General features: G+C 62.5%; 92 protein-coding genes, 3 tRNA genes and 2 riboswitches (2 of these 97 only partly in view). Of the genes, 32 read left to right on the top strand and 63 right to left on the bottom strand.

Annotation, left to right across the window (positions count from 1 at the left end; all coding sequences use genetic code 11):
- Positions 1-170, top strand: the final stretch of a protein-coding gene (locus HNQ60_RS04675) for an electron transfer flavoprotein subunit beta/FixA family protein (protein WP_184329828.1). The gene continues 580 nt to the left of window position 1, outside the view; the window shows 170 of its 750 coding nt (coding positions 581-750); its start codon lies beyond the left edge, outside the window; the stop codon is at positions 168-170.
- Entirely contained in the window at positions 170-1,111 is a 942-nt protein-coding gene (locus tag HNQ60_RS04670) for an electron transfer flavoprotein subunit alpha/FixB family protein (RefSeq protein WP_184329827.1), read from the top strand. The genes HNQ60_RS04675 and HNQ60_RS04670 overlap by 1 nt, the downstream gene beginning before the upstream one ends.
- Before the next feature lie 121 nt (positions 1,112-1,232).
- Here the strand turns inward: HNQ60_RS04670 and HNQ60_RS04665 are convergent, their stop codons facing one another.
- The 7 genes from HNQ60_RS04665 to HNQ60_RS04635 form a co-directional block, all read right to left on the bottom strand.
- Positions 1,233-1,715: a peroxiredoxin gene (locus HNQ60_RS04665; protein ID WP_184329826.1), complete on the bottom strand. Its 483-nt coding sequence runs from the start codon at positions 1,713-1,715 to the stop codon at positions 1,233-1,235.
- 119 nt (positions 1,716-1,834) lie between these two features.
- Complete coding sequence (locus tag HNQ60_RS04660) at positions 1,835-2,470, bottom strand: GntR family transcriptional regulator (RefSeq protein ID WP_184329825.1); 636 nt, start codon at positions 2,468-2,470, stop codon at positions 1,835-1,837.
- A 180-nt stretch (positions 2,471-2,650) separates the two neighbouring features.
- Positions 2,651-3,553: a hydroxymethylglutaryl-CoA lyase gene (locus tag HNQ60_RS04655; protein ID WP_184329824.1), complete on the bottom strand. Its 903-nt coding sequence runs from the start codon at positions 3,551-3,553 to the stop codon at positions 2,651-2,653.
- A 29-nt stretch (positions 3,554-3,582) separates the two neighbouring features.
- Positions 3,583-4,572 carry an ornithine cyclodeaminase family protein gene (locus tag HNQ60_RS04650; protein WP_221304009.1) on the bottom strand — a complete coding sequence of 330 codons (990 nt, stop codon included), beginning with the start codon at positions 4,570-4,572 and terminating at the stop codon, positions 3,583-3,585.
- Entirely contained in the window at positions 4,569-6,284 is a 1,716-nt protein-coding gene (ilvD, locus tag HNQ60_RS04645; RefSeq protein ID WP_184329823.1) for a dihydroxy-acid dehydratase, read from the bottom strand. Before ilvD ends, HNQ60_RS04650 begins: the two co-directional genes overlap by 4 nt.
- Positions 6,285-6,372: 88 nt before the next feature.
- Positions 6,373-7,287: a DMT family transporter gene (locus HNQ60_RS04640; protein WP_184329822.1), complete on the bottom strand. Its 915-nt coding sequence runs from the start codon at positions 7,285-7,287 to the stop codon at positions 6,373-6,375.
- Positions 7,284-8,672, bottom strand: a complete 1,389-nt coding sequence (locus HNQ60_RS04635; RefSeq protein ID WP_184329821.1) for a leucyl aminopeptidase family protein — start codon at positions 8,670-8,672, stop codon at positions 7,284-7,286. The genes HNQ60_RS04640 and HNQ60_RS04635 overlap by 4 nt, the downstream gene beginning before the upstream one ends.
- A 376-nt stretch (positions 8,673-9,048) precedes the next feature.
- On the opposite strand from HNQ60_RS04635, the gene ilvC reads away from it, so the two are divergent.
- The 5 genes from ilvC to leuB all read left to right on the top strand — a co-directional run bounded on the left by ilvC (position 9,049) and on the right by leuB (position 14,233).
- Positions 9,049-10,041 (top strand): ketol-acid reductoisomerase, encoded by a 993-nt coding sequence (gene ilvC / locus HNQ60_RS04630; RefSeq protein ID WP_184329820.1) that lies wholly within the window; start codon positions 9,049-9,051, stop codon positions 10,039-10,041.
- A gap of 87 nt (positions 10,042-10,128) precedes the next feature.
- Positions 10,129-11,085, top strand: a complete 957-nt coding sequence (locus HNQ60_RS04625; RefSeq protein ID WP_184329819.1) for a branched-chain amino acid transaminase — start codon at positions 10,129-10,131, stop codon at positions 11,083-11,085.
- Positions 11,086-11,183: 98 nt separating this feature from the next.
- Positions 11,184-12,587, top strand: a complete 1,404-nt coding sequence (gene leuC / locus HNQ60_RS04620) for a 3-isopropylmalate dehydratase large subunit (protein WP_184329818.1) — start codon at positions 11,184-11,186, stop codon at positions 12,585-12,587.
- A 7-nt stretch (positions 12,588-12,594) separates the two neighbouring features.
- Positions 12,595-13,170 carry a 3-isopropylmalate dehydratase small subunit gene (gene leuD / locus HNQ60_RS04615; protein ID WP_184329817.1) on the top strand — a complete coding sequence of 192 codons (576 nt, stop codon included), beginning with the start codon at positions 12,595-12,597 and terminating at the stop codon, positions 13,168-13,170.
- Position 13,171: 1 nt separating this feature from the next.
- A complete protein-coding gene (gene leuB / locus HNQ60_RS04610) occupies positions 13,172-14,233 on the top strand; it encodes a 3-isopropylmalate dehydrogenase (protein ID WP_184329816.1) in 1,062 nt (353 codons plus the stop codon).
- 312 nt (positions 14,234-14,545) lie between these two features.
- Here the strand turns inward: leuB and HNQ60_RS04605 are convergent, their stop codons facing one another.
- Genes HNQ60_RS04605 through metX form a run of 4 tightly spaced genes read right to left on the bottom strand, consistent with a single transcriptional unit; the run spans position 14,546 to position 18,720 of the window.
- Entirely contained in the window at positions 14,546-15,436 is an 891-nt protein-coding gene (locus HNQ60_RS04605) for a crotonase/enoyl-CoA hydratase family protein (protein ID WP_184329815.1), read from the bottom strand.
- Between the two features lie 9 nt (positions 15,437-15,445).
- On the bottom strand, positions 15,446-16,459 hold the full coding sequence (locus HNQ60_RS04600; protein WP_322096836.1) for an NAD(P)H-dependent flavin oxidoreductase: 1,014 nt from the start codon (positions 16,457-16,459) through the stop codon (positions 15,446-15,448).
- Between the two features lie 45 nt (positions 16,460-16,504).
- Positions 16,505-17,668 carry a cystathionine gamma-synthase gene (gene metB / locus HNQ60_RS04595; RefSeq protein WP_184329813.1) on the bottom strand — a complete coding sequence of 388 codons (1,164 nt, stop codon included), beginning with the start codon at positions 17,666-17,668 and terminating at the stop codon, positions 16,505-16,507.
- On the bottom strand, positions 17,665-18,720 hold the full coding sequence (gene metX, locus HNQ60_RS04590; protein WP_184329812.1) for a homoserine O-succinyltransferase MetX: 1,056 nt from the start codon (positions 18,718-18,720) through the stop codon (positions 17,665-17,667). Before metX ends, metB begins: the two co-directional genes overlap by 4 nt.
- Before the next feature lie 148 nt (positions 18,721-18,868).
- Positions 18,869-18,984: riboswitch (SAM riboswitch) on the bottom strand.
- A 187-nt stretch (positions 18,985-19,171) separates the two neighbouring features.
- Between metX and HNQ60_RS04585 the strand changes: the two genes are divergently transcribed.
- Genes HNQ60_RS04585 through hisIE form a run of 9 tightly spaced genes read left to right on the top strand, consistent with a single transcriptional unit; the run spans position 19,172 to position 26,595 of the window.
- Positions 19,172-19,489, top strand: coding sequence for a YerC/YecD family TrpR-related protein (locus HNQ60_RS04585; protein WP_184329811.1), 318 nt, complete (start codon positions 19,172-19,174; stop codon positions 19,487-19,489).
- Between the two features lie 13 nt (positions 19,490-19,502).
- The gene (hisG, locus tag HNQ60_RS04580; RefSeq protein ID WP_184329810.1) at positions 19,503-20,402 is read left to right on the top strand and encodes an ATP phosphoribosyltransferase; all 900 of its coding nucleotides are present in this window, start codon (positions 19,503-19,505) and stop codon (positions 20,400-20,402) included.
- Positions 20,399-21,721, top strand: a complete 1,323-nt coding sequence (gene hisD / locus HNQ60_RS04575) for a histidinol dehydrogenase (RefSeq protein WP_184329809.1) — start codon at positions 20,399-20,401, stop codon at positions 21,719-21,721. Before hisG ends, hisD begins: the two co-directional genes overlap by 4 nt.
- Complete coding sequence (gene hisC / locus HNQ60_RS04570) at positions 21,718-22,806, top strand: histidinol-phosphate transaminase (protein ID WP_221304008.1); 1,089 nt, start codon at positions 21,718-21,720, stop codon at positions 22,804-22,806. Before hisD ends, hisC begins: the two co-directional genes overlap by 4 nt.
- Complete coding sequence (gene hisB, locus HNQ60_RS04565) at positions 22,803-23,867, top strand: bifunctional histidinol-phosphatase/imidazoleglycerol-phosphate dehydratase HisB (RefSeq protein ID WP_184329808.1); 1,065 nt, start codon at positions 22,803-22,805, stop codon at positions 23,865-23,867. The genes hisC and hisB overlap by 4 nt, the downstream gene beginning before the upstream one ends.
- Positions 23,864-24,460 carry an imidazole glycerol phosphate synthase subunit HisH gene (gene hisH, locus HNQ60_RS04560; protein WP_184329807.1) on the top strand — a complete coding sequence of 199 codons (597 nt, stop codon included), beginning with the start codon at positions 23,864-23,866 and terminating at the stop codon, positions 24,458-24,460. Before hisB ends, hisH begins: the two co-directional genes overlap by 4 nt.
- A gap of 19 nt (positions 24,461-24,479) precedes the next feature.
- Positions 24,480-25,238 carry a 1-(5-phosphoribosyl)-5-[(5-phosphoribosylamino)methylideneamino]imidazole-4-carboxamide isomerase gene (gene hisA / locus HNQ60_RS04555; protein ID WP_184329806.1) on the top strand — a complete coding sequence of 253 codons (759 nt, stop codon included), beginning with the start codon at positions 24,480-24,482 and terminating at the stop codon, positions 25,236-25,238.
- The gene (gene hisF, locus HNQ60_RS04550) at positions 25,202-25,969 is read left to right on the top strand and encodes an imidazole glycerol phosphate synthase subunit HisF (protein ID WP_184330187.1); all 768 of its coding nucleotides are present in this window, start codon (positions 25,202-25,204) and stop codon (positions 25,967-25,969) included. Before hisA ends, hisF begins: the two co-directional genes overlap by 37 nt.
- Complete coding sequence (gene hisIE, locus HNQ60_RS04545) at positions 25,966-26,595, top strand: bifunctional phosphoribosyl-AMP cyclohydrolase/phosphoribosyl-ATP diphosphatase HisIE (RefSeq protein ID WP_184329805.1); 630 nt, start codon at positions 25,966-25,968, stop codon at positions 26,593-26,595. The genes hisF and hisIE overlap by 4 nt, the downstream gene beginning before the upstream one ends.
- Before the next feature lie 3 nt (positions 26,596-26,598).
- Here hisIE and HNQ60_RS04540 read toward each other — a convergent pair whose 3' ends face one another.
- The 5 genes from HNQ60_RS04540 to HNQ60_RS04520 all read right to left on the bottom strand — a co-directional run bounded on the left by HNQ60_RS04540 (position 26,599) and on the right by HNQ60_RS04520 (position 32,526).
- Positions 26,599-27,507, bottom strand: a complete 909-nt coding sequence (locus HNQ60_RS04540; protein WP_184329804.1) for an SMP-30/gluconolactonase/LRE family protein — start codon at positions 27,505-27,507, stop codon at positions 26,599-26,601.
- Between the two features lie 73 nt (positions 27,508-27,580).
- The gene (locus tag HNQ60_RS04535) at positions 27,581-30,193 is read right to left on the bottom strand and encodes a bifunctional aspartate kinase/diaminopimelate decarboxylase (protein ID WP_184329803.1); all 2,613 of its coding nucleotides are present in this window, start codon (positions 30,191-30,193) and stop codon (positions 27,581-27,583) included.
- 125 nt (positions 30,194-30,318) lie between these two features.
- Positions 30,319-30,543: a hypothetical protein gene (locus tag HNQ60_RS04530; protein ID WP_184329802.1), complete on the bottom strand. Its 225-nt coding sequence runs from the start codon at positions 30,541-30,543 to the stop codon at positions 30,319-30,321.
- A gap of 195 nt (positions 30,544-30,738) precedes the next feature.
- Positions 30,739-31,560, bottom strand: a complete 822-nt coding sequence (locus tag HNQ60_RS04525) for an SAM hydrolase/SAM-dependent halogenase family protein (RefSeq protein ID WP_184329801.1) — start codon at positions 31,558-31,560, stop codon at positions 30,739-30,741.
- A 99-nt stretch (positions 31,561-31,659) separates the two neighbouring features.
- Positions 31,660-32,526 (bottom strand): MaoC/PaaZ C-terminal domain-containing protein, encoded by an 867-nt coding sequence (locus HNQ60_RS04520; protein WP_184329800.1) that lies wholly within the window; start codon positions 32,524-32,526, stop codon positions 31,660-31,662.
- A gap of 127 nt (positions 32,527-32,653) precedes the next feature.
- A riboswitch (ZMP/ZTP riboswitch) is annotated at positions 32,654-32,746 on the top strand.
- Between the two features lie 26 nt (positions 32,747-32,772).
- Between HNQ60_RS04520 and HNQ60_RS04515 the strand changes: the two genes are divergently transcribed.
- Positions 32,773-34,032 (top strand): serine hydroxymethyltransferase, encoded by a 1,260-nt coding sequence (locus HNQ60_RS04515; protein WP_184329799.1) that lies wholly within the window; start codon positions 32,773-32,775, stop codon positions 34,030-34,032.
- A 115-nt stretch (positions 34,033-34,147) separates the two neighbouring features.
- Here HNQ60_RS04515 and HNQ60_RS04510 read toward each other — a convergent pair whose 3' ends face one another.
- A complete protein-coding gene (locus HNQ60_RS04510) occupies positions 34,148-35,239 on the bottom strand; it encodes an ABC transporter ATP-binding protein (protein WP_184329798.1) in 1,092 nt (363 codons plus the stop codon).
- Between the two features lie 72 nt (positions 35,240-35,311).
- Here HNQ60_RS04510 and HNQ60_RS04505 point away from each other — a divergent pair, with 72 nt between their 5' ends.
- Entirely contained in the window at positions 35,312-36,664 is a 1,353-nt protein-coding gene (locus HNQ60_RS04505) for a GH1 family beta-glucosidase (protein ID WP_184329797.1), read from the top strand.
- 113 nt (positions 36,665-36,777) lie between these two features.
- On the opposite strand, the gene HNQ60_RS04500 is transcribed toward HNQ60_RS04505, so the two are convergent.
- From HNQ60_RS04500 to HNQ60_RS04465, 8 genes are all read right to left on the bottom strand, one after another.
- Complete coding sequence (locus tag HNQ60_RS04500; protein ID WP_184329796.1) at positions 36,778-39,861, bottom strand: discoidin domain-containing protein; 3,084 nt, start codon at positions 39,859-39,861, stop codon at positions 36,778-36,780.
- A 59-nt stretch (positions 39,862-39,920) separates the two neighbouring features.
- Positions 39,921-40,742 (bottom strand): carbohydrate ABC transporter permease, encoded by an 822-nt coding sequence (locus HNQ60_RS04495; protein ID WP_184329795.1) that lies wholly within the window; start codon positions 40,740-40,742, stop codon positions 39,921-39,923.
- On the bottom strand, positions 40,739-41,572 hold the full coding sequence (locus HNQ60_RS04490) for a carbohydrate ABC transporter permease (protein ID WP_184330186.1): 834 nt from the start codon (positions 41,570-41,572) through the stop codon (positions 40,739-40,741). The genes HNQ60_RS04495 and HNQ60_RS04490 overlap by 4 nt, the downstream gene beginning before the upstream one ends.
- A gap of 41 nt (positions 41,573-41,613) precedes the next feature.
- Positions 41,614-42,906: a sugar ABC transporter substrate-binding protein gene (locus HNQ60_RS04485; protein ID WP_184329794.1), complete on the bottom strand. Its 1,293-nt coding sequence runs from the start codon at positions 42,904-42,906 to the stop codon at positions 41,614-41,616.
- A gap of 12 nt (positions 42,907-42,918) precedes the next feature.
- Positions 42,919-44,451 (bottom strand): glucoamylase family protein, encoded by a 1,533-nt coding sequence (locus HNQ60_RS04480; protein ID WP_221304006.1) that lies wholly within the window; start codon positions 44,449-44,451, stop codon positions 42,919-42,921.
- Between the two features lie 210 nt (positions 44,452-44,661).
- On the bottom strand, positions 44,662-45,984 hold the full coding sequence (locus HNQ60_RS04475) for an MFS transporter (RefSeq protein ID WP_184330184.1): 1,323 nt from the start codon (positions 45,982-45,984) through the stop codon (positions 44,662-44,664).
- 40 nt (positions 45,985-46,024) lie between these two features.
- Positions 46,025-49,630 carry a hydantoinase B/oxoprolinase family protein gene (locus HNQ60_RS04470; protein WP_184329793.1) on the bottom strand — a complete coding sequence of 1,202 codons (3,606 nt, stop codon included), beginning with the start codon at positions 49,628-49,630 and terminating at the stop codon, positions 46,025-46,027.
- An 8-nt stretch (positions 49,631-49,638) separates the two neighbouring features.
- Entirely contained in the window at positions 49,639-51,624 is a 1,986-nt protein-coding gene (locus HNQ60_RS04465; RefSeq protein ID WP_184329792.1) for a diguanylate cyclase, read from the bottom strand.
- 222 nt (positions 51,625-51,846) lie between these two features.
- Here HNQ60_RS04465 and HNQ60_RS04460 point away from each other — a divergent pair.
- Positions 51,847-51,923, top strand: a tRNA-Pro gene (locus tag HNQ60_RS04460).
- 105 nt (positions 51,924-52,028) lie between these two features.
- Here the strand turns inward: HNQ60_RS04460 and HNQ60_RS04455 are convergent.
- The 10 genes from HNQ60_RS04455 to uvrB all read right to left on the bottom strand — a co-directional run bounded on the left by HNQ60_RS04455 (position 52,029) and on the right by uvrB (position 61,861).
- Positions 52,029-52,385 (bottom strand): MerR family transcriptional regulator, encoded by a 357-nt coding sequence (locus HNQ60_RS04455; RefSeq protein WP_184329791.1) that lies wholly within the window; start codon positions 52,383-52,385, stop codon positions 52,029-52,031.
- Positions 52,366-52,668 (bottom strand): integration host factor subunit alpha, encoded by a 303-nt coding sequence (gene ihfA, locus HNQ60_RS04450; RefSeq protein ID WP_184330183.1) that lies wholly within the window; start codon positions 52,666-52,668, stop codon positions 52,366-52,368. Before ihfA ends, HNQ60_RS04455 begins: the two co-directional genes overlap by 20 nt.
- On the bottom strand, positions 52,668-55,040 hold the full coding sequence (gene pheT / locus HNQ60_RS04445; RefSeq protein ID WP_221304003.1) for a phenylalanine--tRNA ligase subunit beta: 2,373 nt from the start codon (positions 55,038-55,040) through the stop codon (positions 52,668-52,670). Before pheT ends, ihfA begins: the two co-directional genes overlap by 1 nt.
- A gap of 139 nt (positions 55,041-55,179) precedes the next feature.
- Complete coding sequence (pheS, locus tag HNQ60_RS04440; protein ID WP_184329789.1) at positions 55,180-56,208, bottom strand: phenylalanine--tRNA ligase subunit alpha; 1,029 nt, start codon at positions 56,206-56,208, stop codon at positions 55,180-55,182.
- Positions 56,209-56,299: 91 nt separating this feature from the next.
- Positions 56,300-56,665: a 50S ribosomal protein L20 gene (gene rplT / locus HNQ60_RS04435; RefSeq protein WP_184329788.1), complete on the bottom strand. Its 366-nt coding sequence runs from the start codon at positions 56,663-56,665 to the stop codon at positions 56,300-56,302.
- 10 nt (positions 56,666-56,675) lie between these two features.
- Positions 56,676-56,873 (bottom strand): 50S ribosomal protein L35, encoded by a 198-nt coding sequence (rpmI, locus tag HNQ60_RS04430; RefSeq protein WP_184329787.1) that lies wholly within the window; start codon positions 56,871-56,873, stop codon positions 56,676-56,678.
- Between the two features lie 144 nt (positions 56,874-57,017).
- Positions 57,018-57,542, bottom strand: a complete 525-nt coding sequence (gene infC / locus HNQ60_RS04425; protein WP_184330182.1) for a translation initiation factor IF-3 — start codon at positions 57,540-57,542, stop codon at positions 57,018-57,020.
- A 3-nt stretch (positions 57,543-57,545) separates the two neighbouring features.
- Positions 57,546-59,474 carry a threonine--tRNA ligase gene (thrS, locus tag HNQ60_RS04420; protein ID WP_184329786.1) on the bottom strand — a complete coding sequence of 643 codons (1,929 nt, stop codon included), beginning with the start codon at positions 59,472-59,474 and terminating at the stop codon, positions 57,546-57,548.
- Between the two features lie 66 nt (positions 59,475-59,540).
- Positions 59,541-59,615, bottom strand: a tRNA-Val gene (locus HNQ60_RS04415).
- Positions 59,616-59,824: 209 nt separating this feature from the next.
- Positions 59,825-61,861, bottom strand: a complete 2,037-nt coding sequence (gene uvrB, locus HNQ60_RS04410; RefSeq protein WP_184329785.1) for an excinuclease ABC subunit UvrB — start codon at positions 61,859-61,861, stop codon at positions 59,825-59,827.
- Between the two features lie 153 nt (positions 61,862-62,014).
- On the opposite strand from uvrB, the gene HNQ60_RS04405 reads away from it, so the two are divergent.
- Positions 62,015-63,211, top strand: coding sequence for a pyridoxal phosphate-dependent aminotransferase (locus HNQ60_RS04405; RefSeq protein WP_184329784.1), 1,197 nt, complete (start codon positions 62,015-62,017; stop codon positions 63,209-63,211).
- 120 nt (positions 63,212-63,331) lie between these two features.
- Positions 63,332-63,406, top strand: a tRNA-Asn gene (locus HNQ60_RS04400).
- Between the two features lie 98 nt (positions 63,407-63,504).
- Here HNQ60_RS04400 and HNQ60_RS04395 read toward each other — a convergent pair.
- The 6 genes from HNQ60_RS04395 to HNQ60_RS04370 form a co-directional block, all read right to left on the bottom strand.
- The gene (locus tag HNQ60_RS04395; protein ID WP_184329783.1) at positions 63,505-64,026 is read right to left on the bottom strand and encodes a two-component regulator propeller domain-containing protein; all 522 of its coding nucleotides are present in this window, start codon (positions 64,024-64,026) and stop codon (positions 63,505-63,507) included.
- A gap of 142 nt (positions 64,027-64,168) precedes the next feature.
- A complete protein-coding gene (locus HNQ60_RS04390; protein ID WP_184329782.1) occupies positions 64,169-67,681 on the bottom strand; it encodes a PKD domain-containing protein in 3,513 nt (1,170 codons plus the stop codon).
- A gap of 15 nt (positions 67,682-67,696) precedes the next feature.
- Positions 67,697-69,373: an autotransporter domain-containing protein gene (locus tag HNQ60_RS04385; RefSeq protein ID WP_184329781.1), complete on the bottom strand. Its 1,677-nt coding sequence runs from the start codon at positions 69,371-69,373 to the stop codon at positions 67,697-67,699.
- 234 nt (positions 69,374-69,607) lie between these two features.
- The gene (locus tag HNQ60_RS04380; RefSeq protein WP_184329780.1) at positions 69,608-70,831 is read right to left on the bottom strand and encodes a dihydrolipoamide acetyltransferase family protein; all 1,224 of its coding nucleotides are present in this window, start codon (positions 70,829-70,831) and stop codon (positions 69,608-69,610) included.
- The gene (locus HNQ60_RS04375; RefSeq protein ID WP_184329779.1) at positions 70,828-71,844 is read right to left on the bottom strand and encodes an alpha-ketoacid dehydrogenase subunit beta; all 1,017 of its coding nucleotides are present in this window, start codon (positions 71,842-71,844) and stop codon (positions 70,828-70,830) included. The genes HNQ60_RS04380 and HNQ60_RS04375 overlap by 4 nt, the downstream gene beginning before the upstream one ends.
- 54 nt (positions 71,845-71,898) lie before the next feature.
- Positions 71,899-73,137, bottom strand: coding sequence for a thiamine pyrophosphate-dependent enzyme (locus tag HNQ60_RS04370; protein WP_184329778.1), 1,239 nt, complete (start codon positions 73,135-73,137; stop codon positions 71,899-71,901).
- A gap of 169 nt (positions 73,138-73,306) precedes the next feature.
- On the opposite strand from HNQ60_RS04370, the gene HNQ60_RS04365 reads away from it, so the two are divergent.
- Positions 73,307-73,792: an Lrp/AsnC family transcriptional regulator gene (locus tag HNQ60_RS04365; RefSeq protein WP_184329777.1), complete on the top strand. Its 486-nt coding sequence runs from the start codon at positions 73,307-73,309 to the stop codon at positions 73,790-73,792.
- A gap of 107 nt (positions 73,793-73,899) precedes the next feature.
- Here the strand turns inward: HNQ60_RS04365 and HNQ60_RS04360 are convergent, their stop codons facing one another.
- From HNQ60_RS04360 to HNQ60_RS04345, 4 genes are all read right to left on the bottom strand, one after another.
- The gene (locus tag HNQ60_RS04360) at positions 73,900-74,841 is read right to left on the bottom strand and encodes a 3-oxoacyl-ACP synthase III family protein (RefSeq protein ID WP_184329776.1); all 942 of its coding nucleotides are present in this window, start codon (positions 74,839-74,841) and stop codon (positions 73,900-73,902) included.
- Between the two features lie 56 nt (positions 74,842-74,897).
- Entirely contained in the window at positions 74,898-75,743 is an 846-nt protein-coding gene (locus tag HNQ60_RS04355; protein WP_184329775.1) for an ABC transporter substrate-binding protein, read from the bottom strand.
- Between the two features lie 97 nt (positions 75,744-75,840).
- On the bottom strand, positions 75,841-77,610 hold the full coding sequence (locus HNQ60_RS04350; protein ID WP_184329774.1) for an acyl-CoA dehydrogenase: 1,770 nt from the start codon (positions 77,608-77,610) through the stop codon (positions 75,841-75,843).
- 41 nt (positions 77,611-77,651) lie between these two features.
- Positions 77,652-81,140: a methylmalonyl-CoA mutase family protein gene (locus HNQ60_RS04345; protein ID WP_184329773.1), complete on the bottom strand. Its 3,489-nt coding sequence runs from the start codon at positions 81,138-81,140 to the stop codon at positions 77,652-77,654.
- Positions 81,141-81,331: 191 nt separating this feature from the next.
- Between HNQ60_RS04345 and HNQ60_RS04340 the strand changes: the two genes are divergently transcribed.
- Both HNQ60_RS04340 and HNQ60_RS04335 read left to right on the top strand, forming a co-directional pair.
- Positions 81,332-82,012, top strand: a complete 681-nt coding sequence (locus HNQ60_RS04340) for a TetR/AcrR family transcriptional regulator (protein WP_221304002.1) — start codon at positions 81,332-81,334, stop codon at positions 82,010-82,012.
- A gap of 25 nt (positions 82,013-82,037) precedes the next feature.
- The gene (locus HNQ60_RS04335) at positions 82,038-82,586 is read left to right on the top strand and encodes a cob(I)yrinic acid a,c-diamide adenosyltransferase (RefSeq protein WP_184329771.1); all 549 of its coding nucleotides are present in this window, start codon (positions 82,038-82,040) and stop codon (positions 82,584-82,586) included.
- A gap of 37 nt (positions 82,587-82,623) precedes the next feature.
- On the opposite strand, the gene HNQ60_RS04330 is transcribed toward HNQ60_RS04335, so the two are convergent.
- Positions 82,624-83,679, bottom strand: coding sequence for a hypothetical protein (locus HNQ60_RS04330; protein ID WP_184329770.1), 1,056 nt, complete (start codon positions 83,677-83,679; stop codon positions 82,624-82,626).
- A gap of 210 nt (positions 83,680-83,889) precedes the next feature.
- Here HNQ60_RS04330 and HNQ60_RS04325 point away from each other — a divergent pair, with 210 nt between their 5' ends.
- Positions 83,890-85,785, top strand: coding sequence for an outer membrane protein assembly factor BamB family protein (locus HNQ60_RS04325; RefSeq protein WP_184329769.1), 1,896 nt, complete (start codon positions 83,890-83,892; stop codon positions 85,783-85,785).
- Here the strand turns inward: HNQ60_RS04325 and HNQ60_RS04320 are convergent.
- Positions 85,763-86,737, bottom strand: a complete 975-nt coding sequence (locus HNQ60_RS04320) for a hypothetical protein (protein ID WP_184329768.1) — start codon at positions 86,735-86,737, stop codon at positions 85,763-85,765. The two genes, HNQ60_RS04325 and HNQ60_RS04320, sit on opposite strands and share 23 nt — an antisense overlap.
- 175 nt (positions 86,738-86,912) lie before the next feature.
- On the opposite strand from HNQ60_RS04320, the gene HNQ60_RS04315 reads away from it, so the two are divergent.
- Positions 86,913-90,602, top strand: coding sequence for a PDC sensor domain-containing protein (locus HNQ60_RS04315; RefSeq protein ID WP_184329767.1), 3,690 nt, complete (start codon positions 86,913-86,915; stop codon positions 90,600-90,602).
- Between the two features lie 111 nt (positions 90,603-90,713).
- Here HNQ60_RS04315 and HNQ60_RS04310 read toward each other — a convergent pair whose 3' ends face one another.
- Entirely contained in the window at positions 90,714-92,459 is a 1,746-nt protein-coding gene (locus HNQ60_RS04310) for a DUF885 domain-containing protein (RefSeq protein WP_184329766.1), read from the bottom strand.
- A gap of 157 nt (positions 92,460-92,616) precedes the next feature.
- Positions 92,617-93,234: a TIGR02466 family protein gene (locus HNQ60_RS04305; protein WP_184329765.1), complete on the bottom strand. Its 618-nt coding sequence runs from the start codon at positions 93,232-93,234 to the stop codon at positions 92,617-92,619.
- A gap of 78 nt (positions 93,235-93,312) precedes the next feature.
- Here HNQ60_RS04305 and HNQ60_RS04300 point away from each other — a divergent pair, with 78 nt between their 5' ends.
- Positions 93,313-94,062: a glutathione S-transferase family protein gene (locus tag HNQ60_RS04300; protein ID WP_184329764.1), complete on the top strand. Its 750-nt coding sequence runs from the start codon at positions 93,313-93,315 to the stop codon at positions 94,060-94,062.
- 156 nt (positions 94,063-94,218) lie between these two features.
- Here HNQ60_RS04300 and HNQ60_RS04295 read toward each other — a convergent pair whose 3' ends face one another.
- On the bottom strand, positions 94,219-95,145 hold the full coding sequence (locus HNQ60_RS04295; protein ID WP_184329763.1) for a LysR family transcriptional regulator: 927 nt from the start codon (positions 95,143-95,145) through the stop codon (positions 94,219-94,221).
- A 158-nt stretch (positions 95,146-95,303) separates the two neighbouring features.
- Here HNQ60_RS04295 and HNQ60_RS04290 point away from each other — a divergent pair, with 158 nt between their 5' ends.
- Together HNQ60_RS04290 and HNQ60_RS04285 are read left to right on the top strand one after the other, a co-directional pair.
- Entirely contained in the window at positions 95,304-96,566 is a 1,263-nt protein-coding gene (locus HNQ60_RS04290; protein ID WP_184329762.1) for an acyl-CoA dehydrogenase family protein, read from the top strand.
- A 3-nt stretch (positions 96,567-96,569) separates the two neighbouring features.
- Complete coding sequence (locus tag HNQ60_RS04285; protein ID WP_184329761.1) at positions 96,570-97,580, top strand: zinc-dependent alcohol dehydrogenase; 1,011 nt, start codon at positions 96,570-96,572, stop codon at positions 97,578-97,580.
- Between the two features lie 81 nt (positions 97,581-97,661).
- Here HNQ60_RS04285 and HNQ60_RS04280 read toward each other — a convergent pair whose 3' ends face one another.
- The 5 genes from HNQ60_RS04280 to HNQ60_RS04260 form a co-directional block, all read right to left on the bottom strand.
- A complete protein-coding gene (locus HNQ60_RS04280) occupies positions 97,662-98,084 on the bottom strand; it encodes an MAPEG family protein (protein WP_184329760.1) in 423 nt (140 codons plus the stop codon).
- A gap of 60 nt (positions 98,085-98,144) precedes the next feature.
- Positions 98,145-98,495 (bottom strand): ArsC family reductase, encoded by a 351-nt coding sequence (locus HNQ60_RS04275; protein WP_184329759.1) that lies wholly within the window; start codon positions 98,493-98,495, stop codon positions 98,145-98,147.
- Between the two features lie 122 nt (positions 98,496-98,617).
- On the bottom strand, positions 98,618-100,180 hold the full coding sequence (locus HNQ60_RS04270; RefSeq protein ID WP_184329758.1) for a putative bifunctional diguanylate cyclase/phosphodiesterase: 1,563 nt from the start codon (positions 100,178-100,180) through the stop codon (positions 98,618-98,620).
- A gap of 213 nt (positions 100,181-100,393) precedes the next feature.
- Positions 100,394-101,245: an alpha/beta hydrolase gene (locus HNQ60_RS04265; protein ID WP_184329757.1), complete on the bottom strand. Its 852-nt coding sequence runs from the start codon at positions 101,243-101,245 to the stop codon at positions 100,394-100,396.
- Positions 101,246-101,255: 10 nt separating this feature from the next.
- Positions 101,256-102,242: a hypothetical protein gene (locus tag HNQ60_RS04260; protein WP_184329756.1), complete on the bottom strand. Its 987-nt coding sequence runs from the start codon at positions 102,240-102,242 to the stop codon at positions 101,256-101,258.
- A 173-nt stretch (positions 102,243-102,415) separates the two neighbouring features.
- On the opposite strand from HNQ60_RS04260, the gene HNQ60_RS04255 reads away from it, so the two are divergent.
- Positions 102,416-104,158 (top strand): redoxin domain-containing protein, encoded by a 1,743-nt coding sequence (locus HNQ60_RS04255; RefSeq protein WP_184329755.1) that lies wholly within the window; start codon positions 102,416-102,418, stop codon positions 104,156-104,158.
- Positions 104,159-104,242: 84 nt separating this feature from the next.
- On the opposite strand, the gene HNQ60_RS04250 is transcribed toward HNQ60_RS04255, so the two are convergent.
- From HNQ60_RS04250 to HNQ60_RS04230, 5 genes are all read right to left on the bottom strand, one after another.
- On the bottom strand, positions 104,243-104,869 hold the full coding sequence (locus tag HNQ60_RS04250) for a hypothetical protein (protein ID WP_184329754.1): 627 nt from the start codon (positions 104,867-104,869) through the stop codon (positions 104,243-104,245).
- Positions 104,870-105,085: 216 nt separating this feature from the next.
- The gene (locus HNQ60_RS04245; protein ID WP_184329753.1) at positions 105,086-106,339 is read right to left on the bottom strand and encodes an oxidoreductase; all 1,254 of its coding nucleotides are present in this window, start codon (positions 106,337-106,339) and stop codon (positions 105,086-105,088) included.
- Positions 106,340-106,506: 167 nt separating this feature from the next.
- A complete protein-coding gene (gnd, locus tag HNQ60_RS04240) occupies positions 106,507-107,964 on the bottom strand; it encodes a decarboxylating NADP(+)-dependent phosphogluconate dehydrogenase (RefSeq protein WP_184329752.1) in 1,458 nt (485 codons plus the stop codon).
- 11 nt (positions 107,965-107,975) lie between these two features.
- Positions 107,976-109,691 carry a DUF2207 domain-containing protein gene (locus HNQ60_RS04235; RefSeq protein WP_184329751.1) on the bottom strand — a complete coding sequence of 572 codons (1,716 nt, stop codon included), beginning with the start codon at positions 109,689-109,691 and terminating at the stop codon, positions 107,976-107,978.
- Positions 109,688-110,239, bottom strand: a complete 552-nt coding sequence (locus tag HNQ60_RS04230) for a LemA family protein (RefSeq protein ID WP_184329750.1) — start codon at positions 110,237-110,239, stop codon at positions 109,688-109,690. Before HNQ60_RS04230 ends, HNQ60_RS04235 begins: the two co-directional genes overlap by 4 nt.
- 282 nt (positions 110,240-110,521) lie before the next feature.
- Here HNQ60_RS04230 and HNQ60_RS04225 point away from each other — a divergent pair, with 282 nt between their 5' ends.
- A complete protein-coding gene (locus tag HNQ60_RS04225) occupies positions 110,522-110,821 on the top strand; it encodes a hypothetical protein (protein ID WP_184329749.1) in 300 nt (99 codons plus the stop codon).
- A 93-nt stretch (positions 110,822-110,914) separates the two neighbouring features.
- Here the strand turns inward: HNQ60_RS04225 and HNQ60_RS04220 are convergent, their stop codons facing one another.
- Positions 110,915-112,036: a hypothetical protein gene (locus HNQ60_RS04220; RefSeq protein ID WP_184329748.1), complete on the bottom strand. Its 1,122-nt coding sequence runs from the start codon at positions 112,034-112,036 to the stop codon at positions 110,915-110,917.
- Between the two features lie 195 nt (positions 112,037-112,231).
- On the opposite strand from HNQ60_RS04220, the gene HNQ60_RS04215 reads away from it, so the two are divergent.
- Complete coding sequence (locus tag HNQ60_RS04215; protein ID WP_184329747.1) at positions 112,232-114,109, top strand: outer membrane protein assembly factor BamB family protein; 1,878 nt, start codon at positions 112,232-112,234, stop codon at positions 114,107-114,109.
- A gap of 155 nt (positions 114,110-114,264) precedes the next feature.
- Here HNQ60_RS04215 and HNQ60_RS04210 read toward each other — a convergent pair whose 3' ends face one another.
- Complete coding sequence (locus tag HNQ60_RS04210) at positions 114,265-114,828, bottom strand: acyl-CoA synthetase family protein (RefSeq protein ID WP_184329746.1); 564 nt, start codon at positions 114,826-114,828, stop codon at positions 114,265-114,267.
- Positions 114,803-115,343, bottom strand: partial view of an RHS repeat domain-containing protein gene (locus HNQ60_RS04205; protein WP_184329745.1) — the 3' end only. The gene runs 3,557 nt beyond the window's last position; only the last 541 of its 4,098 coding nucleotides appear in the window; the start codon falls outside the window, past its right edge — the gene reads right to left on this strand; its stop codon occupies positions 114,803-114,805. The genes HNQ60_RS04210 and HNQ60_RS04205 overlap by 26 nt, the downstream gene beginning before the upstream one ends.

Genomic DNA, 115,343 nt, shown 5'->3' with positions numbered 1-115,343 from the left:
AGGCGAAGAAGAAGCCGCTCGACACCCTGCCGATCGCCGAGCTCGGCATCGATGCCGGCAGCCAGTTCAAGACGCTCAAGTACGAAGCGCCCGCGGGCCGTTCGAAGGGGGTGATGGTCAAGGACGTCGGAGAACTCGTTGCCGTGCTCAAGCAGAAGGGGTTGATCTAATGACCAAGATTCTCGTCGTCGCCGAACATGCCGGCGGCAAACTCAATCCCGCCACCGCGAAGTGCGTTGCGTGCGCCAGCGCCATCAGCGGCGCCGAAATCGATGTCGTGGTCCTTGCCGCGGATGCATCCGCCGTTGCGGACCAGGCAGCGAAGCTTCAGGGCGTGAAGAAAGTCCTGAAGGTCGAGAACGCCGCGAACGCCGAGCCGCTCGCCGCCGTTCTCGCGCCTCAGATTGCCGCAGCTGCTGCGAACTACACGCACGTCTTCGGCCCCTCCACGACCTTCGGCAAGGATCTGATGCCGCGCGTCGCCGCCCTCCTCGGCGTCGGCCAGCTGAGCGACATCATGGCTGCCGACTCGGCATATACCTTCCGTCGCCCGATCTACGCGGGCAACGCGATCATCACGGTCGAAGCCGCGAAGGATAAGAAGGTCGTCGCAACCGTACGTGTTGCTTCATTCCAGGCCGTCGGCGAAGGCGGCAGCGCAGCCGTCGAAGCTGCAGCAGTGAATGCAGAGATTCCGACGCACACGCGCTTCGTGACACGCTCCGCTGCAGCCACCGGCCGTCCGGATCTGCAGACTGCCGCACGTGTCGTGTCAGGCGGCCGCGCCGTCGGCAGTGCCGACAACTTCAAGATCATCTACGGACTCGCCGACAAGCTCGGCGCTGGCGTAGGTGCTTCGCGCGCCGCGGTCGACGCCGGCTACGCCCCCAACGATCTGCAGGTCGGTCAGACCGGCAAGATCATCGCTCCCGAACTCTATGTTGCCGTGGGCATCTCGGGCGCCATCCAGCACCTGACGGGAATCAAGGATGCGCGCACGATCGTTGCCATCAACAAGGATGCGGAAGCACCGATTTTTGAGGTGGCGGATGTGGGGCTGGTGGGAGACTTGTTCACGGTCATCCCCGAGCTGGAGAAGGCGCTGGGATGAAACCGGCGGCGAGCGGCGAGCGATGAGCCGCGAGCCAGCCCAGGAAGCACCAGACGAAAAGCCAAGGGGGCGAGAAATCGCCCCCTTGTTCTTTTCTGCCTCACAGCTCGTAGCTCGTCGCTCACAGCTGACCTAAAACGTACTCCGCACTCGACACCTTGAACTCCCCTTTCGCTTCCACGTTCAGCTGCTTCACGACGCCGTTCTCGACGACGATCGCGAAACGCTGACCGCGGGTGCCCATGCCGAATCCGGAGGCGTCGAAATCGAGGCCGAGGGCCTTGGTGTATTCGGCGTTGCCGTCGGCCAGCATGTCGACCTTGTCGTCGGTGTTCTGCGCCTTGCCCCAGGCCTTCATCACGAACGCGTCGTTCACGGACAGGCAGGCGATCTTCGCGACGCCCTTGCCTTTCAGGTTCGCGGCCTGCTCGACGAATCCGGGCAGATGCTTGGCATCGCAGGTGGGAGTGAACGCGCCCGGCACTGAAAAGAGCACGACCTTTTTGCCGCTGAAGTACTCATCCGCCGTGACCTTCTGCGGGCCGTCCTTCGTGATGAGCGTGAGGGTTCCGGACGGCATCTTGTCGCCGACTTTGATCGTCATGGGAGATCTCCGAAGTTGGATGGCGGATAGCGGATGGCGGATGGGTGATGACCCGATCCGACGGATAGCGAGACAGCGTACTATCAGCCATCCGCTATCCGCCATCCGCTTCTTGCTTACTACAGGAGTCGCAGTGCGCCGCGGGCACCGAGGATGTGCGAACGCATCAGCGCGGCAGCCCAATCGGGGTCGCGCGCCTCGAGGGCGCGAACGATCTCGAGGTGATGCGAAGCGCTGCGGATCAGATCCTCGTCGTGATAGGACTCGAACGTCTTCATCATGAGCTGCGCTTCGATCAACGACGACAGTGCACCCACCAGCCGCGAGCTGCCCGAGCACTCCTGGATCCGGCGATGGAACTGGCTGTTCAGATCGCCGATGCGCTCCAGGTAACCTTCGCGCTTGCTCAGGGTCTCGTGGTACTGATCCTCGGCGAGCTGGCGCAATTCCGCGATTGCCTCCGCGGTCATCCGGCGGGCAGCACGTGCCGCGCCGTACGATTCGAGCAGGGCCCGCAACTCGAACACGTCGTCGCGGTCTTCATTCGTCCATTCGGTGACGATGGCGCCCTGGTGGGGGATGAACTCGAGCAATCCTTCCGCGTGCAACTTGCGCAGAGCCTCGCGAACGGGTGTCCGGCTCACGCCCGCGGCGGCTGCGACTTCTTGTTCGGTGATTCGTGACGATGCCGGATAGACGCCCCGGACGATGCGTTCGCGCACCGTCTGATAGGCCTTGTCCACTGCTTTAGCCATGATCTTCCTTCAAAAACATTGAGAGCCCGCTAGGGGCCGATGGCGCGAGTGTATACGCCTGACAGAGGGTCACGACAGGGCTGCACACAAGCCCCTATGGAACGGCAGGAAGGGAGGTCGGGGCGCGGGTCAGCAGCCGGCTGAACGCGGCTACGGAATCACTGGCATAAGAGGCGCTATCTAGCTGATAGATTTAGGGAATCCGCCCGCCCTGGAAACCATGCTGGGCAACGGCCGGCCCCTCTGCTCCTGGAGCCAGTGCCCGACGCCGATGAGCTTGTTCAGATCGATGCCAGTGTCGAAGCCCGCCCTCGACAGCATGTACACCAGATCCTCGGTGGCCACGTTACCGGTCGCATTGGGGGCGAACGGGCACCCCCCGATTCCCCCTACACTCGAATCAAGCGTCCTTACGCCCGCCGAGACGGCGGCGTAAGCATTGGCGACCGCCGTGTTGCGCGTGTTGTGGAAGTGACATCGCAGAGGCAAGCCCGGCACGGCTTGTCGGATTCGCCCGACGAGTTCGGTGACCTGAGTCGGCACAGCGACTCCGATCGTGTCAGCGATCGCCAGTTCGACGGGCGCCGCCTGCGACAACCGCGTTGCGAGCGCCACGACACGATCCATCGGTACCTCACCTTCGAACGGACATCCGAACGCGACTGAAATGGTGATCTGAGCTCGAATGCCTGCTGCATGTGCCAGCGGCGCGATCTCCTCCCAGGCGCGAACCGTTTCCTCTGTGCTGGCACCCTGATTGCGCTGAGCGAAGCTGTCGGTCGCCGCGGTGACCATGCCGATCTCGGTGCAACCCGCTGCCTGCGCGCGATCGAAACCCTTGCGATTGAGGACGAGCCCCACGTACTGGACGTCGCTTCGGCGCGGCAGTCCCGCGAGCACCGCTTCAGCGTCAGCCATCTGCGGCACGCGCTTCGGGTTGACGAAGCTGGCGACTTCGACGCGCCGCACGCCGGCGGCAATGAGCCGCTCGATCAACTCGAGCTTGATCGATGTCGCAAGCACGTCGGGTTCGCTTTGCAGCCCGTCGCGGGGTCCGACTTCGACGATTTCGATCTGGGACATGGCTGTGCCGTGATGAGATGATCGAGTGATCAAGCCAGGAAATCGAAGCTGGCAGGCGCGTCGCCGGCCGCTTTCACCTTGCGGTAAACGTACGCCGCGCAGGCCAGGTCCTGCAACGCCAGGCCGGTCGAGTCGAAGATCGTGATCTCCGTGGCGCTGAGGCGACCGGGTTTCGCACTCGCAGCGATGTGGCCGAGCTCCGCGTAGATCGCGCTGGGCTCCAGCAAACCCTGCGAAACAGGGACATTGACCTCGCCGCTGTGCGTGGCTTGATCCATTTCATCGACGACCACTTTGGCGGACGTCGTCAGTTGCGATTCCAGTTCCTGCTTGCCCGCTGCATCCGCACCGATGGCGTTGATGTGCGTACCCGGCTTCACCCACTCAGCGGCAACGATCGGTGCGCGAGCAGGCGTGATCGTCGTCAGCACATCCGCTGCCCTCACCGCCTCTTCCACGGAACCGGCAACGTGCATCACGACCTTGAACCGATCAGTCGCTGATCTCGCAAGGCGATTCGCACGGTCTGCATCGAGATCGTAGATCACGACGCGATCGATTCGCGGCCGCACGGCGAGGACCGCTTCGATCTGTGTCAGCGCCTGATTTCCCGCGCCGATCACCGACAGCACGGTGGCATCCGCACGCGCGAGCAATCGCGTTGCGACACCGGCAGCGGCGCCCGTTCGCAGCCTCGTGATCGCTGTCGCATCCATGATCGCCAGCGGCACACCGGTCGGCGGGTCGAACAACGTCAGCGTGCCGATGATGGACGGCACGTCGCGGTTGCCGGGATGCATGTTGATGTTCTTGATCGAGGCGAAACCCAGCGGCGGCGCGTATGCGGGCATCGCGCGCACATCGCCACCCGGCAGATCGAGGTAGACCTTCGACGGCATCTGCACCTGCCGGCGACCATGGAGCCGGAAGATTTCTTCCACCGCGACCAGCGCCTCGCGCATGTCGATCGCGGCGAGGACCTGGCTCTGATTCAGCAGCAGCGTGGGTGTCATCGTCATTCGGCGTCGGTCACTGCGCCCTGGGAGGCGCTGCTGACGCTACGTGCGTACTTCGCCAGTACACCGCGGCGTGCATAGGGTTCCGGTGCCTTCCATGATTTCCGGCGTTCAGCGAGCTCGGCGTCGCTCACATCGCAGCGGATTTCGCGCTGCACGGCATCGATCGTGATCTCGTCGCCATCACGCACTAGGCCGATGGGTCCGCCGACTGCCGCTTCCGGCGCGATGTGACCGACGACGAAACCACGGCTGCCGCCGGAGAATCTGCCGTCCGTGATCAACGCGACTTTGCCCGCGAGTCCGCGGCCGGCGATCGCGCTCGTCGGACTCAACATCTCGCGCATACCTGGGCCGCCCCTCGGGCCTTCGAAGCGGATGACGACGACGTCGCCTTCGACGACGACGCCGTCGAGGATCGCTTGCAGCGCGTTCTCTTCGCCGTCGAATACCCGGGCGCGTCCGGTGAACGAGAGTCCTTCCTTGCCGGTGATCTTGGCGACTGAACCTTCGGGAGCGACGTTGCCGTACAGCACGACGAGATGGCTGTCCGGCTTGATCGGATCGTCGAACGCATGAACGATGTCCTGGTTCTTCGGATACGGCTTCACGGACTTGAGATTCTGCGCGAGCGTCTTGCCCGTGACCGTCAGGCATTCACCGTGCAGCAGTCCGCGCGCGAGCAGCGTCTTCATCAACGGCTGAATGCCGCCGATCTTCACCAGCTCCGACATCGCGTATTTGCCGCTCGGGCGCAGATCCGCGAGCACGGGCACACGCTTGCCGATCCTGGTGAAGTCGTCGAGCTCCAGCGGAACGCCTGTCGCGTGCGCGATCGCGAGCAGATGCAGCACGACGTTCGTCGAACCGCCGAGCGCGATGGCGACAGTGATCGCGTTCTCGAACGCCTTGCGCGTCAGGATCTGCGACGGCCTCACGTCCGCCTTCACGAGCTGCAATATCGCCTTGCCCGCGGCCTTGCAGTCGTCGAGCTTCTTGCCCGACACCGCTTCCTGAGCGGAGCTGTTGGGCAGGCTCATGCCGAGCGCTTCGATCGCCGATGCCATCGTGTTCGCCGTGTACATGCCGCCGCAGCTGCCCGGCCCCGGAATGGCCGTGCGTTCGATCTCCAGCAGATCCTTCTCGCTGATCTTGCCCGCGGCGCGTGCACCGACGGCTTCGAAGACTGAAATGATGTCGCGACGCTGCTTGCCGGGCTTGATCGTGCCGCCGTAGACGAAGATCGCCGGACGATCCAGGCGGGCGAGCGCCATCATGCAACCGGGCATGTTCTTGTCGCAGCCGCCGATCGCAATGACGCCATCGAAGCCCTGGGCTCCCGAGACCGTCTCGATCGAGTCCGCGATCACTTCGCGCGACACGAGCGAATAGCGCATGCCCGGTGTGCCGTTCGAAATACCGTCGGACACGGTGATCGTGCCGAACGTCGTGCTCTTGCCGCCTGCCTTGTCGATGGCGGTCGCGGCGGCCTTCGCAAGCTTGTCTATGTGCATGTTGCAGGGAGTGAGATCGCTCCACGTCGAGGCAACACCGATGGCGGGCTTGCGGAAATCGGCGTCCTTGTAGCCGACGGCGCGCAGCATTGCGCGGCTCGGTGCTTGTGCGTAACCGTCGACGACGACGCTCGAGTAACGGCGTGCGGAGTCTTTGTTGCGTGGCTGGCGTGCAGGCTTCTTCGAAGTGCGCTGGCTCATGGGATCGAGGGGTTCTGCAGGTCGTAAAGGGAGTGGGGAGTATGACAGAGCGCTTTCTACACGGCGGCGAGTTCGTGCGTCCACATGGCTACGTGCCGGTATCCGCGATGCGATGCTCGCGCAGCAACACGATCAGCACGCCGGCGAGCGTCACCGCGCCGCCGATGAGCATTCGTGCTGTCAGCTGGTCGTGCAGCAGCGTTACACCGAAGAACACTCCGAACAGAGGTGACAGCAATGTCAGCGGCGAAAGGCTCGTTACGGGATAGCGGCTGACCAGGTAGTACCAGCCGGTGTGCGCGATGAGGCTCGACATGACAGTCGTGAATGCAAGTGCCGACCAGCCGCTCAAGTCCGCGTTCACCACCGCGTTCCACTGATTGTCTTCCAGGATGAGGCTGAGAAGCAGCAGTACCGGGCCGCCGACGATCGCGATCCACGCCTGCAATTCCAGCGCTTTGATGTTCTTCATGCGCTTGACGAAGATCAGGCCGAGTGAACCGAAGAAGCACGATGCCACGACGAGCATCAGGCCTTCCCAATAATCGAACGCTCTCGGATCGAACCCGATGATCGCGATGCCCCCGAACGCGAGCACGATGCCGAGCCGGCGCCGCCAGCGAATGGTTTCGCCGAGCAGCCACACGGAGAGCAGCGTCGAGATCGGCACTCCCAGCTGGCTCGCGATGGCGACCATCGATGCGTCCTTGACGAGGTAGACGCCAAGGAACAGCAGCGCGAATGCCGCGGGTCCGGTGAGCAGAGCCGCGCAGGCGAGTGTCCGCATCTGGCCGGGATGGATGCGCAGGAACGGAATCAGGACCAGCGCGACGGATCCGAAACGCAGCGCCGTGAACAGGATCGGCGGGAACTGCCCGACGCCGATCTTCGAGGCAATCAGGTTCAGGCCCCAGATCAGGTTGATGCCGATCAGGAATGCAAGATCGCGCCCACCGAGCCAGACCGGTTGTGCGGCGGCGGAATTAGCGGCGGGCTCGCTCAACGGACGTAACGCGCTTTGAGGAACGCGTAGAGCGCACGAATGCACTGTGCTTCAGCGCCGACGGGCCGGCCGGGACGATCCTTGCCGTTCCACGAATACAGATCGATGTGCAGCCATGCGCGCGCTTCGCTTACGAACCGCTTCAGGAACAGCGCCGCAATGATCGCACCCGAGAATCCCGATGCGGATACATTGTTCAGGTCCGCGATCTTGCTCGACAGCTCATCGTCGTAGCCGGGCCAGAGCGGCAGATGCCACAGCGGATCGGATTCGGCGAGTCCGACCTTCACCAGTTCCGCCGCCATCGCATCATCACTTGCGAACAAGGCCGGCAGCTCCGGCCCCAGTGCGACACGAGCGGCACCGGTCAGCGTGGCCATGTCGATGAGCAGATCGGGCTTCTCTTCATCGGCGAGCGCAAGTCCGTCGCAGAGAATCAGCCGGCCTTCGGCGTCGGTATTGCCGATCTCGACCGACAAGCCCTTGCGAGTCGCGATGACATCGCCGGGCCGGAAAGCGTTCGCGGAGATTGCGTTCTCGACAGCCGGCACGATCACGCGCAGTCGCACGGGCAGCTTCGCATCCATGATCGATTGAGCGAGGCCGAGTACCGCGGCGGCGCCCCCAAGATCCTTTTTCATGAGAATCATTGATGCTGCCGGCTTGATGTCGAGGCCGCCGGAATCAAAGCAAACGCCCTTGCCCACTAGCGTCACCTTCGGATGGGCCGCATTTCCCCATTCAAAATCGATCAGCCGCGGTGCGACTGCGCTGGCGCGGCCGACGGCGTGCACAGCAGGGAATCGTTCGCTGAGGAGCGCATCGCCGACCACTACGCGATGCCTGCATTCGTAACGACGCGCAACCTCCAGCGCTGCATTCGCGAGCGCTTCGGGAGTCATGTCGTTCGCAGGCGTGTTGACGAGGTCGCGCGCGAGAGCTGACGCCGCACGCAATCGCTCGAGCTCTGCGATATCGACATTGGCGGGAACCTGCAGTGAGATCGCACGCGCAGGCGCCGCACGACGATATCGTTCGAACCGGTACTGGCCGTAGAGCCAGCCAAACGCAAACTGCGTCGCAGCGGCGTCAGAGAGTGACTGAGCCAAGTGGTATCGACCATCCGGCAGGCGATCGGGCAATCCCGCCGATTGCCAGCAACTGAATTCATCGCGTGCAGGGCGACGCCCCAATCCGACGACGACGGCGGCGGGCGTGCCTTGTTCGCCGGGAATCAGAACGATCTTGAAGCGCTCGCCCTTGAAAGCGTTCGCGACGAGCCAGTTGCGAACGACCTCGCTCTGCCCCGCTCGCCAGGCCTCGAACGTTTCCTCGTGGACGAGGTGAATGGGAACAGATCCGGCGTGCGACTCGGTCGTGAGCATCTAGGACAGCGGTTAGCGGTTAGCGGTTAGCGGATGGTACGCGCAGGCGCTGTCCTATTTCTGCATCTGTGATGCGGCGCGGATGGCGATGCATCGCGGGCTGCGATGGAAGCATCGCATTTCGTGCTGGGTCGATTGTGTACAAGGGGTTGACAAGCAAAGTGGCGCTATGTTGCTATCCGCCTGATTTATCAGACCGTCTTGCTTCCCGCGCCCTTTCCGGATCGATCAGGTTGTGTAGCCGCAACCGGACAGCGGTGAGTAATCGTCGGTCAGAACGGGCAGCCACGAATTCGCACAACGAACCCCGCACCGGCCGCGCCCGAGGCGGGGTTCTTTATTTTGATTCTGTTTCGAACACGCTTCAGGAGCGCACATGCAGATTTATTCGCAGAAGGACGTCAAGAAAGCCGCCCTCAAGGGCGCGCGCATCGCAATCCTCGGCTATGGCAGCCAGGGCCGCGCGCACGCACTGAACCTCAAGGACAGTGGTTTCGACGTCGTTGTAGGCGTGCGCAAGAGTGGCGCCAGCTGGGGCAATGCGAAGAAGGACGGCCTTGCGGTCGCCGAACCTGCTGAAGCGGTGAAAGGTGCTGCATTGATCGCCTTCCTGACACCGGATCTGACTCAGAAGGATCTGTACAAGGATGTCATCGGCAACATCGCCAAAGGCACGACGATTCTCTTCGCGCACGGATTCAACGTGCACTTCGGCCTCATCAAGCCGCGCAAGGATCTCGATGTCGTGCTGATCGCACCGAAGGGCCCGGGCGGCCTCGTGCGTCGCCAGTACGAACAGGGTCGCGGCGTGCCCTGCCTGCTCGCGGTCTACCAGGATGCGACGCGCAAGGCGAAGGACAACGCCCTCGCCTACGCTCATGGCATCGGCGGCACCCGTGGCGGCGTGCTGAAGACGACGTTCGCGGAAGAGACCGAGACGGATCTGTTCGGCGAACAGGTCGTGCTGTGCGGCGGCACGACGGAGCTCGTCGTGAAGGGTTTCGAGACGCTCGTCGAAGCCGGTTATCAACCCGAAGTCGCGTACTACGAAGTTCTGCACGAACTGAAGCTGATCGTCGACCTGCTGCACGAAGGCGGCCTCGCGAAGATGCACAAGTTCATCTCCGAGACGGCGAAGTACGGCGATCTCACGCGCGGCCCGCGCATCGTGAACAAGGGCACCAAGAAGGAAATGAAGAAGGTCCTCAAGGAAATCCAGGACGGCAAGTTCGCGCGCCAGTGGATGAGCGAGAACAAGAGCGGCCGCAAGAAGTACAACAAGCTCATGAACCAGGACCTGAAGCACAAGATCGAGAAGGTCGGCGTGAAGCTGCGCGACCGCATGCCGTGGCTGCAGGAAAACGCCTGATCCGCGTACGGGATGTCCGGCTGCGCTGGCCGCCGGACATCCATTTCCTGATCTTTTGACGCCAAGATCCTTCGAAGGAGCACTCCCATGCCCATCAGTGCCGCCAAGTACATCTGGCAGAACGGCAAGCTCGTTCCCTGGGAGAAAGCGACCGTGCACGTGCTGGCGCATGCGCTGCACTACGGCTCGACGGTTTTCGAAGGCGTCCGTTCGTATCCGACCGCCAATGGCCCGATCATTTTCCGGCTGACCGATCACACGAAGCGCCTGTTCGATTCGGCCAAGATCTACCGCATCGACATCCCCTACTCCTTCGACGACATCAGCGCGGCCTGCAAGGAGATCATCGTCAGCAACGAACTGAACCGTGGCGCGTATCTGCGCCCGTTCGCGTTTCGTGGCTACGGTGAAATCGGTGTCGCGCCGAAGAACCCGCCTCCTGTCGAGACTGTCGTTGCTGCATTCGAGTGGGGCGCATACCTCGGCGCCGAAGGCCTCGAGAACGGCATCGACGTCTGCGTGTCGTCGTGGCAGAGACTCGCGCCGAACACCATTCCGGCGATGGGCAAAGCAGCAGGCAACTACCTGTCGAGCCAGCTCATCAGCATGGAAGCGAAGCGACTCGGCTTTGCCGAAGGCATCGGTCTGAGCACCGATGGCACGGTGAGCGAAGGCGCGGGCGAGAACCTGTTCCTGATCCGCGATGGCGTGATCTACACACCGGCGATCGCCAACTCGATTCTGCAGGGCATCACGCGTGACAGCGTCGTGAAGCTGGCCCGGGTGCACGGCTTCGAAGTGCGTGAGCAGGCGATTCCGCGCGAACTGCTCTATCTCGCCGATGAAATCTTCCTGACGGGTACGGCCGCGGAGATCACGCCGGTCCGCTCCGTCGACCACATCCAGATCGGCGCCGGCAAGCGCGGTCCGGTGACTGAAACGCTGCAGTCCGCGTTCTTCGGCCTGTTCAACGGCAAGACCCCGGACAAGTGGGGCTGGCTCGAATCCTGTTCCGACCGGAAAAACGTGGCGGTCGGCGCCTGAGCCCATCGCGGGCGGCGATGCCGGGCTGACGAATCGTCAGGCAGGCCCGACCGCTCCCTCGGCATCCTCTTCTCGACCGTCGCGGCCGCATCGAATCCATGAACGCAAAGACACTCTTCGAGAAGGTCTGGGAACAGCACGAGGTCGTTCCGGAGACCGCGGATACGCCCGCCGTTCTCTACATCGATCTTCACCTGGTCCACGAAGTCACCTCGCCGCAGGCGTTCTCGCTGCTGCGCGAACAGGGCCTGAAGGTCCGGCGGACCGATCGCACGCTGGCGACGATGGATCATTCGACTCCGACCGATCCAGATGAAATCTTCGGTCGGGTACCCATCAAGGTCGAATCCGCGGCCCGCCAGGTCAAGGAGCTCGAGAAGAACTGCGGCGAGTTCGGTGTGGAGCTGCTCGGCCTCGGGAGCGACCAGCGCGGCATCGTCCACGTGATCGGTCCGGAGCTGGGCGCAACGCAGCCCGGCAAGACGATCGTGTGCGGCGACAGTCACACGGCCACGCATGGCGCTTTCGGCGCCCTCGCCTTCGGTATCGGCACGACGGAAGTCGGCCATGTGCTCGCCACACAGTGCCTGCTGCAGCGTCGTCCGAAGACGCTTGCAATCGAAGTGAAGGGCCGCTTGCCCGAAAGCGTGACCGCGAAGGATCTGATTCTGGCGATCATCGGCAAGATCGGCGTGTCGGGCGGCACCGGCCACGTCATCGAATATCGCGGCTCAGCCATCGAAGCGCTGTCGATGGACGAGCGCATGACGGTCTGCAACATGTCGATCGAAGCCGGTGCACGCGCCGGCATGATCGCTCCCGATGAAACGACATTCGCCTACCTCAAGGGACGCCGCTTCGCACCGCAAGGCACGGCGTGGGACAAGGCAGTCGCCGAATGGCGCAAGCTGCCTTCGGATCCGGGCGCACGTTTCGATCGTGTCGTAGAGATCGACGCGACCTCGCTGGAACCGATGATTTCGTACGGCACCCACCCCGGCATGGTCGTACCGATCAGCGGCTCTGTACCGGAGCGAGCGAACGACGCCGTCCACGCGAAGTCGCTCGCTTACATGGGCCTCTCCGGCGGCGAGAAACTGATCGGCAAGCCGATTCAGGTCGTGTTCGTCGGCAGCTGCACGAACGCCCGCCTCTCCGATCTCGAGCTCGCTGCGAAGGTCATGCGAGGCCGCCGAGTGGCCGACGGCGTGCGAGCCCTGATCGTTCCCGGTTCACAGCAGATCAAGCGTGAGGCGGAAGCCCGCGGCCTCGCGAAGATCTTCACTGATGCCGGCGCAGAGTGGCGGGAGTCCGGCTGCTCGATGTGCATCGGCATGAATGGCGACCTCGTCGCCAAAGGCCAGTACGCAGTCAGCACGAGCAACCGCAACTTCGAAGGCCGCCAGGGCACGGGTGCAAGAACCTTGCTGGCGAGTCCTGCGACCGCTGCCGCGGCTGCCATTACCGGACGAGTCACCGATCCGCGTGATTTCCTGGGCTGAGTTCACCATGCAACCCATACGCACCATCGAATCGCGGACCGTCGTCCTGCCATTCACGAACATCGACACCGACCAGATCATTCCGGCGCGCTTCCTCACGACGACGACCAAGGAGGGCCTGGGCAAGCTTGCATTCTCGGACTGGCGCTACGAAGCCTCCGGTGCGCCCAAGAGCGACTTCATCCTCAATCGGCCTGAATCTTCCGGCTGCGCGATTCTCGTCGGCGGACGCAACTTTGGTTGCGGGTCGTCGCGTGAACACGCGCCGTGGGCTTTGCTCGACTATGGCTTTCGTGCCGTCATCAGCACGGAGATCGCCGATATATTCCGCAGCAACTCGCTCAAGAACGGCCTGCTGCCGATCGTCGTCGACGAAGCCACTCACCAATGGCTGCTCGACAATCCCGGTGCGCAGCTGCGCATCGATCTCGAAACATCGACACTCACGCTTCCGACAGGAACGAGCGTCCAGTTCCCCATCGAAGGTTTCGCCCGCTACTGCCTGCTGAACGGCACCGACGAAATGGGATTCCTGCTCAGTCGCTCGGACGCGATCACGAAATTCGAACAGGGCCGCGCATAGCATGCACGCAAAGATCGTTGTCCTCGCCGGCGATGGCATCGGCCCCGAAGTCACTCATGAAGGCGTCCGTGTGCTGGAGGCGGTTGCGAGCCGCTTCGGTCACGATTTCAAGTTCGAGGCGCATCTCATCGGGGGTGCTGCCATCGATGCCACGCAATCCGCACTGCCCGCCTCCACTCTCTCCGCTTGCGGCACCGCTGACGCAGTTCTGCTGGGCGCGGTCGGCGGACCGAAATGGTCGGATCCGAATGCGAAGATCCGGCCCGAGCAGGGGCTGCTCGCGTTGCGCAAGGGCCTCGGACTGTTCGCGAACCTGCGTCCGGTGACGCTGCATCCTTCGCTCCTCGACGCTTCGCCGCTCAAGCCTGAGGTGTTGAAGGGCACCGACATCATGGTCGTGCGAGAACTCACCGGCGGCATCTACTTCGGCGAGAAACGCCGCACAGCCGATGCGGCAAGCGATCTCTGCACTTACACGGTCGAAGAGATCGAACGCGTGACGCGAGTCGCAGGCAGGCTCGCGCGCAATCGGCGCAAGTCCATCGTGTCCGTTGACAAGGCAAACGTGCTGGAAACTTCGCGCCTGTGGCGCAGCACTGTCGAGCGCGTCCTCAACGAAGAATTCGCCGACATAAAGCTCGAACACATGCTCGTCGATTCAGCGGCGATGCATCTCATCCGCAAGCCTGCGAGCTTCGATGTGATGCTTACCGAGAACATGTTCGGCGACATCCTGACGGATGAAGCTTCGATGCTGGCCGGGTCGCTCGGCCTGCTTCCGTCGGCCTCCCTGGGCGCTGGCCGCCTCGGGGTTTACGAGCCGATCCACGGTTCCGCCCCGGACATTGCCGGCCGGGGAATCGCCAATCCGCTCGGCACCATCCTGAGCGTCGGCATGCTCCTGAGGCACTCCCTGGAGCTGCCGGCCGAGGCGCAAGTGGTTGAAAAAGCTGTGGCCGACGCCGTCGCGGCGGGCCTCAGAACGGCCGATATCGCGGCTGGCGGCGCGGCCAGGAGCACGCGCGAAGCGGGCGACGAAGTCGTCAAGCGAATCCTGCAGTAAACGCCGTAAAGCCCTGATATCTCAGGGGGAATCGAACCCCTCCGGGTGCGGCAAATTTTCTTGCCACAAACCCCGGCGGGACGGTTATGATTTGTCCGCCCCGGTGATTCGATCTCTGCCGGTGCTTCCGCCTTCGGGCAAATCTCCATGTCTCGACCACTACGGTCGAGGTGTCTTTGGTGGAAACAGGGCTCGTGTCGGGTTAGTCCCCAAGGTCGATGACGGCTCACGCCGATATCGCCACGACCGCGCTTCTAAGTTGCCACATCAAGGCCGGCGAAGAGCCGGCCTATTTTTTTGCGTGCGGTTTTCTCAGCGCGGCTCGCGCGTCCATTCTTCGTAGAACGGCGGCAAGTCGCGCGATGCGCTCGACTTGAATTCGGGGGCGCGCTTCTCGCGAAACGACTGCACGCCCTCCTTCCCATCGTTGACGCTCGTGTAGAACATCGCGAGCGAATCGATTCGATGCGCTTCGAGCGGATGAGGCTGCGCGGTGTTTCGATACAGCATCTGTCTTGCGAGTGCGATCGCGACGGGTGAACGGTTGTCGATGATGCGTCGAAGCAGTTTCCGCGCTTCGTCGAGGAGCTGTTCGGGCGCGATCACGGATTTCACCAATCCACCACGCTGCGCTTCGTTCGCGTCGATGATGTCCGCCGTGTAGACCCACTCGAGCGCCTGCGAAATCCCGACGATCCTGGGCAGGAACCACGACGAGCATGCTTCCGGCACGATGCCGATCTTGCCGAACACGAATCCGATGCGCGCTTTGTCCGAGGCGAGGCGAATGTCCATCGCGAGCGTCATGGTCGCGCCGATGCCGACTGCCGCGCCATTGATCGCAGCGATCACCGGCTTCTTGCAGTTGAAAATCGCGAGCGTCACGCGACCGCCAGTGTCACGCACACCCTTCACGATCGCCGGGTCGTCGAGGCGCTCATGCATGTCGTCCAGCGTCGGCTGCTGCGACTCATCGAGACCGAAAACATTCCCAGGCGCCGACAGATCCATGCCCGCGCAGAAGGCCTTCCCGGCGCCCGTCACGATGATTCCGCGCACAGCGTCGTCATCGCTCGCGTGCGTGAATGCGCTGATCAGCTCCTCCGCCATCTGTGGCGTGAACGCATTGAGCTGGTCAGGGCGATTGAGCGTGAGCGTCAGGATGCCGTCGACGACTTCGTAGCGAATAGCTGAATAGTTCATGCGACCTCGCTAGACAGCGACCATCGCCGTCGCCGCGCCCAGATGCTGACGACATTCGCTCACGATGCGATCGATCAGCTCGGCGCAGCTCGGCACGTCGTGAATCAGGCCGATCACCATCCCGGCGCTGACGACGCCGTCGTTCACGTCACCGTTCTTCAAAGCAACCTTGCCGCGCGCGCCGGCAACGAGGTGCCTGACCTCCTCGAACTTCGCACCGCGCTTCTCCATTGCGACGACTTCTTCCGAAATCGCATTCTTGAAGACCCGTGCAGTGTTGTGCATCGTCCTGAACATCAGATTCGTGTCCCGCTCAGTAGCCTGAACGAGCGCCTGCTTCACGTTGTCGTGCACCGGAGCTTCCTTCGTGCACATGAACCGGGTGCCCATGTTGATGCCTTGCGCACCCAGCGCGAATGCCGCGGCCATACCGCGACCATCACCGATTCCGCCGGATGCCACGACGGGAATCTTGAGTGCCGCGACGGCCGCCGGAATCAGAATCATGTTGGGGACATCATCTTCACCCGGATGACCGGCGCATTCGAACCCGTCGATGCTGACGATGTCGACGCCGTAGCGTTCGGCGGAAAGCGCGTGGCGCACCGATGTGCACTTGTGCACGACCTTGATGCCGTGCTGCTTGAACTCGCCGATGAAATTCTTGGGGCTGTTACCCGCGGTCTCGACGATCTTGATCCCGCTCTCGATGATGGCGCGCATGTATTCCGCATAAGGCGGAGGTGTGATGGCCGGCAGGATCGTGAGATTCACCCCGAACGGCTTGTCGGTCATCGTGCGGCAGCGCTCGATCTCGCGCCGCAGATCATCGGGTGTCGGCTGCGTGAGCGCCGTGAGAATGCCGAGACCGCCTGCGTTCGAAACCGCCGATGCAAGCTCGGCAGTGCCAACCCACTGCATGCCGCCCTGAATGATCGGATAGCGGATACCGAGCAGTTCGGTGACTTTGGTCTTCATGTGTACTCTGTTCACGTTTCTTTGGGCAGCCCCTGGAGACTGCACAGAGTACACAGACTGCCGGGAGGCAGTCACTGCGTTCGCGCTTCTTCAGATACGTTGAGCGCGATCAAGACCACTCTGCAGATCGCGCAGCAAGTCGTCCGCACTTTCGATTCCGACAGAGAGTCGCAACAAGGAATCGGAGATGCCCGCACGCGATCTTGCTTCTGCCGCCATTCCTGCATGAGTCATGCTGGCCGGATGCGCCACCAGGCTCTCGACGCCGCCAAGCGACTCCGCCAGCGAGAAGCATCGCAGGCCATCGAGGAATGCGCGTGCCTGCGGAACGCCGCCCTTGAGTTCAAAGCTGACCATGGCGCCGAAGCCGGACTGCTGGCGCTTCGCAATCTCGTGCTGCGGATGATGCGCGAGCCCCGGGAAGAACACCTTCTGCACAGCCGGATGGGCATCGAGAAGCTGAGCAATGCGCTGCGCATTGTCGCCGTGGACGGATAGCCGCGCATGAAGCGTGCGCAGTCCGCGCAGCGTCAGGTAGCTGTCGAATGGAGCACCAGTCACGCCGATACAGTTCGCCCACCACACTAGCTTTTCGTGCAGTTCGCGAGTCGCTGACGCGACGGCACCGCCAACGACGTCGCTGTGACCGTTGAGGTACTTCGTCGTCGAATGCAACACCAGATCCGCACCGAGCGCGATCGGCAGCTGCCAGCCCGGCGACAGGAAGGTGTTGTCCACCAGTAGAAGCGCGCCCGCAGCGTGAGCTTTCGTTGCGATGCTCCTGATGTCGACGATACGCAGCAGTGGATTGCTGGGCGTTTCGATCCATACGAGACGCGGCTTCTTCGCCAGTGCGGCATCCAGGGCACGTGCATCGGTCTGATCCACGAATTCGACCCGGATCGAGCCGCGCTTCGCGAGCGCGTCGAAAAGCCGATAGGTGCCGCCGTAGCAATCGTGAGGCGCTATGAGGAGATCGTTGCTCTCCAGCAGGTGCGTCGCGAGCGTGACCGCAGCCATGCCGGACGCCGTGATGACCGCCCCCGCCGCGCCTTCGAGCTCAGCGATCGCTTCGCCCAGCGCGTCGCGCGTGGGGTTGCCGGAACGCGTGTAGTCGTACGCGCCTTTCTCGCCGAAGGCCTTGAATGCGTACGTCGACGTCAGATGAATGGGCGGTACGACCGCATTGTGCTGAGTGTCGGACTCGAGTGCGGCTCTCACCGCGCGGGTAGCGGAACTGAAACTGTCGCTCATCGTGCTTGCTCGGAAAATCCCAGGGCGCGTTCGAAAACGGGTTGCAATACGGCGCCTTCCTTCAGGAAGGCGTCGTGACCATACAGTGAGGAGATCTCCACGATCTCTGCGGGACCGGCGAGCGACGATTGCAGTCGCTGGACGTCACAGAGAGGCACGAGCTGATCCTCGCGTACCGCGACGAGCGTCGTGGGTACCGTGATGCGAGCCGGGTCGACGCGATGCAGGTCGATCGATTCCGACAAGCACAGGAATGCTTCGGGGAGATAGGACGCCGCATACGCATCGCCGCGGGCCAGGAGATAGGTTTCGACCGGAAACTGGAAACGCCCGTCGATTCTCTCGGGCTCGGCGTCGAAACGAACTGCGAATTCAGCCGGGCTGCGATACGTCGCCATCGCCAGCGCGCGCGCGAGTCGCAGCCCTTCAGGGCCGTCGTTCTTCTTCAACGCATAGCGAACAGTCGCGCGCTGGACGCTGCGCCACGCTGTCGCCATCGGATGAGAACGGTCTGCGGCACTGATCACGACGATGCGTCGAGTGAGCTGAGGAAAGCGTTCCGCGAAGGCCAGCGCGACCATTCCGCCATAAGAAGCGCCGACGACGGCCTGGACCGATCCCAGCTTCAGGTGTTCGATGAGATGAGCCAGAACGGCTGCCTGATCGTAGGCGCTGATGGAGGGGAAATTTGACTGATCGCGTCGTGGGCCTGTGGTCTGTCCGCTGCCGCCGAGGAAATCGAAACCGAGCACTCGACAGCGTCGCGTATCCAGCGCACTGCCCGGCCCGACGATTTCACTCCACCAGCCTCGTGGCGTGTTCCCGGTGACGAAACGACCTGCGGAGATGCCGCCCAGGGCCGCAACGACGGGAGCTGCGTCATCGCCGACGAGACGCCACGCGACTTTCATCTGATCGATGTGGCCGCCGAGATGAAGTTTGAACGCGCCCGGGATCTCGAGCACGCCCTCGCGTGTCGCGGATTCCACGGCTTCGGGAATGGATGCAGCAGGCGCGACGTCCAGTGCGGCCGGCTGAGTCAAAGCGTTCATGCAGCAAGTACTCCAATTCATTCCGCGCCCGTGCTGGGGGCGGAATCAAGGTTTCGCGCATCGCAGAAACCCCACGGAGTACCCGTAGTGGCAGGTCGCTGTGGACCATCTGCCCCATTCCGGCAAAGGAATGACGCAGCTTCCCAGCAACTCATCTGTCGGGACCTGACGGTCTCCGCAGGAGTTGGCACCTTTTCGAGGTGGTTAGCCTCGACGGTTGCCCCGGCTTCCAAGGGCCTTACCCTCCGCCGGTCTCGATGAGCGGCGAGAAGTCTATGGGCCCCGACCGCGAAGCGTCAAGGAAATCAACTGCATGGACATCACGAAACCGGGGTGTTTTGCGGGAATGCCTCATCGCGGTGCGCAAACTGAGGTTGACGGCCCGACGCGCCGGGTATTAATGTACTAGCACGCTAGTACATTAATACATTCCTCCCACCGATCCCGGGTCATGAAAGAACACCGATTGGTAACGCCGCGCCAGGAAGCGCTGGCGGAGCGATCCCTATTCGCTGCCGTCCTGACGCTCAAGAGCGTCGATGAATGTCGGTCCTTCTTCCGGGACCTGTGCACGCCCGCCGAGCTTCAGGCGCTCGCGGATCGTTGGGCCGTAGTGGGCCTTCTGCAGGAAGGCGTTCCGTATCGTGAGATCCACAAGCAGACCGGCGTGAGTGTCACGACCATCGGCAGGGTCGCTCGCTACCTTACGAACGGCAATGGCGGCTATTCCCTGGCTGCTGGCCGACTGAAAGAAAGCCGCGTGGGCTGAGGCAGATCACATCATGGATAAATCATCGCGCCTCAAAGTGGCCTTGCAGAAATCCGGCCGCCTCACCGAGAACTCCCTCGACCTGCTCGCGCGCTGCGGGCTCAAGTACAGCCGCGGCAAAGATCAGCTGATGTGCTACGGCGAGAACATGCCGCTCGATGTGCTGTTCGTGCGCGACGATGACATTCCGGATCTCGTGCAGCAGGACGTCTGCGATCTCGGCATCGTCGGACTCAACGTCATCGAAGAGAAGCGCCTGTCCTTCCAGACGCGTGGCGTTTCCCCCCTCTTCGAACAGGTGATGGTTCTGGACTACGGCAAGTGCCGGCTGTCCATCGCCGTGCCCGATGGCACGGAGTACAAGGATGCCAGCTCGCTCCGCGGCAAACGCATCGCAACGACTTATCCGAACATCCTCGCCCGCTTCCTTCGTGAACGCGATGTGCAGGCCGAAGTCGTGACGATGTCGGGCGCGGTGGAAATCGCGCCTCGCCTCGGTCGCGCGGATTTCATCTGCGATCTCGTTTCCACCGGCTCGACACTCATTGCCAATCACCTGTCCGAAGCGGAAACCGTGATGGAGAGTCAGGCTGCCATCATCAGCACGCCTGTGCCCGTGACCATGGAAAAGCAGGAATGGATTCATCGCCTGACGATGCGCATCGACGGCGTGCAGCAGGTCAAGGAGAGCAAGTACATCATGCTGCATGCGCCTCGCGAGAAGCTCGCCGAGATCCGCAAGCTTCTGCCCGGCAGCGAATCACCGACGATCATGCCGCTCGACGGCGCCGGCGACAAAGTCGCGGTGCACGCCGTTTGCCGCGAGAATGTGTTCTGGGAGACGCTCGAAGGCCTCAAAGGTGCCGGCGCCAGCGCGATTCTCGTGTTGCCTGTCGAGAAGATGCTCGCATGACGCTTCCAGCCCTCCTCGACTGGTCGCAGCTATCCGCGAGCGATCGTCTCAAGGCGCTGCAGCGTCCCGCGCAAGAGAACGTGGACGCCTTGAACGCATCGGTTCGCCAGATCATCGCGGACGTGCGAGCGCGTGGTGACACAGCACTTCTCGAGTACACGCAACGCTTCGATGGCGTCGATCTGGCGGCGCTGCAGGTGAGCGACGCTGAGTTCACGAGCGCCGCCGCGGCCCTCAATGAAGATCAGCTGGCAGCGCTGCATCGCGCGATTGCGAATGTCAGCCGCTTCCATGTTGCGCAACTCGCTGACCCAATCAGAATCGAGACATCACCGGGCGTCGTATGTGAACGCCACTATCGTCCCATTGATTCAGTCGGACTCTATGTTCCCGCCGGTGTAGCCCCCCTGCCCTCGGCAGCGATCATGTTGGCTGTACCCGCGAGGATCGCGGGTTGTCCGACACGAATTGTGTGTACTCCGCCGCGCAAGGACGGCACCGCCGATCCCGCTGTGCTGGTTGCTGCCCGCCTCTGCGGTGTCGAACGAATCTTCAAAGTCGGCGGCGCACAAGCGATTGCAGCGATGGCCTACGGAACGCACACAATCCCGAAGGTCGATAAAGTGTTCGGTCCGGGCAACGCGTGGGTCACAGCAGCGAAGCTGCTCGCGGCCAACGACGCAGACGGAGCAGCGCTCGACTTGCCGGCCGGCCCCTCGGAAGTTCTGGTCATCGCGGATGAGTCGGCCCGCGCCGAGTTCGTCGCCGCCGACCTGCTCGCCCAGGCCGAGCACAGCATCGATGCACAAGCGATTCTCGTGACGACCTCGAAGACACTGGCCCAGGAAACGTTGTTGCAGCTCGAGCAGCAGATGCAACGACTGGATCGCGAGAGCACGCTGCGCAAGTCCATCGCCCACGCACGGATCTTCGTTGTGGATTCGCTCGACGTCGCCTTCGACGTCAGCAACAGCTACGCCCCGGAGCATCTGATCGTTCAAACCCGCAATGCCCGCGCCTGGCTGCCGAAGATCCGAAACGCCGGCTCTGTATTCCTCGGCACCTGGACTCCGGAAACGATGGGTGACTACTGCAGCGGGACGAACCACGTGCTGCCGACCTACGGTTTCGCACGCGCATACAGCGGTCTCTCGATGACGGACTTCATGAAGCGGATCACCGTCCAGGAACTGAGCGACGAAGGCCTGCGCGATCTGGGCCCGACTGCTGTGACGATCGCCCAGCTCGAAGGTCTCGATGCGCATGCCAACGCAGTCCAGGTGCGGCTGCGTCATCTCGAAGCGGCGGCCCGGCCATGATCAGCGTCCTTCAACTCGCTCGCCCGGAGATCCTGACGCTTCGGCCGTACGAACATGCAGCCTGGGAGCCGGCATTCGAGCGGATGCACGCCAACGAAATGCCCTGGCGCGCTTCGCAGGAAGACAGTGCTGCCGGCCTGAATCGATATCCAGAGCCGCAACCGCAAGAGCTGATCGAGCATCTCGCTGAGCTCTACGGAACCGCTCCCGACAATGTCCTCGCGGGTCGCGGCAGCGATGAAGGCATCGATCTGCTCGTACGCGCGTTCTGCCGAGCCGGCGAAGACAGCATCATGATCTGTCCGCCGACGTTCGGCATGTACAAGGTGTCCGCGCGCATTCAAGGCGCGGGCGTCGTCGAGGTGCCGCTGCTGAAAGAGCGCGGCTATGCCCTTGATGTGGAACGAGTCCTCGCGGCCTGGAATGACAAGGTCAAGCTGGTCTTCGTCTGCTCACCGAACAACCCCACGGGCAATCTGCTGGATCGCGCTGCCATCGAAACTCTTTGTTCGAAGCTGACTGACAAGGCGATCGTCGTCGTCGACGAAGCCTATATCGAGTTCGCGGGTGTCGAGAGCATCGTCCCCGCGCTGGCCCGATTCGAGAATCTCGTCGTACTGCGCACGCTTTCCAAGGCGTACGCGCTGGCGGGAGCACGTTGCGGCGCTTTGCTTGCCCACAAGGACATCGTCGCGTTGCTTTCCGGCGTCATCACGCCGTATGCCCTGCCGACTCACACCATCGAGTCCGTCCTGCTCTGCACTGACGCTTCACACCGCGCAGAGGCTCAGGCACGCATCCAGACCATTTTGCGCGAGCGCGAAGTTCTTCTGAACGCATTGGCCGCAGTGCCGGCGGTGCGCAGGGTTTGGCGCAGCGATTCGAATTTCCTGCTGCTCCAGTGTGTCGACGTGAAAGGCGTGCTGGATGCCGCGATGTCGGGCGGGCTTATCATCCGCGACTTGCGATCGAACCCATTGCTGGCTGATTGCGTCCGCGTGTCCGTCGGCACGCCAGAGCAGAACGCTCGTCTGCTTCGTACGCTCGAGCGACTGCCTGGCGCTGTTTCCGGAGACGCCGCATGAGCGCAAAAAGGGTCCTTTTCATCGATCGGGACGGCACGATCATCGAAGAGCCGGCCGACTATCAGATCGACAGCCTGCAGAAGTTCCGGCTGGTGGCGGGTGTTGTTCCCGCCCTTCTCGCGCTTCGCGATGCGGGCTACACGTTCGTCATGGTGAGCAACCAGGACGGACTGGGTACGCAAAGCTTTCCCGAACCCTCTTTTCGCGAACCGCACGAGTTCCTGCAGCGACTGCTTTCATCGCAGGGAATCTCGTTCGAGGCGGAGTTCATCTGTCCGCACTTTCCCACGGATGGATGTGCCTGCCGCAAGCCCAAAACAGGGCTGCTCGAGGCGTATCTCGAGGCGAACTCGCTCGATCTGACTCACAGCTATGTGATCGGCGACCGTGAAACGGACCTCGAGCTTGCCCGCAACATCGGAGTCACGGGTCTGCGTATCGGTCCGGACGAAGGATGGCCCGAGATCGCCGCGAAGCTGACTCGCTCGCAGCGCACGGCAACCATCGATCGCAAGACCAAGGAGACGGATATCCGCGTGGCCGTGAACCTCGACGCGGAGTCGCCGATCCACGTGACCACCGGACTGGGCTTCTTCGATCACATGCTGGAGCAGATCGCGAAGCACGGCGGGTTCTCGCTGCAGCTCACGTGCAAAGGCGATCTGCACATCGATGAGCATCACACTGTCGAAGATTGCGCGCTGGCGCTCGGACAGGCACTGCGCGCTGCGCTTGGTGACAAGCGTGGCATTCAGCGCTATGGATTCCTGCTGGCCATGGACGAAGCGCTCGCGCAGGTCGCAATCGATCTGTCGGGCCGGGCCTACTTCGTCTTCGAGGGCCAGTTCGGTCGCGACTCCGTCGGGCAGTTGCCCACCGAGCTCGTGCCGCATTTCTTCCGCTCACTTGCGGACACGCTGGGCGCCGCGATCAATATCAAGGTCACGGGCGAGAACACGCATCACATGATCGAAGGCTGTTTCAAAGGGGTCGGACGCGCGTTGCGTCAGGCGATCCGCATCGAAGGCTCCGAGCTGCCGAGCACGAAGGGAACGCTGTGACGAACGGAGTTGCCATCATCGACAGCGGCGGCGCGAACATCGCGTCTCTCGAACTTGCGATGGAACGTCTCGGTGTTCCCGCGGAGTTGACCACCGATCCTGAGAAGCTGCGCGCGGCCAGTCACGTGATCCTGCCCGGCGTCGGCGCCGCAGCCGACTGCATGGGCCGTCTGCAGAAGGCAGGACTCGTCGAAACGATCCGCGGACTCAAACAACCGGTTCTCGGCATCTGCGTCGGCATGCAGCTTCTGTTCGATTCATCAGAAGAAGGCGATGTGCAGTGCCTCGGACTATTGCCGGGCCGCGTTCGGCGACTGCCCGATCGCGACAATTTGCCCGTACCCCACATGGGCTGGAATCAACTCGAGTTCAACGGAAAAACCTCATTGCTGAATGACATCCGGCCTGGAGACTACGTCTACTTCGTGCATAGCTACGCGGCCCCCGTCAGTGAGCTGACGCTTGCAACGACCCAGTACGGCGATCCGTTCGCGGCAGTCGTCCGCCGCGGCAACGTCTATGGTGCGCAGTTTCACCCGGAGCGGTCGGCGCGCATCGGTGCGCAACTGCTGCGCAACTTCGTGCAACTGTAGGAACGAAAGGACTCGATCCATGGAACTGATTCCTGCTATCGATCTGAAGGACGGGCGCTGCGTGCGGCTCTTCCAGGGCGACTTCGCGGCGGAAACCGTCTACTCCAACGAACCGGCCCAGGTGCTGGATCACTATCTGTCGCTCGGTGCGCGACGGGTCCACGTCGTGGATCTCGACGGTGCTCGCGACGGCAACCAGCAGAACCGGGCTATCGTCGCGGACCTTGTCGCTCGCGGTCGTGCGATCCTGCAGGTCGGCGGCGGCCTGCGTACGCTTGATCGAGTGAAAGACATTCTCGCCACCGGCGTCGAGCGCGCTGTCGTCGGCAGTGTCGCAGTCACAGCGCCGGACGATGTCATGCGCTGGATGACGCAGGTCGACCCGAAACGTATCGTGCTGGCCTTCGACGTGCGTATCGACTCCGCCGGCATGCCGTTGCTGACGACGCATGGCTGGCAGAAGACGAGCGACACCGTTCTCTGGCAGGCGGTCGACCAATTCATGAAAGTCGGGCTGGCTCATGTGCTCTGCACCGACATCTCGCGCGACGGCGCGCTGACGGGCCCCAACTGTGAGTTGTACGCGGAGGCGGTGCGCCGCTTTCCAGAACTGCAGTGGCAGGCCTCAGGCGGCGTAAGCAACGCTCGAGACCTGCATGCCTTGCGCGACTGCGGCGTCGCTGCCGTGATCAGCGGCAAGGCGATGCTGGAGAAGCGCATTTCTTCCGAGGAGCTGCGGCCATTCTTGCCAAACGCATCATCCCCTGCCTCGACGTAAGGGACGGCCAGGTCGTCAAAGGCGTTCGCTTCCGCGACCATGTGGTCGTGGGCGACATCCTCGAGCTTGCGACGCGCTATCGCGACGAAGGCGCGGACGAGCTCGTGTTCTACGACATCACAGCGAGTCCCGACGGTCGATCGGTCGATCGCAGCTGGGTGAGTCGCGTCGCTCGCATTCTCGACATTCCCTTCTGTGTCGCCGGCGGCATTCGTTCCGTGGAGGACGCCGAAGAAGTGCTCGGCGAGGGCGCCGAGAAGGTGTCGATCAACTCCCCCGCCCTCGCGGATCCCGATCTCATCTCACGACTGAATGCTCGCTTCGGAGCGCAGTGCGTCGTCGTCGGCATCGACAGCCAGACGGTGGAAGGCGCGTATCACGTCTATCAGTTCACAGGCGATCCATCGCGCACGCGCAATACGGCGCGTCTTACCCTCGACTGGGTTCGCGAAGTCCAGGAACGCGGGGCCGGCGAGATCGTACTCAATTGCATGGCCAGCGACGGAGTGCGCAAAGGCTACGACATCGAGCAACTGCGCGCGGTGAGGAATCTCTGCCGGGTGCCGCTCATTGCGTCAGGCGGCGCCGGTGCGCCGGAGCATTTTGAAGCTGTGTTCGCTGACGCTCGCGTCGACGGTGCTCTGGCGGCAAGCGTCTTCCATACGGGCGCCATCGCCATCCCCGACCTCAAGCAATACCTGCGCGGTCGCGCAATCGAGATCCGGCCATGAATCTTGCGCAGATCAGAACGCTCGACTGGGAGAAAGGCGACGGTCTCCTGCCGGCAATCGTTCAGGATTGCGCTACCGGGCAGGTGCTGATGCTGGGCTTCATGAATGCTGAAGCGCTGCGGACGACGCTGGAGAGCGGTCGCGTGACGTTCTTCAGCCGCAGCAAGAATCGTCTCTGGACCAAGGGCGAAACTTCAGGCCACTTCCTCAGCGTCGTGGCCGTCGCGGAGGATTGCGACAAGGATTCACTGCTCATTACAGCGCGCCCCGAGGGACCGACGTGCCACAACGGCACCGATAGTTGCTTCGGCGATGACATCCGCTCCGAAGCCGCCGGCCTCTCATTCCTAGCGAGGCTCGAGTCGGTGCTCGCCCAGCGTATCGCCGATCGGCCCGAGGGCAGTTATACGGCCCGACTCTGGTCCGAAGGCACCACGCGCATCGCACAGAAGGTGGGTGAAGAAGGTGTCGAAGTAGCGCTGGCAGCAGTCACACAAGCAGACGAGCGGCTCGTCAGCGAGTCAGCCGATCTGATCTTTCATCTCGCGCTGCTGCTCAAGAATCGGGGATTGTCGCTGGCCACTGTCGTTGCCGAGCTCGAGCAGCGTCATCGCGCCAAGCCCTGATCGTCACGCGTTGTAGTTCAATTTCAGGCCGGGTCGCGGCCAGCGTGCCTTGACGAGCTTCCCGGTCGCCGACAGCGTGATGTACGCATCGCGCATGTCAGCCCCGCCGAAGCAGATGTTCGTCGTCAACGGATCCGGAAACGCCTCGTGTTCGAAGGAACCATCCGGCCGAAAAACGGTGATGCCTCCGTTCAGCAGCGTCGCCGAACACACGTTGCCGTTCTCCTCCACGGCGAGACTGTCGAGCAGCTGATGATTGGGCAGCGTGCAAACGACACGTCCGCGCGGACCGCCGGGAACGAACGGCACGAGCTTCCCGGGCGACGCGATGTCGAAGGCCCACAGCTTCCCCGTGTCTGTGTCGTTGCAGTAGACGACCTTCTCATCCGGCGACAATCCCACGCCGTTGAGTGACACAGCGTGATAAACGGCGCGATGCAAATGAGAGCCGTCCGGCCTGGCGTGGAAGAGACCGCTGTGATCGCGACTACGCGAAAAGCGCTTGCCCAGATCGGTAAACCACAAGCCGCCCTCGCGATCGAACACGAGATCGTTCGGCCCGCCGAGCCTTTCGCCGTCGAAGGAATCGTAAACGCGCTCGAACGTACCGGTGGCCAGATTCACCCGCTCGATGCGCCCCGTGGTGTAGTCCTTCGCCGCCTGGCCGGGATACAGCAGGCCATTGACGTTGTGCCATTGAAAGCCGCCGTTGTTGCACACGTAGACGGCGCCGTCGGGGCCGACCGCGGCACCGTTCGGTCCGCCGCCGAGGTTCGCAATGACTTCGGTGCGGCCATTCCAGACGCGCGTCAAAGTGCCGCGCGCGATCTCGACGAGGATGACTGATCCGTCATCCATCGCGACGGGGCCTTCGGGAAACTGCAGTCCTTCTGCGAGAACTTCGAATTGCATGAGAGTGACGGTGCTGAGGGCGGTGCGTTCATTGTGCACCGCCCTTCACTATCCGTCACCGCTTGCGCGGGGCCTAGATGAGGAACTCTTTCGCCGGTTCGCGCAGGTTGTATGTCGACGACATCGCACGGCCGTATGCGCCCGCCGTTGCGATCAGCAGAACATCGCCTTCCTGAGTCGGCGGCAGCAATCGATCGAGACCGAGCTGATCGCCGGATTCGCAGATCGGACCGACGACGTTGACGACTTCCGTCGCCAGCGCGTCGAGGCGGCTGAGATTCAGGATCTCGTGATGCGAACCGTAGAGCGCCGGACGAATGAGCGAGTTCATGCCGGTCGCCACGCCGACATATTGCACTTCGCCCTTGCCCTTCAGCTGCGTGACCTGTGCGAGCAGCACACCAGCCTCAGCGACGAGATAGCGACCCGGCTCGATCCAGAGGGTGAGCTTCGGATGAGCCGCCTTCAGTGCGCTGAGAGCGGAAGCGAACTCCGTCAGCACGACTCCCTGCTGGCCGAGGCGTTCCGGTACGCCCAGACCACCACCGAGATCCACTGTGTGGACATCCGGGAAGCGCTGAGTGAGGCCCGTGAGGGTCTCGCCAACCGACTGCCAGTTGTCGACGTTGAACACGCCGCTGCCCGTGTGAGCGTGCAGTCCAACCACGCGCGCGCCCGATGCGTTGATGAGCCGGGTCAGCTCCTCCATTTCGAAGAGCGGAACGCCGAACTTCGAATGCACGCCTGCTGTGCGGACCTTGTCGTGATGGCCGCGCCCGTAGCCCGTATCGATACGAACGAAAACGTCCTTGCCCTTGAACAGCTCCGGCCACGCCTTGAGCGGATGCAGGTTGTCGAGCGTGACCCAGATGCCCTGCTCGAGTCCCCAGACGTATTCGTCGCGCGGCGCGAAATTCGGCGTGAAGAGGATTCGCTTGCGATCGAGCCCCGGCAGCGTCCGCATGACGTGCTCGACTTCGTTGCGCGAGACGCATTCGAAGCCGAGTCCTTCGTCGTGGAACAGCTTGAGGATCTCGGGATGCCAGTTCGCCTTGAGCGCGTAGAACACGCCGTCGATGCCCGGAAGCGCCTTCAGCGCCTGCGCCTTGCCCTTGAGCGTGTTGCGATCGTAGACAAACGCGGCGCCGTTCTTGCGGCCCAGCTCTACAAGCTCATTGCGACGGACGTGCCACCACTGCGTCGACGTGTCGGTGACCTTGCTTGCGCCGCCGTACAGCTCTTCCCACGTCGGACCCAGGACGCGATCCGCCGTCATCTTGCGGATGGCGATCTCGTGCAGTCGCGACACGAGCCGGTCGCCCTGCTCTTCGTCGATCACGAACGTGATGTTGAGATCGTTTGCCGCCTGGGTGACGAGATAGATCTTCTGTTCTTCGAAGAGCTCGAGCGCATCGCCGAGCCGGTGAAGAATCGCGCGGATGTTGCGACCGACGAGGCTCACCGCGGCGCAAGGTCCGATGACCTGCACGCGGCAGATCTTGCCGAGGTCGAGCGTGAGCGCGTCCATGGCGGCCTTGGTCAGCGTATTCGCAGCAGGATCGAGCGACACAGTGACGCTCGTCTCCGAAGTCGACACGAGGTCGATGGAGATGCCGTGATCCTTGAACACCTGGAAGGCATCGGCGAGGAAGCCCACCGAATGCCACATCCCGACCGTTTCCATCGAGACGAGCGTGATGTTCTTCTTGATCGTGACGGCCTTCACCTGAGCGGCGATGTTGCCGCCCTGCGCCGTGATGACCGTGCCCTCGAGCTTCGGCGTCTGTGTCGCGAAGACGTAAAGCGGAATAGCGTACTGCTTCACCGGCATGATGCAGCGCGGGTGCAGCACCTTCGCTCCGCTGCTGGCGATTTCCTGTGCTTCGTCGTATTCGAGCGCTCGCAGCAGCCGGGCGGTCGTGACTGAACGGGGATTCGCGCTGAACATGCCCGGCACGTCGGTCCAGATCTCCAGTCGGCGCGCCTGCAATTTCGCGGCGAGGTAGCTGCCGGAAGTGTCGGAACCGCCGCGACCAAGAAGAACCGTGTCGCCCTTGTCGTCGCTCGCAATGAAACCCTGTGTGATCCAGACGGTGCCTGGTGACGACCAGCGACGCTGCAGCTCGACGTCGGGCTCGTATGCACAGGTCGCCGAGAGATAGCTCGAACGCACGTTCGCATTGCGACGCTGTTCGGCCTTCAGCACGGTGCGCACGTCGACCCACTGAACATCGAGCCCCTGCGCGGTGAGGAACGCTGCGCCGAGACGCGTTGCCATGAGCTCGCCCTGAGCCATGACGCGGGCATGCAAACGCTCGCTCACTTCGCCGACGAGGGAAATACCCGCGGCGATCTGGTGCAGTCGCTTGAACTGATCCTCGAGATCCGGAGAAGGAACGATGCCGAGGTCGCGGGCGAGATCGCGGTGACGCTGTTCGATCTGCGCCATCACCGGCTGCCAGGCTCCGGTCAGCGCGAGTGACAACAGCTGTTCGAGCCTGTCAGTGATGCCAGAGAGCGCGGAATGCACCACGACAGGACGCAGCCCCTCGGCAAGACGATCGCGCAGCACGGCGGCGACGTTTTTCCAATTGGCCGCGGACGACACGCTCGTGCCACCGAACTTGAGCACCACCCACGGCGAATTCCCGGGAGAAGCCCCCGGAGCGGAATCAGCGATCGTCATTGGAATCCCCATTTGCTTCGAATCCGGCGGGACTGCGTGGCGCAATCCATCAGCGCCTGTGTTGCCGACACAGGCAGCGCAAGGTGACCTCCGCCGTTGTCCGGCGTCAGGTCACCGCGTTGAGACTATTCTTCGTCCTCGAAATCGAGGAGCTCTTTCTTAAGCCGGCGTTCGGCCAGAACGTCTTCGAGTTTGCTCCATGCGGCCTTGCCCTTTTTCGCATCTTTGGCGGCGCTGGGGCGCGCGCGGCGGTCCACTTTGTCGATGAATCGATCGAAGTTCTGTTCCTCGTCGCTCTCAGCGACGAAGTCATCATCGATATCGAAGTGTTCGTCGTCTCTCTCCACCATGATGATTCCTGGGGTGATTCCTCGAAAAATCCTGATAAATCAACTACATCGGCACTCGCGGGGTGCCGCGGCCTGCGGACTATATACGATGCGCGGCGGTTTTCAATGGCCGTTTCGCGGCAATTCCCGAAGGTTGGACCGATGCCTCGTAAATGGTTCGTCCGCCCGCCAATTCAATGGCTTTCAGGCGACCCTTCAGGTGATCAGGGGATGTCCCTGGTTGGCGACCACAACGGGCGCGCCGCGGCCCAGTCCCAGCCCCTCGGCCGCGCTCTGCTCGGCCCTGGCGATCTCGACCACACCGAAGGAATTGATCAGGGCGAGGTACTGGCCCGGCCGTACGTCCCCGTAGGTGCGTCTCAAGGGGAAACTGTGGCCGGAGGTCCGGACGACCGGGTGAGCGAACCGCTCGATCAGGCGGGCATCGATGTTCGTGATGAGATTCCCGAAGTGATCCATCGTGATGATGACCCCGCTGACCTGGTCACCCGTCACCGCCGGCTCGTCCACCCAGGCCGGCACGATCTCCTTGAGAACCGGCCCCAGATCGGCCAATGAGGCCCGTCCAGCGGCCAGTTCGGCGGCGATCGGCGCAAATATGTCCCGGCCGTGGAAGGTGGCGCTTGGCGCCGGCAGGTGAAACCGGTTCCGGGCGGCCTGCAGGTCCAGCCGATAGATCTGGGCCGACTTCGCCCGGCCGATTACTGGAGCCAGCAGGCCATTGTCCGGGGCCAGGAAGCCGTGTCCGTCAGCCTCCACGGCAATGATGTCCCGCTTCGTGCCGACCCCCGGGTCGACGACGGCCACGTGCACGCTGCCAACTGGGAAATAGGGATACGCCCGGGAAAGCCAGAACCCCGCCTCGGCCGGCCAGTAGACCGGGACCTCGTGGGTGACGTCGATGATTTTGGCGTCGGCGAACCGGCCCAGCATCTGCCCCTTCATCGTCGCGACGAAGGGACCCTGATGCCCGAAGTCAGTGGTGATCGTGACGACGCCACAGGCGGAGAAAGCCATGGTCACCTCGGGAAGCGGATGGCGGATAGCGGATGGTGAATAGCGGAGTCCGGCGGTCCGGTCCGACTATTCACCATCCGCCATCCGCTATCTACTTCTTCAGGAATATTCGAAACGCCCGAAGTCTTCGACGACCACTTTGCGATTCGTGGCGATCAGCCTGAATGCGGCGTCGCCGCTGCCCATGTGCCACACCTCTGCGTGCAGCGGCTCCCCCGGATAGACCGGGCTGCTGAATCGCACGTCGAGGCGCTTCATCCGCGCCGGATCGTCGGCGCACAGCGCCTTGATCAACGCGCGACCGACCATTCCGTAGGCGCCGAGTCCATGAAGGATCGGCCGATCGAAGCCGGCCTGTTTCGCCACCTCCGGATCGATGTGCAACGGGTTGTAGTCGCCCGACAGCCGGTAGATCAGCGCCTGGTTCAGCGATGCATGAATCGGCACCTGCAGATCCGCCGGTCGATCAGACGGCACTGCACGCAGCTTCGGTGCGCCATCGCTCTTGCCGCCGAAGCCGCCGTCGGCCCGCAGGAACACGACGTTGCACATCGTCACGAGAAGATCACCGCTCGCCTTCTCGTACAGCTTGCGCGTGAAGTACATGACGGCGCCTTTCGCTGCGCCCTTGTCGTAGATCTCGTCGATCTTCGATTCGCTGATGAACGTTCCTTCGACGGGCAGCGGCTTGTGAACCTGCAGCGTCTGCTCGCCGTGCAGCAGCATCGTGTAGTTGACGCCGAACTTCGGGTCCGCCAGCCGCATCGCACCGGCGCCCAGCGTCACAGCCATCATGGGAAGTGCGACGAGCTTGCGTTCGTAGACGTACTTGAGCTCGGCCGGGTCGAATGGATCCGCGGCGCCTACGCCGAGGCCCAGTGCATAGAGGATGGTGTCCTTCTTCGAGTAGTCCGCGATGACCGGCTCGAACTGCATGTTCATCAGGTTTTCGTAGTTCAGTGGCATTGGCGTGCTCGTGGCCCGATAGCCGCCGGATTGTTACCGAAGGTCGGCGGACTGGCTACTGCGCCACGAATCTTCACGCACGTCGCGACGCACGATTGCGCTCGCCGGAAGGCTTCACGTACGATGGGGTCAAGCGTGTAACTGGCGTAGATGGATAACCATCGGGAAGCACGCCCGCGGGAGCCCCTCCTGCCGACCGCCGCTCGCCTGGGCACTCAATGTCCCCTTCTTCAGGAGCGAGCCGGCATGCAATCCACACTCGAGCTTCTCAGGTCTTCGGATCCGGATGTCCACGCGGCGATCATCGGCGAGGAACGCCGTCAGCGCGAAGGACTGGAACTGATTCCCTCGGAAAACTATGCGTTCCCCGAGGTCTACGCGACCAATGGCAGCGTATTCGCGAACAAGTACGCCGAGGGCTATCCGGGGCGGCGCTATTACGGCGGCCAGGCCTACACCGACCGGATCGAAACGCTTGCTGTCGAGCGCGCAAAACAGCTCTTTCGGGCCGAACATGCGAACGTGCAACCGCTGAGCGGATCGCCGATGAACCAGGCGGTCTACATGGCGTGCCTTCAGCCCGGGGACACGGTACTGGCGATGGATCTTTCGCACGGCGGCCATCTGACGCACGGCGCGCCGGTGTCCGCGATGGGCAAGATCTTCAACTTCGTTCGCTACAAGACATCGCCGCCCGACGGCCACATCGACTACGACCATGTCCGTTCGCTCGCGCTCGACGTGCGGCCGAAGATCGTGCTCTGCGGTCACTCTTCGTATCCGCGAGAGCTGGACTACGCTCGCTTTCGTGCGATCGCCGACGAAGTCGGCGCATTGACCATGGCCGACGTTTCACACATCGGCGGCCTCATCGCTGGCGGCGCCCTCGCGAATCCGATCGACGCAGGCTTCGACATCGTGACGACGACGACCCACAAGTCGCTGCGCGGTCCACGCGGCGGTTTGATTCTGTGCAAGTCATCGCTCGCACAGCGCATCGATCAGGCGGTGTTTCCTGGAATGCAGGGCGGTCCGCACATGAACGCCGTGGCAGGTATCGCAGTGACGCTGAAGCTGGCGGCCGAGCCTGCTTTCAAAGCCTACGCGCAGCAGGTAATCCGCAACGCACAGCGTCTCGCCGCCGAGCTGCTGCAGCGAGGTTGCAAACTCATCACCGGTGGCACCGAGAATCACTTGCTGGTGATCGACACCATTCAATCGTTCGGCATCGATGGCCGCGTCGCGGAAGCAGCGCTCGACGTTGCGGGCCTCACGGTCAACAAGCAGGTCATTCCCGATGATCCTCGTCCGCCGCTGCGGCCGAGCGGTATCCGGCTGGGCACGCCGGCAATGACGACGCGAGGGCTCGGCGAAGCCGAGATGGTCCTGGTGGCTGACTTCATGACGCGCGCGATGCGGGCACATGAGGATCAGAAGACGCTGGAAGGAATCCACGATGAGGTGCGCGGACTGTGTGCGCGCTTTCCGGTGCCGGGGCTGGAGTAAGCGACCTCCCCCCACAGGCGGGAGTCCAGCTGATGCTCGTCACTCCCGCGAAAGCGGGAGTCCATCCGGCCGGATCGGATGGATTCCCGCTTTCGCGGGAATGACGGCAGCTGGTTCAGTCGATTCTTCCGCCCGTCTCCGCATCGAAGAAATGCAGGCTCTCCGGCGCGATCCCGAGCGTCACGGTCGCACCCGCCGCAGGCAAGTCGTGCGGCGACACTCTGACCACCACCGTCCAATCACCATGCCGGGCATGGATGAACGCTTCGCTGCCGACGGATTCAACGAGGTCGACGGCGGCTTCGAAGCGAATCCCATGCGAGAGGTCGTGCGCCGAGATGCGATGCACGTTCTCGGGCCGCACACCGACGACCACATCGGTTCTTCCGTTGACACGCGCAGCGCTGCTCCCGAGCGACAGCACATGGCCCTGTTTCGTCAGGTGCAACAGACTTCCTTCCGCCTTCAGCTGCCCGCGCCATAGATTCATCGCAGGATTGCCGAGGAATCCGGCCACGAACAGATTGGCCGGATGCGCGTAAATCCTCATGGGTGTATCGATCTGCTGGACCACGCCGTGATTCATGACGACGATGCGCTGCCCGAGCGTCATGGCTTCGACCTGGTCGTGAGTCACATAGATCATCGTCGTGCCCAGCGAACGATGCAGCCGGGCGATTTCCGTTCGCGTCGTCGTGCGCAATCTCGCATCGAGATTCGACAGCGGCTCATCCAGCAGGAAGACCTGCGGCTGGCGCACAAGCGCCCTTCCCAATGCGACGCGCTGTCGCTGGCCGCCTGACAGTTGCTTGGGCAGCCGATCGAGCAGCGCTTCCAGTTCGAGCATCGCGGCCGACTTCGTCACGCGGGCCGCGATGTCAGCCGCACTGTACCCGCGCAGCTTCAATCCGAAGCCGAGGTTCTCCGCCACCGTCATGTGCGGATAGAGCGCATAGCTCTGAAACACCATCGCGATGTCGCGATCGCGTGGCTCGAGTTGCGTCACGTCCTGATTGCCGATGTGAATCGTTCCCTGGGTCACCTCTTCGAGACCGGCGATCATGCGCAGCAATGTGCTCTTGCCGCAGCCGGATGGACCGACCAGCACGAGCAGTTCGCCGTCACCGATAGCGACATCGGCGCCTGCAACGGCAACGTGGCCGTTGTTGTAAACCTTACGCACCGATCGAAGCGCGACTTCGGCCATGCCGTTTCCTCAGATCACATGCGTCCGTTCGACGCGTGCATGTACACTCGAATTCCCATGGCCCGGATCCCCATGACCGTTCCCACCAACCGCTTCCCCGACGACTTCGTCTGGGGCTGCGCGACCTCGGCCTACCAGATCGAAGGATCGCCGCTTGCCGACGGCGCGGGCATGAACGTGTGGCATCGCTTCAGCCACACGCGCGGCCGCGTCGTGAACGATGAGAACGGCGACATCGCCTGCGATCACTATCGGCGCTACGAGAGCGACATCGAGCTGATGAAGCAGCTCGGCCTGCAGGCCTACCGGTTCAGCATCGCGTGGAGCCGCATTCTTCCCGAAGGCACGGGCCGTGTGAATCCCGCCGGCCTGGGATTCTACGAGCGGCTCGTCGACCGGTTGCTGGAGAAAGGCATTCAGCCGACTGCCACGCTCTTCCACTGGGACTTGCCCGTCGCGCTCGATGACCGCGGCGGCTGGCTGAATCGCGATATCGCGGGCTGGTTTGCCGACTACGCCGAGAGCGTCTTTCGCCGCTTCGACGATCGCATCAAGCTGTGGGCGACACTGAACGAGCCCTGGGTCGTTTCGGACAATGGCTACCTGCACGGCACCGCGGCGCCGGGCCATCGCAGCCTGTTCGAAGCACCGATCGCCACGCACAATCTGATGCGCGCCCATGGCGCGGCGGTTCAGGCTTATCGCGCAACAGGTCGTCACCAGATCGGGCTGGTGGTCAACATCGAGCCCAAGTATCCAGCGAGCACGTCGAGCGAGGACGTCGCGGCCACCCGTCGGGCGGAAGCTCAGATGAATCGCCAGTTCATCGAACCCGCGATGCTGGGTCGTTATCCCGAGGAGCTGCGTGACGTCTTCGGCGAGGCCTGGCCTGATTGGCCGGCGTCCGATGTCGAACAGATCCGTCAGCCCATCGATTTCATCGGTCTCAACTACTACACGCGCGCCGTCGTTCGAAACGATCCCGGCGCCTGGCCGCTGCGAGCCGCGCCTGTACGCCAATCGCAGGTGGCTCACACCGAAATGGGCTGGGAAGTTTTTCCGCAAGGGCTCACCGACACCCTTCTGTGGATCAAGGATAGATACGGCGCGCCGCCGATCTATGTCACCGAGAACGGCGCCGCCTTCGCCGATCCAGCGACGGCTGCAGGAGACGTGCTGGACGATCCGCGACGTGTCGAATACTTCCGCACTCACATCCGCGCCGTCCACGATGCAATGCGCGCGGGAGTCGATGTGCGCGGCTATTTCGCATGGTCGATGCTCGACAACTTCGAATGGGCGCTTGGTTACTCGAAGCGCTTCGGCATCATCCACGTCGACTATGCCACCCAGAAGCGCACGCCGAAGGCCAGCGCGACGTTCTACTCCGGCGTCATCGCTTCGAACGGCGCTGTCCTTTTCTGAGAGACGACGGAATTTCACACGGAGTTCACGGAGAGCACGGAGATCGGAGAGTGGGAAACTGATGGTCTTCCGCTCCGTGGTCTCCGTGACCTCCGTGTGCAACTCTTGTCTCCTCATTCCGAGAACTCGATCCTGAAAGGCAGCGACCCGACGCGCAGTTCCTCTCCGAACCAGCGGGCAGTGCCAGCTTTGATGGTCTGACCGCCTGGAGGACGTTCCGGCCAGCTCACTGCGATCCCGCCGAGCGGCAGCAGCATCTTCTCGATCTCTAGAACCCGGACCCTGCCTTCGACTTTGAACGAGTAGCTCAGCAGCCCATAAGGCGTTCGCAGGTCACGAACCGCAAAGCCGTCCTTCTCGATCCATGTCTTCGGCACGCCTGCCATCAGAACCAAGGTATCGTCGGCAGGCCGTTCGTACGCGAACATGTCGAGGAGCGAACGCCCATAGTCGGATGCGACCCATCCGTGCGGCATGTCGCCGATGAAGCGCGTCTTCCGCACTTCGCGCCCGACGACTTCGGCCCACTGATTCCAGTCACCGGGACGACGATCGTTCATGAAGAACTCGAGCAGTTCGTGCGCACGATCGCGCCAGCCCAGCCGAATGAATGTTCCCAGGTTGCGAAGCTCGTATGGCGTGTATGCATCCCAGCTGGTATCGGCGCGGCGCTTGTCGAAGTTGTCCCAGTAGCGTTCGAACGTCGCCATCAGGGCGGTTGGCGGCAACATCTGCTGCTCGCCACCCGGAGACAAGGCGATGGACGTGGAAGTCGCGTCGAAGTCGCCGAGCTCGGCCGCGCCAGGGAGATAGTCGATCTTGTGCATGGCCATCGCGACCTGCAGCGAGCGGTACAGATCGGACCGGAACTCATCCCGCGAGGTGATGAACGTCCGCATCTCGGCCTTCTCATCGAGTGCGCGTGCGATCTTCACCGCTGCCTCGTAGCCAGTCAGCGCCCAGAAGTCGTCCCAGTATGAATGCATCGGCTTGGCCGAATAGCCTTCGTGACTGATCGAAGCGGGCATCAAGCCGTAGAACGCACGCCGATCGCCCTGCTTGTTCGCTTCAGTGCGTTCCGACTGCCGCAGCTTGTCCATGAACGCCACTGCATTGACCACGCGCGGCCACATCTTGCGCAGCAACTCCTTGTCACCGGTGTAACGATAGAGTTCGCTCACCAGGAACAGGAATTCGCCCCCGCTGTCGTTCTCCGGCACCGGGTCGGCACCGCGCACATCGACACAACAGGGAATCTTGCCGTTCGCGAACTGGTAGTCGGCATACCAGAGCAGAAACTCCTTCGCGACATCGCCGTGGCCCATGCGAAGCAGCAACTCCGAAGTCATCGCTCCGTCGCGTATCCAGGAGCGCTCATAGGATCGAGATCCCGGCTGAAGTCCCGGGCCGTCGCGATTGATCAGCACATGGGCCAGCGACGTCCGCAGCGTGTCGAACCAGACCTTGCCGTCCTTCGGCAGATCGAGCTGAACGCGATTGAGCTTCTCGCGCCACTGCGTTCTCACCGTCTCTTCCGTTTGTGGGGCAAGCGCCTGCACTGGACGATCGCGCTGCGCATGCTGCGGCAGGTCGAGAACGATGTCCGTCGACGCACCGGCGGCAAGGTCGAGATCATAGAGAAGCGCACCCGTCGCGAAGCCAGTCTCATCGTGCACCGACGTCGCCTTCACTTGCGACGTCAGCCACTCGCAGGGCGAATCGGCATCGAATGGCATGGCAACGAAGGTTCGCGGCGCCGTCTGGGGCAGGACCGATGCGATCCCGTCGACGCGAACCGCGCCGTTTTCCCAGGCCAGATCCTGGATCGGCGTGAAGCCCCCCGCTGTGTTCAGGAACTGCGCTGGCGGATTGACCTGGAACGGACGCACCGCGAGGGCGAGCGTGAGCTTCCGTGCCGAAGTACCGGGATTGGTCACGCGATAAGTCATGCGAGTGTGCGCATCGCCACGCTCACCTCCCGACAGCGCCGTAATCGACAGATCGACTTGTGGGTGGCGCCATTGAACGGTGGGAATCGGAAGATAGCGTTCCGCCAGCGATTGCGTCGCCTTCACGTCGGCCCAGGTAATCAGTTCCTTGCCGGACAGGATGAAGGGCTCGATGGAGTAACCGGCCTTGCGGGCTTCGATCGCGCCATCCTCCGAGAACAATGCTTCCTCCGAATCGCCATCGACGCCGATCAGCGTCCAGTAGAGCTGCTCGTCGTAGAACGCCCGTGGATAGCATCCTCGCTTGCTCTGCTTGGCCAGCGCCTGCACGAAAGCATTCGGCGAGGCACCGAACTCGAGATCGCGAACGTGCAGCTCCGAGATGCCGACATCGCGACCCTGATCGGGAATGGTCAGTCGTATCCAGCGCGCTTCGGATTCGGGCAACAGATGGGAATCGCGACCGCCGTTGCCCGCCGTCACCGTCCGCACCGTCTTCCACGCGTTGCCGTCGACGGACAGGTCGATCGTGTACTGCGTTGCCTGCTGGTTGCGCAGCCAGTCGATCTCGAGCCCGCCGAACTCCTTCACTTCCTGGAGATCGATGGTGAGTACCTGGGGTTTGCCCGCGACGCGCTGGCTGCGCCAGCCCGACGTGTCCTTGCCATCCAGAATCGCAGCCGCAGGATTCCCCGCTCGTTCAGATGTGGCCTTCACGACAGGCTTGGCGGTTACTTCCTGGCGAACCACCGGCTTCAATGCCAGTCGATCGAACCACAGATTCCCTGCACCGCCCTGCGCTCCAGCACTCACGACAAACTCGATGGAAGAGAACCGCCGCAGCTTCTTGTCGTTGGTGGGTCCCCACGCAAACTCGATCTGCCGGCGTTTGATGCGAATGTTCTGCCAGTCGCCGGAGAACTTGTAGTTCGGCCGCCGGAACCACCACACGTTGTCGCCCGATGCGTCGACGAACTTCACCTCGAAGTGGTTCTGCCCAGCCTCGCCCCGCATCCAGAACGAGATCTCATAGTCGTCCGGCAACTCGACCGGCAGCTTGCGAACGGCCGCGGCATAGCCGGCTGTCTTGTTGAAATCGAACTCGAGCACCAATGCATCGCCTTCGATGCCGCGCGCCTTGTGAACCGACGCACTGACACCATCGGATTCGACGGGCGTCCAGACGCTGACGTCCGCGAACTCGTCCAGCACTCGCAAGTCCGTCTGGGGTGCTTGAGTCGCACTCATCAGCGCTCCCGGTATGAAAAGCAAAGTCGACAACAAGCTCGCGATGACGCCGTTCATGATCAGCCCTTGACGCTCCCGGCCAGGATGCCGGCGATGTAGTAACGCTGCAGCGCCAGGAAAAGCACCAGGACCGGAACGGTCGTGATCACTGCCCCGGCCATCATGAGCTCGTTGTCCTGCACGTACTCGCGCGACAAGCCCGCCAATGCAACCGGCAGCGTGTAGAGCTTCTGCGAGCTCAGCACGATCAACGGCCACATGAAGTCATTCCAGGTGCCGAGGAAGGTCAGGATGCCGAGCGTGATCAGGATCGGCTTGAGCAGCGGCACGACGATGGACCGGAAGATGCGCCATTCGCTGGCCCCATCGATGCGCGCGGCCTCCAGCAGATCCTCCGGGATCGACAGCGCGTACTGCCTGACGAGGAAAATGCCGAAGATGCTCGCCATCGCGGGAACGATCACGCCGCCGTAGCTGCTGACGAGGCCCAGCTCCTTCACCAGCGCGAAGAGCGGGATCATTGCAACCTGGCCGGGAATCACCAGCGCTCCGAGCATTGCGCGAAAGAGCCATTCGCGCCCACGGAATCGCAACTTGGCGAACGCGTAGCCCGCCATCGTGTTGAAGCACAGCGAGATCAGCGTCACGCAGGTCGCCACGAATGCGCTGTTGAACATGTACCGACCGGCGCTGTGCTTCGCGAACATCTGCCTGTAGTTGTCGAGCGTCGGCTCGCTCGGCAGCATCGGCGGCGGATAGTGTCCTGCCGCGCCTGTCGGCATGAACGAGACCGATATCATCCACACGAGGGGAAACGCCGTGACGATCGCCCCGGTGAGCAGTGCTGCGTTGACCCAGAACGTGGCGACAGGCTTTCTCATGCGTTCACCTGCCGACGCGCGAGCCGCAGCTGCAGCAGTGTGATGGCGAACATGAGCACGAACAGCAGGAACGCCACTGCCGATGCGCGGCCAAGGCTCCACCACTTGAAGCCTTCCTCGTACATGAAATAGAGCACGCTCAACGTGCTTTGCAGCGGTCCGCCTTCCGTCATGACATACGGTTCGGCGAATAGTTGGAAGTAGCCCGTCATCGTGAGAATGCTCACGAGCAGCAGCACGGGCGCAAGTCCGGGGAGCGTCACGTGGCGGAAGAGCTGCCAGCCCGATGCGCCGTCGATGCGGGCCGCTTCGTAGAGATCTTCGGGAATGCTCTGCAGCGCGGCGAGCAGAATGATCATGTTGTAGCCGAAGTTCTTCCAGATCGCGAGGATCACGATGGCTGGCATCGACCAGTGCGGATCACCCATCCAGTCGATCGGATCGATCCCGAACCAGCCGAGCACGTAGTTCAGGAAGCCGTAGCGCGTGTGAAAAATGTATCGCCACACGACGGCCACCGCGACCATCGTCGTCACGACTGGGGCGAAATAGATCGTTCGATAGACGTTCTTGAATCGCGCGAGCTTGGAGTTGACCAGCAGCGCGGCTCCCAGAGACGCTCCCAGCGACAGCGGCACACCCAGGATGACGAAATAGAACGTGTTGCCAAGCGCCTTCCAGAACAGCGGCTGCGTGAGCAGCGTGACGTAGTTGTGGAAGCCGACGAACCGGAGGTTGTCATAGTCGGCGAGCGCGTAGAGATCGAAGTCCGTCAGGCTCATCGCGAACGCGGCGAGGACAGGAATAAAGAAGAACACGGCGAGCACCATCAGCGCCGGCGCGACGAACCACCACCCTGCCCGCGCAACTTTCACGCCTTGCCTCCGCCTCTGCTCATCATCCAGCGACGTTTCTCGAGGATCGCATCGGTCGTCGCGTCGAGTTGCACGGTCGCACCATCCACCGTCGCCCGACCGTACACGACGCGCTCGGACGCCAGCCGCATCTCGGTGACGATTCGCTCCCACTCGGGCACCTTCGGTGGCGAGCGAAGCCTGTCGAGCTGTGTGTAGTAGGCGCGCGCATACGGCGACCGTTCGAGTGCAGGCAACTGCCACGATGTTCGTCGCGGTGGAATGTTTCCCGTCAGTTCGTAGAAGCGCTGCTGGGTCTGCGGCTCGGACAGATACTCGATCAGCTTCCACGCGCCTTCCTTGTTCCGCGCTGTTTTCATGACGACGAGCGCGCCGCCGCCAGCCGAGGACAACCCTGGCCCTTCCGGCCCAGGCATCGGAGCGGTCATCCAGGCGTCCTTCAGTTCCGCCGGCATCCGCTTGTTGAACTCCGCGATGTTCCAGGGGCCGGAGATGTAGAACGAGAAAAGTCCGTTGCCGAACTCGTCCCATACATTCGATAACTGGGTGTTGCTCATGCGCGGAGCCCAGCCGCGCTCGAAAATATCCGCGTAGAAAGACAGCGTCCGATGAAAGTCGGGACTGCGGAAATTCCCCCAGCGTCCTTCGTCGCGGAGCAACTCGGACGGCTGCTGCAGGGCCAGTACCAGCAACGGCTCGAACTCGTTGAGCGGCAGCAGCACGGAGTAACGATCCGGGCCTACGAGCGACTTGATCGCGCCCATCATCGCGGACCATTCCGCCCAATCCGCCGGCGGATGATCGAAACCCGCCTGCTTCAGCAGATCCGTCCGGTAATACAGAAGCCGGGTGTCGACGTACCACGGAATGCCATACAGCACGCTGTCGATGCGATTGGCGTTGAAGGTCCCTTCGAAGAAATCCTGTTGCTCGACGATGCCGGAGGTTCGAACCGCCTCGTCGATCGGCTCGAGTGCATCGAGCGCGGCGAACTCAGGTACCCAGGTGTTGCCGAGCTGACAGACGTCGGGAAGGGTTTCGCCAGCGTAGGCAGTGAGAAGCTTCTCGTGGGCGGAGATCCAGGGCAGGCGCTGGATTTCGACTTCGGTGTCCGGATGTCGCGCGTGAAATTCTTCGAGCAACTCCGCGGTTGCTTCGCCTTCGCGCCCGAACGCCCAGAACCGGACGACTTCCTTGCTACGCGTCCCGCCGCAACCCGACACCGCAGCGCCCGCCAGGCCCGCGAGCACCGTTCTGCGCGACAGCTGCAACGACGAGCCGCGACTCACGACACTCTCGAATCAGGGTTCGATGGGTGCTGGCGGGGGCGGCGGCGTCGGTGCCGAAAGCCATCCGCCGGTGAATCCAGCCCGCTCCAGACCGCGGCGAATGTAGGGATTGCGTTGCATGGTTCTCCAGATGACCTCGGAGCGGTAGTTCTCGATCATCGCCACGATGGGTCCCTGGTCGATGCCGAGATAGTCGCTGGCGATCCAGCCGATCCCGTCGACGACCTTGCCGTGCCTGAGCGTCACATCCTTGTATGTGAAGCTCTGATTCACCGAATCCAGGAAACCATAGCGCTGATACAGATGTTCGCCGAAGCGCGCGCGGAAAGCACGAATCGTGGGAATCACGATCTCGGGTGCAAAGGCGATCGATGCCACCGCGGCGGTGGGCGCGATCGTGCCATCGTCGACGATCTGCGGCGCGGCTGTGGCACGGGCGGAGTATGTGAAGAAGCCGCGCTCTTCGTTGTTGAAGATCTGAACCGTATCGGCGGGACCGTCCGACGCCGACAGCCCCCAGATTTCGCTGTCGTAGCCGCGCCAGCGCAACGGGTTCTCGGTCGCGTAGTTGCGCTGGGCGTAGGTCGCGCGGCGGCTGTTCTCGAAGTAGTCGATGCCCTTCGAGCGCATGAACTCATCCTGGATGCCGCGAAAGTCGATCCATACGTGCGAGTACTGGTGGCCGAAGTGCGGGCCGAACGACAGGAATTCCTGGCCGTTGAACTTGCCCCAGTGATCCTTGTACGTCTTCAGCCACTCGTCCCAGGCTTCCGATCCCACCGGGTACGTCGGCGATCCGAGCGCGAGAACGTAGAGCAGCATCGCCTCGTTGTAGCCGCGCCAGTCGAAACGCAGGAAGCCGGTCTCCGGACGCCAGCCGTGCGAGATGATCGGCGGCCGATTCTGGGCCCACTGCCAGTCCACGCGACGATAGATCTTGTCCGCCAGTTCGCGAATCTCCGCTTCGATGCGCTCCTGGCGATCGAAGTACGACTGGCAGAGCAACACACCGCCGAGCAGCAGAGCGGTATCGACGGTCGACAGCTCCGTGGTCTCGTATCGATGCCCCGTCTGCATGTCGAGAAAGTGATAGAAGAATCCCTTGTAGCCCGCGACGCCGGTCTCTTCGGGCCCCTGCTTGAGCTGGTCGAGGAATCTCAGAGTGCGAACGACGCGCAGGCGAGCCTGCGCTCGAGACACATAGCCGCGTTCGGCGCCTGCGACATACGCAGTCAGTCCGAAACCCACCGCCGCGATGCTTGCGAAGGACGGCGACGGATATCGGTCCGGCACCATGCCGTTGCTGCGATTGGTGGTGTTCCAGAAGTAGCGGAAGGTGCGGCGCTCGAGATTGTTGAGCACCGGATCGGCGTCGCGATCGGGCGCGACCGAGCGGGAACGTTCGACGACCACCTCAGCCACTTCGGCGGCCGATGTCGTCGTGCCCGCGACGAGCACCGTGACGCTCGTCATGCAGATCGTGATCCATCGAAGCGATGCTTTCCTGAGGTGCGTGCGTACGCCTGCCACGACCGCTTCCGTCATCGCAGCTCGCACATATCGGCACGAACCCATCGCACCGCGTTGTAACCCATGCCCGATTTCATTGCGCGCCCTTATACCACGCCCGGTTTGGGCGGTCGGACACGCGCGGTTTCGCAATGGTTCCGCGCCTATGCGGAGCCAAGTGTAAGTTTTCCACGGACCGACCCCGCTCCTGCAATCTGGTGCGACTGTCTCGCAACGACTGCGGCGTCAGGCAAGTTCCTTCGTGCCGCCGGAAGGGCGAGACATCTTGAGCACCACCGCAGTGATCAGAAGTGCCACTGCGGTATAGGCAACGACCGACCAGTACGTTTCGTAGGCGCGCAGCAGGCTGGCAAACATCAGTGGCGCGATGCCACCGCCGACGATTCCCGCAAGCGTGTATGCCAGCGAAGAACCAGCGTAGCGAACTCGCGCCGGGAACTGCTCGGCAATGAAAGCTGCCTGGGGACCGTACATGCATGCGTGAATGACGAGACCCGCACTGATCGCGGCAATGATTACGGCGGGCGTACCGGTCTTCAGCATCGGAAACAGAGCTACGATCCAGACGAGGCCCACCGCTACACCGATGCCATAGATAGTGCGCCGCCCAAACCGGTCGGACAGCGAGCCGAACAATGGGATCGTCAAGGCGTTACAGGCGCCGCCGATCGAGAGCGCGACCAGCGCCAGCGTCCGCGACTCGCCGAGCGTGCTCGTCAGGTAGCTGAGCGAGAACACGGCAGTGAGCGAGTAGAGAACGTCCGGACCGACGCGGGCACCGCCGCCTCGCAGCAGCGAGGGCCAGTGCGAGCGAAACACTTCGGCGACAGGCGCCTTCGACGGGCCGCCCGCCTGCGCAAGCTTCAGGAACGGCGGCGTCTCGCTCACGCCAACGCGAATCCACAAACCGAATCCCACGAGAATCACGCTCGCAAAGAACGGCAGGCGCCATCCCCAGTCGAGGAACTGCTCCGGCGTCAGGAGCAATGTCAGCGCAGCGATCGAACCTGTCGCGAGCAATGTCCCAAGCGAGGGACCCATCTGGGCCCAGGAGCCGTTCCGGCCGCGCTTCGCGTCGTCACCGTGCTCCATCGACAACAGCACGGCGCCGGCCCACTCGCCCCCCAGCGCCGCGCCTTGAACGAATCGCAGCACGACCAGGAGGATGGGGCTGAGGATGCCGGCAGCCGCGTAGGTCGGGAGCAGTCCCATGAGTGCTGTCGTAACGCCCATGAGAAGCAGCGTCGCCACGAGCACGAAGCGTCGGCCGTAACGATCGCCGAGATGGCCGAAGACGAAGCCGCCGAAGGGCCGCGAAAGATAGCCGACGGCGAACGTCGAGAACGCCAAAATGGTTCCCGTGACCGGATCGAACGACGGAAAGAAGATCTGGCTGAAGATCAGTGCGGCAAGCGTGTTGTAGACCGCGAAGTCGTAATACTCGAGCGTCGTTCCGATGACGCTTGCAATCGGGAATCGAAGGCGATGGCGGACAGCGGATGGCGGATGATCAGAATCCGGAGTTTCAGCGCGCTGACTCTGCGTCATTTCTTCTGTCGCCTTCTTCAGTCTATCCGCCATCCGCTATCTACTTCGCCCCATATCCCCCGCCGCCGGGTGTCTGGATCACGAACACATCACCTGCCTGCATCCGCGCTTCGTGCGTCGCCCCGAACGTTTCGCGGGTTCCGTCGACACGCTCGATCCAGTTGCGACCGCTGAGCGCCGCGTCGGCGCCTTCGAGGCCGAACGGCGCCGTGCGACGGCGGTTCGCAAGCAGCACTGCAGTCATTGGCTTGAGGAAGCGAATACGCCGCTCGACGCCGTCACCTCCGCGATATCGACCCGTGCCGCCCGAACTGCGCCGAATGGCGAACGAATCCAGTCGAACCGGGAATCGCCATTCGAGCACTTCGGGATCGGTCAGCCGCGAGTTTGTCATGTGCGTCTGAACGGCGTCAGTCCCGCTGAAGCCAGGGCCCGCGCCCGAACCGCCACAGATGGTTTCGTAGTACTGATGCTCCCGATCCCCGAACGTGAAGTTGTTCATCGTCCCCTGGCTCGCTGCCAGCACACCCAGTGCGCCATAGAGACAGTCCGTGACGATCTGCGATGTCTCGACGTTGCCCGCGACGACCGCGGCCGGATAGCGGGGGTTCAGCATCGATCCTTCGGGCACGATGAGCTGGAGGGGCACGAGGCAGCCCGCGTTCATGGGGATTGCGTCATCGACCAGCGTCCTGAACACGTAGAGCACTGCTGCTCGCGTCACGGAACGGGGCGCGTTGAAGTTGTCGGACCGCTGCTCGCTCGTGCCGGTGAAGTCGATGGTCGCCTCGCGGCGGTCGCGGTCGATGCGGATGGCAACCTTGATGCGAGCGCCGCTGTCCATCTCGCATTCGAACGTCGAGTCCCTCAACGCGCCGATCACCCGGCGCACCGCCTCCTCGGCATTGTTCTGTACGTGCTGCATGTACGCGCGCACGACATCGATGCCGTAGTGCTTGCACATCTGGAGCAACTCGGCAGCGCCTTTCTGGCATGCGGCAACCTGCGCTCTCAGATCAGCCAGGTTCTGTTCGACGTTGCGGGCTGGATAGCGACCGGCGGACAGCATCGAGCGGACCGAGTCTTCGAGAAGCTCGCCGCCCGAAACGATCTGGACGTTGTCGAGAAGAACGCCCTCTTCCTCGATATGAGTCGAGTTCGATGGCATCGAGCCGGGCGTGATGCCGCCGATGTCCGCGTGATGCCCGCGAGCAGCGACGAAGAAGGCCGGTGTATCGCTGGTCCGGTCGAAAACGGGCATGACGACGGTGACATCCGGCAAGTGAGTGCCACCTGCATACGGAGCGTTCAGCACGAAGGCATCGCCCGCTGTCATCGTCCCTGCCCGGCGACGCAGGATCTCCTGCACCGATTCCCCCATCGAGCCCAGGTGCACCGGCATGTGCGGCGCATTGGCAATGAGATTTCCCTGTGTGTCGAACAGTGCGCAGGAGAAATCCAGTCGCTCCTTGATATTGACCGACGTGGCGGTGTTTGCCAGCGTCACGCCCATCTGTTCGGCGATCGACATGAACAGATTGTTGAAAACTTCGAGCAGCACGGGATCTGCCTGCGTGCCCGCTGCCCGTTCGCGCTTCGCGACCGTGACACGACGCAGGATCAGCGCCATCCCGGAATCGACCTGCGCCTGCCATCCGCTCTCGACGACAGTCGTTGTGTTCGACTCGAAAATGATTGCCGGACCGTCGATCGCATCGCCGGGGCTCAGCGTCGCGCGCGCAAGGAACGGCACTGACTGCCACTGACCGTCGAGGTAGACGCGGCCCGTATCGTTCTGGTGACTCGCGCCTGTCTCCGCCATGTTCATCGTCGTCGATGCGTCATCGATACTCACACCCACCGCCTCCACCAGGATCGACTCGATGACGAGACGACGCGAGGGCATCAGAAATCCGTAGCGCGTCCGATAGAGCGATTCGAAAGCAGCGACCAGCTCACCAATGTTGTCGGCGTCCGAGGGCGCCGGAAGCTGCAGGGTCGTATCCGTGCCCTCGTACTTGAGAGCAAGCCGTCGCACGAGGCGCACTCGTTCCGCGCCGATTCCCTGCTCCAGGAGTTCGTTGCGCGACTGCGCATCCAGTTCGCCGAACGCGCCGAGCGCGGCAGCGAGGCTTGCAGAATCGAGCACGGCCTCCGCGGCCTGCTGCTTCATGGCGATGACGTCCGCGAGACCGATGCCATAAGCGGAAAGGACGCCGGCGAGCGGATGAAGGAACACGGTTTGCATTCCAAGCGCATCAGCGACCAGGCAGGCATGCTGCCCGGCAGCGCCACCGAAACAGGTCAGCGTGTAGTCCGTGACATCGTGGCCGCGCTGTACTGAGATCTTCTTGATGGCATTGGCCATGTTCTCGACCGCGATGCGCATGCAGCCCGCCGCGATCTGCTCCGAAGTGTGTAGCGTGCCCGTCGCGCTCGTCATCTCCTGCGCGAGCGCCGAGAACTTGCTGCGCACGATATCTGCATCGAGCGATTCGTTTCCATTCGGGCCGAACACCGCCGGGAATCGCTCGGGGCGAATCCGTCCGAGCAGCACATTGCAGTCGGTTACCGTCAACGGTCCATTGCGCCGATACGCGGCCGGCCCCGGATTGGCGCCCGCCGATTCAGGCCCGACGCGCAACCGGACGCCGTCGAAATGGCAGATCGAACCGCCTCCGGCTGCAACCGTGTGAATCTGCATCAGAGGCGCACGCAAGCGGATGCCAGCGACCTCCGTATCGAAGGCTCTTTCATATTCACCGGCATAGTGGGCGACATCCGTCGATGTTCCGCCCATGTCGAAGCCGATGATGCGGTCGAAGCCTGCCATCCCGGCCGCGCGAGCTGCGCCAACGATGCCGCCGGCGGGGCCGGAGAGAATGGCGTCTTTACCCTGGAATCGATGCGCATCGACGAGCCCGCCGGACGACTGCATGAATTGCAGCTTCACTCCAGGCAGTTCTCCAGCCACGCGATCGACGTAACGTCTCAGAACCGGCGAAAGGTACGCATCGACGACTGTGGTATCGCCGCGCGACACGAATTTCATCAGCGGACTGACTTCATGCGATGTCGAGATCTGCGTGAAACCGATCTGCTTCGCCAGACTCGCGAGAAGCTGCTCGTGAAACGGATAGCGATAGCCGTGCATGAGCACGATGGCGCAGCTGCGAATCCCATTGTCAAAGGCGGCTTGCAGGAGCGGCCGCGCGGCGGCTGCGTCGAGCTCACGCACGGTCCTGCCGTGGGCATCGATGCGCTCGTCCACTTCGATGACGGACTCGTAGAGCATCGACGGCAGGTCGATCTTGCGAACGAAGAGGTGCGGCCGATGCTGGTAGCCGATGCGCAACGCATCACGAAAGCCGCGCGTGACGAGGAGCAACGTTCGCTCGCCCTTGCGCTCGAGCAGGGCATTGGTTGCGACAGTCGTGCCCATGCGGACAACTTCGATCCGCCCGACGGGCAGAGGCTCGCCCGCGCTGCATTCGAGCAGCTCCCGAATGCCCTGCACGGCGGCGTCCCGGTAACGCTCAGGATGCTCGGAGAGAAGCTTTCGGGTGATGAACCGGCCGCCCGGACTTCGCGCGACGATGTCGGTGAATGTGCCGCCGCGGTCGATCCAGAACTGCCAGCGCCGCATGATGGCGATCAGGCGTACTCGATGGACCCGGTGCCTACATCAGGCTCGGCTTTTCCGCTGCCCTTCGCGCTCGCGTGGCCGTTCTGAGTGACCTTGACGCAGTTGCGGCCGCCACGCTTCGCCTCGTACAGCGCAGCATCTGCCCGATGCAACATGGTACCGGGCGTATCGGTTCCCGGGACCGAAGTGGATACGCCGATGCTGACCGTGATCTTCCGATCCTTCAGCCACGGCAGGGAATCGATCGCCATGATCTGCGTGCGGATCGATTCCGCGACCTCGCAGGCCTGCGCCGTGTCGGATGCGGGGAGGACGGCGATGAACTCTTCGCCACCCAACCGGCCGACAAACGAAGGTTCGCGCACAGCGTCCCGCAGCCCCGCGGCCACCAGCTTGAGGGCTGAATCGCCCTCGGCATGTCCGTGCTGGTCGTTGATGCTCTTGAAGTGATCGATGTCGATGATGAGCACCGACGCCGGCACGCGACTCTGCGAGAGCACGGGTTCGAGCCGCGCGAACACCGCACGGCGATTGGGAACGCTCGTCAGCTCGTCCGTCATCGCGAGCGTGTGCATCCGGATCGACGTACGACGCTGATGCAGCGCGAGAGCGAACAGCACTGCCGCGAGAACGACAGTCAGCACGATGACGACAAACTGCAGGTTGCTTGCGCGTCGCTCCTGCGCCAGCGCCTTCTCGTTGGCCTCGTTCTCTCGCGTGAGGAGCGCATTTTCCTTCTCTTTCGCGAGCGTATCGAACTCGATCTTGAGAGTCGCGAAACGCTGATCGATCTGATTGCGGAACTGGCGTTCAGCCGTTTCGCTCGCGCGGTCCAGGAAGCCGAACCCGGCACGCCAGTTACCCATCTCGGAGTACGTCACCGCCAGCTCCGAGTACGTTGCACGCAACTCGCTCAGCGATGCGGCCTGTCGGAATACCTGCAGCGCTTCCTCCAGCGCGGCAACGGCCTCCGGCAGACGCTTCAGCTGATGCAGCGCAATTCCGCGTGCGAGATTGATCTGTGCTTCGAGACGCGCGTCGGGCGTGTCCTTCTGCAAGGCCTGCGCCCGCTGCAGGATCTCGAGGGCCGTCTTCGGATTGCCGAGACCATTCTCAACGGCGGCGAGCCCACGCAGCGCGTATGCCTCGGCTCGCGGGTAGTTCAGCTGGCGGCTGATATCGAGCGCGCCCTGAAACGAAGTTCTCGCGGCGGCCCACTGCTTGAGATTCTCGTAGGCGCGACCGAGGTTGTGCAGTGTAACGCCCTGCTCTCTCAGCAAGCCCGCATCACGCTGAGCCTTCAGCGCCTGCGTGTACATGTGGCGAGCCTGCTCGTAATCGCCCATGCGGTTATAGAGGATCGCGATGCCGTTGATGGCGGTCAGCGCGTGCTGCGGCAACTTCAGATCGTCGTAGATGCCCTGGGCGCGCCGCAGATCGTTCAGTCCGGCCGCGTATTGCCCCTGCAGTCCGAGCAGGTAACCGCGTGAAAAGAGCGCTGCCGCGAGCATTTCCCGATCATTCGCTTCTGTCGCGATGCTGACGGCGCTTTCGTAGAACTCCCGCGCGCGATCGTTGTTGCCTGCCGTCTCGGCGATCTGACCTTCGCAATCCATCATGCCCGCACGCAATCCGGCGCGGCGCGACTGCCACAGCAACGAACGAATGACCGTGATCTGCTCTTCCGCGGCGGCGGTATCGCGTTCGGACTGGTAGTCGCAGAGGATCAGACGGGCACGAATCTCGATATCCGCATCGGGTTGGCGTTTCAGAATGCCAAGCGCCTGCTCGGCATCACGTCGGCTGGATTCCGGATCGGTCCGCATCGCGACCGCGGCCTGCTCGACGATCGCCTGCGCGGGATGCTGTTGGGGTGTCGCTGCCGGCTGTGCGGCCCAGGCGAAATGCGTAGCGAGCGCGCACAGCAACACGAAAAGCAGCCGGCTGATCGGCGCCTTGGCGAGGCCCATCGATTGAATGCGCGTGTTGGACAATGTGCGTTCGCTTGGAAGCTCAGGATACGGTGGGCTTCCCTGCGCCACAGTCCGAAAAAGCGGCGCTAATTTAGCCGATTGCACCGGCGGCCGTGTGTGTTCTTTGGTGAGTTGCGACCTGTCGTCGATTTGCTGGTCGGGCCCGGGCCCTGGGCCGGGAGAACGCCGGAAATGGCTGCAGCCCGGTGACATCTTCGAGTATGATTCGCGCCGCCTTTCGGTCGGGGCGTGGCGCAGCCTGGTAGCGCACTTGCATGGGGTGCAAGGGGTCGGAGGTTCGAATCCTCTCGCCCCGACCAATTCTAAGAGAAGTGACTAGCGGTTGGCGGTTAGTCAGAGGGGCCACTCTCGCGCCCAATTCCGCGGATTGCCTAGTCACCATCCGCTATCCGCTATCTACTTCTTCATCTGCGCAGAATGCGCAGGATCTCTTCCAGCTCTGTCCGCAACTGACGCACGATCTGCTGCGCCTGCGACACATCGTCGCGGGCCTCATCGCCCTGAAGGCGATTGCGTGCGCCGCCGATCGTGAAGCCCTGCTCGTAGAGCAGGCTGCGGATCTGGCGAATCACCAGGACGTCCTGACGTTGATAGTAGCGACGGTTGCCGCGCCGCTTGACCGGCTTCAGCTGCGGGAATTCCTGCTCCCAGTAGCGCAGCACGTGCGGTTTGACGCCGCACAGCTCGCTGACTTCACCGATGGTGAAGTAGCGTTTGCCAGGGATCGCGGGGAGTTCGCTGTTATTGCCTGCTTCCAGCATAGGCCTCGACTCGTGCCTTCAGTTTTTGTCCCGGACGGAATGTGACCACACGACGGGCGCTGATGGGAATCTCTTCGCCTGTCTTGGGATTGCGACCGGGCCGCTGATTCTTGTCACGAAGATCGAAATTACCGAAGCCGGACAGTTTGACCTGCTCCCCATTCGACAACGATGCACGCAGCTCCTCGAAGAACAGGTCCACGAGTTCGCGGGCTTCGCGCTTGTTGAGCCCCAATTGATCGAATAACGCTTCCGCGATCTCGGCCTTTGTGAGTGCCATGATTATTTGTCTCGTATCGTGGCGTTGAGCTGGTGGCTTAAGGCATCCACCACCTGCGCCACGATCGCATCGGCATCGTGGTCAGTCAGGGTGCGGGAAGTATCCTGCAATTGCAGACCTAAGGCTATGCTTTTCTTGCCTTTCTCAAACTGCTTGCCGCGATAGACCGAAAGTACGCTTACGTCCGTCAGCAACGTCCCCGCGCTCTTGCGGATCGCCGATTCGAGCGCCTCGACCGGAATCGCTTCATCGACGATCACGGCAACATCGCGACGGATGGCGGGGTATTTCGAAATCTCGCGAAACTCCGGAACACGTGCCGCGAGCACGCCGGCGACTTCCAGTTCGAAGACGTAGAGCGGATATGTCAAATCCAGCGCCTTGAGATGCTGAGGATGAAGCGCGCCGATCCAGCCCACCGGCCGATCGCCCCGCCAGAGCCTCGCGGATTGTCCCGGATGCAACGCCGGGTGCTTCTCAGCAGTAAAACGGAACGCGTCCGCGTCATCGGACAACGCGATCAGGGCTTCGACGTCTGCCTTCACGTCGAAGAAATCCACTTTCGCGGTCTCCGCGCCCCACTGCTCCGCCAATGCGGAACCGGACGCAACGCCCGCGATCATTTCGGTCTCGGCACCCGTCTTCGAGGCAAAGCGCCGGCCGATTTCGAACAGGCGAACGCGATGCTGCTGACGGCGATGATTCTCGCGCGCCGCATGCACCAGTCCCGGCCACAACGACAGACGCATGACGCCAAGTTCCGCGGAGATCGGATTCGACAGCGCCAGAGCGGTCTCGCCGAACAGCACGGACTGCGACTGTGCATCCGTGAACGTGTAAGTGATCGCTTCGTGATACCCGCGCGCGACGAGCAGATCGGCGGCGCGTTCGTTGCGAACCCGGGTTTCCGTCCAAGGCAGGATCGCCTGATCGCCGATCGCATCCTGTTCCGGGATGTTGTCGAAGCCGTAGAGGCGCGCAACTTCTTCGATCAGGTCTTCCTCGATATGGATATCGAAGCGCCACGACGGCGGGGTCACGAGCCATGACGCCCTGAGGTCATCGCCCGGAGCTGCCTCGATCTCCATGTTCAGACGACGCAGACAATCCAGCACGGTGTCATCGGACAACTGCACGCCGAGAACGTGTCGCACACGGCGATGACGCAGCGTGATAGCCGATCGACGTGGGGCAAAACCGTCATGGCGAGTCACGACCGTCGGCCCGGCCTGTCCCCCCGCGCATTCGAGCAGCAGTTGGGTGGCACGCTCGATGGCCCGTTCCTGCAATTGCGGATCCACGCCGCGCTCGAAGCGCTGCGAGGCATCCGTGATCAGACCATAACGACGGCCACGGCCGGCAACTGCGTCCGGCTCGAAGAACGCGACTTCGAGGAACACATCCTTCGTCGCGTCGCTGATACCTGAGTCCTCGCCGCCCATGACGCCGGCCATGCCGAGCGCTACTTTTTCATCCGCGATGACCGCGATGTCGGGTGTGAGCTCGATCGTGCGACCGTCGAGGAGCTTCAACTTCTCGCCTGCCCGCGCGCTGCGAACGACGATCGAACCGCTGAGCTGACCGAGATCGTATGCATGCATCGGCTGACCGAGCTCAAGCATCACGTAGTTGGTGACATCGACGACAGCGCTGATCGGGCGCAGGCCGGCGCGACGCAGGCGCTCCTGCATCCACCAGGGCGACTTCGCGCCGATGTTGATGCCGCGAATGACACGACCGGCGAATTTCGGGCACGCGGCCGTTGCTTCGAGACGGACCGGGAACGTATCGGTGATGGCTGGGGCAACGGGCTTGAACTCCGGGCCCTTCAGCGGCGTCGCTCTGGCTGCTGCGGCTTCGCGCGCGATGCCGGCAACACTCATGCAGTCGCCGCGGTTCGGCGTGAGATTCACTTCGAGGATCGTGTCGTCGAGCTGCAAGGCAGCGACGAGATCCTGGCCGGTCGTCACATGCTGCGGCAGATCGAGCAAACCACTGCTCTCTTCGCTCAAGCCGAGCTCGCGTGCCGAGCACAGCATGCCGTTCGACTCGACCCCACGAAGCTTCGCCTTCTTGATCTCAGTGCCGTTCGGCAGTTTCGCGCCGATCAGCGCCAGCGGCGCCTTCATGCCGGCACGGACGTTCGGTGCACCGCAAACGATCTGCAGCTCTTCGCGACCATTCGATACGCGGCAGACGTTGAGTTTCTCAGCGTCAGGATGCTTCTCGACCGCGAGAACTTCACCCACCACGATGCCGGAAAGTTCCGGACCAGCACGATGGATGCCTTCGATCTCGAGACCCGCCATCGTCAGCTGATGGGCGAGCGCCGGAACGTCGTTGCCGGTGTCGACCCAGTCGCGGAGCCAGTTCAAGCTGATTTTCATAAGGAGAAGCGGTTGGCGGTTGGCGGTTGGCGGTTGGCAAGAAATCGGAAACAGCGTGCGGCAGACGAACGGGCGAACGTCCGCATTCTGACTAACCGCCAACCGCTAACCGCTAACCGCTCCTCTTTCATGCAAACTGCTTGAGGAAGCGCAGGTCGTTCTCGAAGTACAGGCGGATGTCGTTCACGTTGTAACGAAGCATGGTCAGACGATCGATACCCATGCCGAACGCGTAGCCCGTGTAACGCTCCGGATCGACACCCACGGCGCGCAGGACGTTCGGATGAACGACGCCGCAGCCGGCGACTTCGACCCAGCCGGTGTTCTTGCAGACGCGGCAACCGGTGCCGCCGCAGGAGACACAGGAGATATCCACTTCAGCCGAAGGCTCGGTGAACGGGAAGTACGACGGCCGCAGCCGCATCTTCACGTCCTTCTCGAACAGCGACTTCATGAAACCGTGCAGCACGGCCTTCAGGTTCGCGAACGTGATGCCTTCGTCAACGACCAGGCCTTCGACCTGGTGAAACATCGGTGTGTGCGTCATGTCGGAGTCGCAACGATAGACGCGACCTGGCGCGATCACGCGGAACGGCGGCTTGCGGTCCTTCATCGCGCGGATCTGCACCGGCGATGTGTGCGTGCGCAGGAGCCGGCCGTCAGGGAAATAGAAAGTGTCGTGCATCGCCCGCGCCGGATGATTGGCGGGGATGTTGAGCGCTTCGAAGTTGTGCCACTCGTCTTCGATCTCCGGGCCGTCTTCGATCGTGAAGCCGGCATTGCGAAAGATCTGCTCGATGCGACGGCGCACGCGAGTGACGGGATGCAGACCACCGGTCGATTGACCGCGGCCCGGCAACGTAACGTCGACCGCGTCGGAGGCGAGCTGGTCGGCCAGCTTCTGCGCTTCGAGGACGGCCCGACGCTCGTCGAGCGCGGTGCTCAGTGCATTCTTCGCTTCGTTGATCTTGGCACCGGCGCTCTTGCGGACGTCCGCCGGCATCGCGCCAAGCGACTTGAGCTGCTCGGTGATTTCGCCCTTCTTGCCCAGCAAGCGGACGCGGATGGTTTCGAGGTCTTCAATGGAGGAACAGGCCGCGATCTCTGCGCGCGCGGCGTCAACCAGTGCTTGCAGATCTTGTTGCGGTTCAGTCATGCGGTATCGCCGAGGCTGACGTCGGCTCTTTATGTGGTCCCACAAACGCAATGAGGCTCGAGCCCTAAAGCTCGAGCCTCATCTTCAGACCTCAGGCTGCCTGGGGCAGAGCGTCCTTCGCCTTCTGCGCCAGCACGCCGAACGCAGCTGCGTCGTTCATCGCGATGTCCGCGAGGACGCGGCGATCGATCGCGATACCTGCCTTCGTGAGGCCGGCGATCAGCTTGCTGTACGACAGGCCGTGAACGCGCGCTTCAGCATTGATGCGCGTGATCCACAGTGCGCGGAAGTTGCGCTTGTTCGTCTTGCGGTCGCGGTACGCATACTGGCCAGCCTTGATGACTGCCTGCTTCGCGGCGCGGAAGACTTTGCGACGGGCGTTGTAGTAGCCCTTCGCCTTCTTGAGGATTTTCTTGTGACGGGCGCCAGCGATGACGCCTCTCTTAACGCGTGCCATGGGTCACTCCTTACTTCGCGTGCGGCAGCAATGCATCGAGACGGCCAAGATCCTGCTTCGACACCATGCTCGGTGCGCGAAGCTGGCGCTTACGCTTGCTCGTCTTGCTGGTCAGGATGTGACGACGATGGGACTGGGATCGCTTGAATCCCTTGGCAGTGGCGCGAAAACGCTTCGCCGCTGCCCGGTTGGTCTTCAACTTGGGCATTGCAAAAACTCCAACTTGTTTAGCCTTTGGAGTACGCCGTTCGTTACTACGCGAACTGCGCCTCTCGAGGCGGGACAGCGACTACCAGCTCGCGCCGGTGAGACCGCTGCTCACTTTTTTGTCATCGGACTTAAGAAGCGTTCCTTACTTCTTCTTCGGTCCGAACATCATGACCATCTGCCGGCCTTCCATCATCGGGTTCTGTTCGACCTGGGCGTGTGCCGCCAGATCCGCCTGTACCCGACCCAGAAGTTCGCGACCGACTTCCTGATGCGCCATTTCACGGCCGCGAAACCGCAGCGTGACCTTGGCCTTGTCTCCTTCCTGGAGAAAGCGAATCAGGTTTCGTAGCTTCACCTGATAGTCGCCCTCTTCCGTCCCTGGGCGAAACTTCACTTCCTTGATCTGAATCTGCTTCTGCTTGCGCTTCGCTGCATGCGCCTTCTTGTTCTGTTCGAACAAGAACTTTCCGAAATCCATGATGCGACACACCGGTGGATCCGCCGTGGGCGACACCTCCACCAGATCCAGCTCCGCGGCCTGAGCCATAGCGAGAGCGTCGAAGCGTGTCATCACGCCTGCCTGTGCGCCGTTTGCGTCGATGATGCGCAGCTTCGGCGACGTGATTTCTTCATTGCGCCTTACGCGCTTAGCAATGGGAGCAGCGATGCGTCATACCTCCAGATTGGTCCGGCCGCGGCTCGCGATTTCGTCGGCAAGCTTCTGCGCGATGACGTCTACGGACATCGCGCCGAGATCTTTACCACTGCGGGTGCGCACGGCCAGAGAGTTCGATCCTGCCTCGCGATCCCCTGCTACCAATAGGTACGGAACGCGCTGCAGCGTGTGCTCGCGGATTTTAAAGCCGACCTTTTCATTGCGCAAGTCCGAAGTCACGCGAAGCCCCTGATTTCTCAGGCTTTCAGTGACCTTGCTCACGTACTCGGCCTGGCCGTCCGTGATGTTCAGGATTACAGCCTGGACTGGGGCAAGCCAGGTGGGCAGCTTTCCGGCGAAATGCTCGATCAGGATACCGGTGAAACGCTCGAGCGAGCCGAAAAGGGCCCGGTGGAGCATGACCGGCACGTGCTTCTGACCGTCCTCGCCGATATAGGTGGCGCCCAGGCGACCCGGCATGTTCAGGTCGACTTGCAGCGTTCCGCACTGCCAATCGCGGCCGATGGCATCGCGAAGCACGAATTCCAGCTTGGGTCCGTAGAAGGCGCCCTCGCCCGGATTCTGGGTGAATTCGAGGTTGAGCTGGGTCAGGGCAGCCTTGAGCGCTTCCTCAGCCTTATCCCACACCTCATCCGAGCCGACCCGTTTCGGGGGGCGATCCGAGAACTTGATCCGGACATCCTCGAAACCGAATTCCGAATACAGCCCCAGGATCAATTTGGTCTGGGCGACCGCCTCGTCCAGCAACTGCTCCATCGCGCAGAAGGCATGCCCGTCGTCCTGGGTGAACGCCCGAACGCGCATGAGCCCGTGCAACGCACCCGACGGCTCATAGCGATGAACCTTGCCGAATTCAGAGAAGCGCACCGGCAGGTCGCGGTAGCTCTTCAGGCCCTGGTTGAAAATCTGCACGTGACCCGGGCAATTCATCGGCTTGAGGCAGTACTTGCGCTCCTCCGGCACCTTCACGAAGAACATGTTCTCGCCGAAGGTTTCGAGGTGGCCCGACCGTTCCCAGAGCTTCTGGTCGATGACTTCGGGCGCGCTGACCTCCTGCCAGCCAGCGGCTGACTGGTACTTGCGCATGTAGGCGATCAGGGACTGGAACAGCGACCAGCCCTTCGGGTGCCAGAACACGGCGCCCGGCGCCTCTTCCTGGAAATGGAACAGGTCCATTTCCTTGCCGATCTTGCGGTGATCGCGCTTCTCGGCTTCTTCGAGACGGGTGAGATAGGCCTTCAGCGCCTTCTCATCTGTCCACGCGGTGCCGTAGATGCGCTGAAGCATCTCGTTACGCGAATCGCCGCGCCAATAAGCACCCGCCAGCTTCGTCAGCTTGAACGCCCGCAGGAACCGGGTGTTCGGCACGTGCGGGCCGCGACACATGTCGACGTATTCTTCGTGGTGGTAAAGGCCCATCGCTTTTTCGTTGGGCATGTCCTCGACCAGGCGCAGCTTGTAGTCCTCGCCGCGTTCCTTGAACACGCGGATGACTTCATCGCGCGGCGTCATTTTCTTGATGACGTCGTAGTCCTTCACGATCAGTTCGCGCATGCGCGCTTCGATCGCTTCGAGGTCGGCCGGCGTAAAGGGCCGCTCGTACGCGATGTCATAGAAGAAGCCATCGTCGATGACCGGGCCGATCACCATCTTCGCCGTCGGGTACAGCTGCTTGAGCGCATGACCCAGCAAGTGCGCGAACGAATGGCGGATGATCTCGAGACCTTCCTGGTCCTTCGGCGTGATGATCTGGACCTTCGCATCCTTCTCGATCGGATCCGATGCGTCGACCAGCGTGCCGTCGACTTTCCCGGCAACAGCAGCCTTCGCCAGTCCCGGGCCGATGTCGGCCGCGATCTGGGCTACTGTGGTCGCCCCCGGATAGGTCCGTTGGCTGCCGTCGGGAAGGGTAATGACAGGCATACAGTCAGTACTTAGGGGCTCGGCCGAGAAAAAAAAGCGACGCTAAGGCGTCGCTCGTTGATCGATTGGTGCGCGCGACAGGGATCGAACCTGTGACCCCCACCATGTCAAGGTGATGCTCTACCGCTGAGCTACGCGCGCAGGAAAAAGGGTGCGCAAGGATAGCGATGCGTCGCCACAGAGGCAAGGCAAGGAAGCGGTGTAAGTCTCTGATTCAGGACTTCAGCACTCGGATGGATTCCCGCGTTCGCGGGAATGACAGTGGTCCGTCACTCCGGCGCACGCGGGAGTCCAGGTCTGACCCGGTCGACGGCGGCGGGATAAACGAGGCAGAGCGCTCCGGGAATGTCTTAGCCCGCCTTCAACCCCGGCGGCAATCCCAGCTCCACGTTCCTGAGCTTCTGGATCTCATCTCGCAGCCGCGCCGCCTCTTCGAACTCGAGGTTGCGGGCGTGCTTGAGCATGTCCTGCTCCAGCTTCTTGATGCGCTTGATTGCCTGCTCCGGCGTCAGCGACCGGTAATCGCTGGCGGGTTCGGCGACCTTCGCGCTCCGGAATTCCGGTGCGACGTACGCCCCTTCCATGATGTCCGCGACAGCCTTCTGAATGCCGCGGGGTGTGATGCCATGCGTCGTATTGAACTCGATCTGCTTCTGCCGGCGGCGGTTCGTTTCGTCGATCGCTTTCTGGATCGAGCCCGTGATCTTGTCGGCATAGAGGATTGCGCGACCGTTCAGGTGGCGCGCCGCGCGGCCGATCGTCTGGATCAGCGAGTTCTCCGAGCGCAGAAATCCTTCCTTGTCCGCGTCGAGGATCGCAACCAGCGAGACTTCAGGCATGTCGAGGCCTTCACGCAGCAGGTTGATGCCGACGAGGACGTCGAACTTCCCGAGGCGCAGATCACGAATGATCTCCATGCGTTCCACGGTGTCGATGTCGGAGTGCAGGTAGCGCACTTTCACCTTGTGCTCGTCGAGATACTCCGTCAGGTCCTCCGACATGCGCTTCGTGAGTGTCGTGATCAATACGCGCTCGTTGCTGGCGACCGCGATACGAATCTCGGACAGCACATCGTCCACCTGCGTCCGCACTGGACGGATCGTGACTTCTGGATCCACGAGGCCGGTCGGGCGGACGAGCTGTTCGACGACGGCCCCTGAGTGTTGCGATTCGTAGTTTCCCGGCGTCGCCGACACGAAAATCATCTGCGGCGCGGCTTTTTCCCATTCGTCGAACCGCAGCGGCCGGTTGTCGAGCGCCGACGGCATCCGAAAGCCGTATTCGACCAGCGTCTCCTTGCGCGATCGGTCACCCTTGTACATCGCACCGAGCTGCGGAATCGTCTGGTGGCTCTCGTCGACGACGAGCAGTGAGTTACCCGGCAGATAGTCGAACAGGCAGGGTGGCGGTTCTCCGGGGGCACGGCCGGAAAGAAACCGCGAGTAGTTCTCGATGCCGTTGCAGTAACCCATCTCCTTGATCATCTCGAGATCGAAGCGCGTGCGCTGCTCCAGACGCTGCGCTTCGACGAGCTTGCCGCCGGCCTTGAGAATCTGCAGACGGTCATGCAGCTCGTCGCGAATCTCATCCACCGCGCGAATCAGCCTTTCCTTCGGCGTCACATAGTGTGTGCCCGGGAACACGGTGAAGCGCGGCACCTTGCGCAGCACCTCGCCCGTGAGCGGATCGAACATGGTTAGTGATTCGATCTCGTCGTCGAACAGCTCGACGCGCAGCGCTTCCCGCTCGGATTCCGCGGGGAAGATGTCGACGATGTCGCCGCGAACACGGTAAGTCGCTTGCGTGAGCTCCATCTCATTGCGCTTGTACTGCATGTCGGCCAGGCGACGCAGGATCTTGCGCTGATCGATTCGATCGCCGCGTGCGAGATGCAGCACCATTTCCAGGTACGAGGACGGGTCGCCCAGGCCGTAGATCGCCGACACTGTCGCAACGATGATCACGTCCGGTCGTTCGAGCAGCGCTTTTGTGGCGGACAGTCGCATCTGCTCGATGTGTTCGTTGACCGAGGAGTCCTTCTCTATGTAAGTGTCTGACGACGGAACGTAAGCCTCGGGCTGGTAATAGTCGTAGTACGAGACGAAGTACTCGACGGCATTGTTCGGGAAGAACTCCTTGAACTCGCCGTAGAGCTGGGCTGCCAGCGTCTTGTTGTGCGCCAGCACGAGTGCGGGCCGCTGCACGCGTTCGATGACGTTCGCGATCGTGAAGGTCTTGCCCGAGCCAGTGACGCCCAGAAGCGTCTGGTGCGACAGACCGGATTCGATCCCATCGACGAGTTTCGCGATGGCGCCGGGCTGGTCGCCCGAGGGTTTGTAATCGCCGGCAAGCCGGAATCCCGCATCTTTGGTCGCTGTATCGTTCATGGAGGACTGAAATGGGGGCGGGATGGGAGTGCCGCAAGCTTGTCAGTCAAACCTGCCACGGGCTGTCAGGGAAGAAAAATGACCCAGCGGCCGGCACCGACCGACTAGAATGGCCGCGAAATTTCCGTCCTGGCCAGCCTTCCGGTGCTCGAAGTGAGTCTAGCAGTCTCCAAGCGCGTGCAGCGCGTCAAGCCCTCCCCCACGGTCGCTCTCACCGGGCGCGTTGCCCAGTTGAAGGCAGAGGGCAAGGACATCATCAGTCTCGGCGCGGGCGAGCCGGACTTCGATACGCCGCGACACATCGCTGACGCGGGCATCGAAGCCATTCGCAAGGGATTCACGCGTTACACGCCGGTCGAAGGCAACGCCGAGCTGAAAGACGCAATCATTGCGAAGTTCAAGCGCGAGAACAGCCTCGATTACAAGCGCAGCCAGATCCTCGTCTCCACCGGCGCGAAGCAGACGATCTTCAATCTCATCCTCGCGCTCATCGACAGCGGCGACGAAGTCGTCATCCCTGCCCCGTACTGGGTTTCGTATCCCGACATGGTGATGCTCGCCGACGGCATCCCCGTGACGCCGTACGCGGGACCCGAACAGGGCTACAAGATCACGCCGGCGCAGCTCGAAGCTGCCATCACGCCGAAGACGCGACTGTTCATCCTCAACAGCCCCAGCAATCCAACCGGCGCGGCTTACACCGCCGCCGAGCTGCGAGCGTTGGGCCGAGTGCTGTCGCGACACCCGCAAGTGGTGATCTGCACCGACGACATGTACGAGCACATCTACTGGGCGCCGGAGCCTTTCACGACGATCGCCCAGGTCTGCCCTGATCTGTACGACCGCGTCGTGACGACGAACGGCGTATCGAAGGCCTATGCGATGACCGGCTGGCGTATCGGCTATTGCGGCGGCCCCGCCGAAATCGTGACGGCCATGGCGACGATCCAGGGCCAGAGCACCTCCAACGCCTCATCGATCGCGCAGAAGGCGTCCGTCGTCGCCCTGAGCGGCGATCAGGCCGAAGTGCGCGAGATGAATCGTCACTTCAAGCAGCGCCACGACTTCGTGGTGGACGGACTCAACAAGCTCACCGGCGTGTCATGCCTGCCAGGCGCCGGCACCTTCTACGCGTTCGCAAATGTCGAAGCCGCCCTCAAGCTGGTCGGCGCCAAGGACGACAACGCATTCGCGGAATACCTGCTGAACCACGGCGGGGTCGCGGTCGTCCCGGGCAGCGGATTCGGCGCTCCGGGCCACATGCGACTTTCATACGCCTGCAGCATGCAGACGCTAGAAGAAGCGCTGAAGCGGATCGACCGGGCGTTGCGGGCGGCCCAGGCTGCCTAGCGGCCGATCGCACCGCCAGATCTGGCGCGCTTCCTAAGGTTTTCACTGGCTTGCGGCATCTTGCCTTGACACCCTGAGGGTGCTTTCCGCAGAATCGCGCGCCTTCGATTTCCCACCTGTTCCCCGGTAGCTCAGTGGTAGAGCGACGGACTGTTAATCCGTTGGTCGCTGGTTCGAGTCCGGCCCGGGGAGCCACCTCTCTAGATTTGCTCGCAAGACGGGACGGACAGTCTCTGGCACGGCTGTGCGCCCTGCCAACTCGTGTCTGACGCCTCGAAGCTTTCCTTCGCTCCTCAGGCCTTGCGAAACCATTCCTCTTGCGAAGCGAGTAACTGGCCGTGCAGCGCAAGTACGCGCGGCAGCAGGTCTGGGTCAACCCGATGGTAAAGGACGTCCAATCCAACGAACGCGACGTGCTTGTCGCGGGGATGACCGGTCGCCAGCTTCTCAAGAGCCTTGATCGCGACCTCGCTGGGATAAGCCCGCGCAATGGAGTCGCCAGCCGCGTGTCTCCCACCATCCTCATCTACGTGGACAACGTTCGACACCAGGATCTGAAGAAACTCTTGAAGCTGACGAGCCGAGTACTTCGGCAAATCGCTGGCGACCCAAAGCCGCCCGGAACGGTCCTTCAGGATCGCGTGTATGAAGACGCCACTCAGCTGGTTCTGCGTGCGCGCATCGGGCGCAAACGCCGTGTAGCCATAGCCGTCAAAACGGATCAGGCCGTACTGCGTCCCGAACCACATGAATCCCTTGTCGTCCTGGGTGATCTGGCCGACCCGCGACTGTGAGAACCCCTCCGCGTTCTCCACGCGACTGAAGGCGATGTCATCGCCGTCGACAACGGTTATGGGTTGCGGGTCCGTTGCAATGCCGCCAATTCTTTCTTCTCGTGCATCCGGGCCAGAGGCTACCCGGAGCGGGCGCGTTCGAGAAGTGAAACCTCAGGTGCAACTAGCGCAGGTTCGCGCCCTCCCTCACCCATTGCAGCACCACTTCGCACTGGTCTGCGTTCAGGAAGCCCGTTCCGTGCCCGGTCCCCAGGCAGGGTGCGCTGTAGATCGGTGCGTCCTCGGGCGTCGCGCCGTCGAGCAAACCGCTGCCATTGATGCTGTTGTAGCTGTTCGTGGCATTGTTGGCGTCACGAACCCATGCGTCGTCGCCTATGCCACCCGTCTGGTGACAGCCTTGGCATGCCGCGAAGGTCGTGTTCAACGGGGTAACGCCAGTTGCGGTCAGTGAGAACGATGTAGTCGCCCGGACACGAACCACGATCTCCGACTCGTTCGAATCCGTCGAGCCGTCTCCCGATGTCAGCATGTACCGGAAGCGCGCACCAGTACACGGCGTCGTGCCGTTCGAGATGTTGGCACCGGTCACGTCGCAATTGACGGTCGTGGACGAGTACTCGATCGACTCGTTACGCACTGCTGTCGTCGGCGACACGATGCCTTGAGCCGGCTGATTCAGGATCGTAAGCGTGACCGCATCATTGCTGGGCAGCACGGTGTCGTTTGCCAGCAGCGTGTTGACCGCAATCGTCAGCGGCAACACGTTGCAATCGTCATCGATGTCGTTCGAGATGCATGCATCGAACTGGTCACCCGTCGTTGCGAGCGTGCTGTCAATGTTCACAGTGATCAGGCCTGTCGCGCAGTCGGCGGGATCCTCGTCGCAGACTCGATAGTTGAGCGCCGCGGGAGCAATCGCGGTAAGCGCGTGAGTGAAGTTGATTACTTTGCCCGACACCGCCGCCTGATACGCCGTGTTGGTGATGCTGCTCACCCACTGCATCGTCGTCGGGTTCTGGATCTGAACAGTGCTCACGCCGTCGCCGTCCTGAATGCAGGTAGCGAGAGAAATCGGCTGCTGGACGTTGTTCGCTGCGCCCTGTTCCGTCGGGCAGCTCGCGATGTTTGGCAGCCGGTTGAGTACACGGGCCGTATAGGTCTGAGTTGCCGTCGCACCGAGCGTGCTCGTGGCCGTCAGCGTCAGCCGATAGTCACCTGCCGCACGCGGCGTGAATGACGGCTGCGATGTGCTGCCGCCAACAAGCGGCAGCGCTGAGCAATCAGTTGCTCCCTCGCGCAGCAGGCACAGATCCCAGGCGTAAGTCGCAGCGAGTTGGCTGTCGGCGCCATCTATCTGGACCGGCGCGTTCCGGGCAACCTCGATCGGTGTGTTCTCGTACTGATTGTCGTTGATCTCGACGTCGAGCACGGGTCGCCCGGGTGGCACCGGGTTTCCAGCGTTATTGAGAAGGTCCGTGCGTCCCGTGACCGACTGCAGGTGCGTAGCGAGAACTTTGGCGGGACTGTCACCGGAGCCGCTGACCCAGTAACGATCCATCGTGAGCCGCGCGTTCGGCATGACGCCTCTCTGCAGCACGGAGATCAGATTCCCCGCGGCGACGAACTGATCGTAACAACCGAACGCGATCTGCCCTGGAGAGTTGCTGCCGTACTGAGTGATGCGCGGCGTCGCGTTGCAGCCGACATACGGCTGGTATTCGCCCGTCTGGGTACTCACGTTCGGCACGTGTGCGACGTGACACATACGGCAATGCTGCGCAAACACGGTTCGGTAGATGTTCTGAGCGGCCGCGTCAGCGCTCCATTCCGCCGGCACACGATTCTGGAATGTCGGTCCATCGACGGCGTCGCCATACCAGGTTTCGACGAGATCCCGCGCCAGATCATGGCGACCCGGACGCGCCGGATCGTCCACGTAGGTTTGATATGCGAGCCGGTTCAACTCACGGAACTGCGACTCCTGCGGGGTGCGCTTGTACCGCGAATGCAAGGAGTTCTCGGTGGCATCTGTCGGGTCCGGCACCCAGGCTGCCGCTTGCGAATCCGAGTACAGGAACGAGTCCAGGTCCCAGGGAAGGAACGACGAGTTCACATCGCCGCCCGCCGCGTAGAGATCAGGGTTCTGCGCATCGATCCCTTGCGGCGTGCCGCCGTGGCAGATCGTGCAGGCGCCGGGCATGAACTTCTCGCCGCGGCCATCGAGGTCGACGCTGTGAATCTGATCGAAGTCGCCGCTGGTCTCGTTCGGGGCGTAGGTGTAGAACTTGACGACCTTCTTGCCCTGGCTGTACGGCGTCACCGTGTATTCCATTGCGACGGCAAGAATCGGATCCAGCTTCTTCGCGGCATTCTCCATGCTGCTGTAGTTCACGACGACGGACGCCACGCACTCGCCCGTCGTGCTTCGCGGATTCACGCAATCGAATCTGCGCGCGTACATGTCGCGACCGAAGCCGAGATCGAAGTTGTTCACGTACACCGCATGCGCCGTCGATCCGGCTTCGACTTGCGACCATTGCAGCGATGTCGCATCGGCGCCGATGAAGCCGTTCTCTTTCAGCCAGCCGAGGAAGCTGCGCTTGCGCTGGGCAGCAACAGGATCGTCGATCGTGTCGTAGTACTTCTGAGCAGAGTCGCGCGTATCGATCGTGCGGCCAGCCGGTCCTGTCAGATCACCCATCAGCCGATCCGCATTGACGGCGACAGAACTCAGGAAGCTGCCTGTCATCGGCGGCTTTCCAGTCAGGGATTGCTGTGCGGTGTCGGGCAGCAAGTTGCCGGAAGCGTCGCGGATACAGAGCAGCGCTTGCCGGCCCGCCGGCAGCGCCGCGCCAGTTTGCGTGATCGAGAGACTCACTTCGGTTGTGGCGCTGTCGATTCTCGACAGGTCCGGCAGTTCGCTGGCGGTGCGATTGCGATCAGCTCTCACCGCTGCGGAGATCGCATTTACGTCGAGCTTCGGCAGTTCCACCGAGAACCGGGGGTTCTGATAGTCATCACAGCTCGCGCCAGCGCCCTCTGTGGCGAGCCACGTCCCGCGCAGAGTTTCCGCTGGCGGCGTCGCGGTTCTCTGCAGGCCACGCAGATCAATGTAGGAGATGGTCCGCTGCATGCGGATGTCGAAGGGAACATCAGCGGTCAGTGCCGTCGTGCTGTCGGCAACAGCTACGAGCGTGAACTTCTGCGGTGCCTGCAGATGCGTGAGGAACCGGTCCGGATCGGCTACGGCGACGACGGTGACATCGACATCGGCCTGATCCGTGGCACCGTTCGAGTCGGTCACCGTCAAGCGAAACTGCAGCGTCGTGTCGGCTGTCACCTGAGGCGCTTTGAAACTGACGGTCGTACTGTTGCGATCGACGAGTTGCACCTGGTTGGCGACGGCGCCCGTCGTCACCAGCGTCCATTCGAGTTTCAGCACCGGCACGACGACACCGTCGCTGTCGTTGCCGCTCAGGAAGACCTCGGCGCCTGAACGCACTCGTGTCGTTACCTTTCCCGCAGCATCCTTGCTGTACGGCTGGTTGAGCACCACCGCATCGGCGATCGGCGGCGCGTCGTCTTTTTCCTGGTTGCCGACGTCGCTCAGTCCGCTGCAGGCAGCGAGCCATGCTGCCAAGCACACTGTCGTTGCCCTGCAGATCCTGAGGCTCATGCGTGTCTCCCGCGCTTAGAATTCGAATCGGAAGCCGGCTGTGATCACTGAATCCGAGTAAGCCTCGTAGTCGAAGACCTCGAGGTACTGCACGAAACCGTTGAAACCGTGCGGCAGCACGAAACTGAATCCGCCGGCCAGCGTGTAGTACTCGTCGTCCGGAACGTCGGTACTCACGGCGAAATCCGTCCCCTCCACGGCAAAGAGCTGCCCAAGAGCATCGGCGTACCGCGCTGAGATCACGCGAGCATCGTCCGACAGCTCGAAGTGGTAGCGACCGACGAGATACGGAATCAGCACGCCGAAACTGGGGGTGAACACGTACTGCATCTTGAGCGACGGCGCGACGTCGAAGGATTCGATCGACTGCTCGCCGACCTGCAGGTTGAACGGGTCGTTGCCGGTGCCCGGGTTGATGTTGCTGGTGGACGTTTCAGTGAAGCCGTCGATGGTCGTATCGGAGTAGACGACGTCCACGACCGGATCGACTGAGAAGGCGCCAAACCGGAACGAATAGCCGGCATTGAGGGTGGCGAGAATCGCGGAGCTGTCCGCGCTGCTGCGGGCCGTGCTGTCAGCGGAAGCGACGGTCGGATTCAAAGAGGGGTACGTGATGCGGCGTGTCGTGTCGTGCGCGAGACTCTGCATGCCGACTGACGCCGACAGGTAGCTCCTTTCACCCTCCAGCATGCCGAACAACAGGCCACTGAAGCCGTCCGACTTGATGCCGCCATCGACGATACTCAGCGAGGAGTCGAAGTCGATCTCCTTGGTCGAATAACCGACCATGACACCTGCGACGAGCCATGGCGTGAACCGATAGTCGACGCCTATGGTGACCTCGCTGCCGTCGAAATCGAAAGCGTCTTCGAGATCCGTCGGGTCCTTCGAGCCATAACCGAAGCTGCCGTCGACGAACGAACCCCAGCGCGGAAAGTCGTCCGGTACATCGGCGCTCGCGCCGCCCTGCGTCGGACGATTCAGACCCGCGAGACGGATGTCGGTCGCGTCGCTCGATTCGTTGTTGACCGTGCGCAGTCCGGAGACACCCCATCGCAGCACGGACAGCCGCGTCGCAAGCGCGGACAACTGACTCGCCGCGAACCTCGTCGTAGCGGATCCCTGCCCCGCCATTTCTTCCGCCGCGGTCCATCGCAGCGCGAAACCCAGGCCCTGTGTGTCGAGGCCAAGGCTGTAACGGGTCGAGCCGGAGCCGAGCAGCTCGTTCGCGGTCTCGACCAGTTCCCGGGTTTCCTCGAAGACGACCAGATCGCCTGCCGTACACCCTTCACCGACGCCGTTGCCGCACACGCCTGCAAGTCGGTTGTAAGACGCCTGGTTCGCCCGGGCGGCAGCGCGCTCGAGAGCGTTGTAGCCGGCGATTTCCGAGATCTCGACGAGGCTTCCGTCGACAGGCGCTGTCTGCGCCCGTGTCTCGTGCCCGAACGCGAGAAGCGCAGCGATGGCAGGCAACTGCCACGCCAGCGACTTCCACGACGCCGTGCGCGCTACGGCGAGTGCGAGGTGGGGAGAGCTGCGCTTGCAGCCAGCCGATCGAGCGCCAAGGTGTGTGCTTCGCATGAAATCGCCTGCCTCGTAGTCCATATCCGGCCGCGATCCGTGCGCCGCTTCGGCAAGAATCTGTGTCAGCGCGGCGGCATGTCGCACGTACCGGCCCTGGTACGAGAGCACGACGCTCTGCGGGCTTGATCGTTGTTCGAAGCAGCGTGCGAATCGACTGCGTGGCCGCCTCGCGGTCCGTGCTGATCGCGAAAGAACGTGAGGCCAGTCACCCTGCCATGAATACGACGATGGCGGGGGGCAGGCCATCGTACGGAAGGGAAGCCTCGTCATTCCCGCGAAAGCGGGAATCCATGCTGGATGCGGGATGGACTCCCGCGTTCGCGGGAGTGACGGGGATACGGATTACAACGTCGCGAAGATCGTCGCCGGATGCTCCAGGCATTCCTTGGTGGCCTGGACCAGCGATGCGGCGTCATGACCATCGACGAAGCGATGATCGAACGAGCTCGAAATGTTCATCATGCGGCGGACGGTAATGGCGCCCCGCAGCACGACCGGCCGCTCGATGGCCTTGTTGATGCCGATGATCGACACCTCCGGCGCGTTGATGATCGGCGTCGACGCGATGCCGCCGAGCTTGCCGAGGCTGGTAAGAGTCAGCGTCGAGCCTGACAACTCATCCCGCGTGGCCTTGTTGTTGCGTGCGGCTTCGCTGACACGACGGATTTCCTGCGCCACTTCGGCGAGCGTCTTCTGCTCGACGTTGCGCACGACAGGCACCTTGAGGCCATCCGGCGTCTGGGTTGCGATTCCCAGGTGCAACGGGCGATACCGCTGCAGCACATTCCGCTCGGCGTCGTAGCGCACGTTGCATTGCGGGAACTGTGGCAGGACTCGGGCGAGTGCCAGCGCAAGGAACGGCAGGTAGGTATAGGAAGCCGCACCCTTCGGCAGCTTCGAGTTCAAATGCATCCGCAACGCCTCGAGCTCGGTGACGTCGATCTCCTCGACGTACGAGAAATGCGGAATCGTCTGCACCGTTTGGGTCATGCGCTGCGCGATGACGCGCCGGATACCGATGACCGGCACCTCTTCGACGTCCGCACCAGTCGGCGCGGCACTCGGCCTGGCCGGCTGTGCTTTCGCTGTACGCTGCTCGACGAAGCGCTCGAAGTCGTCCTTCAGGATGCGTCCGCCAGGGCCCGATCCTTCGACCTGACTCAGTTCGACGCCGGCTTCGTGGGCGCGCCGACGCGTTGCCGGCGAAGCCATTACGCGACCTGCGGGTTTGGCTGGCTCTGCTTCGCGCTTCGTTGCAACGGCCTTCTTCTCGGCTGCCACCGGCGCTGCCGCAGCGACGGGTGCCGCCTCTTCCTTCACGGACGCATCGGTTTCGAACACGATGAGCTCGGCACCTACCGGGATGCTGTCGCCGGGAGCACCAGCGATCGAGATCACACGACCGGAAACCGGCGCCGGCACTTCGACAGTCGCCTTCTCGGTCATCACGTCGAGGATGATCTGCTCTTCCTTGACGACATCGCCCGGCTTGATGTGAACGGCCACGAGCTCGGCCGCGACAGTGCCTTCGCCGAGATCCGGCATCTTGAAGGTATAACGGCTCATACGCCCGCCTTCACTTTCTTCAGCGCCGCGATGATGCGCGCCTGCCCGGGGAAATACTCCCACTCGAAAGCGTGAGGATACGGCGTATCCCAGCCGGTGACGCGTTCGATCGGCGCTTCAAGGTGCCAGAAGCATTCTTCCTGGAGGGTCGCAGCGAGTTCAGCGCCGAAGCCGCTGAAGCGCGTTGCTTCGTGAACGATCACGCAACGGCCTGTCTTCTTCACCGACGTCGCGATGGTTTCGACATCGAGCGGGACGATCGAGCGCAGGTCGATGATTTCCGCATCGATACCACTTGCCTTCGCCGCCGCTTCGGCGACATGCACGAGCGTGCCGTATGTGATCACCGTCACTTCCGCACCTGGGCGCACGATTTCCGCCTGGCCGATCGGCACCTTGTAGTGACCGTCCGGCACTTCGCCTTTGGGATGCGTGCTCCACGGAATCGCCGGCTTGTTCGGATCGCCGTCGAACGGGCCGTTGTAGAGGCGCTTCGGCTCGAAGAAAATCACGGGATCATCGTCTTCGATCGACGAAATCAGCAGGCCTTTCGCGTCGTACGGGTTCGACGGCATCACGACCTTGATACCGCAGATGTGCGCGAACAGCGCCTCCGGGCTCTGCGAATGGGTCTGGCCGCCGCGAATGCCACCGCCCGCGGGAACGCGCACGGTCACCGGCGCGAAGTAGTCACCGGCCGTGCGGTAGCGCAGTCGGGCGAGCTCACTCGCCACCTGGTCGAACGCGGGATAGATGTAGTCGGCGAACTGGATCTCGGACACCGGCCGCAATCCATTCACACCCATGCCGATCGCCGTGGCGATGATGCCGCCCTCCGCGATGGGCATGTCGATCACGCGATGCTCACCGTACTTGCGTTGCAAACCATCGGTGACGCGGAAAACACCGCCGAAGTAGCCGACGTCCTGGCCCATCACGACCACGGAGTTGTCCCGGCCCAGCATCACATCCATGGCCGAGTTCAGGGCCTGCACCATGTTCATTTGAGGCATTGTCGATCCCGAAGCGGTTAGCGGTTGGCGGTTAGCGGTCAGCCAGAGCGCGGATTAGGCGCCGCGCAACTTGCGCATTTCTTCGCGCTGGCGCTCGAGATGGTCCGGGACTTCCTTGAACACGTCGTCGAAGAGTGTGTCCGGGTCGAGTGACGGGCCTTCCGTCATCGTTCCGTAGGACACTGACTCCTTCCACTGCTCCGACACGAGGGCTTCGAGTTCCTGCTCGAGAGCCCGGTGCTGCTCCTCCGACCACGCACCGAGCGCGATCAGGTGATGCTTGAGTCTTTCGATCGGGTCGCCGAGCGGGAACGACTTGAATTCGTCCTTCGGGCGATAGCGAGAGGGATCGTCGCTGGTCGAGTGCGGGCCGGCGCGGTAGGTCACGTGCTCGATCAGTGTTGCACCGGCGCCTGTGCGCGCTCGCTCGGCAGCCCACTGCGTAACGGCGTTGACAGCAAGGTAGTCGTTGCCATCGACACGTACGCCAGGAATGCCGTAGCCCGGTCCGCGAGCTGCGAATGTCTGCTGCTCACCGCCTGCGAATCCCTGGAAAGTCGAGATCGCCCACTGATTGTTGACGACGTTGATGATCACCGGTGCCCGGTAGACCGCGGCAAAAGTCATTGCGTGATGGAAATCGGCTTCGGCAGTCGCGCCCTCGCCCGTCCAGGTCGCAGCGATGTGGTCTTCGCCCTTGATCGCCGCGGCCATCGCCCAGCCAACGGCCTGCGGCACTTGCGTCGTGAGATTTCCGGAAACGGAGAAGATGTTGCCGCCGCCCCAGTGATACATGATCGGCATCTGCCGGCCTTTGCACATGTCCTTCGAATTCGACAGGCACTGGCACATCAGGTCCATCACGTTGCGGCCGCGTGCAATGTGCAGACCCTGCTGGCGGTACGACGGAAAGAGCATGTCGCCGGGCCGCAGCGCCATCGCCGCTGCAACCGATACGGCCTCTTCGCCCATGGAGCGGATATAGAAAGAGACCTTTCCCTGACGCTGTGCCTTCTGCATCCGATCGTCGAGCGCGCGCGTCGTCATCATGTGACGCAGACCGATTTGAAGTTCAGTGGGCTCGAGATGCGGATCCCAGGGACCCACGGCCCGGTGATTCTCGTCGAGCACGCGGACGAGCGTCGTCGCGAGGTGTGCAACCTGATCGGCCGGAGCGCGCGTGTCGGGTCGGGCAACGCTGCCCGCGGGCGCGAGCTTCAGGTAACTGAAGTCCGCCTGTTCGCCGGGACGGGCGGGCGGATGCGGGACATGCAGACGTGAAGCTGAGGGCATGGAGGCACAACTCCTTCGATCGTCATTCGGGTTCTGGGCCGGGTTCTCGGGCGTTCTGGCCGCTGCGCAGGTTACGCCCGGCCGGGCGCGGACTTATTGCCAAAACTTGCTCCGGAACCCCCGGTTCTGAAACACTTCTTTCAGGATCGCACAATTCGTGCAATGAATGATGCAGCAGATGACGCAACGCGACCTCGACCCCATGGACCTGCGAATCCTCGACGTCCTGCAGCAAAACGGCAATGCCTCCGCAGCAGAAATCGCCGAGCAGGTGGGCCTCACCGCCACCACGGCGTGGCGGCGCATCTCGCGACTGGAAGAGGAAGGAATCATCCGCCAGCGGGTCGCCTTGCTGGATCGGGAGGCGGTCGGTCTGACGGTGATGGTCTTCGCGACCGTGCGGCTGTCGAGCCAGGGACGTGACGCGATCGAGAAATTCAAGCAGGCGGTGCGCAAGCATCCCGAAATCCTCGAGTGCTACACGATGCTGGGAGAAACGGACTTCCTGCTGCGGATCGTCACCCGCGACATCAAGGCGTACGAGGCGTTCTATCTCGACTACCTGTCGCGTTTTCCCGGCGTCCAGGTCGTCAACTCGTCGATCGCGCTGGCGCCGATCAAGGAGACTACGGCGCTGCCTTTGACTAAGGCGTGAAGAGGGAAGAGTTTCACACGGAGTTCACGGAGGCCACGGAGTTGCAGGAAAGCTTCTTCTCCGCATATCTCCGTGAACTCCGTGTGAAACTCTAAGCTCTTCGCTCTTCATCCCCGAAGCAACGCCGCCCCCGCCGAATAGCCGCCGCCAAACGTCACGATCACTCCAACCTGTCCCCGGGCAAGCCTCTGCCAGTTCCGGTGATACGTGATCGCGACGCTCGCGCAGCCTGTGTTGCCCAGTTCCTGAATCGTCAGCGCGACACGTTCGGCCGGCATCTTCAGATGTTCGGTGACGCAATCGATGATGCGCTTGTTGGCCTGATGAGGAATCACGAGTTGCACGGCATCGATGTCGAGGCCGTTGCCCTGCAGGATGTTCTGCGCGGCCGCGACCATTTCGCGGCAGGCATGCATGAAAATGTCCTTGCCATAGAGCATCACCAGGCCGTCCTGGTGCGGGACCATCTGGATGCCTTCCGGGCCCCGACCGAGATCGCCACGCCCGACGGCGCGAACGTCCACGATCTCGATGCCCTGCCCGCTTCGGTCCTTCGTCACGACGAGTGCGGCTGCGCCGTCGCCCCACAGATGTCCCGACTTGTCGTCGCTATCGCGCGAATAGAGGCTGTTGTGCTCGACCGCGATGACGATGGCCTTCGAAGCACGACCGGACAGGAAGTACGCGGCGACCACTTCGAGCGCATCGATGAACGATGAGCAGGCCGTCGAGAGATACAGCGCACGAGCGTTGTGAATACGGAAATGCTTCTGGACGACGTGAGCAATCGTCCCGATCGTGTCCCACGGCGTATATGACGCGCCGATGATCAGGTCGACGCCCTGGAGGACGTCCGGTGACTGGCGCACCAGATTCTCCACCGCCGCGATCGCCATCGTGTTCGCGTTCTCGCCCTGGGCAGCCCGGCGCCGCTGGCGGATGCCGGTCAATTGCTCGAACCAAGTCGTCGGCCGCCCTGTCAGCGCGCTGAAATACTCATTGTCGACGACGCGCTCCGGCACGTACTCGGCTGATGCATGAATGAACACGGGAATCGAGGGCTCCGAATGAATCGGCGCGGATTATCGCACGGACCGCGACCGACTTACCGGGGGACGGCGCGTGTTACAGCATGGGGAACGTCCGCCTGTTTCCGACACCAGGCGGCGATCAGCCGATGGATCTCGCGCACGCCGTCCGTCAACGCCGCGGGGCCGGGCTGCAGGATGATCGGTGATTTGATTTCGTGCAGCTCATCGTCGGCCACGGCAGGAATGTCCTGCCACCCCGACCGGTCTCGCACGATCCGCGGCCGGAATTTCTTGCCGCACCACGAACCGAAGATGATTTGCGGCGCTGCGCGGATCACCGCGGATTCATCGGCAATGATCCGGTTCTTGCCCAGCGATTCGACCGCGTATTGTGGGAAGCACTCCTCGCCTCCCGCGATCTGCACCAGTTCCGACACCCATCGGCTGCCAACGATCAGGGGCACATCCCATTCTTCGAAGTAGACACGGGGACGCACTGGAAACTGCGCCGCGGCCGCATGAATCTCGTCCAATCCGGCGGCGAGACGTTCGCACAGCTGGTTCGCGCGGGCTTCGCAACCCACCATGCCGCCGAGCATCCGGATCATCGTGAAGATCCCGGCGACATCGCGATGATTGAAGACATGCACGTTGACACCGTTCCGGATGAGCTCCGCGGCGATGTCGGCCTGCAGATCGGAGAAACCCAGAACGAGATCGGGCTCGAGCTCGAGGATCTTGTCGATCTTCGCGCTGATGAAAGCGGAGACTTTGGGCTTCTCTCGACGGGCGCGTGCGGGACGCACCGTGAATCCGGAAATGCCGACGATCCGCCAGTCCTCCTCGAGGAGGTACAGCGTCTCCGTCGTCTCTTCGGTCAGACAGACGATGCGGTGAGGGTAAGCTTCGCGCGCGGACATTGCGGAGATGCTACAGGAGCCGCCTCTCTTGTTGTGGGTCCGACTTTAGTCGGACGTCAGCGCGTCAGCGCAGGGCCGGACCCACAGTAGAGATCGATCAGAACAACGCCGGGTCGGCGTCGACGATGCTGGTCGACCCCGACTTCACCACTGCCGCATACGCTTGCGCCTGCGGCAGAATGTGCTCCACATACGCACGTGCGATCTGCTGCTTGCTGCGGTTGAACTCCGCGTCGTTGGTCACGTTCTTTCGCGTCAGGTCGTCGGACTTCGCCATGAGCCAGCCGCCGATCGCGAAGCCGCACAGCAGCAGATAGGGCACGGCGACTGCCTGCGGTTGCTCCGGACCGCGACGATGCGCGTCGAGCAGATCCTGTGTTGCTTCGCGCAGCTTCCGGACAGCGTCGATGGCTGCGGCACCAATCGGCGTTCCCTTGAGTGAATCCAGGTCGGACAGCATGTCGGCGATCAGCGCGTTCATTGCGGCGCCTGCATCGCGGCCGACCTTGCGGCCAATGAGGTCGCCGGCCTGAATCCCCGTCGTTCCTTCGTAAATGGTCGTGATGCGAACGTCGCGGTAGTACTGCGCTGCGCCGGTCTCTTCAATGAATCCCATGCCGCCGTGGATCTGGACGCCGAGCGACGTCGCAAGCAGACCCATTTCGGTCGACCAGCCCTTCACGATCGGAATCAACAGATCGCCGCGTGACTGTGCAGCAGCGCGCATTGACTCGTCGGTGTGACGACGACCGAGGTCGAGTTGCAGGGCGGCGTAGAGCGCGATGGCGCGGGCCGCGTCCGCATAGCCCTTCATCGTGAGGAGCATCCGCTTGATGTCCTGGTGATACGCGATCGGCAGCGGCTTGCCTTCGGCTGGGCCGCTCTTGCCGCCCGGCCGGCCCTGCACTCTCGTGCGTGCGTAGGCCAGCGCGTGCTGATACGAACGCTCCGCAAGCGCATAGCCTTCGAGGCCGACGGACAGACGTGCGGCGTTCATCATGATGAACATGTATTCGAGGCCGCGATTCTCTTCGCCGACGAGATAGGCCACTGCGCCCTGCTTGTCGCCGAAAGAAAGCACACAGGTCGGGCTGCCATGAATGCCCAGTTTGTGTTCGATGGAGACGCAGCGCACGTCGTTGCGTTCGCCGAGGCTGCCGTCCGCCTTCACCAGGACCTTTGGCACGATGAACAGCGAAATGCCCTTCACGCCAGCCGGCGCCCCCTCGACTCTTCCGAGCACGAGGTGAATCGTATTGCTCGTAAGATCGTGGTCGCCGTACGTGATGAAGATCTTGCTGCCATGGAGTCGGTAGTGATCGCCTTCGCGCACCGCACGCGTGCGAATTGCCGCAAGATCCGACCCGGCCTGCGGTTCGGTGAGCACCATCGTGCCCGTCCATTCACCGCTGATCATCTTCGGCAGGTACGTCTCCTTCTGTTGCGGCGTGCCGCAACGCTCGATCGCCTCGACAGCGCTCTGCGAGAGCATCGGGCAGAGCTTGAACGCAAGATTGGCGGAGGCCCAAAGCTCCTCGACCGCGGTGCCAAGCATCGTCGGCGCGCCCTGTCCACCATGCTCCGGCGACGCACGCAGCTGGGCCCACCCACCAGCCGCAAACTGCGCGTACGCATCTTTGAACTCCGGCGGCATCACGACGCCCTCGGCCGTCCATTTCGCGCCGCGCGTATCGCCAACGCGATTGATCGGCTGCAGCACTTCCTCCGCGAACTTGCCCGCTTCTTCGAGCACCGAGTCGGTGAAGTCCGGCGAATACTCTTCGAGCCCTGGCAAGCCGGCCAGCTGGTCATCGCCGAGCAGGTTGTGCATCACGAAACGAAGATCTTTGAGGGGGGCTTTGTACATGGCTGAGCCTGGCTGAAAGAGAACTTGATGAGTAGCGGTGCTTACATGCTGCGTCGGTACTGGCCGCCGACGTCATACAGGGCGCGGGAAATCTGGCCGAGCGAGCAGACTTTGACGGCATTCATCAGTTCGCCAAAGACGTTGCCGCCGGAAGTCGCGACAGCCTGCAGTTTCGCGAGCGCCGCAGCCGACTTCGAAGAATTTCGCAGCTGGAAGCCACGCACGGCGGCCACCTGGAAATCCTTCTCGTCATCCGTCGAACGAATCAGCGCGACGCTCTTTGCCTGCTCGCTCTCGGGCTTCTCGCTGAGGAACGTGTTGACGCCGATCAAAGGCAGCGTGCCGTCGTGCTTGAGCTTCTCGTAGTGCATGCTCTCTTCCTGGATGCGGCTGCGCTGATACATCGTTTCCATCGCGCCGAGCACACCGCCGCGCTCCGAGAGCGACTCGAATTCCTTGTAGACGGCTTCCTCCACGAGGTTCGTCAGGTACTCCATGAAGAACGAGCCCTGCCAGGGGTTCTGGTTCTTGTTGAGGCCGAGCTCGCGATTGATGATGAGCTGGATCGCGACCGCGCGGCGCACGCTCTCCTCGGTTGGAGTCGTCAGCGCCTCGTCGTAGGCATTCGTGTGCAGCGAATTGCAGTTGTCGAAGAGCGCATACATCGCCTGCAAGGTCGTGCGGATGTCGTTGAACTGGATTTCCTGCGCGTGCAGCGAGCGACCGGAAGTCTGGATGTGGTACTTGAGCATCTGGCTGCGCGCACCCGCGCCGTAGCGATCCTTCATCGCCCGTGCCCAGATGCGGCGGGCAACACGACCGATGACTGCGTACTCCGGATCCATGCCGTTCGAGAAGAAGAACGACAGGTTCGGCGCGAAGTCATCGATCTTCATCCCGCGCGCAAGATAGTACTCGGCGATGGTGAAACCATTCGCGAGCGTGAATGCGAGCTGGCTGATCGGGTTCGCGCCGGCCTCGGCGATGTGATACCCCGAGATCGACACCGAGTAGAAGTTGCGGACTTTCCGCTCGATGAAGTACTGCTGCACGTCACCCATCATGCGAAGCGCGAACTCAGTCGAGAAGATGCACGTGTTCTGCGCCTGGTCTTCCTTGAGGATGTCCGCCTGCACGGTGCCGCGCACGAGCGACAATGCTTCGGCACTCAGGCGCGCGTGCTCTTCCGCACTCAGCACTCCCGCTGCGATGAGCTGATCGCTGGTGATTCCCAGGAGATTGACGCCCGACCCGTCGTGGCCTTCCGGAAGGTCGCCGTTGTAATGCGGAACCGCGTCCGCCATGCCCTGACGCAATTCGACGATGCGCTTCTCCGCCGCGGCCCAGCGTCCCTCGGCTCGCAGGAAACGCTCGACGCGCTGGTCGATGGCCGTATTCATGAACATGGCGAGCAGCATCGGTGCCGGGCCATTGATGGTCATCGAAACCGACGTCGTCGGTGCGCACAGATCGAAGCCCGAATAGAGCTTCTTCATGTCGTCGAGCGTCGCAATGGAAACACCGGAATTTCCCGTGCGTCCGTAGATGTCAGGCCGCGTATCGGGATCTTCGCCGTACAACGTCGTCGAATCGAAGGCCGTCGACAGACGCGTGGCCCCATGGCCTTTCGCAAGATAGTGGAAGCGCCGGTTCGTCCGCTCCGGTCCACCCTCGCCCGCGAACATGCGGATGGGATCCTCTTCTTCGCGACGGTAGGGATAGACACCTGCCGTGTAAGGATAGCTGCCGGGCAGGTTCTCGCCGAGGATGAAGCGCAGCGTTTCGCCCCAATCGCGGAACTGCGGTGCCGCGATCTTCGGCATCGGGTTGCCGCTCAGTGAGGTCGTGTAGTTGTCGCCCATCACGTCGCGATCACGAACGCGATACGTGTACTGCTCGTCACTGACTCCGCGAACGCGCTGCGGCCAGCGCTTCAGTTCGCCAATGCCTTCGTGGCCGACCGCATCCAGTGCGGCGTTGTATTCGCTGCGAAGCTGGCGACGCGTCTGATCCGCCGCCGCCTCGTTCAACGCCGCATCATCGAATCGATCCAGGGGCCCCGGCAGACGGGCATCGTGCAAGGCCCTCAGGGATTCATAGAGTCCGAACGCTCGCCGGGCAGCATCGGCTGCCCGCTCAACGTGCTCGTTGGCACGACGTCCGCCAGTGGCAATCTCCGCCAGGTAGCGACTGCGGGGCGCGGGAATGAGCGGATCGCGCGAAACGAACTCCGTCGGGCCTACGTCGCCCACCGTCCAGGTGCGGGCGCTGCCTTCCGGCGGGACCTTCCGATCGATCTGGCGACATAGCTCCGCGAACAGCTTGTTCACGCCCGGATCATTGAATCGGCTGGCGATCGTCGGGAACACCGGCAGCTCACTGTCCGGGAGCTGTGCACGCTCGCGATGATTGCGACGCCACTGCTTCCGAACATCGCGCAACGCGTCTTCGGCGCCACGCTTCTCGAACTTGTTCAGCACGATGACATCGGCGAAGTCCAGCATGTCGATCTTCTCGAGCTGGCTCGCCGCACCGTACTCACTGGTCATCACGTAAGCGGAGACATCGACGAGATCAGTGATCTCCGTGTCCGACTGACCGATGCCGGCGGTCTCGACGATGATGAGGTCGAAGTTCGCAAGCCGCAGCAGGCCGATTGCATCCTTGAGCACCGCACTTGTCGCGAGATTCTGACGGCGCGTTGCCAGCGAGCGCATGAAGACATTGCCCGCCGACAGGGCGTTCATGCGGATGCGGTCACCGAGCAGCGCGCCGCCCGAGCGTCGGCGCGTTGGATCCATGGCTACGACAGCGATATTGCGATCGGGGAAATGACGCACGAAGCGTTGCAGCAACTCATCGTTCAGGCTCGACTTGCCCGCGCCGCCCGTGCCGGTCAACCCGATGACCGGGGTGCGTGTCTTCGTTTTCGCGATCGCCCGCCGGATCGGATCGTCGCTCGTATCCTCACCGGTCGCTTCGAGCGCGGAAATGGCCTGCGCGATCGAATGATGATCGCGGACGTTCAGCGGTCCGAAGGAATATGCCGGCCGGGCCACTGAGCTCACACGCTTGAAGACATCATCGATCATCCCGTCGAGTCCGAGCCGACGGCCGTCTTCCGGCGTATAGATCCGTTCGACGCCATGCTTCTCGAGCGCCTCGACTTCGTGGGGTGCGATCGTCCCGCCGCCGCCGACGATGACGCGAATGTGCTCGACACCCTTCTCGCGCAGCATGTCGACCATGTACGCGAAGTATTCGTTGTGCCCGCCCTGGTAGGACGAAACGGCAATCGCATCCGCGTCCTCCTGGATCGCCGCGCGCACGATCTCGGCGACGCTGCGGTTGTGGCCCAGGTGCACGACTTCCGCCCCGTGCGATTGCAGCAGGCGGCGGATCATGTTGATCGCGGCATCGTGGCCGTCGAACAGCGATGCCGCGGTGACGAAGCGCAATGGCCTGTTGGCGCGATCAGCGGCCTCGGTGCCGGCGGGAACAGTGCGGGCAAGCGCAGCAGCAGTACTCATCTCGGCGGCACCTCGTGGGGGCTCCGGCTCAGGGCCGGCCGCAAAAAGGCGGTGAAGGTACTTCACCGTATAGACTATACTGGTGAGTATATTTAGCGCGCCCCGATCCGGTCAAATGCGACGGTCGGACGGTTGGCGCAGCGCGTCAATGCACGGGTATGATCTTCGCGAATCCGCGATGGAGCTCACGAGTGGCCGGTCGATCGACAAGAGACAACGCAGTCAGGAAACCCTCCTCCGCGAGTGCCGCGACGCCCGAGGCGACCGCGCTGTGGTCGCCAGTCAATTCACGTGTCCGGGATCGTGAACGCAAGCGCGATGCGGTCATTCAAACGGCCGCGAGAGCGTTCCGGGCGCGCGGCTATCACAACACTTCGCTCGATGACATCGCCGCTGAGCTCAACGTCACGAAGCCGACTGTCTATCACTACGTCCAGAACAAGGAGCAGCTGCTGTTCGAATGCTTTCGAGCGGGACTGCGACAGATCATGGAAGCGTTCGACGAGGTCGGCTCAACGAAGCTCTCGGCGCGCGAGCGGCTCGGCATCGTGATGGCCCGCTATGCCGAGGCGATCACCTCTGATTTCGGCTGGTGCATGGTTCAGGCCGAGAACCAGGACCTGAGCCCGGCGATGAGCAGGAAGGTGAAGAGCCTCAAGTCGGAGATCGACCAGGGCCTGCGCGGCTTGATCCGCGAGGGTGCGCGCGACGGGTCGCTGCGAAAGTTCGATGAAAAGATGGCAGCGTTCGCGATTGCCGGCGCGTTGAACTGGATCGCTCACTGGTATCGCAGCGACGAGGCACTCACAGCCGCAGAGATTGCCGAACGGTTCATCGAGCTGTTCAGCATCGGCCTCGAACGCAAAGCCTGATCTTCACTACATCGATACACACGTCATGGGCCACCGACTCAGCAAGATCTACACGCGCACTGGCGATACCGGCACGACGGGCCTCGGCGACGGAACGCGGGTGCCGAAGACGCACGGCCGCATCGAGGCATACGGCGCTGTGGATGAAGCCAACAGCGCGATCGGCATGACACTCGCCGTAGCGGGCCTGCCGGTGAACCTCGTGGAGTTGCTGACGGAGATTCAGCACGACCTGTTCGATCTCGGCGGCGAGCTCGCTGTCCCCGGCTATCGCGCGATCACTCAGCCGCAGATCGATCGGCTCGAGCAGGAGCTCGACAAGCTCAATGAACCCCTGCCGATGCTGAAGGAATTCATCCTGCCGGGCGGCGGCCCCGCTGCAGCGGCCTGCCATCTCGCTCGAACGATTACGCGCCGCGCTGAGCGGGAAGTCTGGCGCCTGATGGAGACAGAATCCGTCGCGACCGAAGTGCCGCAGTACCTGAACCGGCTATCCGATCTGCTCTTCGTTGTCGCGCGCGTATTGGCGCGACATGAGAATGGGCAGGAAGTGTTGTGGAAGAGGAAGCGGTGACGGCCGGAGTCGCCTGACCGTCAACCGCCAACCTTCTTTACTGTTTCTTCGCGCCCTCTCCCGCCGCTGCCTGGCGCTCCGCTTCACGCGCACCGGCGAGAATGCCCGGCAGCGCATAGTTGCCTTCGTGACAGGCGTATTCGTAGATCTTCTCGTTCGTCTGGTTCATCGCGATCTGCGCACGCCAAGGCTTCGTGAATGTCGTCGGATCGTCGATCTGGAACTCGTAGAGAATCTTGCCCGGTTCGACGCGCGTGAAGCGCTCCGTGACTTTCAGATTCTCGGAAGCGCCGCGAAACACCTGCTGCCTGCGGAAGTGGGTCGTCTCGACGACGAGCGTGTCGCCTTCCCAGCGACCGATGGAATCCCCCATCCACTTGCGGATATCTGACGGGTTGTGCGTCCCGCCCAATCGCACGATGCGCGCGTCGTGCACCATCTCCACGAGGATGACGACCGTGTCCTTGTTCTGAACGATCTGGTAGTTGTTGTTGTAGAGCAGTGGAATCATCGGCGGGCCGGCGCTCGATCCGAACGAGAGAATGCAGCGTTCGCCGAGTGAGCGTGCTTCCGGACCGTCGGCGGAACCGCCACCCCCTCGAAACGCCGCCATGCGGGCCGCCATTGCCTTTTGGGCTTCAGGCAGCAACGGCGGCACTTTACCGTTCGGCGGATCGACGATCATCGACGTCCGGTATTCGCCGTTCAGTTGCATGACTTGCGTGCCGGGATCGACCCAGAAGCTGTTGTACCCGCAGTTCACACCGGTGAAACCGCGACCGCAGTCATGCGGCAGATCTTTGATGCCGAGTTTCGGATCGGTTGGTGCGTTGGCCCGTTCATTGGCCTCGGCTTCAGTGTTCTCGACGCTCTGTGCTTCTTCCTTCGACAGCGCCAGGCGGTCGCCGAATTTCGCGTCGCGCTCGAGCGGCGTGAGCGTCGCGTTCGTCCAGTTGCCTTGCAGATCGGGATGACCGTCGGCCGTTCGCGGGACCTTCCATCCCTTCGCGCCCTGATCCGCGCCAACCGCCGCACCTGAAGCAGCGATCAGGACCGCGACAAGACCGGCTCTCACGAGCAAAGCGTTCGTCATCTCACACCCCCGAGAAATGGGGCGGCTGTATCGCCGCTCCCGTCGTCGGCCGGAGCTTATCGCGAAGAATTGCAAAAAGGTCGCGCGCGGGCGCGATCCATCGCCCAAACAACGTCAAGAATCGACAACCACTCCGCGCCCGACGCAGTGCGCGAGATCGCTCTGCTACGATCCTCGAGGATCAGAATAATTCGAGCCCCGGGGGTTGCTGTGAGATTCCAGTCTCTTGGCGTGGCGCATGCATTGGCGCTGACCGTTTCCGTTTACTTCTCAACTGCGCTCGCTGCCGACGCGCCGCCTGCCGCGGCACCGGCCCATCCCGGCAAGGCGATCTACGATCGCGCGTGCGCGATGTGCCACAACAATCCAGAGGCGACCCGATCGCCATCGCTCGACACGCTGAAGGCGATGCGCTACCAGACGATCGACTACGCGCTGACCCAGGGAAAGATGCAGGCGCAGGCTTCAGCGCTGTCCCCGAAGGAACGCGCAACACTCGTCGAATACCTGGTCGGCGCTCAGGCTGCGAGCGACAGCTGGATTGCCGACTTCATGTGCCCAGCGGATCGCCGTACACCCGATCTCTCCGCGGCACCGACGGTCTACGGTTTCGGCTTCGACGAAAAGAATCACCGGCATCTCACGGCGGCGCAGGCAGGACTCAAGACCGCTGACCTCTCCAATCTCGAACTCGCCTGGGCAATCGGCTTTCCGAAGGCCACGACCATGCGGTCGCAACCCGCTATCGTCGGCAAGACGCTCTTCTATCCGGTCCCCGAACTCTCGCGTCTGTTCGCTATCGATGTATCCACGCCGAAACCGTGCGTGCAGTGGGTCTACGAACACGAGTCGCCGTTGCGCACCTCTCCCACCTATGGAGAGTTGCCGGATTCCAAACGAAAGGTGCTGGTGTTCTCCGACCTCAGTTCGAACACGCACATGCTCGACGCGCGCACAGGCGAGCGACTCTGGAAGACTCACGTTGGTCTGTATCGGTTCTCTCTGACGACGGGCACCCCGATCCTTCACAAGGATCGTGTCTACGTACCGATCTCCCAGTACGAAATCTCCGTCGGCGGCAACGACAACCACGAATGCTGCATCACGCACGGCGCGGTGACGGCGCTCGATGCGAAGACCGGAGCGAAGATCTGGACTGCCCACACGATGGAGGAAGCGAAGCCCATCCGCGATCGTGGTGACGGCAGGATGCTGCTCGGTCCGTCTGGTGCGCCGATCTGGAACTCCCCCGCCATCGACGAGAAGCGCGGCGTGCTGTACGTCGGCACGGGTGAGGCAACGTCCGAACCCGCGGCGCCGACGACTGATGCGATCCTGGCGATCGACCTGAAGGATGGCAGCATTCGCTGGCACTTCCAGGCGACCGCGAACGACATTTTCCTCAGCGGCTGCTTCGGTGAGAAGAAGGGCCTGAACTGCCCGCGCGAATCGGTGAATCGCGACGTCGATTTCGGCGCCTCCGTCATCGTGGGTAAGCGCTCGAACGGAGCCGACATCGTGCTCGCCGGTCAGAAGTCGGGAACCCTCTGGGCACTGGATCCAGACACGGGCAAGGTCACCTGGCGCCAGGACTTCGGCGAAGGCTCACCGCTGGGCGGGATTCACTGGGGCATCGCATACGACGGCGAGCGCGTGTTCGCGCCGATCAACCGCCCTTACGGCATGCGCGGACAGACGGGCGTTCAGAAGCCCGGCGTGCATGCAGTGAAGGTCGATACGGGTGAAGTTCTCTGGACCTATGTTGCCGAGCCGGACTGCAGCGGTGACCGGAAGGAGCGGGTGAAGAGCTGCGATACCAACATCGGGCTCTCGGCAGCCCCCGCGGTCATCGATGGCGGACTCGTCACTGGCGGCCTCGACGGCTTCCTGCGCGTGCACGACGTGAAGACAGGCAACGTGCTCTTCAAGTTCGACACCGCACAGAAATTCCAGACGGCCAACGGCGTCGACGCCAAAGGCGGCTCCATCGACGCCGCCTCGATCGCGGCCGGCAATGGATACCTGTTCGTGAACTCCGGCTATGGAATGTTCGGCCAGGTGCCCGGCAACGTGCTTCTCGCGTTCAGGCCGAAGCCGTCGAAGTAACGTCGGCGTGCATCGATGGCAGTCGCACGACTTGTGCGATGTCATCGAGCGCCTGCCGCTCCGCTTCGAGTGATCCGCGCCGACTGAAGAGCACCCGCTCTCTTGCTGCCGTCGCGGCCGCCCTTGCGGCCCCTAGAATGATCTCGCGATAGCTTTGGCGCTCGTCGCGAGAGAGGCCATCGAACATCAGCAGCAATCGCTGCAGTTGCGCAGGCAGCGAGCCCCAGCTCGCCGGATCGTTCGCCAGCTCCCGCAGCTTCCCTTCGCACAACCCCGTGTGAAACAACGCGCCGACGAGCGAGTCCGGACCGCACTTCTCAAGCGCCCAGCTGAGCGCCGCATCGTTGGCCGCGCGAAACTCCGCGAGCAATCCCGCCGGTCCGTTGGAGCCTGCCGCTGAGACATGCAGAACAGCGAGGAGCGGCGCGACACGAAGCAGACGCCACCGACAATCGTCATGGCCGACGGACCAACTCGGGCGATGCGCAGCCCAGCTCACGTCGTCGAGTACAAGGAATTCACCTGACGTATCGCTTGCCGTTTCATCCGCGTCGAGAATCGCGATGCGTCGCGTCGCCTGCGTCGTCAGGCAGATTGCGAGAATACGGCGGGCATCGACCCGCGAGATCCCGGCCCACTTCGATCCCAGGCTGACCGTGTGATGGTGCGCCACGGGCCCGAAGACCATTTCGGCAACTTCGCTCTGGCCGCGCACGTCGTGCAGGCGGTCGGCGAACGACTCGATCGCCCGCAGTCTCTGCAACCGCTCGGACTGCGTGAATTCGGCAGCAATGCAGCTCTCGAGGCCTCGAAGCGCCACGAAACCGATGTGCTGGACGCCGAGACCGATCTGCGGGGACACATTGCACGCCAGTGCACGCCCTCGCGCTGCGATTGCAGCAATCGCAGCGCTTCTGACCGAATAGTCGAAGGTGCCGTGAAGTCCGTTCATGACGCCCGCTCCGCAAGGTGACGTTGGTATATCAACGCGCTTGTGACTTCGAATCCAGTACCCGTTCGTTCAATTGCAGCAGTGCGACACTCCGCCGAAACTGCTTGCGCTGCAAGGACTCGCAGGAGATTCATGCCGACGCAGTTCACATGCGCATCGTGCATCGGGCAACACCATGAGCGCCAAGCCGGATACCACTGACGGCTCCTTGCTCGCGCGGGCTCGCGTCACGTGGATGCCGATGATGGCGACCGCGCTGCTGATTGTCGTTCTGACGATGGTCGGTTACTTCGGGCTCGCGTACATCAAAGGCAGCGCGTTCCAGGAAGAGCGTGCATTCCGCGTGCTCGGCGAAGTCGCGCGGCAGTTCGACAACATGCAGGGTGCGATGGCGAGCCTGCTCACGCTCGTCCCCGAATCGTTGTTCAAGACCACGGACTGCAACGTCGAGCGGGAAGACCGGCTGCAATATCTGGCCAAGCTCGATCTGCAGGGACTCGAGTTCACCAGCACTGCCGACCCGACCGCCTCGTCCAAGGCCACCAGCGACGTCTGGCGCGATCAATTCCGAATCGAGCTGGACGACCCCAAGCGCCGCTTCACGGTGCGTTCGATCACGACGATTGCGCGCCCGTCGAAGGGGCAAACGGGCGTGTCGTGCCTCCTCGAGATTCATGGCAGCCTGCAACAGCACCTGCCCGCGTTCGTCGCTCAGCGCTACTTCGACCAGGTCCTGTTCGCCATTCCCACGGGCGAAGTCCTGGCAAGCGTCACTGGCCGCACTGCCGATCGCTCGCTGATCGAACTGCAGCCCGATGCATTGGCGAACAGCCTCGTCGCGGATGCGCGCACGTTGCTGCTGCGCGGCGCCGATCTCCTCGATCCTGCAAGCGTGCGAAACTTCTGGGACACCAAGGCGGAGCAGAAAGCTCAACGTTCGTTCCCTGCCCCGTTCCTTGCCGTCGCGTTCCGGCAGACCATCGGCGGAGCGAACTACGTCGTATCGATACTGCCTGTCACTCCGACCTACGCAACGCGCGTTTCGAACGCCAACAGCAAGACAACGGGCGATGCAAGCGACGCGTCCATCGCAACGCCCCAGCCTACGCTCTACCTCATCGGCCTGAAGCGGGAGAACCTGGGCCAGCAGGTCGCGGATGCCCTGGGGCCCGAGGGCACACTCGCGATCACGACCGTGGTCCTGCTCGGTGTTCTCCTGTGGCCCTTCATCGGCCTTCGCTTCTCGACGCCGCACACCGCGATCTCGGGATTCCAGGTATTCGCTGTCATTGTGTCGCTCGCCCTCATCCCGGTCGTGCTCACGACATGCGCGGTCTGGGTCTGGAGCAAGCTGAAGACGGAGATCTGGGCCGATCGCGCGGCCGAACACTACGCAGCCGGCATCGAGAATTATCTGCAGGGCGAGCTGGCCGAAAACGTCCAGTTGCTGTCGTTCTATCGCAAGCTCGCTGGCAGCAGCCCCACTTGCTCGATGCTCAAGCGGGCGCCGATCCGCATCGAGCCGGGCCGGCGCCAGATTCACTATGCGCGCGCATCGCACAACAAGGACGATCCTGTCTGCAGGCTCTTCCTCACGTATCCGCTCGCTGGCGAACGAACGGTGCTGAAGAACTGGTCACCGCTGCGCACGGCAGTGTTTCTCGCGGCGGACGGCTCGAGCATTGAACCCAGAATCACGGCGTTCGGCGAAGTGCCGGTCAAGCAGCATCTCAACGTCGGCAATCGCGAGTACGTCAAGGCATTGCGCGAGGGCCAGGGCTGGCTCGCCGGTCGCAATGAAGACAGCGGCACCCGTTACGTCGCCCAGCGCCTGTTCAATCGATCCGATGCCGCTCGCGTCCTGCAGATCGCCATCCCGAGCGGCACGGAGAGGTCCGACCTCGATGGCTTCATCATCGGTGATACGCGTGCGTACGGACTCACGGCATCGGTTCGTCCGCCCCTCCTGCGCTTCGCGGTGATCAATCGCGAGAACGGTCAGGTGATCTTCCACTCGGATGACGAACGCAGCCTGAGCGAGAATTTCCTGGTCGAAACGGAACTGAACGCGCAGCTGCAGGGTGTTCTGCGCACACGCACGTCGGCACGACGCATCTCGCTCGATGACCATTTCGACGGCAAGTACGGCGGCGAAGCGCATCGCTTCTACTATCGACCGTTGAGCGGCACCCCGTGGGGCGTCGCCGTGTTCTACCCGACACGAGTGCTCAGCAACGTGTCGCTCGATGCAGCGATCGCAACGCTGGCGACCTGCATCGCCGCCGTAACCCTCATCATCGCGGCCCTGATCGCAACGATTTTCCTGGGCAGCGTACGCCCCGACAGACAGCTGCTCGCCGCGATCTGGCCGCAGTGGGAATGGCGAAATCACTATCCGCGCATCGCGGTAGGACTGACGATCTGCGGCGGTCTGTTCATCACCGCACTGATCTCCCGGTTGCACGCTGCAGAGTGGACGGCATCAGCGGGCGTTGCCGCGGCGGGCGCGATCGTCGCCGCGCTTCTGACTCTGGTGCCTCGCATCCAGGTGCCGATCTCCGATCCACGGCTCTATCGTCTGTTCTACTCATGGAGCGCAGTGGCCACGCTCGGTGTTCTTGTCGTCATCCCGACAGCAGTCGTCGCGGTGCGCTTCCAGGATGTGTCGATGCAGACCTATCTGCGCAGCGCCCTGGTCCAGACGGCCGCGGACATCGAACAGCGCTCACGCATCATGAACAGCGACCTGCGCCGCTGGGTCCCGAAGACACCCGAGCGCAACTCGCGCTATCCCGATGCGGCCACCCTTTCCCGCACGCTGCCAGTGCCCGGCATGGTCGCGACGATCGATCCGGACCGGGACCGCTCGACGCTGTGGATGGTCACCGCGCTTCCCGCAATGCCCTGGATCGATGCAGCGGGACCACCGGAGCTTGGCAGCGTGCGACGTACGATCTGGCGCATCACAACAGCGACCAGCCCGCAGCAACGACAAGGGACGCGTCCATCGGCCGCGCTCGGCTCCGGCAGCGACGAAAGCGATCGGATGATGCGCGCGAGCGTGCAGCGCATCGTCCGCACCGTCGACGGAAGAATGCTGCGTGTACTGGCAACCAGCGACGGATCGCACAGCCGTCGCTCGCCGCTTCTGCGGACGCCGGAGCTCGACCATCACGAACAATGGTCGACCATCGAACTGGCGGTTGCGTTGGGTGCCGTGATGCTTCTGATCATCGTCATGCTGGCTTCGATGACCGCACGCAGGATGTTCGGCATCTACATCCCGTTCGCCGTGAGGCATCTGCCACCGCCGCCCGGACAGGCATTCCCGTTCGATGAACTGCTTGCAGCCGAACTCAGTATCGATCGCGCGCGTGCGCAGGCCGGGGCCCGCTTTACCGAGAAGGATGCCGCCGACATCCGCAAGGTGCTTTGCGAACCGCGCTATCGCTCGCTCTGGACAGGACTGAACGCGGATCAGCGGCAGCTGCTGCACCAGCTGGCAACGGGGCAGTACGCGAATCCGGAGAACACCAGCGTCATCGAGCAATTGCTCTATCGCGGCTACATCCGCTTGCGGCCCTGGCCAGTCATCACGGACGGCGGTTTCGCCGAATTCGCACGCATCGCGCCCGAGCTCGCGGAATTCAAAGGCGACCAGCGCCTGTGGGCCGACGAAGCCCGCGGCAGCACCTGGAATCGCATCCGCAAACCACTGCTGTTACTGGGCGTGCTCGTCGCCGTGGGACTCATGGCGCTCGCGGGAAGTACCCTGCAGATCCTGTCGACGGCGCTTGCAGCGATCGCGGCGTTGCTGGGGTCGGTGACGCAGGTGACGAACTTCGTGAAGAAAGACGACAAGTGAAGGCTGGTGCAGCAGACATGGCGTCCTCCCGCGCATGCGGGAGTGCATCTCGTCTCTGAGCCCATCCCGCAGACCGGATGGATTCCCGCGTTCGCGGAAATGACAGAGGGCTCACTTCACGCCGGGAATGAACTCCTCCATCACCGCCTTCTCCAGCAGATCGAACGGCAGCAACCCCTGCCCGATCAGGAAATCGTGGTACGGCTTCTCCGAGAACTTGTCGCGCAGGAGCAGTTCCACCTTCGTGCGCAACGCATCGAGCTTCGAGTACCCGTAGTAATACGACGTCGCCTGGCCGGGTGCGTTGAACGTGTAGCGATCCACTTCCTGCTTCGCCATCGGCTCTGAGAGCATCACCTCGTCCATCAGGAAGCGCTGCGCGGCTTCCGGCTCCATCAGACCGAGGTTGAGCATCGGATCGAGGAAAGCCCGTGCCTGCCGCATCATTCGCATCTGCAGCGCACCGAGCTGGCCTTCCGGCGGCAGATATTCCTTCATCAGCGCCTCGGCATAGAGCGCCCAGCCTTCGACGTTCGCGCTGTTGAACGCGTATACGACGCGGGCTGTCGATACGCCCCGCTCCATCATCGCCGCGAACTGCAGTTCATGGCCCGGACGGGCTTCATGCGCCGTCAGCGTCCATGCGATCGCGTCGTAGTTGAAATCGTCCATCTCCGCACCGGGCTTGGCATTCGGGTTGCGCGTCGGCAGGACGAACTCGGCGGGTTCGCCCGTGTTGCCGATCAGCCGCGGGGGATCGATGTGCGGCGCAGGACTCGCGGTCGATTCCGCCTCCGTGCCCAGCCGGATGACGGCTTTCCGATTGGGCAGCGTCACGATGTTCTCGCGCCGGACGATGCCTTCTATGGTCTCCAGCCTTGCGTAGTAGACCTCGAGCAACTTGTCGTTCGGAATGCGTTCCGTCTTGAGCTTGCGGATGACATCGCGGTAGCTGTCGATCTTCCAGCCGCGTTGATCGGCAATCGTCTTCGCGACAGTTTCGATCTCGCTGCGCGTCTGGCCGTAGTTCGCCATCGCGCGATCGATCAGTTCGCGCGGATCCGCCTCGACGCCGAACTGCTTGAGGTTGTTCGCGTAGAGCTCAGCTGGGAGCTGACTCGTCTTGCGTGCATGTGGGATCACCGTTGCACGCGCCCACTTGCCGTATTCGTCGACCTGCTTGCGCAGCGTCTTCATGTCGGCTTGCCAGCCCTTGAGGCCGCTCTCCTTCAGCAGCGTTTCGATGCCTTCCAGGTAGCGGTCCTGGTTGTCCAGATACTGCTCCGCTTCGACGACCCATGGGCCGAGCAACGCGGGATTCGTCGCTGCTTCTTCATAGCGCTGGCGTGCGAGAACCGTGACTGGCTCATATCCGCTTTCGCGACCGACATAGCGACGCAGGCGAACTACGGCATCCTTCTGCCGATCTTTCGCTACTCGCGAATCCAGCAGATTCTGGAATCCGCTGTATATGGCCTGCGGCAGATCGAAGAACGGCAGCAGGTATTTCCGGTTGAGCTGCAGCGACGTGCGCTGATCGCGAGCGGCCTTGACGAGGATGTCGAGATCCTGACGCACACGCGCATCGGTCGCGCCGGCCCGTAACGCCTCGAGCCGCGTGACCGCCGCTTCCAGATCGGCCTCCTGCCGTTCGCTGAATCGCGGCTTCACATCGAATACTTCCTTGTCGTGCCCTTCGATACCGAGCGACGTCGCGCCTTCGGGGCCGTACTTCGCGGTGATGTCCAGGAGGATCTGCGCGTTCCGGTTGCTCTCTTCGAGCCAGCCGGTGTCCGCGGCGATGGACGAGAAGCTGATCGCCGTCAGGGCGATGAAGCAAAAGAGTCTGCGAATCATGCGGAGGGCCTCGGACGGAGAACTGAGATTGCGCGCATCGTCACATAGATGCGGGCAATGGCGGAACGGTTGGTCGCGTATGAGAGACGGATGATCGAGAGAGAGTTCCGCCGCACAGGGATGGACTCCTGCTTCCGCGGCAATGACGGAGGCGTCCTCAGAACCATCCGTAGTTGAAACTGATACTGATCCGCTCGGCCGCGACTGGATTGGGTGCAACTTCATGCCGCAGCCAGCTTTCGAACAGCACGAAATTCCCTGCTTCCGCCGGCAGCACAACCCACGGACGGTTCTCGGGGCGCGCGTCGACTTTGCGCGGCGGCGCCCCCATGAAACGATCCAGCCTCGGATCCTCGAACTTGATGCCGGGCGATCCCTTCGGCGTCTGCACATAGTACGTGCCGCTGATCGTCGACAGCGGGTGCAGATGCAGGCTGTGTACAACCTGCCGCGGCATGATGTTCACCCAGCAATCGGTCATGACGAGAGGTCGGTTCTCGACGTCCAGTTCGAGCTTGCGCACGAAGCTCTTCACATGCCGATCCAGTCTGCGCTGCAGAGCGGCGAATGTGGGCGACACACGCTGCATCTGCGCAACCGAGTTATAGGACGTATAGCCGCCCGGATAGTTCTTCTTCGACCAGCGCTGACCGGCTTCGTCGTCCTCGCGAAGCTGCAGACACTCACGAAGCAGGCGCTGATTGAAAGCGCGCCATCCCGCCTGGCTCAGCCGGGCGGTGTGCACGAGCGTCGGAAAGAATCGATGGGTCGTCATGATGAGAGCGTAACCAGTTTCACGCCGGGAATGGTATGGTCGCGCAGGCCGACAACATCTCAAACCGGGGGATCTTCCATGCGTTCGTTGCTGCGGACTCTGTGCCTCACGATGCTCACTGCGCTTTCGATGACGGGGACGACGGCACTGGCCGCCGCCGATACCAAGCTGGCGCCACTGACGATCTACCACATCGAAGGACGCCGGTCGGAACGGCTCGTCTGGCTCTGCGAGGAAATCGGACGCCCGTATCAGCTCGAATACAAGCGCGGCAACATCGTCGGGTCGATGGCCACGATCCGCGAAATCAGCCCGCTGATGCCCGTTGCTCCCACCGTGCGTTACGGCGACCTCGTGATGGTGGAATCGGGCGCAATCATCGAGCTCATCCTCGCGCGCGAAGGTGGCCAAGGCCTCGTGCCGCCGGTCGACTCTGCTGACTACGCGTACTACCTGCAGTGGATGCACTTCGCTGAAGGCTCATTCGCATCACGCGTCATCGCCGACTACCGCGTGGAAATGCTCAACGTGCAGAAGCCCAACCTCGGCTACAAGCTCGTCGACTCCGAAGCCGTGCTGAAGTTCGCGGATGCGTTCCTCGCGAAGAACCCCTACTTCGGCGGCAGCAACTTCTCGGCGGCCGACATCATGATGCTCTTCCCGACGAACTTTGCGGCCGGAATGAACGTCGTCGATCTCGCGGAATTCCCCAACGTCGCCACATGGAAGCAGAAGGTCGAGAGCCGGCCGGCTTACAAGAAGATGCTCGAAGTGGCGCGACCTGATGGGTTGGTGGGGTCGCCGAAGCCGCTGCCGAAGAAGGAGTGACAGCCCGTCGTCCCCGCGAAAGCGAGGACCCCAGCTCCGTCATCCCCGCGAAAGCGGGGACCCCAGCTCCGTCATCCCCGCGAAAGCGGGGATCCATGCCTCTGGCCCGGATGGATTCCCCCGTACGCGGGAATGACGGAGAAGCTGGATTCCCGCTTAGGCGGGAATGACGAGTTCCCCCCTCCCCCCAAGCGCCTCCAGCACCAGGCGCCGAAACCACAGATTCGCCGGATCGTCGTTCACGTTCGCGTGCCAGTACACGAAGCTCTCCAGCGGCGACGCCTCGCCTGGAAACGGCAACACGCGATTCGACGTGTGACGATTCGCAAGGTCTGCCTGATTGCGTGTCATGGTTACGATCAGATCCGAATGACTGACGATCTCGCTCGCAGCGACATGCTGCTGGCAGCGCACGCGAATTCGCCGAGAGAAGCCCATGCGGTTCAGCACGACGTCTTCGTACCCGCCGCCGTGACGGCGACCTGTCACCAGCACGTGATCCATCGCGAGATAGGTTTCTATGTCGAGCGAGTCGCCGATGACGGGGTGCCCTGGCCGGACCACGACCACGAGCGGCTCCGCACTGATGCCCTCGCGGCGAACCTCCAGCGACAGCGGCAACCCCACATCGATCCCGATATCGAGTTCGCCGCTCTGCAGATCCTCCTCGAGATCGCGCCGCTCGATTCTCACGGCCGCGATATCGACGCCAGGGGCTTCCTGGCGCACCCGCTTCGTCAACGCTGGCAGGAATGAGATCTCGATGGCTTCGCGCACAGCCATCGTGAACGTGCGGTCGCTGGTCGCCGGATCGAACTGACCGGCGAACTGCATCATGTGCTCCAGCGAGCCCAGGGAACGGCCGATCGTGGCGGCGAGCGCTCTTGCCTTGGGTGTCGGCACCATGGCGTTGCCGTGGCGCTCGAACAGAGGGTCATCCAGCAATTCGCGCAGGCGCGCCAGCGCATGACTGACGGCGGGCTGAGAGAGGTGCAATCGCCGGCTCGCGGGGGTAATCCCGCCTTCGCGATAGATCGCGTCGAAGACGGTGAACAGGTTCAGATCGATCCGGGACAACTGCATCTTCCGGTCTCCGCGGCCATTCGCAACGCTCATTTTCCGCCATGCAGAGATTGCATTGGCGTTGGGCAGGCGACGGCTGCAAGGTAGTGGCAAGAATCGTACTGCTTGGCGGTCCCTCTGTCCCGCGGCCTGCCCCAACTTCGCAACACAGGTGTCCCATGGAATTCGACTACAGCCCCCGCGTCCGTGAGCTCCAGGCCCGGCTCCTGCGCTTCATGGACGACCACATCTATCCCAGCGAAAAGGCCTATGAGCACGAAATCGCGACGAATCGCCGCAACGGCAACGTCTGGGTGCCGGTGAAAGTCATCGAGGAACTGAAGCCGAAGGCGCGCGACGCCGGACTCTGGAATCTCTTCCTGCCCCGCTCGCCTCGCGCGCCGCAGGGCCTGTCTAATCTCGAATACGCCCCTCTGTGCGAAATCATGGGCCGCGTGCCCTGGTCGCCGGAAGTCTTCAATTGCTCGGCACCCGATACAGGCAACATGGAGACGATCGAGCGCTACGGCACGGAAGCGCAGAAAGACGAATGGCTCGAGCCACTGCTCGCCGGAAAGATCCGCTCAGCGTTCCTGATGACCGAACCCGCGGTCGCCTCCTCCGATGCGACGAACATCGAATGCAGCATCCGACGCGACGGCAGGCACTACGTCATAAACGGCCGCAAATGGTGGTCCAGCGGCGCGAATGACCCGCGCTGCAAAGTCTACGTGCTGATGGGGAAGACCAATCTCGAGGCCGGACGCCACGAACAGCAGTCGATGATCCTCGTGCCTTCAGATGCACCGGGAATCACCGTCATGCGCCACCTCCCTGTCTTCGGCTACGACGATGCGCCTCACGGCCACGCGGAAGTCGATCTGAAGGACGTGCGAGTGCCGGTCGAGAGCATTCTCCTCGGCGAAGGTCGTGGTTTCGAGATCGCGCAGGGCCGCCTCGGCCCGGGCCGCATTCATCATTGCATGCGGTCGATCGGCGTCGCTGAACGCGCGCTGGAGCTCATGTGCAAGCGTCTGCAGTCGCGCGTGGCGTTCGGCAAGCCGATCTCCTCGCAGTCCGTATGGCACGAACGAATCGCTGAAGCACGCTGCACGATCGACCAGGCACGACTCATGGTGCTCAAAGCCGCGTACATGATGGACACGGTCGGCAACAAAGTCGCGCGCAAGGAAATCGCCATGATCAAGGTGATCGTGCCGAGCATGACGCTCCAGGTGATCGACTGGGCGATCCAGGCGCACGGCGGCGGCGGCGTCAGCGACGAATTCCCGCTCGCAAAGCTGTGGGCCGGGCAGCGCACGCTGCGTCTCGCCGACGGCCCGGACGAAGTTCATCGCAATGCCATCGCAAAGATGGAGCTCGCGATGCACGCAGGCCGGCCTGATGCGAATGTCGCGATGCCGATCACCCGCGGGAGCTGAGTCATGAAGCACGTCGTCTTCCTCGCGCCCGGACAACTCGAATGGCGCGAGGTCGCCGACGCGCGCGTGCAGGGTCCGGACGAAGCGGTCGTAAGACCTGTCGTCGTCGGGCGCTGCGACCTGGACCGTCTGTATCTCGCTGGCCGCATGCCACTTGCCGCCGGCGAACCCATCGGTCACGAGATCATCGGCGAGATCGTCGAACTGGGGGATCGTGCCGGACGCATGTTCAGCGTCGGCCAGCGAGTATTCGTCGCGGCTCAGATCTCGTGCGGTCAATGCGCTCCCTGCAAGCGTGGAGCGACGAGCCGCTGCACCAGCGTTCCCTTCGGTGCGAGCTATGGCATGGGCCGAGTGGGTAACTATGGCGGCGCGCTTTCTGAGCGGATTCGCGTGCCCTTTGCAGAGGCGATGCTAGTACCGCTCCCACCTGGAATGGACCCGGTACCTGCGATCGGTCTTGCAGACATGGCTACAGACGCATGGCGCGCGGTTGCTCCACAACTTGCCGTGCGACCGGCAGGACGCGTTCTCGTGACTGCCGGTCCCTGTCCTGTTATCTCGCTATACGCCGCGGGCCTCGCAGTCTCGCTCGGCGCAAGCAGCGTGGACTACGTGGATACGGATAGCTCCCGCCGCGCTATCGCAGAGGCGTATGGCGCAACCACGCACCAGAGCATTGCGTCGACGGAGGCTGGCTATGACGTCGTTGTCGACGGCGCCAGCGATCCGGAAATCCTTGCGGATGCCGTTCAACGATGCGCACCGGATGCGTTGGTGACCAGCGTCGCGCCGCCGTTCAGCGCCCCGCCGCTGCCGATGCTCGCGATGTATCACAAGGGAATCACATGGCGCGTCGCGAGGCCGGATTGTCGTGCCGGCCACGACGGCGCCATCGACGCGTGCATGCAGCGCGGATTCCGCCCCGACCGCGTCGGACCGAAGGTTTTTCGGTTCGATGACGCGATTGAGGCGTGGCTGGATCCGGCGTTGTATGTGGCGGTGCGGACCTGAACCCGTCATCCCCGCGGAAGCGGGGATCCATGCCTTTGGCCCGGATGGATTCCCGCTTTCGCGGGAATGACGCTCCTCGTCCTACACCGCCAGCAGCGCAATCACATTCCTGACCGCGATCGCCATCAGCACCAGGCTCGCACCCGCGAACACGAAGAACCTCACCGGCACGAAGTTCGACGTGCACTGAATCAGTGAATGAACCACTCGCAGGCCAACGTAGGTCCATGCCAGCGCAACGTTGAGTCCGTCGGCCACTCCGACGAGATGGGAGTAGATCACGAGCGCATAGAAGACCGTCGGCTGCTCGTGAAGGTGATTGTAGTTGTCCGCGATCTGCTGCACCGACACCGGCAGCGGATCGAGATCCTGCTTGCGCTTGATGATTTTCGGATCGATCCGCGCGGCTTTCATCGCCGGCAGGCGCGTCGCGTACAGCCAGAACCAGATCACGAACGTCCACAGGATCAACGCCAGCACGGGCGTCATGATATTCGGCACCATCGTTCTCCCCTTCTGTTGTCCGGCTGCGCCGGGTTGTTCTACGAATTCATCGCGAATCCATCAGGGCGCGAGGGCCGCCTGGTACTGCGCCGGCTTGAAGCCGATCAACAGCTCGTTGCCCTTCTCCAGCACAGGTCGCTTGACCATCGACGGCTGAGCCAGCATGAGCGCAATAGCTTTGCGCTCGTCGAGATCGGTGCGATCGGACTCCGGCAGCTTGCGGAATGTCGTGCCTGACCGGTTCAGAACGATCTCCCAGCCGAGGGCCTGGCACCAGCGCTCGAGATGGGCCCGGTCGATGCCGGCGGCCTTGTAGTCGTGGAATTCATACGCGATGCCATGCTCATCCAGCCAGGTCCTGGCCTTCTTCATGGTGTCGCAGTTCTTGATGCCGTAGAGGGTGATGGCCATGGGGCCATACTAAGGACGTCCGCACAGGGAGTCATCCTGGAGCATGGCGTCATACCCGCGAAAGCGGGCATCCATGCATCGAAGAAGATGGATTCCCGCGTTCGCGGGAATGACGGAGGGGCTTAGGCGCGGGCCGCAACCTTCAGCAGATCGGTCTCGACATCTGGCAACCCGATGCGGTGCCCATTGAGGAAATCACGAGCCCGAGCCGCGGAGCCCGGCTCCGCGAACAGATACCCCTGAGCGTACCGGCATCCCAGCCGACGCAGCGCTTCCAGCTGCGACCAGGTTTCCACGCCTTCAGCGATGACCTTGATCCGCAGGTGCTGCGCCATTGCGAGGATCGCTGCAACGATGGCGTGATCGTTCGTATCGGTAACGAGATCGCGAATGAAGCTGCGGTCGATCTTCAAGCAGTCGACACGCCAGCGCTTGAGGTAGCTCAAGCTCGAGTAGCCGGTACCGAAGTCATCGATGGCGACCCGCACGCCCAACGTGCGCAGCTCGCTGACTTCGTCGGTCCCCGAATCATCCTGTCGCGAGTCCTGCTGTTCGAACATCGCGCTCTCGGTGAGCTCGATCTGGAGCATCGACGGTGAAAGATCGCTGGCCCGCGTCAGTTCTTCGATGCGTGCCCGCAGGCTCGCACGCTGCAACTGCGCTGCTGAAACATTCACCGCCACGGGCACCAGCACCGAGCCCTGCTTGCGCCAGCTCGCCATATCCGAGATCACGCGCTGGAGCACGAAGTCCCCCAGCGGCACGATGAGTCCGGTTTCCTCGGCGATCGGAATGAACCGCGTCGGCGAAATGTAGCCTTCTTCCGGGTCCTTCCAGCGCACGAGGGCCTCGAGCGTCACGACGCGGCGGGTCTCGATGTCGATGAGCGGCTGGTAGTGAACTTCGATGCGCGACTTCTCCAGCGCATCGCGCAGGCTCGCCTCGATGGCCACCCGCTCCTTCAGCTTGCTGTCCATCACCGGGCTGAACACCTGGAAGTTGTTCCGCCCGCGCTCCTTGGCCTGATACATGGCCGTGTCCGAATGCCGCAGCAGCGAACCGACATCCTCGCCATCGCGCGGATAGAGACTCACACCGACGCTGGCAGTCGTGACCAGCGGCTTGCCGTCGATGACGATCGGAGCATTCAGGGTGGCAGTGATGCGGGCCGCGGTCTCGTTCACCTGCGCGCTCTTCACCGCCGTCAGGATGACGACGAATTCGTCGCCGCCCATTCGGACGACGACGTCCTCTGCCCTCACAGCATCCTTAACACGTTGAGCAACGGTCCGCAGGAGCTTGTCGCCGACCTCGTGACCGAACGTATCGTTCACGTGCTTGAAGCGATCGAGATCGAGGAACAGGACGGCGAGCGGAAGCTTGCGCTTGCGCGCTTCTTCCATGGCGATCGGGAGATGGGCCGCAAGGAACAGCCGGTTCGGCAGGCCAGTCAGCTGATCGTGATGCGCGAGCTTGTCGAGATGATCCTGTTTCTCGAGCAGCTGCGCCTCGATCTTCCGGCGAAGTGCGCTGCCATGCTCCGTCTGCTCGAGCAGCTCTCGATGGCGCGCTTCAATGTCTGCGTGCTGCTCGCTCAGCGACCTGAGCCGTCCACGGACGCTCAGGGCCCAGCCGGCGATACCGGCGGCGGCGAGAAGACTCAGGCAGGTGATCGCAATCAGCATCTTCGCGGCTTCGGCTTCGTTCTTGGGGCGAGATCCATCGCAGTGCCGCAAGATGTTGACGGCATTGGAGGATCGGCTCCACCGCGTCATTCGAAAACACGACGTAAGTCCGGAAGATTTGACAGAACGACCCGCAGGCGGGCCGAAACGATCGGGGATCGCCCTATCCCGGAGTGGGAATGAAACGTTCCGCGCGCAGTCGTGCGCAGCTTCCTACTTTGGCGTGGGCGCGGCGGCGAATCGAAAGAGGAATGGCAACGCATCGCCGATCGTGACGGACCACACATTCCAGGAGTGCCCGCCATCCACGATGCGCAACTGCGCCGGCTGCTTGTTCCGGCGCAGTTTCGAATAGAACTCGACGGCGGCTTCCTCGATGAAAAACTGATCATCGTCGCCGGAGTCGATGTACATGGGTACCGGCAGGTTCTTCGCCAGGTACGCGTCCCAGAGGCCCGGATAGTTGAGACTGCGCCAGATCTGCGCATCGAACTCCGGAGTGCCGAAGACGCCGACGCGACGCGCCGATGAGTTCGCCGGCGGCTCATCCGCGTAGATGGCGGGCGACAACAGCCCGGCCGCGGCAAACAGCTCCGGATACTTCATCGCGAATCGCATCGCGCCGAAACCGCCCATCGACAGCCCTGCGACCACCCTGCCTTCCCTGCGTTCGATCGTACGAAAGCGCTGCTGAACCTCCGGGAGCAGATCGTGGATCACCGCGGTTTCCATCTTCTCCTTGCGGTCGACGAACCAGGTCGTGCCCGCTTCCGGGATCACGATGACTGCCGGCGGCATCTTTCCCTCGGCGATCAACCGATCGGCTGTCTGCTGTATCTGGCCGGACGCGACCCAGTCGTACGCCTTCTGGGCATTGCCGTGGAGGAGATACAGGACGGGATAGCGCAGGTCGGAGCTGTCGTAGCCCGTCGGGAGATACGCGATGTAGCTCCATTTCCGTTGCAGCGACGGTGAATCGAATTCCCGGGTGGTGACGGTGCTTGCAAAGGACAGGCTCGCCAGCAGCGAGCCCGCCAGGATGAGAATCGCGCGAATCGTCTTCATCCCTGCGATGCTACTTCTTCGCCTGCTTCGCGGCAGCTTCCGCCTTCTCCTTCTCGCGTTCGGCCGCAAGAATTCCGGGCAGCGCATAGTTGCCCTCGTGGCACGCGTATTCGTAGATATTCACGTCCGCGGCGATGAAAGGCAGCTCACCCGTGAATTTCGATCCGAAGACCGTCGGGTCCTCGATCGTGAACTGGTAGTCGATCTTGTCGGCAGCGACGCGCCTGAAGCGTTCGGTGATGACTACGTTCTCGCTCGATCCACGAAAACTCTGGTCCGGCCGGAAGTTCGTGGTCTCCACGACGAGCGTGTCCCCTTCCCAGCGGCCGATCGAATCACCCATCCATTTGCGCAGGGATGCCGGCGGATGCTCGCCGCCGATCCGGATCATCCGTACGTCGTGCACCATCTCCACGAGGATCATCACGTGCCCGGGCGACTGCACGATCTGGTAGTAGCTGTTGTACATCGTCGGCAGCATCGGCGGCCCTGCCGACGAACCGAACGAAAGCAGGCACCGTTCACCGAGAGGACGCTGCTCCGGTCCGTCAGCTGCCGACTCACCGCGCATGCGAGCTGCAAGGCGACTGCTGCCGTCGCTGCGCACCGGAATTCTTCCGTTGGGCGGATCGACGATGATCGACGATCGGTACTCGCCATCGATGACGGCCGCGGTCATCCCGCGATCCGTCCAGAACAGGTTGTAGTTCCCGACGGGCGGAAGCGCGCCGGCCTCGATCTGTTTGCTGGGATCACTCGGTGCTGCATCGGCGGCCACTGCACCGCGAGCCTTCTTCTCGATGGCGATCGCTTCCTCTTCGGTGAGTGCGCGGCGATTGCCCAGCTCCGCGGGCCGCTCGAGCGGTGTCTGCGTCGCATTCGTCCACACACCCTGCAGGTCCGGCGTTCCGTCGGGCAGGCGCGGAGCCTTGTAATCAGCCGCGGACGCAACAACCGGCAGAAACATCCACAGCAATATCGTTACGCGCGACTTCATCTCATCCCCTAATCGCTGGCATTGCGCAAGTGTACGACGCACACCGTCCGGTGTTCCCTCGGGAACCACCTGCCATTACAAACCTTTGCACTGCTCCCCTCGCACGGAGCGCAAACTCTGAGGCACGCTTTCGATCATTGCGAACACAACAAGACCTTGTGAGGGCTACTGGAATGTCATCGATTCACAGGCACGTGGCGACTGTGCTGACCGCGTCGAGTCTGTTCTGCGCATCGAGTCTGCTCTCTGGCGCGGCTCTCGCGCTGCAGACGGGCGACGTCGTCGACAACTTCCGCCTGACCGATCACCAGGGTGTCTCGCGCGAGTTCTACTATCTCTCGGACATGAAGGCTGTCGTACTGCTGACGCAGGGCAACGGCTGCGACGCATCGACGGATGCAGCGAAGGCACTCGAAGGCCTGCGCGGCAAATATCCGAATGTCGAATTCCTGCTGCTGAACGCGAACCTTTCCGACTCGCGCGAGGCGATCGTCAAGAAGACGAAAGCCGCCGGCATCACGCTTCCTGTTCTTGTCGACGACACGCAGATCATTGCAGAAGCGCTCGGCGTCACTCGCAATGGCGAAGCCGTCGTCATCGACACGAAGGGCTTCAAAGTCGCGTATCACGGCGCTCCCGCAGGCATCGCCGGTGCAGTGGATGCGGTGATCGCCGGTCAGAAGCCAGCGGCCTCCACCGCTGCAACAGGCTGCGAGATCAAACTACCAGAGCGCGCACGCGTGAGTGAGCACGCCAAGATCTCGTATGCGAAGACCATTGCGCCGATGCTCGAGGAAAAGTGCGTCGCCTGCCACCGCGAAGGCGGTATCGGTCCGTGGCAGATGAGCAGCTACGAGATGGTGCGCGGCTTCTCACCGATGATCCGCGAAGTCGTTCGTACACAGCGCATGCCCCCGTGGCATGCCGATCCTCACTACAGCACCTTCAGCAACGACCGCGGCCTGAGTGTCGAAGAGGCACGCACGCTCGTTCACTGGATCGAAGCCGGTGCCCCGCGCGGCGAAGGCGCCGATCCGCTGAAGGCGCAGCGCAAGGATTGGCCGGCCTGGCCGCTCGGCGAACCGGACCTCATCATTGAAACACCGGCGTTCACGACACCGGCGACAGGCGTCATCCCGTACCAGATGGTGCAGGTGAAGAATCCGCTCGATCACGATGTCTGGATCCGCGCAATCGACTATCTGCCCGGCCAGCGCGCCGTGCTCCATCACATCATCGCGTCCGCGGGCGGTGAGCGCCGCGGCGCTACGAGTCTCTACAACTATGTGCCCGGCGCCGAGCCGCTGGAAATCCCCGCGGAGAACGGCATTCTGCTGAAGGCCGGCACGACGATTCATTTCCAGATGCACTTCACGCCGAACGGCCAGGAGCTGACGGATGTGACGAAGCTCGGCCTGTACTTCATGAAGGAACCGCCGAAGTACAACTTCCGCAGCCTGATCTTCGCGCAGCCGCGCCTGAAGATTCCGTCCAACACGAAGGTGCACACCGAAACAGCTGAACGCGTCCTTGATCAGGACGCTGTCCTGTTCAGCCTCCACCCGCACGCGCACTTCCGCGGCAAGTCAGCCAGCTTCCTGGCGAAGTACCCCGACGGCCGCGAAGAAATGCTGCTGAACGTCCCCAACTACGACTTCAACTGGCAATCGACCTACGACCTGGTGAAACCGCTGACCGTTCCGGCGGGCACGAAGATCATCTACACCCAGGTATTCGACAACTCCTCGCAGAACAAAGCGAACCCCGACCCGAACCGCACGGTTACCTGGGGCGAACAGACCTGGGACGAAATGGTCTTCGGAGTGATCCGGTATCGGAACGTGAAGGAGGACAATTCCGACGACGACAAGAAGAAGGAGCCGTCGCAGGAGGAGTTGTTCAGCGAAGCCAGCTAGGAAGCGACGAGCGGCGAGCGATGAGCCATAAGGACGAACTCCTGCTTCTGGCTCACAGCTCGTCGTTCATGGCTCACCGCCTCTTCAGTATCTCGCCTCGAACCCAAACCCCATGAAGTTGATTCCACCCTTCGTCTCGGCAAAGAGTCCGAAGACGCTCGAGCGGTGGAAGATGAAGAAGCCGAAGTAGACTTCGTCGATCTCCTTGCTGATGAGGTTGTCGAGCGGGCCGAACTGGCGCAGAGGGACGTCGATGGTCCACTCGACGTAGTTCATCAGTTTCTCGGAAGTGACGTCCTCGCCCTTCTTGAGGAAGTCGCGCTGCTCGGCGAGCGGGATCTCCGTTAGATAACTCAGTCCCTCGCCGAGCCCGAAGCGCACGCGCTTCTGCGTCCAGGGCAGGCGCCACGAATAGTGGGCCTTGATGTAAGCGTTGATGCCGTACCCGTCATCCTGCAGGCCGTGCGAGTTGACCCACTGCAATCCCACGTTGCCGGTCAGTTCAATCGGCCAGCCGAACATCGCGGGACTGAGCTGGCGTCCCCAGCTGCCGGCGATCATGTACTCGCCTTCCTCCGAGGCCTCGTAGTCCCCCCAGACAGCGGTAGTGAGATCCGTCTCGGACGAATGGCCCCAGCTCAGGCGAACGTTGTCGCGGCCGCCCTCTGCGTGAGCCGATTGAAACGCAAGCCCGGTGGCGAGCAGGAGCACGCAGGTACAAAAGGACCGCGCGGGCCGTGCGGTAACTGACGGCGCCGAAGACGAAATTGGGGATTCCAAGGCTGATCAACCCGAACGGACGAAGGCGGGCTTGCAGCATACCTGCTTTGTCCGTCGTGGAATGTACGGCGATCTCTCAAACCCGGTCAGGAATGTGCACTAGCGTTCGGCGGTGAGTGCTCCTACCTGTCGCAGGTTGCGCGATCTCTACAGCAGGCGGGCGAGCATCGCGTCCTTCTGCGCCCGCACAGTCGGGTGATAGCAGTCGGCAGGCTGTGCGCCGAGATGCCCGATGCATGCATTGCAATCCAGGCAGCGCGGACCGGGCTCATTGCGCTGTATGTGGCGATAGAAAAGCGGATCGGCCAGGAAGGGCCGCCCCGCCGATACGATGTCGCATCCCTGATCCGAGATCGCAGCCTCCATCGAAGCCCGCGTCCGGAAGCCTCCGACACAGATCACGGGAATCGAAAGTTTCCGCCGGAACTGACGAGCGTACGCAAGATTGAAACCTTCGCGCCTCGGCCACAGCAGATCGAACAGCAAGGCAAGTACGGGCCAGAAGATCCGGAAGCCCCAGCGCCGAACGAACGGCAGATAGCGCATGCCGCCCTGAGTCATGTTGCGCAGGCATCTGCCGAACGTGCCGTGGACCATCGGCATTCCGGACTCGTAGTGACCGACGGAAATCTCCACTGCGTCGACACCCTCAGCAGCCATCGCTTCGGCAATGCGCACGAGATCCGGCGTCTTCAATCCATGGCGCAGCGGCAGGTCGTCGCTGCCGTTCATCTTGAGAATGATCGGGAAATCCGGGCCTACTCGCGCGCGTATCGCCCGAAACACATCGCGCAGCATGCTGAGTCGCTGGTCGAACGAACCGCCGTAGCGGTCCGTGCGGCGGTTCGTGTGCGGCGTGAGGAACTGGCTCATGAGATAGCCGTTGGCCGCATGGATCTGCACACCATCGAATCCCGCCTGCTTGCAGCGCCACGCCGCACTTGCATAGTTGGCGATCACTCGCTCGATTTCGGAGAGCGACAACTCGCGCGGCAACGTTCCCGTCACAAGCTCTTTGACAGCGGAAGCTGAAACCGCTTCGGTCAGTCCCGCGAAGTCCGGCACGACCTGCCGGCCGCAGTGATTGATCTGCGCAAACATGCGCGCCCCATGCGCATGGACTGCATCAGTGAGTTGCTTGAGTCCGGGGATCTTGTCGTCATCGTCCGCACCGAGTTGTCGCGGGGCGGACTTCCCTGCCCGGCAAACATAGATGTTGCCGGTGATGATGAGCGGCGTGCCGCCCTGCGCGATCGGAATGTAGAACTGCAGAAGCTCCGGCGTCACGAAGCCATCGTGACTCGCGCGCGTCTCCGCCGTCGCGGTCTTGATCAGACGGCCCGGCAGCGTCAGCTTGCCGATACTGACCGGCCTGAACAGCGGACTGTCGACTGCTTCCATGAGCGCTCCGGGGCGGGACTGGAGCAATGCTCGGCCACGTGCGGAAACGCGAGAATGGTACGAAAGAGCTAGAGGAAGCGGTTGGCGGTTGGCGGTTAGCGGTTAGTCAGAATGGATATGACGTAATCCGCCCCGTCATTCCCGCGAACCCGGGGATGACGGAGCACTCAGGCGCTATATGAACGCGAGGTCGTCGCCCCGCCGTGTCCCGTCCAGTCGGTGTGGAAGAACTTGCCGCGGGGTTGATCGACGCGCTCGTAGGTGTGGGCGCCGAAGTAGTCACGCTGGGCCTGCAGCAGGTTTGCGGGGAGGCGGCCCGAGCGATAGCCATCGAAATACGCAAGTGCAGCACTCAGGCACGGCACGGGAATGCCGCTTTCTACGGCTGCGACGATCACCCGGCGCCAGGCTTCGTGCCTGCCGACAACTGCATCCTTGAAGAAGTTGTCCAGCAGCAGGTTGTCGAGCTGCGGATTGCGATCGAATGCCTTCTTGATGTCGCCGAGAAAGGCGGACCGGATGATGCAGCCGCCGCGCCAGACGAGCGCGATGCCGCCGTAGTTGATGTTCCACTGATAGGCTTTCGCTGCGCTGCGAAGCAGCAGGTAGCCCTGCGCATAGCTCACGATTTTCGCCGCGTACAGCGCCTGACGCAGGTCGTCGACCAGGCGCTTGCGATCGCCCTGGTAGGACGGTGTTGCGACGTTCAGTTGCGGCGCCGCTTTTGCGCGGGCTTCTTTTTCGGCCGACAGTGAGCGGGCGAATACAGCTTCGCCGATCAGCGTGAGCGGCACCCCCTCATCGAGCGCTTCCACGACGGTCCACTTGCCGGTTCCCTTCTGGCCGGCCGCGTCGAGAATGACGTCAACTGTCGCTTCGCCGTTGGAGTCACGAAACGCGAGGATGTCGCGCGTGATCTCGATGAGATAGCTGTCGAGCTCACCGCGATTCCACTCGGCGAAGACGGCGTGCATCTCTTCGTTGTTCATGCCGAGCACGCGCTTCATCACGTCGTAGGTTTCGCCGATGAGCTGCATGTCGCCGTACTCGATGCCGTTGTGCACCATCTTCACGAAGTGCCCGGCGCCGTTCTCGCCCATCCAGTCGCAGCACGGATCGCCCTCCGGCGTGCGCGCACAGATGGCCTGAAAGATCGGCTTGATGTGCGGCCAGGCCGCCGGACTGCCGCCCGGCATCAGCGACGGTCCGTTCAGGGCACCTTCTTCGCCGCCGGATACGCCGGAGCCGACGAAGAGCATCCCCGCCTCCTCGACGCGGCGCGTGCGCCGGATCGTGTCGGTGAAAAGGCTGTTGCCGCCGTCGATGAGAATATCGCCCGGCGAAAGCAGCGGCAGCAACTGTTCGATGAGCTCATCGACGGGCTTGCCCGCCTTTACGAGCATCACGATCTTCCGGGGCGCCTTCAGTGCAGCGACGAGTTCCTGCGGACTATGCGCACCGGTGAACTTCTTGCCGGCGGCACGGCCGGCGATGAAATCGTCCACTCGCGCCGTCGTGCGGTTGTAGACCGCCACCTGAAAGCCGCGGCTCTCCATGTTGAGCGCGAGATTTTCGCCCATCACCGCCAGCCCGATCAGTCCGACATCCGCCACTGCATTCGTCATCGCTCGCTCCACTATCGACCGCCGCCACCACCGCCACCACCGCCGCCACCCGAAGAACCGCCGCCGCCGGAGCCTGACGAGCTACCTGGCGCGCTGGCTGACGACGCAATCTGGGAACTCAGGCTGCTGCCGACGGCGCGCGACAGGCTGCCCAGGTCACCGACATTACCACCGCGATACCAACCGATATTGTTTGCCGTTGCTACCGCAGCGGCAGCACCCACGGCGAGTGTGAACTTCTTCGTCCACGCCTCCTCGACTTCGAGCGCCACGGCGTAAGGCAGCAGGGTTTCGTAGCGCTTCGCATCCAGCGCTGGCGGTTCGCCAGGCCCACTAACGCGCGCGAGCTCATCGCGTTCCGCGACACTCAGATATAGCTTGAGCCCTTCGATCTCGTCGAGAAGCTTCCTGCCCTCGATCGTCGGCGCACGCACCAGGAACGCGAAGACGATGACCGTCACGACCGAAAGAACACACAGTGCGACGATCGCGATGATGCCCGCGCCCTGCGCCACCATCAACGCAACGACGAACGTGATGACCGCGATGCCGACGGCCTTGGCGATACTGAAACCATTGAGCTGGAAATACTTCGGCTTCATTGCGCGGCTGAGCGCACTCGAATGCGCCGCCATCGCGCCGGAGACCGTCGATGCGTTCGTGTTCTTCAACACCAGGGATTGTGTGCCGCGGAAGAGCCGGCTGAGCAGCTTCTCGTTCTCGGCGCCCGATGCGGCGCCCGGCTCGCGCTCGAGCCGCCATTCGTCCTTGAACAGTTTTGAATCCCTGACGATCCGCAGACATCCCGACACCGCGAGGGTCAGCACGGCCGCTGAGAAGCAGAGATTGTCGTAGCTCATGCGCTGCATGTAGCGAAGGCTCGCCGCGCTGAAGCCTTCCGGTGGTTCATAGCGCGCGATGATGATGCCCTTGCTCGGATCGCGTCCTACACGGCGCCATTCGCGCACACAGAAGACGATGAGGAGGATCGTGCCGATCAGTGCGATCAACACACCGGCGTTGTCCTTCAACAACCACGCAGCGCGCTGGGTGCTCGAAGGCTGCGCCACGATTCCCTTCGGGAAGGTGAGAACGATCGTCAATCCTTCGTAGGGCGCCAGCGGTTGCCTCAGGTTCCAGCGCGCCACGCCGTCCTGCACGATCTGCGCTGTGTAGTTCTGACCTTTGGCGCCCTGCACGCCTGTGTAGGCCTCGACACTCATCTCGCTGCTCGGTGCGGGCGCAGGCAAGCGCGCCTCGACTTGCGCGGTCATGACCGGAAAAATCCAGCCCGTGCCGATCGCGTTCCAGTAGAGCTCGTCGTGATTCTCGAAGAAACCGAGCTGCCGCGTCGTCCGGTAACGCAGCGTGAATGTGTGCTCGGCCGGCGCGGGCAGAAAATCATCATTGCCCGTGTTGATGCGAACGCCGTTGCCGAGGTTCTCGGTGAACCACGGTTCCGCCTGCCCATTGCGTTCGACACCCAGGACTTCCAGACCGACGACGACCTTGTTTCCGTAGCGATCGCGATAGCGCGTGGGGAAATCGCGGTAGATGCCGCGCCGGATCTGATTTCCCTCGACGTTCACCGTGATGTGTTCAGCCACATCCAGTGCACCATCGGCGCGGATCTGGATATCGATGTCGTAGCGAAGAATGCGCTCGTCGGCGGTCGCCGTCGTCCAGCTGGCGACGAGGGCTGCCAGCACTACCAGGCAACGAATCATTGCGTCACCTCCACGCGCACGGCAGGACGCTCCTCATCCTTTGCTTGATAGAACTCGGCGGCGTGGAAGTTGCCGCTGCGAGCAACGATCAGGTCCGGCACACGCTGGACCGTGTCGTTGTAGTCCCTGACGGCACCGTTGTAGAAGCGGCGCGCGTACTGCAGGTGCTCCTCGACCTCGACGAGATCCCGCTGCAGCTGGGCGAAGTTCTCGCTTGCCTTGAGATCGGGATAGGCCTCGCGCAACGCGAAGACCCGGCTCAATGCCTGCTCGAGCGCGGACTCGACCTGGGCAAGTCGCGCAGGGCTGTTGAGTCCGATCGCCTGCGAACGCAGCGTCGTCACCGCGTCGAGAACCGCGCGCTCATGGTCGGCGTAGCCTTTGACCGCGGACACGAGTTGGGGAACGAGATCGTGACGGCGCGTGAGCTGGACATCGATATCGGCCCACGCCGTGCGCACCTGGTTACGAAGTCGAACCAGGCGGTTGTAAGCGAAAACGGCCCAGACCAGCAGCAGCGCGACGACGCCAACCCCAATCGCAGTCATTTAGCTCCCCTCCTGTTGTGGCGCATTATGCTCAGCTCGCGTGGTGTTTTTGCGTCGCGCCACCCCGTCGCACCCGCGCAGGCGGGTGCCCATCTTTCCTGAAACCGGATGGATTCCCGCGTTCGCGGGAATGACGGTCGAGGCCTCCCTTGTCCCTGCAAATTTTGCAGGTGAGTATATCCAAGCCCATCCCCTGGAGCAGGACCGCAAATTCAGGGTGGCTTCTGTCCCCTGAGACAGCGCAGACTTCGGACTCGGACCCGTGAGCTACGGAGATCGCTCGTGAGCAATCGTTTCGCTGTCGTGGCGTTCGGTGCGGTCGCTATCGTGGCGGTCACGGCCACGCTGATGATTCCGCCTTCGAGTCCACCGCCGCCCGACAAGGTCGCGCCGCCGGTCGCGCCCGCTGCCGCGTCGGCCCCTGATCCTGCAGTTGCGCCTCAAGTCGAGGGTCTGGTCGAAGGTCTGGTCGAAGGTTCGACAGAAGCGCCTGCCCCGGCAGCTTCACCGCCGATCGGCGAGGCAGGCCCGATCCAGGACGAGCCCGACAAGCGTTCTCCCTCGACGCCGCAAGATCGGTAAACGACGACGGCGGGAACGCGCCGACGCATAAAAGAAAAAAACGCGCGAGCCCGTTGCCAGGCCCGCGCGTTTCGGGATCGATCGACTCGAGACTTACTCGCCTTCCAGTTCCTTCTCGACCTCGGCGGCCGTCTTCTTGCGCAGGGCCTGGCCCTTCTCGGCCGCAACGCGCTCTTCCTCACGTGCGCCAGCCAGGATGCCCGGCAACGCATAGTTGCCTTCATGGCACGCGTACTCGTAGAGCTTCTCGTTGGTCGCGCTCATGATCTCTTCGCCCATCCAGACATCGGCCCAGACCGTCGGGTCCTCGACCTTGAACTGATACAGGATCTGATCGGGAGCGACGCGGGTGAAGCGCTCGGTGACCTTCACGTTCTCGTTCGCACCGCGAATGGACTGCTGCGGGTGAAGGTTCGTCGTCTCGACGACGAGCGTGTCACCCTCCCAGCGGCCCACTGAATCGCCCATCCACTTCTTGATGCCGGCCGGAGCGTGATCCGCATTGAGCTTCACGATGCGAGTGTCATGGACCATCTCGACCAGAATCATGACCGTGTCTTTGCTCTGCACGATCGTGTACGTGTTGTTGTACATCTGCGGTGTCATCGGCGGGCCCGCGCTCGAACCGAAGGACATCAGGCAGCGTTCGCCGAGAGAACGAATCTCGGGACCGTCGACCGGACCCGCGCCCTTGCGGAACGCTGCAGACTTCGCCGCGAGACGTTGACGCGCTTCCGGCAGCACCGCAGGCAGACGTCCGTTCTTCGGATAGACGAGGAATGAGCTGCGCGCTTCGCCGTTGACGCGCGTCACCTGGCTGCCGCGATCCACCCAGAAATTGTTGTAGCCGCAGTTCGTGCCGGAGAAACCGTAACCGCAATCCTTCGGCAGATCCTGGATGCCGAGCTTCGGATCGGTCGGCAGAGCATTCTTCTCCACGTGGTCCGCCGCAGTGCCTTCGATCTGTGCTGCTTCCTCAGGCGTGAGCACGAGGCGATCGCCGAACTGAGCCGGTCTCTCGAGCGATGTCAGCGAAGCGTTGGTCCAGTTGCCCTGGAAATCAGGATGACCGTCGGCCGTGCGCGGCACCTTGTAACCCTTCGCCAGAACCGGCTTCGACCACTCCGCCGCCGTAGCGACCGTGGCCGATGCTGCGATCGCCACAGCGACGCTGCCGACCTGCAGAATCCTCTTTGCGCGAGACAGATATTTCATGCGCTCCCCCAAGACGAGAATCGGGATGAGTCAGCGGGCCATCCGCTGGACTCGACGGGGCGCAGTCTATTCGCGGGCCGTGTGAAGGTTCGTCAAATATGAACAAGTATCGATGGTTAGCGATGCGCCACCCTCGAGCGGGCACTGACCTTTCTTGTCGTAGCGCGGACCAGGACTTCTTGTACAAACCCGAACATGAAAACCAAAACGATCGCGCTCGCAACGCTCCTCTCCGCTGCCTCGATCGCGCCCGCTCTTGCTCAGGAACTGCGGGCCGATCATCCCGGCAAGAAGGTCTACGACACCTACTGCGCCGCATGCCACGCGCAGCCGGCAACGCGTGCGCCTGCGCTCTCGGCGTTGCAGCAGATGAATGCACAGCATCTGCGGCAAGTGCTGACAGAAGGCGTGATGCAGCAGCAAGGCGCGATCGTTCCGAAGGAGCAGTTCCCGGATCTCCTCGGCTATCTCGCAGCACCCGATGCGGCGCCCGCGGATTGGGTCGCCGGCATGATGTGCAAACCGGACGCACGCGACGTCGATCTGACTCAGCCAGCGTCGATGTCGATGTTCGGCACGGATCACCGCAACAGTCGGCGGCTCACAGCGACTCAGGCTGGTCTCAAGAGTGCGGATCTCCCCAACCTCGAACTGGCGTGGGCAATCGCATTCCCGAAGACCACATCGCTGCGCGCGTCGCCGGTGATCGTGGGCTCGACGATGTTCTTCTCCGCGGGCCAGGCTGGGAAACTGCTTGCGCTCGACACGCGTACAGCCTGTGTGAAGTGGGCTTACGATGCAGGCGTTCCGTTGCGCTCCTCCGTCTCGTACGGCGAACTCGGCACGAGCGGCAAGAAGGCAATCATCTTCGGCGACGCCAGAGCGAACATCCACTCACTCGATGCGAAGACAGGCGCGCTGCTGTGGAAGGCTGAAGGAAGACACGACAAACAAGGTCAGATCACCGGCGCCGCCGTGCTCTACAAGGACCGCGTGATCGTCCCGGTCTCATCATCAGGTGTGGGCAGCGGCGCGAACCCGACGTTCGAGTGCTGCACTGGACACGGCGCTGTCGTCGCACTCGATGCCGTCACCGGCAACAAGCTCTGGACTGCGCACACGATGGAGGACGCGCAATACACCGGCAAGACGAGCCCGACCGGCGTCAAGTTGCGCGGTCCTTCCGGTGCGCCGATCTGGTCGACACCTTCCGTCGATGAGAAACGATCCGTGACGTACGCAGCGACGGGACAGAACACATCGCTGCCTGCAACGACGACGAGCGATGCGATTCTCGCGATCGATCTCGCGACGGGCGACCTCAAATGGAGTTTCCAGGCGCTTGCCAAAGACGTGTGGCACCTCGGCTGTCAGGCTGATTCTGCGAAATCCGGACCGAACTGCCCGAAGCCTGAAGACAGTGTGCTGAAGGACTACGACTTCGGCGCCGGGGTCGTCATCTCACGGCGTCCGAATGGCAAGGACGTTCTCCTCGCCGGTCAGAAATCAGGCGATCTCTGGGCGCTCGATCCGGATGACAAAGGTCGCGTGCTCTGGCGCCAGACATTCGGACACGGCACCCCGCTTGGCGGCATTCATTGGGGAATCGCCGTCGATGACGAGCGAGTGTTTGCGCCGATCAACGATCCGTTTGCAGCCGCGGGCAGCTATGTGCCCGAACCTGGTATGAACGCGGTGAACATCGATACGGGCAAGGTTGCGTGGCGCAAACCCGTGACGCCGGACTGCTCGAATGGTCGCGACAAACGCTACGACCTGTGCCATGAGAAGTACGGTCTTTCTGCGGCGCCGCTGGTGGTGGACAAATCAGTTGTCGCTGGCGCGCTCGACGGCCGCATCTACATCTACGATGCGGCAACTGGCGACATCGTGTGGCAATACGACACGCTGCGCGACTTCGAAACTGTGAATGGGATTCCCGGCAAGGGCGGTGGCATCGATAGCCACTCGGTGTTTGCGGGTGACGGCATGCTGTTCGTGGGATCGGGCTATGGCGGTTTCAGGCAGCCGCCGGGGAATGTGTTGTTGGGGTTTAGGGTGAAGAGGAAGTGACGGCGAAGACTCCGAGCCTTGCCCCGCAATGTAGAACGCCACTTCGTGTAGCGCTGATAGAAACGTACGCATCTACGGGCCCAGGACCGAAGCCGCTGGATCGCCGCATCGCTCCTGCAACTTCCAGCAAGAGGGGTGTGAACTGCGGTACACCTCTATCCCGTCTTCCACGCCTTCATATCGAGCCCAGCGGCCTGAAGAGCACGCGACATTTCAGCCGGTATATAGAACCCCTCGGCAGCAGACGCGAGGTCATCAAGCTTCTTCTGAAGATGATCTTTACCACCAAATGCCGTGATCAACCTGCTAACTGCATCTGTGGCTAGTCCGACAACGGCATGATGCGGCAAACCAAGATCGTCGAACATTCTGTCCGGAACTCCTAGTACTCGGCATTGCATGCCGTCGCACTGCGCCACAAAGCCAAAATCAGGTTCCGCTCCAATCACTCGTTGCGGAGAAGTATCTCCATATACCTCGACCATGCCTGAAACCAAAAGGTAACTCCGATTCGCAATCTTCTCGTCTGCGTACTTAGCAAATAGATACCAAGTTCCTCTTTTTTTCTTCTCCGCTGTTAGCACCACATCCGGAGCAGCCTCGAACTTTACATGGCCAGGATCGAAGCTCAATGCAAGAAGCGGGTCCTGCATTGGAATAGCTTCCGCGCACGCAGCTAGTGCCCACATGAAGCTAAGGGCCGTAACGATAAACTTCATAACTTGGCCGCTCCCTTTCATAACCAGGTCCTGGCCAGATAGCACCTGGCCTTGTGTTTAGTCTCTGATTGAAATCCGAGACCCATCGCTCGCCGTTGTTCATCTGCATATGACCTTCGGGTCGGGTGGAGATTCCCTGCATGACCACGATGTCTCCCTTTTGGGGTTGATAGTCCGGGCCGACGTCCAACTGTCGGAACCCTGCCTTCTCAAGTGAAGGTCCATAGTCTTTCGCATATGTGGTCCTATCGAGAGCAATCCCTCCCGCTTCGACCGCCTCTCGAACTCGTGTCGCGCAAACACCTTGGGACTGAGCGGTAGCGCAGCTATTTAGACGGTCAACCGCCTTGTCAACGCTGTACTGACTTTGCTGCTCAGCCGCTTTATTGTCTGCCTGCTCTTTCCGCGAGGCGGCCATCGCCTCTGCAAACGCATAGGACTCATCCACCTTGCAGTCGGATGCTGCGGCGCCCTTTATGTTCGTGCCCGTATCGCATGTCCCGCTCGGATCCATG

Origin of the sequence: Povalibacter uvarum (assembly GCF_014202975.1) — a bacterium.
GTDB lineage: Bacteria > Pseudomonadota > Gammaproteobacteria > Steroidobacterales > Steroidobacteraceae > Steroidobacter > Steroidobacter uvarum.
The sequence above is the reverse complement of the archived record's forward strand: the minus strand, read 5'-3'. Positions and strand labels throughout refer to the sequence as shown.

Bases quoted from the DNA above. Each gene is read 5' to 3' on its own strand.
- HNQ60_RS04655 (WP_184329824.1), bottom strand. From the start codon at position 3,553: ATGTCCCAGATCGAAATCGTCGAAGTCGGACCCCGCGACGGGCTGCAA.
- HNQ60_RS04635 (WP_184329821.1), bottom strand. From the start codon at position 8,672: ATGCTCACGACCGAGTCGCACGCCGGATCTGTTCCCATTCACCTCGTC.
- HNQ60_RS04315 (WP_184329767.1), top strand. From the start codon at position 86,913: ATGAGCGCCAAGCCGGATACCACTGACGGCTCCTTGCTCGCGCGGGCT.
- HNQ60_RS04500 (WP_184329796.1), bottom strand. From the start codon at position 39,861: ATGAGTGCGACTCAAGCACCCCAGACGGACTTGCGAGTGCTGGACGAG.
- HNQ60_RS04270 (WP_184329758.1), bottom strand. From the start codon at position 100,180: ATGCTGATTGCGATCACCTGCCTGAGTCTTCTCGCCGCCGCCGGTATC.
- HNQ60_RS04220 (WP_184329748.1), bottom strand. From the start codon at position 112,036: ATGAAATATCTGTCTCGCGCAAAGAGGATTCTGCAGGTCGGCAGCGTC.
- HNQ60_RS04520 (WP_184329800.1), bottom strand. From the start codon at position 32,526: ATGCCACTGAACTACGAAAACCTGATGAACATGCAGTTCGAGCCGGTC.
- HNQ60_RS04515 (WP_184329799.1), top strand. From the start codon at position 32,773: ATGCAATCCACACTCGAGCTTCTCAGGTCTTCGGATCCGGATGTCCAC.
- HNQ60_RS04305 (WP_184329765.1), bottom strand. From the start codon at position 93,234: ATGACGACCCATCGATTCTTTCCGACGCTCGTGCACACCGCCCGGCTG.
- hisIE (WP_184329805.1), top strand. From the start codon at position 25,966: ATGAATCTTGCGCAGATCAGAACGCTCGACTGGGAGAAAGGCGACGGT.
- HNQ60_RS04235 (WP_184329751.1), bottom strand. From the start codon at position 109,691: ATGATTCGTTGCCTGGTAGTGCTGGCAGCCCTCGTCGCCAGCTGGACG.
- leuB (WP_184329816.1), top strand. From the start codon at position 13,172: ATGCACGCAAAGATCGTTGTCCTCGCCGGCGATGGCATCGGCCCCGAA.
- HNQ60_RS04495 (WP_184329795.1), bottom strand. From the start codon at position 40,742: ATGAGAAAGCCTGTCGCCACGTTCTGGGTCAACGCAGCACTGCTCACC.
- HNQ60_RS04650 (WP_221304009.1), bottom strand. From the start codon at position 4,572: ATGACGATGACACCCACGCTGCTGCTGAATCAGAGCCAGGTCCTCGCC.
- HNQ60_RS04285 (WP_184329761.1), top strand. From the start codon at position 96,570: ATGAAGCACGTCGTCTTCCTCGCGCCCGGACAACTCGAATGGCGCGAG.
- HNQ60_RS04330 (WP_184329770.1), bottom strand. From the start codon at position 83,679: ATGACGAACGCTTTGCTCGTGAGAGCCGGTCTTGTCGCGGTCCTGATC.
- HNQ60_RS04375 (WP_184329779.1), bottom strand. From the start codon at position 71,844: ATGCCTCAAATGAACATGGTGCAGGCCCTGAACTCGGCCATGGATGTG.
- HNQ60_RS04260 (WP_184329756.1), bottom strand. From the start codon at position 102,242: ATGAAGTCGCGCGTAACGATATTGCTGTGGATGTTTCTGCCGGTTGTT.
- HNQ60_RS04390 (WP_184329782.1), bottom strand. From the start codon at position 67,681: ATGAGCCTCAGGATCTGCAGGGCAACGACAGTGTGCTTGGCAGCATGG.
- hisD (WP_184329809.1), top strand. From the start codon at position 20,399: ATGACGCTTCCAGCCCTCCTCGACTGGTCGCAGCTATCCGCGAGCGAT.
- HNQ60_RS04665 (WP_184329826.1), bottom strand. From the start codon at position 1,715: ATGACGATCAAAGTCGGCGACAAGATGCCGTCCGGAACCCTCACGCTC.
- HNQ60_RS04660 (WP_184329825.1), bottom strand. From the start codon at position 2,470: ATGGCTAAAGCAGTGGACAAGGCCTATCAGACGGTGCGCGAACGCATC.
- HNQ60_RS04670 (WP_184329827.1), top strand. From the start codon at position 170: ATGACCAAGATTCTCGTCGTCGCCGAACATGCCGGCGGCAAACTCAAT.
- HNQ60_RS04505 (WP_184329797.1), top strand. From the start codon at position 35,312: ATGACCGTTCCCACCAACCGCTTCCCCGACGACTTCGTCTGGGGCTGC.
- hisB (WP_184329808.1), top strand. From the start codon at position 22,803: ATGAGCGCAAAAAGGGTCCTTTTCATCGATCGGGACGGCACGATCATC.
- HNQ60_RS04530 (WP_184329802.1), bottom strand. From the start codon at position 30,543: ATGGTGGAGAGAGACGACGAACACTTCGATATCGATGATGACTTCGTC.
- HNQ60_RS04290 (WP_184329762.1), top strand. From the start codon at position 95,304: ATGGAATTCGACTACAGCCCCCGCGTCCGTGAGCTCCAGGCCCGGCTC.
- HNQ60_RS04230 (WP_184329750.1), bottom strand. From the start codon at position 110,239: ATGACTGCGATTGGGGTTGGCGTCGTCGCGCTGCTGCTGGTCTGGGCC.
- leuC (WP_184329818.1), top strand. From the start codon at position 11,184: ATGAACGCAAAGACACTCTTCGAGAAGGTCTGGGAACAGCACGAGGTC.
- uvrB (WP_184329785.1), bottom strand. From the start codon at position 61,861: ATGAACGATACAGCGACCAAAGATGCGGGATTCCGGCTTGCCGGCGAT.
- rpmI (WP_184329787.1), bottom strand. From the start codon at position 56,873: ATGCCCAAGTTGAAGACCAACCGGGCAGCGGCGAAGCGTTTTCGCGCC.
- HNQ60_RS04380 (WP_184329780.1), bottom strand. From the start codon at position 70,831: ATGAGCCGTTATACCTTCAAGATGCCGGATCTCGGCGAAGGCACTGTC.
- HNQ60_RS04585 (WP_184329811.1), top strand. From the start codon at position 19,172: ATGAAAGAACACCGATTGGTAACGCCGCGCCAGGAAGCGCTGGCGGAG.
- rplT (WP_184329788.1), bottom strand. From the start codon at position 56,665: ATGGCACGCGTTAAGAGAGGCGTCATCGCTGGCGCCCGTCACAAGAAA.
- HNQ60_RS04215 (WP_184329747.1), top strand. From the start codon at position 112,232: ATGAAAACCAAAACGATCGCGCTCGCAACGCTCCTCTCCGCTGCCTCG.
- ilvC (WP_184329820.1), top strand. From the start codon at position 9,049: ATGCAGATTTATTCGCAGAAGGACGTCAAGAAAGCCGCCCTCAAGGGC.
- HNQ60_RS04265 (WP_184329757.1), bottom strand. From the start codon at position 101,245: ATGAAGACGATTCGCGCGATTCTCATCCTGGCGGGCTCGCTGCTGGCG.
- HNQ60_RS04470 (WP_184329793.1), bottom strand. From the start codon at position 49,630: ATGCGGCGCTGGCAGTTCTGGATCGACCGCGGCGGCACATTCACCGAC.
- HNQ60_RS04275 (WP_184329759.1), bottom strand. From the start codon at position 98,495: ATGGCCATCACCCTCTACGGCATCAAGAACTGCGACACCATGAAGAAG.
- HNQ60_RS04510 (WP_184329798.1), bottom strand. From the start codon at position 35,239: ATGGCCGAAGTCGCGCTTCGATCGGTGCGTAAGGTTTACAACAACGGC.
- HNQ60_RS04540 (WP_184329804.1), bottom strand. From the start codon at position 27,507: ATGCAATTCGAAGTTCTCGCAGAAGGACTGCAGTTTCCCGAAGGCCCC.
- ilvD (WP_184329823.1), bottom strand. From the start codon at position 6,284: ATGAGCCAGCGCACTTCGAAGAAGCCTGCACGCCAGCCACGCAACAAA.
- leuD (WP_184329817.1), top strand. From the start codon at position 12,595: ATGCAACCCATACGCACCATCGAATCGCGGACCGTCGTCCTGCCATTC.
- HNQ60_RS04455 (WP_184329791.1), bottom strand. From the start codon at position 52,385: ATGCTGGAAGCAGGCAATAACAGCGAACTCCCCGCGATCCCTGGCAAA.
- gnd (WP_184329752.1), bottom strand. From the start codon at position 107,964: ATGACGAATGCAGTGGCGGATGTCGGACTGATCGGGCTGGCGGTGATG.
- HNQ60_RS04210 (WP_184329746.1), bottom strand. From the start codon at position 114,828: ATGAAGTTTATCGTTACGGCCCTTAGCTTCATGTGGGCACTAGCTGCG.
- HNQ60_RS04320 (WP_184329768.1), bottom strand. From the start codon at position 86,737: ATGAACGGACTTCACGGCACCTTCGACTATTCGGTCAGAAGCGCTGCG.
- HNQ60_RS04255 (WP_184329755.1), top strand. From the start codon at position 102,416: ATGTCATCGATTCACAGGCACGTGGCGACTGTGCTGACCGCGTCGAGT.
- metB (WP_184329813.1), bottom strand. From the start codon at position 17,668: ATGAGCGACAGTTTCAGTTCCGCTACCCGCGCGGTGAGAGCCGCACTC.
- HNQ60_RS04605 (WP_184329815.1), bottom strand. From the start codon at position 15,436: ATGAACTATTCAGCTATTCGCTACGAAGTCGTCGACGGCATCCTGACG.
- HNQ60_RS04350 (WP_184329774.1), bottom strand. From the start codon at position 77,610: ATGTACAAAGCCCCCCTCAAAGATCTTCGTTTCGTGATGCACAACCTG.
- HNQ60_RS04365 (WP_184329777.1), top strand. From the start codon at position 73,307: ATGCAGCAGATGACGCAACGCGACCTCGACCCCATGGACCTGCGAATC.
- HNQ60_RS04335 (WP_184329771.1), top strand. From the start codon at position 82,038: ATGGGCCACCGACTCAGCAAGATCTACACGCGCACTGGCGATACCGGC.
- hisC (WP_221304008.1), top strand. From the start codon at position 21,718: ATGATCAGCGTCCTTCAACTCGCTCGCCCGGAGATCCTGACGCTTCGG.
- HNQ60_RS04480 (WP_221304006.1), bottom strand. From the start codon at position 44,451: ATGACGGAAGCGGTCGTGGCAGGCGTACGCACGCACCTCAGGAAAGCA.
- HNQ60_RS04245 (WP_184329753.1), bottom strand. From the start codon at position 106,339: ATGGAAGCAGTCGACAGTCCGCTGTTCAGGCCGGTCAGTATCGGCAAG.
- HNQ60_RS04300 (WP_184329764.1), top strand. From the start codon at position 93,313: ATGCGTTCGTTGCTGCGGACTCTGTGCCTCACGATGCTCACTGCGCTT.
- HNQ60_RS04295 (WP_184329763.1), bottom strand. From the start codon at position 95,145: ATGCAGTTGTCCCGGATCGATCTGAACCTGTTCACCGTCTTCGACGCG.
- HNQ60_RS04625 (WP_184329819.1), top strand. From the start codon at position 10,129: ATGCCCATCAGTGCCGCCAAGTACATCTGGCAGAACGGCAAGCTCGTT.
- HNQ60_RS04475 (WP_184330184.1), bottom strand. From the start codon at position 45,984: ATGACGCAGAGTCAGCGCGCTGAAACTCCGGATTCTGATCATCCGCCA.
- HNQ60_RS04345 (WP_184329773.1), bottom strand. From the start codon at position 81,140: ATGAGTACTGCTGCTGCGCTTGCCCGCACTGTTCCCGCCGGCACCGAG.
- HNQ60_RS04280 (WP_184329760.1), bottom strand. From the start codon at position 98,084: ATGGTGCCGAATATCATGACGCCCGTGCTGGCGTTGATCCTGTGGACG.
- thrS (WP_184329786.1), bottom strand. From the start codon at position 59,474: ATGCCTGTCATTACCCTTCCCGACGGCAGCCAACGGACCTATCCGGGG.
- HNQ60_RS04525 (WP_184329801.1), bottom strand. From the start codon at position 31,560: ATGGCTTTCTCCGCCTGTGGCGTCGTCACGATCACCACTGACTTCGGG.
- metX (WP_184329812.1), bottom strand. From the start codon at position 18,720: ATGAACGCTTTGACTCAGCCGGCCGCACTGGACGTCGCGCCTGCTGCA.
- HNQ60_RS04370 (WP_184329778.1), bottom strand. From the start codon at position 73,137: ATGCCCTCAGCTTCACGTCTGCATGTCCCGCATCCGCCCGCCCGTCCC.
- pheS (WP_184329789.1), bottom strand. From the start codon at position 56,208: ATGACTGAACCGCAACAAGATCTGCAAGCACTGGTTGACGCCGCGCGC.
- HNQ60_RS04490 (WP_184330186.1), bottom strand. From the start codon at position 41,572: ATGGTGCTCGCCGTGTTCTTCTTTATTCCTGTCCTCGCCGCGTTCGCG.
- HNQ60_RS04355 (WP_184329775.1), bottom strand. From the start codon at position 75,743: ATGTCCGCGCGCGAAGCTTACCCTCACCGCATCGTCTGTCTGACCGAA.
- hisA (WP_184329806.1), top strand. From the start codon at position 24,480: ATGGAACTGATTCCTGCTATCGATCTGAAGGACGGGCGCTGCGTGCGG.
- hisG (WP_184329810.1), top strand. From the start codon at position 19,503: ATGGATAAATCATCGCGCCTCAAAGTGGCCTTGCAGAAATCCGGCCGC.
- HNQ60_RS04535 (WP_184329803.1), bottom strand. From the start codon at position 30,193: ATGACGATCGCTGATTCCGCTCCGGGGGCTTCTCCCGGGAATTCGCCG.
- HNQ60_RS04310 (WP_184329766.1), bottom strand. From the start codon at position 92,459: ATGATTCGCAGACTCTTTTGCTTCATCGCCCTGACGGCGATCAGCTTC.